Here is a 115,343-nt window from a genome sequence, read left to right on the forward strand (position 1 = left end):
GCGGTGGCGACGGCGCTGTCCATCGACGAGGGGTCGTGCCGGTTCACGAACGCGGTCTGGCGGTGGTTCAGGAGGGCACGGCCCTGTTCCAGGTCGCTGCTGACGAACTCCACGACGAGTGCGTCCGGCTTGCGTTCGCGGAAAACGGCGATCTCCCAGGTGCACCACTCCGCCGTCATCGAGCCCTTTGTGGTCACCACGAGAAGGCCATCGGCGCCCAGCAGGCTGCTCCGCAGCCCCTGGCGCCACTCATAGGATGCGGGTGGGCCGTGCTCGGCCAGGTTGTACGCGTAACAGTCCTGGAAACCGGCGCGCTCCAGACCGGCAACCAGCCGGTGCGCGATGTCACGGCCATCCGAGGCGTGGTAACTCACGAAGACACGGCCCATGCAGACATCGTGCGGGAAGTGCCGGGGGCGGGATAGGTGGTTGCGTATGAAGAGGGACTACTTGAACGAATCTGACGCGCCGCGAGCGAACAGGCTCTGGCCAGTGGTGAATGTGGCGGTGTTTGGACCGCATGGCCTGCTGCTGATCGAGCGCGCCGACGACGGCTACTGGGCCATGCCCGGGGGCATGGTCGATGTGGGAGAGGGCTTCACCGAAGCGGCTGTGCGGGAGGTGCGTGAGGAGACCGGACTCGAGGTGACCATTACAGGACTGGTCGGCTTGTATTCTGATCCCGGTCATGTCACGGCCTTTGACGACGGAACGGTGAGCCAGGAGTGTTCGATCGTCTTCCGCGGCCGCGAGGTCGGAGGAACGATCCGCACGAGTGACGAGTCACGCAGCGTGAGATACGTCCCGCTTCCGGAGACGGCCCCCCTCATCATGCACCCCTCTATGCGACTGCGCGTCGGTCACGCGGTCATGGAAAGCCACGTTCCGTATCTGGGCTGAGGCCCAGGGAAAGGACTTTGCCCTCATGGGTTTCCGGGCGGTACTGAGGAACTACGTCGGCACTGCGACGACCCCGCTGGAGGACGTGCGCCCCACCGTGTGGAACCGGCCTTCCCAACTGAGTGACAAGCCCCTCGACGGCGGTCGGGACCACGCCGTCCTGCTGGAGCAGTACAAGCTGTACGTGGAGATGGCCGACAGGGTCAGCGCCCGCAGGAGCCTGACCAACACCTTCTTCCTCACGCTCAACACGACCGTCTTTGCGGCCATCGGCGCCACCTGGAAAGACGGGCCGCACACGGGCTCCTGGCTGCTCGTCTTCCCTCTCGTCGCGCTGCTTGTGCAGTGCGGTGCCTGGTTCGTCCTGCTGCGGTCCTATCGGCAGTTGAACTCGGCGAAGTACACGGTGATAGGCGTGCTTGAGGAGAGGCTACCCGCCTCTCCGTATGGGAGGGCGGAGTGGACAGCGCTCGGTGAGGGGAAGGACAAGGCCAAGTACTGGCCGCTGACACATCTGGAGCAGTGGGTGCCTGTGACGTTCGCCTGCACGTATGCGGGCGGGTTCATCGCGCTATTGGCGTCGCGATGACCACGATGCTGCCCGCGTAAGGTTCGGCGGGGAGGAGGCCCTCGCGTCGTGCAGTAGTGATGCGGCGCAGCGGTAGGCGGCGCCTTGTGCCGCCGTCGCGTATCACCAGCAACTGCGTGTGCGCAGCGCCGAAGGATCCTCTCCCGATGGACTACCCCGTTATGTTTTCCGCGGTCCTGCAAGGGGACCGCTGGCCTCCGGACCTGGCATGGCTGGTCCCCCCCTGTCGAACCGATGACCTGGAGGGGGGTGGTGCCACCGGATCCGAGAGGCGCCGTTGGAGACCCGCACACCCTGCGCTCGCTGGAGCTGTCCGACGAGATCACCGCCGAGCTCAGCGTCCTCGTCGGCTTCGACCAGGACCTGGCGGCCGAGGCCACCCGCACCAGCAACCGGATCCGGGGCCTGCTCACCCAGTTCCACCCGTCCCCGGAACGAGTCCTGGGCCCGCGTCTAGATCACCAGGCGGTCACCTGGCTGCTGGAGCGCTACGGATCCCCCACCAGCTTGCGAAAGGCCGGACGCCGCAAGCTCGTTGAAGTGATCAGGCCCAACGCCCCACACATGGCGAAGCGGCTGATCGACGATGTCTTCGATGCCCTCGACGAGCAGACCGTCGTGGTCCCGGGCACCGGCACCCTGGACGTCGTGATCGAGTCGCTGGCCCGCTCGCTCGGCGCCATTCACGAACAAAGGCGGGCGGGAGAAGCCCAGATCACAGCCCTGCTGGAGGACCAGCCTCTTTCCAAGGTCCTGACGTAGCTGCCCGGCGTCGGCGTCAGGACCGCCGCCGCACTGTTGGTCACCGTCGGCGACGGCACCAGCTTCCGCACCACCGCCCACCTCGCCTCCTACGCCGCCTCGCCCCGACCACGAAGTCCTCGGGGAGCCCGATCCACGGCGAACACGCACCCCGAGGCGGCAACCGGCAGCTCAAACGCGCGATGTTCCTCTCCGCGTTCGCCGCCCTGCACGATCGCCTCCCGCACCTACTACGACAAATGCCGGGCCAGAGGAAAGACCGACACGCAATCCCTCCTCCGCCTCGCCCGCCAGCGGATCAACGTGCTGTTCGCGATGCTCCGCGACGGCACCTTCTATGAACCCAGACCCCCACGCCTCGCTTGACGAAGGACTGCGTTGGCACCTTGGAGAGATCGCGCTGTTGGGCGTCACACTCCGTTGTGTGCGCCGTTGGAGCCGGAGTTGTGCCACGGCTAAATAGAGTCTGCCTTCATGGCATTGTCCGCCATGAGCAGTGCTGCGGCGGTCTCAACACCGTGAATGGTCCGTCCGACGCTGGTGAGGGCCTCTGCCAGTGGCATGGAGCAGACGCTCATGTCGAAGTACTTCTCGATCTGCGTGTCCCCGGGAGGCTTTTCGGTTCCTTGGAGCACTGACGATGCCAAGAAGAGGTGGATGTTCCTGTTGGTTTCAGAAGGCAAGAGGAAGTAGTCGCCCAGATCGATCAGAGAAGACTCCGGGTCCAGCTCAAATCCGGTCTCCTCCCATAGTTCGCGGAGGGCGGCATCTTTGGGACTTTCCCCTCGCAGGACTGTCCCGGCCGGAAGTTCAAGGGTGTATTTTTTCAGGTTGTGGCGGTACTGACGGATGAGTACGACGTCGCCGCCTGCCGTAATGGGAACGATCATGACGCTGCTGGGCGTGTCGAGGTAATACCAGTCGATCTCCTCGCCATCCGGCATGCGCAGTTTCTCGCGCACGAACCGTTTGGGCCCTTCGGTGATCACCTCCGTCTCCATCAACTCGGCGTTCTGCATGGTGGGTCCTGCAGTCTTTTTGCGTGACCTGCGTTTCAAAGCGAACATCTTTCACCCCTTCCATGGTCTCGACTCGACCCACACTTTTTGAAAATGTCGAGAATAGCGAACGAACATTCCATTGGAATCAGCGCTTTCTAGTTCGAATGTGGGCGTGTTGTCGCCTGAGATATAGCGCACATAAGGCGTGATGAGAATGCGATCGTCGCCGCGGACGATGCTGACGGTAGGTGGCCCGTCATACACATGCACCTTCATTCGTCCGTCGCAGGCTTCAGACATGACGCGAAAGCGAGCAAGGGCTGCCCGGATCCGTGGAGCGATGGTTCCTGACGGGTTGCCCTCCTCCCGGTCCACACTGAGCGTTCCGCTGTGCTCTGGATCTAACAGGAGCACACGGATGTCGCAGCCTCTGCCCGCCGCGCTCGCCAGCAGTTCGGGGACCTCGTCGTCGTCGGCGTACCCGTGTTCTGCCATTCCGTAGAGCCAGACGTGTTGGCCGGCACCCTGCAGTACCTCGTTCCAAGTGTGACGCGGTACCGCGCCCCTGATCGGGTATGCCTTGATCAGGTCAGGCAGTCCTGGTGCCCGCACGGGAGACACCTTTGCCGCTTTCAAATCTTTCAAGATCTGATCTGCGGCAGGGCGGACCGCATTGGCCAGCTGGTCCAAGTACGTCACCGCGTCCGGCGACGGCGGAGCGCCGTGACACCGGGGATCCTGGTAGAGCACCCAGGTGACGCCGAGGAGATCGCTGGGCAATGCCAGGTTCTTGGCACAGTGGCCGCACAGTAGGCCGAACGTGCGCTCCCGGCCGAGCGCTCCGATGAACAGGCCCAACTCGAAGACGACATTGTCCCGGGGCGTCCAGGAACTGGTTCCCTCCCTGGTGCGGAGATCGTCGGTGGTCAGAACCAGCACAGCGCCGTCGATCTCTGACTGCGCGATCTCATCCAATCGCTCGATCACCGTCGTAGAAGCGGCGAAAGCACGGTCGAACCAGGCAGTTGGGGCAGCCGCTAGGGACAAGGCCTCGCGCAGGGCATGGGCAATATCCTTGGCTTCGCCTGATGAACCAATGAAGATCCGCGGCCTGAACGTCACCACTGCCAGCGCCCCCGCCCGGTGTCACGCACACCCTCAGCTCTCCATGAGAGTCTCGCACTCAGGAACCCATTTTATGCACCGAGGACAAAAGTCGAGCCCGCCCGCCGTCGTCGATGATCGCGGACAGTCTGGCATCGCTTCCCGGTTCGTGAGGCCCTGTCGAACTGGGCGATGGAACGCGGGAGTGCTGCTGCTCGAAGGAGGCTGGGTCCGCACCAGTCCACGCCAGACGCGGCCGGCGTGACCTGCAATAGCCACCGCTCTCGGAGTTGAGGTTGGGAGCTGACGTCATGGTGCGGACTGTGGTGGCCGCCACCGACAACGAGCCCGTGGATCCTCGCACGGTCGGTGCCGGTCGGTATGCCGCTGGGGGTTCAGAAGCCGTCGAGGAAGTCGAGGTAGCCCCATCTTGGCCTCGTCGGCCCGCTGGACGTACCGGGCGGCACAGAGCCGCCGAACGAGCACGGTTCACTTCATGTGTGTCCACACACCCCACATGCTCTTGGTCAGCATCAACGAATTGACCTAACGAAGCACTACTAGGGCCTGTCCGGCGGATCAGGCCGACTTCAAGCAACGGTGTCTGATCAGTGCGGGTGGGCGGGTCATGGGCGTCTCGGCTTCGCTCGAGCGGGGTGCGTGCCAGACCCCGCGACGGCGGCATGATCCGCCGGACAGGCCCCAACGGCCCCGCCGACCGGCCGACCTGACGAGAACTCACCGATGAGTTTCCGGTGATGTGGGGGTCTCCTCATCCAACGGAAAACAAGCTCGGCTACCACAGATACACCGGCCGAACCGAGGCAGGAGCCGAACGCATCGAGGAGACGTCATGTGCAGCCACCAGCCCCCGTGCCCCACCGCCGACAGCCCCTGTCACCACACCGCGGTGATCGTCTCGGCCCATCCCGAACAGGGCTGGAGCCTGCTGTGCAACGGCACCATCGTCTTCGACGACACCGGTGAACTCCTGCCGGACGGACGGGTCGTGAGCCCGCACCGCACCCCCGGCGCGCTGGCCACGGCCGCCTGAGTCAATACCGTTGCGCCTTCGCCAGCCTGGGTGTCAGCACCGGCTCGGTGGGCTTGCGGCTGACGGCGACCGGCTGCGCCTTCTCCCCCGGCTCGAGGTCCTCGGCGCCGACGTACCGGGTCTCCACCACCTTGCCGGACGAGTCGAGGAAGTCGACCTGGGCGGCGTACGAGGCCGTCTTGTCGGTCTTGTTGGTGATGGTGACGACGACGGCGAGCAGACCGCCGGTCTCGGAGCGCGGCTTGCCGGTCATGGTGACGTCGGACATCGCGTTGCCCTGTCCGTCGACCTTGGCGAGTTCTGTCCGCGCGGCTTTGTTGGCACGCTCCACCTCCGCGGAGACGGAGGCCTCGAAGGAGGAGGCGGCAGCCGAGGCGGACGCGGCCCGCTGGGAGGCCTCGGCCCGCACCGAGGCCTTGGCGGACGCGAGCGCGGAGGCCGCGTTGCCGGAGAAGGAGGCCGTGTCCGGGGCCGTGGGCGTGGCGGAGGACGTCGACGAGCCGCCGGAGTCGTCGTCGCAGGCCGCCAGGGTGAGCGCGCTCGCGGCGGCCAGGGCCACGGCGAGGGCGGCGATCCGGGACCGTCCGTGGGGTGACGGTGTGCTCATCGACTGACGTCCTCTCGACTCCGGCGTCGACACATGGCCGAAATGAACCTTATGCCGGAATCGAGAGTCGGGCATGTCGCCGCCCACGGGCCGTCCGGGTGTCCGGCGTCAGGCCTCCTCACGGGCGAGGGCGAGCAGCCGGTCCAGGACGCGGGGGCCGCCCGCACGGATTCCGTCGTGCTCGAACTCGTCCGTCACCCAGGTGCGCAGACCGCGGATCGCGCGGGCGGTCTCCAGGGAGTGGACCGTGTCGACGTACATGTCGTCGTGGTAGACGGCGGCGGCGACGGGGACCTCGTTGACGGCGAGGCGGGCCGGGTCGTAGAGAGGCTGCCAGTCGGTGCGGGCGGCGAGGAGTTCGGCCGTCTCGCGCAGCGGGCGCAGGGCCGGGTCGCAGTCGAACAGCCAGGGGTGGATGGACTCGCCGGTGAACAGCAACGGCTCGTCGCCGGCGAGGGTCTTGGCCGCGTCGAACTGTGGGAACTCGGCGCGCACCCGTTCGGCCGACCAGGCGGTGGGGCGCTCGTCCTGGCCGTAGGTCGCCTCGTGGACGAGGGCGTAGAGCGGGTGGGGCGCGTAGGAGAGGAGGCCCTGGACCTCTTCCTGGAACGCGTCGGAGAGCTCCGGACCCTGCGGGGAGCGGACGAAGGCGTGCTCCAGCAGGTAGTGCAGCCGGTGACTGCCCTCGCCGCCGCCGAGGAGGATGCCGAGGGACTGGAAGGCCTCGACGGTCAGGCGGTAGCCGTTCGGCAGGGTGACGTCGCGGGTGAGGAGATGGTCGGCGATACGACGGGCCCGTTCGACGTCCTGCGGATAGCGGGCGTAGTGCGCGGCGACCTTGCGCTCCACACGCGGGTAGGCGGCCCGGTAGACGTCGTCGGCGTGGGCGTCGAGGGAGGGCAGACCGCCGGTGATGACGGCGGCGGTGAGGCCCTCGGGGGCGAGGGACAGATAGGTCGTGGCGCAGAAACCGCCGAAGCTCTGGCCCAGGACGGTCCAGGGGGCGCCGCCGGTCACCTGGGCGCGGATCGCCTCGCAGTCGCGGACGATGGAGTCGGCTCGGAAGCGGGCCAGGTAGTCGGCCTGTTCGGCGGGACCGCCGCGCAGCGGCAGCGTCTGACGGTTGGCCGGTGTGGAGTGGCCGGTGCCGCGCTGGTCGAGCAGGAGGACGCGGAACTCCTTCAGGGCCCGGCCGAACCAGGCCCCCTTGCCGACGAAACGGTTCGCCCCGAAGCCCGGGCCGCCCTGGAGATAGACCAGCCACGGCAGGTTCTGGCCCGCCTTGTCGCTCGCGACGGCCTCGCGGGCGTAGAGCTCGATCGTCTCCCCGGCCGGGTCGTCGTGGTCGAGGGGGACGGTGAAGCGGCGATCGGTGAGGACGAGGCCGGGCTGGCGGTAGGTCGCGGTCAACAGGGCTCCCGGGACGGACGGACATGCTGTGGACGCGTCCCAGTTCAGCACATGTTCGTCCGCCGTCCGACCCCTTCGATCATGAAATCTTACTGACTCCCGGGTCAGCGGGCCGCCAGGCTGGAGCGCCGTACCACCAGTTCGGGCTGGAGCACCACCCGGCGGTGGTCGTGCCGCTTGCCGGTGGTCTCCGCCTCCGTCTCCTCCAGAAGCAGTTCGGCGGCCAGGGCGCCCATGGTGACCGCGGGCTGCCGGACCGAGGTGAGCGGGACGGCCGCGGCGGCGGCGAACTCGATGTCGTCGTAGCCGACGATGGCGAGGTCGTCGGGGACCGTGATCCCGGCCGCGTACATGGCCTGCAGGACGCCGAGGGCGAGCAGGTCGTTGGCGCAGAACACGGCGGTCGGGCGGTCGGCGAGGCCGAGGAGACGGGCGCCGGCGTCCCGGCCCGCGGCCACGTCGAGCCGTTCGGTGGGCAGCTCGCGCAGATTCTCGGGACCCAGGCCCGCCTCTGCCAGCGCGTTGAGGGCGCCGGTGCGGCGGTCGCGGACCTGGTTGAGGCCGGGCGGGCCGCTGACGTAGGCGATGGAGCGGTGCCCGGCGTCCACGAGGTGGCGGACGGCCAGGGCGCCGCCGGCCACGTCGTCGACGGAGACCGAGCACTCGGTGGTGCCCTCGGCGACCCGGTCGACGAGGACGAAGGGGATGCCGTGGCGGCGGAAGGAGTCGATGTTGCGGCCGGAGGCGTCGGTCGGGGTGAGCAGGACGCCCCGGACCCGCTGCTCCGCGAAGAGGGACAGGTACTCCGCCTCCTCGCTCGCGCTCTGGGCGCTGTTGCAGACCATGACGCCGAGACCGTCCTCGCGGGCGGCCCGCTCGGCGCCTCGCGCGACGTCCACGAAGAAGGGGTTGCCCATGTCGAGCACGAGCAGACCCATGATCCGGCTGCGGCCCGCGCGCAGTTGCCGCGCGGACTCGCTGCGGACATAGCCGAGCCGGTCTATCGCGGACAGGACGCGCGCCCGGGTCTCGGTGGCGACGGAGTCCGGACGATTGATGACGTTCGAGACCGTGCCGACGGAGACTCCGGCGGCGCGGGCGACGTCCTTGATACCCACCGACTGGGCCATCGGGCAGGGACCTCCAGGAAGACGGGGGGCGACAGGACGACCTTCACATTATCGTCGAGTCGCCCCCACACCGGTCACGATCAGGCAGGCAGTGCGAAGTCGACGACGTGGAGCGCCGAGGGGGTCGTACCGCTCGACTTCTCCTGGTACATGAACGACAGCACGTTGCTCTGCGCGATCCGCATCTCGTCGATCACGACCTCGCCGAAGGCGTTGAGGCCGCTGCCGTCGAACAGGACCGTCCAGTCGGTGTACCCGGACGCCTTGGAGGCACCGGCGATCCGGCCGAACGGGAAGATCGCGTAGGCATTGTCGTACTTGTCCAGGATCAGTTTGGTGCGCTGGCTGGAGCCGAGCACGACCGGTATCTCGGTCTTCTGCCAGCTGCCCGAGGAGTTCTTGCGGACGTGGAAGGCGCGGCCGTTGGCGGTGCGGTCGGAGACGTAGTTCGTGGTGCACTGGCCGAAGCGGCCGGGGACGTACGAGATGATCGCGTGCGGCAGACCCGAGGAGTCCGTGAACTGGCTCTCCTGGTTCATCAGGGAGTGGTCCGGGTTCAGCGCGTCGATGACCAGGCCGCTGTCGGTGACGGCGACCTTGTCGGAGCCGCCGGTGGTGCCGACGACGGTGCCGGCGTTGGTGCGCCAGGTGCGGCCGCGGTCGTCGGAGTAGACGTAGCCGGTGTCGTGGTTGGTGATGCCGCCGCTGCTGCACATCACGGCGGCGTTCTGCTCGCGCCAGGTGAAGAAGGAGTGCAGCCGGCCGTTCTTGTCGTAGTCGATGCCGTGCAGGTACATGTTGCGGGCCGTCGAGGAGCCGTGCTCGCTGGTGTAGGTGCCGGTGGAGGCGGACCACTCGCCGAGGTTGGTCCAGGTCGAACCGTCGTACTCCGCCAGGGCGTTGCGGCCGTTGCCGGATATCCCGGCCCGGTAGCTGAGCTGGAGCTTGCCGTCGGGTGTGGAGACGAACTGCGGGTAGGTGAACTGCGACGTGAGGGCCAGGCCGTCCAGGGTGGACTGGGGTGCGCCGAACCGGGCCGCGGTCCAGCTCAGTCCTGACGGGTTGTCCATGAGGCCGGCGACCGACTTGACGTAGGTGAAGCCGTCGCTGTGCGAGTCCATGTTGAGGTGGAGGCGGCCGTCCACCTTGGAGACGCCCATGGAGATGACGTTGTGGGAGTCGCTGGTCTTGAGCGTGTGTCCGACCTGGACGGTGGACCAGGTGCTCCCCCCGAGGACGCGGCGGCCGACGACGGCGTTCTTGTCGGCGGTGTACCAGACGGCGTACTGGTAGCCCTTGTAGGTCAGCAGGCCGTTCTTCTGGAACGAGTTGTTGTTGACGAGGCCGTCGTAGGAGACGAAGAAGACCGCCTGGTTGTCGAGCGTGGTGGTGCCGGTCCGGGTGACGGAGGGACCGGGGTCGGCGGCGCGGGCGGTGCCGCCGGTGAGCGCGGTGGTGGACATGGCGGACACGATGGCACCTGCCAGCAGTGTGCGTCTTCTCATGGGTGCGGCTCCTGATGTCCTGATGGGGAAGGTCAGGCGAGGTGGAACACCTCGGTGAGCGGTTTCATCGCCTCGTCCGGGCGGGCTCCGTCGAGGGACTCGAAGAACTCGCCCATCTCGGCCTGCCAGCGGGCGTTGACCTCGGTGGCTTCCATACCGGCCTTGGCGGCCTCGAAGTCCTCGGTCTCCAGGTAGCCGACGAGCAGGCCGTCGTCGCGCAGGAAGAGCGAGTAGTTGTGCCAGCCGGTGGCCGAGAGTGCTTCGAGCATCTCCGGCCACACGGCGGCGTGTCGTTCGCGGTACTCGGCGAGCTTGTCCTGACGGACCTTGAGGAGGAAACAGACGCGCTGCATGAAGTACCGCTCCGCAATCAGAAGTTGAACTGGTCGATGTTCTTGGCGGTGAACACGGTCGGCTTGCCGAGGTTGATCACGCCGTCCTTGCCGATGGTGTACGTGGTGCCGCCGGCCTTGAAGGTCTCGCCCTCCTTGCCGGTGATCTGGCCGGAGACCAGGGCCACGGCGGTCTGGGCGGCCAGCGCGCCGAGCTTCGCCGGGTCCCACAGCTCGAAGCCCTCGACGGTGCCGTTCTTGACGTACTTGCGCATGTCGTTGGGGGTGCCGAGGCCGGTCAGCTTGACCTTGCCCTTGTACTTGGAGCCGGAGAGGTACTGGGCGGCGGCCTTGATGCCGACGGTGGTCGGGGAGATGATCCCCTTCAGGTTCGGGTACTCCTGGAGCAGGCCCTGGGTCTGCTGGAAGGACTGCTGGGCGTCGTCGTTGCCGTAGGCGACCTTGACGAGCTTGATGTTCTTGTACTTCGGGTCCTTCAGCTCGTCCTTCATGAAGTCGATCCAGGTGTTCTGGTTCGTCGCCGTCTGCGCGGCGGACAGGATCGCGATCTCGCCCTTGTAGCCGATCTGCTCGGCGAGCAGCTGCACCTCGGTGCGGCCCAGGTCCTCGGCGGAGGCCTGCGACACGAAGGCGTTGCGGCACTCCGGCTTGGTGTCGGAGTCGTAGGTGACGACCTTGATGTCGTTCGACATGGCCTGCTTGAGGGCGGTGCACAGGGCGCCCGGGTCCTGCGCGGACACGGCCATCGCGTTCACCTGCTGCTGGGTGAGCGTGTTGACGTAGGAGACCTGCCCGGCGGTGTCGGTGGCGCTGGACGGACCGACCTCCTTGTACTTCGAGCCCAGCTCCGTCAGGGCCACCTCGCCGCCCTTGTCGGCGGAGGTGAAGTAGGGGTTGTTGACCTGCTTGGGCAGGAAGCCGACGGTCAGGCCCTTCTTGGTGGCCGCGTTCGGGTCCGCCTTGGCGGTCGAGGCGGCCGAGGCGCCCTCGTCCTGCACGTCCTTCTTGGTGGTGCCGCCGCACGCGGTGAGCGCGAGGGCGAGGGAGGTGCCGGCGGCGAGGGCCGCGCAGGAACGGCGGAGCGATGACTTACGCATGACGGATTCTTCCTTACGACGGTGAGCGGATACGAGGTTTCCTTGGGCGCCCGGACCTACGCGGCCGGTGTGGGCGCCTTGGACGCCGGTGTCGAGGCGGCTCGGCGGCCGGCCCTCGCAACCGAGATCTGCCGTGCGACCCGGGGGCCGAGCACGGAGAGGACGAGCAGAACGCCGGTGACGACGATCTGGGACTGGGCGGAGACGTCCTGGAGGCTCATCACGTTCTGCAGTGCGCCGAGCAGGAAGACTCCCGCGATCGCACCGCCGAGCGTGCCCTTGCCTCCGTCGAAGTCGATACCGCCGAGCAGCACCGCGGCGACCACGGAGAGTTCGAGGCCGGTCGCGTTGTCATAGCGGGCGCTGGCGTAGTGCAGTGCCCAGAAGATGCCGGTGAGGGAGGCCATCATGCCGGTCACCGTGAACAGGATCAGCTTCTGGCGCTTGACCCGGATGCCCGCGAAACGCGCCGCCTCCTCGCTCGCGCCGGTCGCGAACACCGACCGCCCGAACGGCGTGGCGTGCAGGACGACCACGGCGATCGCGAGCAGGACGAGGAAGGGCAGGAAGGCCTGAGGGATGAACGTGTCCCCGATACGACCCGCCGCGAAGTCCAGGTACTGCGTCGGGAAGTCGGTCACCGCGTCGGAGCCGAGCACGATCTGCGCGATGCCCCGGTAGGCGGCGAGGGTGCCGATGGTGACGGCGAGGGAGGGCAGGCCCAGCCGGGTGACGAGCAGGCCGTTGACCAGCCCGCACACCACTCCGAGGACCAGGCAGATCGGGATGATCACCTCGATCGTCAGGCCCTGGTTCCACAGGGCGCCCATCACGGCGCCGGACAGACCCGCTGTGGAGGCGACCGAGAGGTCGATCTCGCCGGAGACCACGAGCATGGTCATCGGCAGGGCGATCAGCGCGATCGGCAGGGTGTTGCCGATCAGGAAGGACAGGTTGAGGGCGTTGCCGAAGCCGTCGACCGTACTGAAGGACAGCAGCAGGACGACGATCAGGAGCGCGCCGACGACCGTGTCCCAGCGGACCGCACGCGTCAGGGAGTCAGGCATGGCGGGCGTTCCTCTTCTTCAGGGCGGAGGCCACGCGCAGCGCGACGATCCGGTCGACCGCGATGGCGAGGATGAGCAGGATGCCGTTGATGGCGAGCACCCAGACCGAGCTGACGCCGAGGGCGGGCAGCACACTGTTGATGGAGGTCAGCAGCAGGGCGCCGAGAGCCGCGCCGTAGACGCTGCCGGAGCCGCCGGTGAAGACGACACCGCCGACCACGACCGCGCTGACGACGGTCAGTTCGTAGCCGTTGCCGGTGCTCGAGTCGACGTTGCCGAACCGGGCCAGATACATCGCACCGGCGAGACCGGCGAGGCCGCCGCAGAAGGTGTACGCGGCCAGGATCCGCTTGCGCACCGGGATGCCGGCGAGCCGTGCGGCCTCGGGGTTGGAGCCGAGCGCGTACAGCTCGCGTCCGCTGCCGAAGTGCTTGAGGTAGTAGGCGGTGGCGACGAGCACCGCCAGCGCGATCAGGGCCAGCCAGGGCACCGCGGAGATGCCGCCGGAGCCGAAGTTCACGAAGCCGTCCGGGAGGTCGGCCGCCGTGATCTGGCGGGAGCCGACCCAGATGGAGTCGATGCCCCGGATGATGTAGAGCGTGCCGAGGGTGACCACGAGCGCGGGCACCTGGCCGAGGCTGACGAGGAGGCCGTTGAGCAGGCCGAAGCCGATGCCGAACAGGACCGCGAGCCCGATCGCCACGACGGGGTTCCCGCCGCCCTGGAGATAGGTACCGGCGGCGAAGGCGCTGATCCCGAGGATGGAGCCGACCGAGAGGTCGACGTTCCTCGTGATGACCACCAGCGACTGTCCGGTGGCGACCAGGACCAGGATCGTGGCGTTCAGCAGCAGGTCCTTGATGCCCTGCTCGGTGAGGAAGTCGCTGTTCCCGATCTGGGTGACGACGATCATCGCCAGGAAGACGAGCAGGATGGCGAGCTCGCGCATCTTGAAGACGCGGTCCACGAGTCGGGTGGCACCGGCCTTCGGCACCTCGGCGGGAGGGGCCTGCTGGGGGGTGGTGACCGTCATGCGGCGGCCCTCCCGGTGGCTGCGGCCATCACGGTTTCCTCGGTGGCGTCGGAGCGCGGGATCTCGGCGGTGAGGCGGCCCTCGTGCATCACGAGCACGCGGTCGGCCATGCCGAGGATCTCGGGCAGGTCGGAGGAGATCATCAGGATGGCCACCCCGTCGGCGGCCAGCTCGCTGAGCAGCCGGTGCACCTCGGCCTTGGTGCCGACGTCGATGCCGCGGGTCGGCTCGTCGACGATGAGCACCTTGGGGCCGGTGGCCAGCCACTTCGCGAGGACGACCTTCTGCTGGTTGCCGCCCGACAGGGTGTTGACGGTGTCGGCGATCCGGGCGTACTTCACCTGGAGCTTGACGGCCCAGTCGAGCGAACGGCTGCGTTCGGCACCGCGGTCCATGAGGCCCGCCTTGACGGTCGTACGGAGTCCGGTGAGGCCGATGTTGCGCTCGATGGACATGTCCATCACGAGGCCCTGGGCGCGCCGGTCCTCGGGGACCAGGGCGAGTCCTGCGGCCATCGCGGTGGACGGGGCGCCGTTGACCAGGGCCCTGCCGTCCACGGAGACCTCTCCTGCGTCCCAGCGGTCGATGCCGAACACGGCTCGCGCGACCTCGGTACGGCCCGCTCCGACGAGCCCCGCGAGGCCGACGATCTCGCCCTGCCTGACCTCGAAGGAGACGTCGGTGAAGACGCCCTCCCGGGTGAGCCGGCGCACCGTGAGCGCGACCTCGCCGGGGCGTACGTCCTGCTTGGGGTACAGCTCGTCGAGGTCGCGGCCGACCATGCGGCGGACCAGGTCGTCCTCGGTCATGCCCTCGATCGGCTCGCTGGCGATCCAGGCGCCGTCGCGCAGGGTGGTGACCCGCTGGCAGATCTGGAAGATCTCCTCCATGCGGTGCGAGATGAACAGGACGGCGGCGCCCTGCTCGCGCAGCGCCTTGACGACGCCGAAGAGTCGGGCCACCTCGCTGCCGGTGAGGGCGGCGGTCGGCTCGTCCATGATCAGGACCCGGGCCTCGAAGGACAGCGCCTTGGCGATCTCGACGATCTGCTGGTCGGCGATGGACAGGCCGCGCGCCGGGCGGTCGGGGTCGAGCTCGACCCCGAGACGCTGCATCAGCGCCAGGGTCGCGGCGTGCGTGGCCTTGTGGTCGATCCGGCCGAGGGCGCGCCGGGGCTGGCGGCCCATGAAGATGTTCTCGGCGATCGACAGGTCGGGGAAGAGCGTGGGCTCCTGGTAGATCACGGCGATACCGGCGTCGCGGGCGTCACCGGGACCGTGGAAGAGGACCGGTTCGCCGTCGAGCACGACCTGGCCGGTGTCCGGCCGGTGCACTCCCGCGAGGGTCTTGATGAGGGTCGACTTGCCCGCGCCGTTCTCGCCGGCGAGGGCGTGTACCTCCCCGGGAAACAGCTCCAGGGAGACGTCCCGCAGGGCGCGAACCGCGCCGAAGGACTTCGAAATGTCCCTGAGCGCGAGAACCGGGGCCGGACCCGTGGTGGACGGGTGGGTCATTGGGGGCTCCTCGACGACGCCGGCGGGACGACCCTCTCGGCGTCGTGAAAGGTTTCAACTTGGTTGCCGGGACGTTAGGCATGGAGCGCATGTCGCGTCAATGGGTTCGTGTCGAAAATGTTTCGATGGACTCAGGTCACGGCAGGGTCACGGGCAACAGCCTTGGCCGCAGGGGTTGACACCCCTTCGAGGTCGCCATACTTTCGCGTCTTGAATCGTTTCACAGTGAAGCTGTTCGCAAGCCCTTCGGACCCGACGTCACAGGAGCCCTCAAGTGACCGAGCTCGCCGCGGTGAAGGCCGCGCTCAAGACCCAGGCAGTCGAGACGCCGTCGTGGGCGTACGGGAACTCCGGAACCCGCTTCAAGGTCTTCGCCCAGCAGGGGGTACCGCGTACTCCGCAGGAGAAGCTGGAGGACGCGGCGCAGGTGCACGCGTTCACCGGGGTGGCCCCGACCGTCGCCCTGCACATCCCCTGGGACAAGGTCGAGGACTACGCCGCACTGGCGAAGTTCGCCGAGGAGCGGGGCGTGCAGCTGGGCGCCATCAACTCCAACACGTTCCAGGACGACGACTACAAGCTGGGCAGCATCTGCCATCCGGACGCCTCCGTGCGGCGGAAGGCTCTCGATCATCTGCTGGAGTGCGTCGACATCATGGACGCGACCGGGTCCCACGACCTGAAGCTCTGGTTCGCCGACGGCACGAACTATCCCGGTCAGGATGATCTGCGGGCTCGGCAGGACCGGCTGTCCGAGGGCCTCTCCGAGGTGTACGACCGTCTGGGCGAGGGGCAGCGGATGCTGCTCGAGTACAAGTTCTTCGAGCCGGCCTTCTACTCGACGGACGTGCCGGACTGGGGGACGGCGTACGCGCACTGTCTGAAGCTCGGCCCCAAGGCGCAGGTCGTCGTCGACACCGGCCACCACGCTCCCGGCACCAACATCGAGTTCATCGTCGCCACACTGCTGCGGGAAGGGAAGCTCGGCGGGTTCGACTTCAACTCACGGTTCTACGCCGACGACGACCTCATGGTGGGGGCGGCCGATCCGTTCCAGCTGTTCCGGATCATGTACGAGGTCATCCGTGGTGGCGGGTACACGCCCGACGTCGCCTTCATGCTCGACCAGTGCCACAACATCGAGGCGAAGATCCCGGCGATCATCCGGTCGGTGATGAACGTCCAGGAAGCGACCGCCAAGGCACTCCTGGTCGACCGGGACGCTCTTGCCGTGGCTCAGCGCGAGGGTGATGTTCTGGAGGCGAACGCGGTGCTGATGGACGCGTACAACACCGACGTGCGGCCGCTTCTTGCCGAGGTGCGCGAAGAGATGGGGTTGGACGCCAATCCGATTGCTGCGTACAAGCGGTCCGGGTGGGCCGAGAAGATCGTGGCCGAGCGGGTTGGTGGGGAACAGGCTGGTTGGGGGGCGTGAGCGTCTGCCGGGATCTGTGTCGTTGCGGGGTGCGGGCCGTATGTGGCTGGTCGCGCCCGCGCGGCGGAGCCGCACATTGATACAGCCCCGCGCCCCCAGGTAGGAACACTCCCCCCTCTTTCAAGAAGGACTGAACGTTCATGGCAATCCACCCAGAAGCCGCTGCCCTCCTCGCCCGGTCCCGTCGGCTTGGCTCTGATCCCCGTAACACCAACTACGCCGGCGGCAACGCGTCCGCCAAGGGCACCGACACCGACCCCGTCACCGGTGGTGATGTCGAGCTGATGTGGGTCAAGGGGTCCGGGGGTGACCTCGGGACGCTCACCGAAGGTGGGCTCGCCGTGCTGCGGCTCGACCGGATGCGGGCGCTCGTCGACGTGTACCCGGGTGTCGAGCGCGAGGACGAGATGGTCGCCGCGTTCGACTACTGCCTGCACGGCAAGGGCGGAGCGGCTCCGTCCATCGACACCGCCATGCACGGGCTGGTCGAGGCCGCCCATGTCGATCATCTGCACCCGGACTCCGGTATCGCGCTGGCCTGTGCCGCCGACGGGGAGAAGCTGACCGCCGAGTGTTTCGGCGACACCGTCGCCTGGGTGCCGTGGCGGCGCCCCGGGTTCCAGCTGGGGCTGGACATCGCCGCCATCAAGGCCGCCAACCCACAGGCGATCGGTGTCGTCCTCGGCGGGCACGGGATCACCGCCTGGGGTGACACCGCCGAGGAGTGCGAGCGGAACTCGCTGCACATCATCCGGACCGCCGAGACGTTCCTGGAGGAGCGCGGCAAGGCCGAGCCCTTCGGGCACGTCATCGAGGGCTACGGCGCCCTTCCCGAGGCCGACCGGCGGGAGCGGGCGGCCGCCCTCGCGCCGTACGTCCGCGCCGTCGCCTCCCAGGACAAGCCGCAGGTCGGGCACTTCAACGACTCCGAGGCCGTCCTGGAGTTCCTGGCCCGCGCCGAGCACCCCCGGCTCGCCGCGCTCGGGACCTCCTGCCCCGATCACTTCCTGCGGACCAAGGTGCGGCCGCTCGTCCTGGACCTGCCGCCGACGGCTCCGGTGGAGGAGGCCATCGCGCGGCTCGACGTCCTGCACGCCGAGTACCGCGAGGAGTACGCCGCCTACTACCAGCGGCACGCGCTGCCCGACTCCCCCGCCATGCGCGGAGCCGACCCGGCGATCGTGCTCGTCCCGGGTGTCGGCATGTTCTCCTTCGGCAAGGACAAGCAGACCGCCCGGGTCGCGGGTGAGTTCTACGTCAACGCGATCAACGTGATGCGGGGCGCCGAGGCCGTCTCGGCGTACGCGCCCATCGAGGAGTCCGAGAAGTTCCGCATCGAGTACTGGGCCCTCGAGGAGGCCAAGCTCCAGCGGATGCCGAAACCCAAGCCGCTCGCGACCCGCGTGGCGCTGGTGACCGGCGCCGGCAGCGGCATCGGGAAGGCCATCGCGCAGCGCCTGGTCGCCGAGGGGGCGTGTGTCGTCGTCGCGGACCTCAACGCAGAGAACGCCTCCGCCGTCGCCGAGGAGCTCGGCGGGCCCGACAAGGCCGTCGCCGTGACCGTCGACGTCACGTCCGAGGAACAGATCGCCGAGTCCTTCCGCGCCGCGGTTCTGGCCTTCGGCGGGGTGGACCTCGTCGTGAACAACGCGGGCATCTCCATCTCCAAGCCGCTCCTGGAGACCTCCGCCAAGGACTGGGACCTCCAGCACGACATCATGGCGCGCGGTTCCTTCCTGGTGTCGCGGGAGGCGGCCCGGGTGATGATCGCGCAGAAGCTCGGCGGCGACATCGTCTACATCGCCTCCAAGAACGCCGTCTTCGCCGGGCCCAACAACATCGCCTACTCCGCCACCAAGGCCGACCAGGCCCACCAGGTGCGGCTGCTGGCCGCCGAGCTGGGCGAGCACGGCGTCCGCGTCAACGGTGTCAACCCGGACGGCGTGGTGCGCGGGTCCGGGATCTTCGCCGGGGGCTGGGGTGCCAAGCGCGCGGCCGTGTACGGCGTGGAGGAGGAGAAGCTGGGCGAGTTCTACGCGCAGCGGACCATCCTCAAGCGCGAGGTGCTCCCCGAGCACGTGGCCAACGCCGTGTTCGCGCTGACCGGCGGGGAGCTGACGCACACCACCGGGCTGCACGTCCCGGTCGACGCCGGCGTCGCGGCCGCCTTCCTGCGATGAGCGCGTCCGTGAAGTCGTACGCCGCGGTCGACCTCGGCGCGTCCAGCGGACGTGTCATGGTCGGCCGCGTCGGCCCCGACAGCCTGGAGCTGTCCGAGGCACACCGGTTCGTGAACCGTCCGGTCCGGGTCCCGGAAGGCCTGCGCTGGGACATCCTCTCGCTGTACGGCGGTGTCCTGGACGGGCTCAGGGCCGCCGGGCAGGTCGACTCCGTCGGCATCGACAGCTGGGCCGTGGACTACGGGCTGCTGGACGCCGACGGGGCGCTGCTCGGCAATCCGGTGCACTACCGGGACTCCCGTACCGAAGGCATCGCGCAGAAGGTGTGGGCGACCGTGCCCGCGCCGGAGCTCTATGCGGCGACCGGGCTCCAGTACGCGCCGTTCAACACGCTGTACCAGCTCGTGGCGGACCGACTCGTGGGCGCGCAGCGACTGTTGCTCATTCCCGACCTGCTCACCTACTGGCTGACCGGCGAGCAGGGCACCGAGCTGACCAACGCCTCGACCACCCAGCTGATCGATCCCCGGACGCGGGCGTGGTCGTACGAGATCGCCGAGCGGCTCGGGATCGACCTGGAGCTGTTCGCGCCGCTGCGACAGCCGGGTGATCCGGCCGGACTGCTGCGGCCCGAGGTGCTGGAGGAGACCGGGCTCCGCGGGCCCGTGCCCGTGACGGCCGTCGGATCGCACGACACCGCCTCCGCGGTGGCCGCCGTGCCCGCGTCCGGCGAGCGGTTCGCCTACATCTGCACCGGCACCTGGTCTCTCGCGGGCCTTGAGCTCGACGCTCCGGTGCTGACCGAGGAGAGCCGGGCCGCCAACTTCACCAACGAGCTGGGGCTCGACGGCACGGTCCGGTATCTGCGGAACATCATGGGGCTGTGGCTGCTCCAGGAGTGCGTACGGGCCTGGGGCGACCCGGACCTGGGTGAACTGCTGCCGGCCGCGGCGAAGGTGCCGGCACTGCGGTCGGTGGTGGACGCCGGGGACGCGATGTTCCTCGCGCCGGGCCGGATGCCGGAGCGGATCGCCGAGGCGTGCCGTGCTTCGGGGCAGCCGGTACCCGTCTCCCCCGCCGAGATCACGCGGTGCATCCTCGACTCCCTCGCACTGGCCCACCGCAAGGCCGTCGACGAGGCGCAGCGGCTGGCCGGCCACCCTGTCGACGTCGTGCACGTCGTCGGGGGCGGTACCCGCAACGCCCTGCTGTGCCAGCTGACCGCCGACGCCTGCGGGCTGCCGGTGGTGGCGGGGCCGACCGAGGCGGCCGCGCTCGGCAACGTCCTGGTCCAGGCGCGGGCCCACGGCCTCGTGAGTGACCTCGCGGGCGGGCGCGAGCTGCTGACCCGGACCCAGCCGCTCACCCGGTACGAGCCGCAGGGCGACTCCGCGCGCTGGCGCGAGGCGCAGGCCCGGCTCGCCGGGCACTGACCGGGGTCTCCCCTCGACTTGCACGCCGGACTACGCTTCACTCATCCGATGATCGACCACAAGGAGCCGCGATGCGTGTCGCCCTGTTCCTGACCTGTGTCAATGACACGCTCTATCCGGACACCGGGCGCGCCGTGGTGAAACTGCTGACCAGGCTGGGCGTCGACGTCGACTTCCCGATGTCCCAGACCTGCTGCGGGCAGGCGCACTACAACACCGGCTACCGGCATGAGGCGGAACCGCTGGCTCGGCATTTCTCCGATGTCTTCCGGGACTATGAGGCGATCGTGACGCCGTCCGGATCATGCGGGGCGATGGTGCGGGAGCTGTATCCGCGGATGGGTGAGCGGGCCCGGGCCGAGGGGCGCGGGGAAAGCCTCGCGACCACGCTCGCGCCGGTGGTGCCGAAGACCTACGAGCTGACGGAGTTCCTGGTGGACGTGCTGGGGGTGACGGACGTCGGGGCGCACTACCCGCACACGGTGACGTACCACCCGACCTGTCACGGACTGCGGGGCCTCGGGCTCGGTGACCGGCCCCGGCGGCTGCTCCAGGCGGTCAAGGGGCTTGAGCTCAAGGAGCTTCCGGGCGCCGACGAGTGCTGCGGCTTCGGTGGCACGTTCGCGCTGAAGAACGCCGATGTCTCGGCGGCGATGGGCGCGGACAAGGTACGCAACGCCGAGTCGACGGGCGCGGAGGTGCTGTGCGCCGCCGACAACTCGTGCCTCATGCACATCGGGGGAACGATGGGCCGGCTGGAGTCGGGCATGCGGCCGGTGCACATCGCGGAGATCCTGGCGAGCACGGAGGAGGAACCGGCCGTATGAGCGGAACGTTCGTAGGGATGCCGGCCTTCCCCGAGGCCGCGCACGAGGCGGTCAACAACCGGACGCTGCGCGGCAATCTGCGCCACGCCACGCACACGATCCGCGCCAAGCGGGAGAAGGCCGTCAGCGAGGTCTCCGACTGGGCGGAGCTGCGCGAGGCGGGCAAGCAGATCAAGGACCACACGCTGCGTCATCTCGACCGCTATCTCGTGCAGTTGGAGGAGTCGGTCGTGGCGGCGGGCGGTACCGTCCACTGGGCCGCCGACGCCGACGAGGCCAACGAGATCGTGACCAAGCTCGTCCAGATGACCGGCGAGTCGGAGGTCGTCAAGGTCAAGTCGATGGCCACGCAGGAGATCGGGCTCAACGAGGCTCTGGAGGCCGAGGGCATCCGGGCCTACGAGACCGATCTCGCCGAGCTGATCGTGCAGTTGGGCAAGGACCGGCCCTCGCACATCCTCGTCCCGGCCATCCACCGCAACCGGGGCGAGATCCGGGACATCTTCGCGCGCGAGATGAGCGAGTGGGGCCGACCGGCCCCCGAGGGCCTCACCGACACGCCCGCCGAACTGGCGGAGGCCGCACGGCTGCACCTGCGGGAGAAGTTCCTGCGCGCCAAGGTCGGCATCTCCGGCGCCAACTTCATGGTCGCCGACACCGGCACCCTGGTGGTCGTGGAGTCCGAGGGCAACGGCCGGATGTGCCTGACCCTGCCCGAGACGCTGATCTCGGTCGTCGGCATCGAGAAGATCGTGCCGACCTGGCAGGACCTGGAAGTCTTCCTCCAGACGCTCCCCCGCTCCTCGACGGCCGAGCGCATGAACCCGTACACGTCCACGTGGACCGGCACCAGGGACGGCCGCGCCGGGGAAGGGGACGGCCCGCAGAACTTCCATCTGGTGCTGCTCGACAACGGGCGCTCCGACACCCTCGCCGACGAGGTCGGCCGCCAGGCCCTGCGCTGCATCCGCTGCTCGGCCTGCCTGAACGTCTGCCCGGTGTACGAGCGGGCCGGCGGCCACGCCTACGGCTCGGTCTACCCGGGCCCGATCGGTGCGATCCTCAGCCCCCAACTCCGGGGCACGGCAAGCGAGATCGACGCCTCGCTGCCGTATGCGTCGAGCCTCTGCGGGGCCTGCTACGAGGTCTGCCCGGTCGCCATCGACATCCCCGAGGTGCTGGTGCATCTGCGGGAGCGGATCGTGGAGGGCGGGCCGGTGGTCCGCGAGGGCAACAAGGTGGTCCTGAAGCCCGCCAAGGGACACGCGGCCGAGCGGGCGGCGATGCGGGCGGCCCGCTGGGCGTTCGCCCACCCGGGTGCACTGCGCACCGGCCAGCGGCTGGCCTCGCGCACCCGGCGCCTGCATCCGCGCAGTCTGCCGGGTCCCGGCAAGGCGTGGAGCGGTACCCGGGATCTGCCTGCCGTGCCCGCGGAACCCTTCCGCGACTGGTGGCAGCGCACCAACGGCGGCAAGGAGAGCGGCAAGTGAGCAGCAGGGAACGGATCCTGGGCCGGGTGCGGCGCGCGCTGGCCGATGTCCCGAGCGAGGACACCCCGATCGAGCGCGCGTACCTGCGCGAGCACGGCGACCGGAGCGTCGAGGAGACGGTGGAACTGCTGGCCGAGAACCTCGCGGACTACCGGGCGATCGTGCACCGCTGCACGGCGGCCGACCTGCCGGCGACGCTCGCCGGGATGCTGGCGGCACGGGGCGCGAAGACGGTCCTCGTACCGCCGGGGCTGGAGCGGTCATGGCTGGCGGAGGCCGACACCGAGCAGGTCCCGGACCGGGTCGAGAGCACCCCGCACGAACTGGACCGGATCGACAGCGTGGTCACGGCGTGCGCGGTGGCCGTCGCCGAGACCGGCACCATCGTGCTGGACGGGGGCCCGGACCAGGGTCGCCGCCGCATCACCCTCGTCCCGGACCATCACATCTGTGTCGTACGGGTCCCGGACCAAGTCGTCTCCTCGGTGCCGCAGGCCCTCGAACGCCTCGACCCGGCACGCCCGTTGACATGGATCTCGGGTCCCTCGGCGACCAGCGACATCGAACTGGACCGGGTCGAGGGGGTGCACGGTCCGCGCACCCTCGAGGTGGTACTGGTGGACACTCAGGCGAGTGCGGAGGTCAACTCGTAGCGCCCTGAGGGGAGTTCGAAGGACGCGGTGCCGTCCTCGAAGCCCAGGTACTTCACCCCCTTGACGCGTGACAGGGGGGTGCGGCTCTCGCGCACGGAGTCGGGGTCACACGTGGGGACGCGCAGGGTCGCGGTGCTGTTGGCGGGCACCGCGACCCGGTGCCCGAACTCGCTCTCCCGCACCGCCCATGCGCTGACGATCTCGCCGTAGGGCGACCGGTGCGAGCCGGAGACCCGGGTGATCCTGCCGGTCGGGTCGAGGTGCGGCCGCAGGAAGAAGTGCTTGAAGCCCGGGTGGGCCGGGTCCTTGGCGATGCCGGCCATGCTCTCGTACATCCACTCCATGATCGCGCCGTAGGAGTAGTGGTTGAACGAGTTCATCTCGACCGGCCCGAAGCCCTCCTCCCGCGCGTACGAGTTCCAGCGCTCCCAGACCGTCGTCGCGCCGTTCCTCACCGAGTACAGCCAGGACGGCATCGCGTCCTGGTGCAACACCTTGTACGCCAGCTCCACCTGGCCCTCCTCGGTGAGGACGGGGGCCAGGACGTTCACGCCGAGGAAGCCGACGGAGAGGGTGTTCTCGGCGTACCCGACACGGGTGCTGCCGGGGTGAGCGGCCTTGTAGGCGGCGTCGTTGCCGATGTTCTGGACGAGGAGCTCGACGAGGGCACGGCGCTGGACCTGGGTGTCGTACAAGCCGAGTTTGAGGACCCAGAGCAGCGCGGTCTGGCTGTCGTCCTCGGTCTGGGTGGGACTGCCTCCCGGGGTCCACGGCGGCGGCGAGCCGAGACTGGAACGCACGGTGAGGCGGCCGTCCTCGGTGCTCAGGTACGTGGTGATGAACGCCCGCTTGATGTGGGAGAAGAGCTCCTCGTAGGCGTGGGCCTCGTCGGCGCGGCCGGTGGCGCGCGCCATGTCCGCCATGAGCCGCGCGCTGTAGCCGTAGTAGACGTCGCTGATGAGCTGGGTGCTGGTCACCTGGAAGGCCAGCCAGTCGCCGAAGATCGCGCCCTGTCCGGCGTAGGTGTCCCCGGTGCGCGCGCGGATCCAGTCCATGTAGGCCGTCATCGCCTCCCAGCTGCGCTCGACGAGGGTGGTGTCACCGCTCATCTGCCACACCGTCCAGGGGACGACGACCCCGCAGTCCGCCCAACCGCTCGCCGGAACCGGCTCGTTGTAGCGGGCCCCGGGGGCGATCCAGGTGAACTGGGCGCCGTCCGCGCCATAGGTGCGCTGGGAGTCGATCAGGATGTCCTGGAAGTGGCTCAGGAAGGCGACCGCATCGGTGTTGTAGAGACCGGTGTGGGAGAAGAGCTGGGTGTCGCCGGTCCAGCCGCAGCGTTCGTCGCGTTGCGGGCAGTCGGTGGGCACCCACACGTAGTTGCCGCGCTGGCCCCAACGGACGTTGCTGATCAGCTGGTTGACGTCGGGGGCGTCCGTTTCGACGGTGCCGATGTCGCGGAGGGCGGAGGTGGCGACCCTGCCGGTCAGGTCGGTGAGGGTGACGGTGGCGGTCGTGGTGACGGAGACGTAGCGAAAGCCGTAGAAGGTCAGGGAGTCCTGGTGGGTCTCGCCCTTCGGGTCGCCCTTGAGAATGTATGTACTGGTGGCTTTGGCGGTACGAAGGTTGGCCCGGTAGACGGAGCCCTCCGGGCCGTCGGCGCCCGCGCCGGCGTCGTTGAGCATCTCCCCCGGTGTGAAAACCACTTCGGCGCCCGCGGGGCCGCGGAGGGTGTAGCGGGGGACACCGACCAGGTTCTGGCCGAGGTCGATCACGGCGGTCTCGCCGGGGTGCAGGGTGGTGTGGGTAGTGGCGGCCCTGGAGGGATCGGTGACCGTGCGGGCGGGGTCGGGGACGAAGTCGCCGCCGGTGTAGACGGTGATCGACCGCGGCCTGCGGTCCCATGCGGGCATCAGCCGGGCCGACTCGCCGGGGTAGGCGACCAGCCGGGACTCGGGGAACCGGGTGGTGAAGTCGTGCTCCTCGACACCGGACCAGGCGGAGGCGTCGAAGCCGTTCGCGGTCCAGCCGGGCAGTTCCCTGCGGGCGTCGTAGGTCTGGCCGTCGTAGATGTCGTCGGCGCGGTAGGGGCCGGTGTCCGTGGCCCTCCAGTCGTCGCCGGGCGCGGTCACGACGGTCTGGGTCGAGCCGTCCTCGTAACGGATCAGGAGCTTGGCCTTGAGGGCGAGGCGGTTGCCGTCCTCGAGGTAGTACACGCTGTTGTCGGAGACGCGGCCGTTGAACCAGCCGTTGCCCAGCACCGCCGCGAGGGTGACCTGCGGCTTCCCCACCACCGGGCCCGTCACGTCGTAGGTGAAGTAGCTGACGGTGGTGTCGTAGTTGGTCCAGCCAGGGGTGAGGAGTTCGTGGGTGGTGCCGCCGTCCTGGGGCACGGTGACCCGGCGGCCGTTGACGTAGGCGTCGTACACGCCGAGCGCGGAGACGTAGAGCCGGGCCTCGCGCACCCGGCCGGCTTTCAGGTCCGCCTGCCGTCTCAGGAGCGGCGAGCCCGCGCTGTTCGGCGCCTTGCCCGCCATGCTGATCCACTTCGCGCCGTCCCAGCCGGTCACGCCGTCGGTGCTGAGCAGGCCGGTCTCGAAGCGGGCGGTCGGGGCCTCGGGGAGCCTGCGGTCGTTCTCGTCCCAGACCTGGACCGTCCAGTGGTAGCGGGTCGAGGCGTGCAGCCCGGGGCCCGCGTACCGTACGGCCACCGAGTCCGCCGAGTCGACCCGGCCGCTGTCCCAGACGTCCGCGCGGCCGTCGGCCAGGCGGTCGGGGGTGGAGGCGACCAGGAGACGGTACGCCGTCTGACGCCGGCCACGGACCCGGGACGCGGTGCGCCAGCCGAATCTCGGGCGGGCCGCGTCCACGCCGAGCGGATCGGTGCGGTGCTCCACCGTGAGGCCCTCCACGGCGGTCCGGTCGGCGGCCGTGTTCGCCCTGTCGACTCCGTCGGTCATGCCGTTGTCCCTTCGGCTGTTCTGAGTTGTCTCTACTTCTGCTGCACAGCCGGGGTGACCTCAGGAGTAGACGATCGGACACCCCCGCCGCAGCGAGTGCTGAGCGGCGCGCAGATACAGCGCCACATAGAACGCCGCGTCCAGGTCCTCGCCCCACGGTCCGGGCCGGGTGGCCGCCACCCGCTCCGCCTCGCCGTCGAGGAACCACATGGTGAGGTCGAGGTTGTCGCAGGCTTCGGGTATCTCGTCGAGGGGCAGGCGCACGGCCTCGGCCAGCCGTCGCGCGAGGTCGAGGATCTGCGGGGCTCCGGCGATCACCGTGGTGTCCGAGTAGGAGGACTCGACGGGCAGTTCGACCTCCACGTCCAGCGACACCGGCACCAGCACCGACCAGTCGAGGAGGGCCTCCGGCTCGGAGGGCGCCAGATGCTCACGCGCCAGCCGCACGAGGCCGTCCATGGACGGCACCAGCTTCTCCTCGAACCGCAGCCCCGACCCACGGACGAACTCCGTGTCCTCGGGCACGGACTCGTACGGCGGCAGCCCCCGGCGGCGCAGTTCCTCGTTCAGCCCCGCGGCGACCGCCCCCCGGCCCTCCTCCTCGTCCGCGTCGAACCACTCCCGCGCACCCACGCTCACCAGATAGATCCCCATGCCCGGAAACGTACAGCGCCCCACTGACAACGCCGACCGCCGCCGGCCTTCGAGGTCACGGTGCGGTCAGCAGGAGCGTCGGCAGGGTGTCCTCCAGGATCCGCTCGCGGGGCAGAGTGAGGCCGAAGTGCCGTTGGACGACCTCCAGGCAGGCCCGGTGCACGGCACGGCGGTCCAACGCGTCGTCGGGCAGTCCGGCGGCGGTGAGCCGTTCCTGGACGGCGGCGGCCACCTCGGGGTCGCCCTCGGGACTGCCGTGCGCCCAGCTGCCGTCGAGGTGCAGGTTGAACGTGCACATCAGGTTCTCGTCGTGGCGGTAGGTGAAGCGCGGGGGCACCGGCTTGCCGTTCTCCTCCTCGTACTCCAGGTGGAAGACGTGCAGCCCGCCCCGGTCGACGGGTCGGCCGACGGAGCCGAACCTGCCCTGCCAGCCGCCGTACTTGATGACGTAGGACCATTCGTCGAGCTCACCGTGGCGCAGGGCGATGCCCTCGCGGACTCCTCCGTAGAGGCCTTCCAGCAGGTCCTGCACCTGGCGGCCGGTCAGCTCCCCGATGGGGCGGGGCCGGTACCGTCCCGGGGCGGTCTCGGCGATCCGTCTCGCCAGTGATTCCGACTCGAGGTCGGGGGCGATCACCACGCTGTAGCCGCCGTAGGCGATGGACTGGGGCTCGGCGAGCCAGGCTGTTCCGTCGGTCATGGCGATCAACCCTGCCGTATCCGCGCGGGGGTGTCACTGAATACACCCCGGAAGACGGGTTCTGCGCCCCATGTGCCCCGGCCCGCGGCTCCGTAGCTTCTTGAGCGAGGCACACGGCGTGCCGGACGAAGGGGGACGACGATGTTTCGCACAGGCTCACGACGCAGGCACGACACGGGACCCGCCGCCGAGGCGCTGCGGCTCGTGAAGGTCAGCAAGACGTACGGCACCGACGACAGTGCCGTGACCGCCCTGGACGGAGTGACGCTGAGCCTCGGCCGGGGCACCTTCACCGCGGTGATGGGGCCATCGGGGTCCGGCAAGTCCACGCTGCTGCAGTGCGCGGCCGGTCTCGACCGGCCGGACAGCGGGATCGTACGGGTGGACGGCACGGAGCTGACGGGCGGTGGCGAGGCGGCGCTGACGAGGTTCCGGCGCGGGCGCGTCGGGTTCGTGTTCCAGCAGTACAACCTGCTGGAGACGCTGACGGTCGCGCAGAACACGGTGCTGCCGCTGAAGCTCGCGGGCCGAAAGGTCGACCGGAGGAGGGCGGAGGAGGTCCTCACCTCGGTCGGGCTCGGCGACCGCCTCGGCCATCGCCCCGACCAGCTCTCCGGCGGTCAGAAGCAGCGGGTCGCCATCGCCCGCGCGCTGGTCACGGACCCTCGGGTGATCTTCGCGGACGAGCCTACGGGCGCTCTGGACACCCGTAGTGCGCGGGATGTGCTGCGGTTGCTCCAGGAGGCGGTGCAGGTGCACGGCCGGACCGTGGTGATGGTGACCCATGACCCGGTCGCCGCCTCGTACGCCGATTCCGTGGTGTTCCTGGCGGACGGCCGGCTTGTGGGCCGGATGGACGCACCGACACCGGACGCGGTGGCCGAGCGCCTCGCGCACCTGGGCGACGACGTGACGGCGGGGGTGTGAGCGATGTTCATGCTGGCGATGCGGTCGATAGGGCAACGGCCCGGACGGTTCCTCGCGACACTGCTGGCCGCCTTCCTGGGCGCGGGGATCATCATGACGTTCAACTCGCTGTACGACACGGCGGGCCGGCCGGGCGTGGACCCGGTGAGCTCGGAGACGCTGACCACGTCGGCGAGTGTCGTCGGCGGCTACGGCACCCTCCTGGTGTTCTTCGCCGTGGCCTCGACGCTGACGGTCAACGTCCGCCAGCGCGCGGGTGAGTTGGAGCTGCTGCGCTGCTCGGGGGCTACTCCGGGGCAGATCAGGCGGATGGTCGTGGGTGAGGCCGTGGCCGTCGCCCTGATCGGTGCCGTGCTGGCGATCGGTCCGGCGATGCTCGGCGGACAGGCCCTGTTGGACGCCTTCCAGGACAGCGGGCAGGTCGACGGCTCGGTCGACCACTCCTTCGGCCCCGTGGCGCTGCTGTCGGGTGTCGACATCACGCTGGTCGCCGCGGCGGGCGCCGCCTTCCTCGCCGTACGGCGGGCCACGCGCACACCCCGACGGCGCGGCCGGGCGCGGACGTTCCTCGCGTACGCGGCTCTCGGTATCGGTGCCGTGGCGGCTACCTCCACCTTCGCCTTCTCGGCGACGGACGAGGCACTCATGGCGACACCGGCGTACGGGGCGATCCTGCTGTCCGTGGGGTTCGCCCTGCTGGCGCCGCGGCTGCTGAAGGGTGTCCTGGACCGGTTGCCGCTGACCGGCTCGAGCGGCTGGCTGGCCGTGCGGAACCTGCGTCGGCGGGCGGACCACCTGTCCGGGATCCTGATGTCGCTGATCCTGTTCACGGCGGTGTCCGTCGCCACGCTCTACATGCAGGGTGTGGAGAGCGACGCCACGCGGGCCTCGGGCGCGGTCAGGACCGTCGACGCGAAGAACCTTCAGACACTGAACCTCACGGTCGTCGGCATCATCGTGGTGTTCGTCTGCGTGATGCTGATCAACTCGCTGTACGCGGCGACGACTTACCGCAGGCGGGAGTTCGGGCAGCAGCGCCTCGCCGGGGCGACCCCGGGGCAGGTGCTGGGCACGGTGGGCGTGGAAGGGCTGGTCCTCACGACCGTCGGGCTGTGCTTCGGCACGGTGGCGGCGCTGGCCGGGATCATTCCGTTCACGGTCGTGCGCTCCGACTCGGTGCTGCCTCACCAGGGCCTCGGCATCTGGCTGGCGGTGGCGTCGATCGCGGCGGCCGCGACGATCGGGACGGGTCTGGTCACGGCCCGCAGGGTGCTGCGCACTCCGGCGGTGGAGGCGGTGGGGTCGGCAGCGTGAGGGGCAGCGGTCAGGGGGCGTCACTTCGGTGACGCCCCCTTTCCTGCTGCGCTCCGGCCTCGTCCGGCGGCCTCGGGGCGCCTTGTCACCCCGTGACAAAGGCGGTGAACAAGCGCTTAGATAGTGGACGGACACGAGTTCGCGCCGCGCAGGAGGCCCCGTTGCTGTTCACATCCGTCGACGACGTCTCCGCACGCCTCGCCGAGACCGGCTACCTCGCCTCGCCCGCGGTCGCGACCACCGTCTTCCTCGCCGACCGCCTCGGCAAGCCGCTCCTGGTCGAGGGCCCCGCCGGGGTCGGCAAGACGGAGCTGGCCAAGGCGGTGGCCGAGGTCGCGCAGGCCCGGCTGGTCCGTTTGCAGTGCTACGAGGGTGTGGACGAGTCCCGGGCGTTGTACGAGTGGAACCACGCCAAGCAGCTCCTGCGGATCAGCGCGGGGCGCGACGAGACCTGGGACGAGGCGCGCACGGACATCTTCAGCGAGGAGTTCCTGCTCTCCCGGCCCCTGCTCACGGCGATCCGCGGCGACGAGCCCACGGTGCTGCTGATCGACGAGACCGACAAGGCGGACGTCGAGGTCGAGGGCCTGCTCCTCGAGGTGCTCAGCGACTTCCAGGTCACGGTCCCCGAGCTGGGCACGATCACCGCGTCCCGCCGCCCCTTCGTCGTCCTGACCTCCAACGCCAGCCGTGAACTGTCGGAGGCCCTGCGCCGCCGCTGCCTGTTCCTGCACATCGGGTTCCCCGAGGAGGAGCTGGAGCGGCGGATCGTACGGCTGAGGGTGCCTGGTCTGGACGAGGCGCTGGCGAAGTCCGTGGTCCGGGTCGTGGGGGCGCTCAGGGCCATGGACCTGCGCAAGGTGCCCTCGGTCGCGGAGACCATCGACTGGGCGCGGACGCTGCTCGCGCTCGGCGCGGACCATCTCGACGAGACGGTCGTACGGGACAGTCTGGGTGTGCTGCTCAAGCACCAGGACGACATCCTCAAGGCGGGGGCCAAGCTCGACCTGGACGCGGTGTGAGCACCGCCGAGCGGCTCACCTCCCTCGTCGGCGCCCTGCGCGCGCACGGTGTCCGGATCGGGACCGGCGAGACCGTGGACGCGGCCCAGGCCGTCGAGGCGCTGGGCCTCGCGGACCGGGAACGGCTGCGGGAGGGCCTGGCGGCGACCCTGCTGCACGGCACGGCCCAACGGCAGGTGTTCGACCCGGTCTTCGACCTGTACTTCCCACGGGGCGTCGGCGCGCCCGAAGAGACCTCCGGGGACCGGGACGACCTGCGCGAACGCCTCGCCAAGGCCCTCGCCGCGAACGACGAGACCCTGATGGCCCGGCTCGCGGTCGAGGCGGTCGACGGGTTCGGCGGGTACGGCAACTCCCCCGCGTCGGACGGCTGGTCGTCGTACCAGACCCTCGACCGGCTGCGCCCGCAGACGCTGCTCGCGCGCGTCCGCGACGACGTCCGGGGGCAGCAGGGCATGTCCGGGTTCACGGACCGACTACTGGAGGACGAGCTCCGGCGGCGCATCGAGGCGTTCCGCGTGCTGGTGGCGGCGGAGGCCCGGCGGCGGGTCGCCGAGCGGCGGGGCAGGGACGAGATCGCGCGGCGGGCGGTGGCCCCGACGACGGACCGGGTCGACTTCCTGTTCGCCGGGAAGGACCGGCTGGCCGAACTTCGGCGCACGGTACAGCCGTTGGCCCGCAAGCTCGCCACCCGGCTCGCGGCCCGTCGTCGCCGTGCCGCGCGGGGCAGTATCGATCTACGGCGGACTCTGCGCGGTTCCTTGTCCACGGGCGGGGTGCCGATGAAACCGGTACTGCGGCGGCGCAGGCCGGCCCGGCCCGAACTGGTGCTGCTGTGCGATGTGTCGGGCTCGGTGTCGGGGTTCTCGGACTTCACGATGCTGCTGGTGCAGGCGCTGCACGACCAGTTCAGCAAGGTGCGGGTGTTCGCCTTCGTCAACCGGCTCGACGAGATCACCCGGCTCCTCGAACACGGCGCGGCCGACCCGGAGGGGCTCGGCGCCCGCATCCGGGCCGAGGCCACACTGACGGGGTGGCACGGCAGCAGCGACTACGGCGTGGCGCTCGGCGAGTTCGCGTCGCTGTACGCGGATGCGCTGAGCCCGCGCACGACGGTGTTCGTACTCGGTGACGCCCGCACCAACATGAGCGACCCGAACCTGTCCGCCGTACAGGCGATCACCGAACGGGCGCGCCGCGTCTACTGGTTGAACCCGGAGGAGCGCGCGCAGTGGGGCACGGGCGACTCGGCCGCGTACGAGTACGCGGAGTCGGTGGAGATGCACGAGTGCCGCAATGTGCGGCAGCTCAGCGCACTGGTGGGACGGCTGCTGCCGATCTGACCCGAGACCGGCACCGACGAACTCACGCCCATGACCGCCGCCCACGCCGCCCCGCTCAGGATCGCCGCCCTCCACGAGGCGGCCGAGGCCATCCGGCATCTGGAGCTGGAACCGGTCCGGAACGGGTGCGCCTCACTTGCCCTTCGCGTAGTCCTTCGCCATGCCGCCCGCGAAGTCGTAGACCACGCACTGCTCGTCGCCGACCACCCAGGCATCGTGTCCGGGTGTCACCACGAAGATGTCGCCGGGACCCAATTCGCCCTCGCCGCCTTCGTCCATGGAGATGCGCATGCGGCCCTGGACCACATATCCGTTGTGGTGGACCTCGCAGCTCTTGGTGCCCGCGATGGGTGCCACGGACTCGGACCAGCGCCAGCCCGGTTCGAAGGTGCCCACGGCGAAGTCCAGTCCGCTCATGTGGACCGCTTCGAGGTGGCCACGCGGGAAATCGCGGCGCTCGTCCGGCTTGTCGAGCGTCTTCACCTCAAACATGACGGCTCTCCCTTCCGGCCGTGTTTCGGTACGGCCGGGGCCGGTCTCCGTCTCCCGCCCTTCCTGGACGGCACCGGCGGCGGCCGAGCCCCACCACTCCATCGTCCGCCTGTCCAGCCCGGCCTGCCATTCGAGTGACGAAGCCCGCTCTGGCCCCGTCCCCTCAGACCCCGCCCGCACAGAGCCGCGCGAAGCGCTCCGCGTCGACATTGCCACCGGAGACGATCACACCGATCCGGTCCGGGAGACCGCTCACCCGGCCGCCGAGCAGGGCGGCCAGCGGAGTGGCGCCACTCGGCTCGACGACGATCTTCAGCCGCTCGAAAGCGAACCGCATGGCTTCGCGGATCTCGTCGTCGGAGACCAGCACGATCTCGTCGACCAGCCGCCTGTTCACCGAGAAGGTCAGCTCGCCGGGCGTGTGCAGGGCCTGTCCGTCGGCGATGGTCTTCGGTACGGGAATGGCGATGCGCCGCCCCGCCTCCAGGGACCGCTTGGTGTCGTCGCCGGCCTCCGGTTCCACGCCGACCATGCGGATACCCGGGTGCAGCCCCTTGGCGGCGGTCGCGCTGCCCGCCATCAGTCCGCCGCCTCCGACCGGCGTGAGCAACGCACCCAACTCGCCCGTCTCCTGCAGGAGTTCGAGGGCGGCCGTGCCCTGTCCCGCCATCACGTGCGGGTGTTCGTACGGCGGAATGAGGGCCAGGCCCCGCTCGGCGGCCAGGGCCTCGGCGATGGCCTCGCGGTCGCCGGTGTAGCGGTCGTACGTGACGATCTCGGCGCCGTAGCCCTCGGTGGCCGCCCGCTTGGAGGGTGGGGCGTCCTCGGGCATGACGATCACCGCGGTGGTGCCGAGCTCGCGGGCGGCCAGGGCGACGGCCTGGGCGTGGTTCCCCGAGGAGTAGGCGGCGATGCCCCGGGTCAGTTGCTCCGGGGTCAGCCGGGAGGCCGCGTTGTAGGCGCCGCGGAACTTGAAGGCGCCGACCCGCTGGAAGTTCTCGCACTTGAGGAAGACCTCGGCGCCGACGAGCGCGTCGAGGGTCCGTGAGCGCAGCACCGGTGTGCGGTGCGCGACGCCCTTGAGCCGGGTGGCCGCGTCCTGGACGTCGTCCAGGGTGACCGGCGGGGTGGTGGTCGTCACGAGTGCCCTCCAGTGGTCGCCTGTTTCCGGGACTGGGAGAGGTAGCTGTAGGCGGAGGCGCGCGAGATCCCGAGCCGTCCTGCCACCTGCTCGATCGCCCGCCGGACCGCGAACACGCCCCGTTCGTCCAGGCTGCGGAACAGGTCCAGGCGCCCGGTGCGGTCGAGCAGCGCCCACGACTGATGCCGGTGCGCGTCGAGCATGACGTCGACGACGGAGTCGATGTCGTCGCCGAAGGTGGTGACGGGCCGCTCCTCCTCGGGGAGTGTGCCGGTCCCTGCCAGGGCTCCCAGCAAGGCGTGGACCTCGCTCGCCGCGGTGACGTCGACATTGACACACAGCGCACCGAAGACCGCGCCCGAGGAGTCCCGGAGCAGCATCGTCGACGACTTGACCAGTTTGCCGGCGTCGGTCCGGGTGACGTAGTTCAGCTCGTCGGCCGCCTCGTCGCCACGGGCGACCATCCGCAGGCCGATCTCGCTCATCGCCCCGCCGACTCTGCGCCCGGTCACCGAGCCGGCGATGGCCACCACCGAGTTCTCCGGCCTGCGGTAGTCGTGCAGCACCACCTCGCACACCGGCCCGAAGGTCGCCGCGATCCCGTCGACGACCGAGGTGAGCGCGGCGATGATCGCGTCCTGCTCGACCTCCATCACACCCTCCACTCAGCCAGTCTCCCTAGACTAGCAATCCAGCCACTGGACCACCAGTCCAATCGCTCGGCGCTTTCCGTCTTCTGTCCGCGGATCTTGACGGCTCGAATGTTACCGGTAACATCATTGCCCATGTCCTCGACGCTGGCGCCCGCGCGCACTCCGGTCTTCAGCCCGGCCGCCGTGGTCGCCTCCTGCGTCGGGTTCGTGCTCATCGGCGCGCTCCAGGCGCTGTACGGCCCGGCGATCCCCGCGTTCCGCGAGGAGTTCGGGTTGTCTCCCTCGGGAGCCGGACTCGGTCTCAGCGCCCATTTCGTCGGCGGGGTCGCCGGGGTCCTGCTGTTCGACCGGCTCTTCGGCGGGATCGGCAACCGGCGGATCCTGGGCGCCTCGTACCTGCTGATGGCGCTCGGCGCGGCGGGCTTCGCACTCGCGCCGAACTGGCCGAGCGCCCTGGCCGCGGCGCTGCTCGCCGGTCTCGGCTTCGGCGGCATCGACTACGGCCTGAACCAGCTGTTCGCGGTCGGCTTCGGCCACCGTTCCACCGCGATGCTGAACATTCTCAACGCACATTTCGGCGTGGGCGCGATCCTCGGTCCGGCGCTGATCGGCGTGGTGGGTGCCGGACACTATCCGGCGGTCTTCCTCGGCTTCGCGCTCGCCAACCTGCCGTTGCTGCTGTGCCTGAAGGGCGTACGGAACCGGGCGCCCCAGCCGTCCGGCACGGCTCCCGACTCCCCCGGCGTTCTCGGCCGCAGTCTGGCCTCGGTGCTCTGCGTGTTCGTCGCGCTCTACGTCCTGCACGTGGGCATCGAGGCGGGCGTCGGCGGCTGGGAACCCACCCATCTGCGGACCGTGGGATACGGCGCCGGCGTGGCCGCGACCGCCACCTCCGTCTACTGGCTGATGATGACGGTGGGCCGCTTCCTGGTCGCCCCGATCGCGCTGCGCTTCTCGGCACAGGCCATCATCACCGTGTCCTGCGCGGGGATGACGGTCTGTCTTTTGCTGGCGTCCGTACGGGAGTTGGCGCCGTACGCGTATGCCGGTGTCGGTCTGTTCATCGCGCCGATCTTCCCCACCGGCCTGCCCTGGCTGCACCGGGCCGCCCCCGGCGCCCGACGCGCCGGCGCGCTGGTCATCGCCGCCTCGATGATCGGCGGTGTGGCGGCGGGACCGGCGCTGGGCAAGGCCATCGAATGGTCCGGGATCCGGGCCGTTCCGCTGCTGCTGAGCGGTGTCTCCGCGCTGTGTCTCGCCGCCACGCTCTGGCTCATCCGCAGTACCCGAACCCGCTGAACTCCCCCTGACTCGAAGGGATGCCCCGCATGCCCGCTCTGACGACGTCCTCCGACGGTTTCCTCCTGCACGGCGAGCCGTTCCGGATCATCTCCGGAGCCATGCACTACTTCCGGATCCATCCCGACCAGTGGACCGACCGGCTGCGCAAGGCCCGTCTGATGGGCCTCAACACGATCGAGACGTATCTGCCGTGGAACCTCCACGAGCCCGAACCCGGCACCCTGGTCCTGGACGGCTTCCTCGATCTGCCCCGCTGGCTGCGCCTCGCCCAGGAGGAGGGTCTGCATGTCCTGCTGCGCCCGGGGCCGTTCATCTGCGCCGAGTGGGACGACGGTGGTCTGCCCGCCTCGCTGCTCGCGGACCCCGACATCCGGCTGCGCAGCAGCGACCCCCGCTTCACGGCGGCGTTCGACGGCTACCTCGACCGACTCCTGCCCGCACTGCGGCCGTTCATGGCCGGGCACGGCGGCCCGGTGATCGCCGTACAGGTGGAGAACGAGTACGGGGCGTACGGCGACGACACCGCGTATCTCAAGCACGTCCAGCAGGCGTTGCGGGACCGTGGCGTCGAGGAACTGCTGTACACATGCGACCAGGCCAACGCCGAGCACCTGGCGGCCGGCACCCTCCCGGGCACGCTCGCCACGGTCACCTTCGGCAGCCGGGTCGAGGAGAACCTGGCCGCGCTCCGCGCCCACCAGCCCCAAGGCCCGCTGATGTGCTCGGAGTTCTGGATCGGCTGGTTCGACCACTGGGGCGGCCCGCACCACGTACGGTCGGCCGCCGACGCCGCGGCCGACCTGGACCGGCTGCTGGCGGCGGGGGCCTCGGTCAACATCTACATGTTCCACGGCGGCACCAACTTCGGCTTCACCAACGGCGCCAACCACAAACACGCCTACGAGCCCACCGTCACGTCCTACGACTACGACGCCGCGCTCACCGAGAGCGGTGACCCCGGTCCCAAGTACCACGCTTTCCGCGCGGTGATCGCCCGCCACACGGCCACACCCGGCGAACCCGCGCCCTCACCGGCCCCCAAACTCCCGGTCACCGACGTCGAGTTGGATCACCGGGCGCCGCTGCTGCCGTACGTCCGCGGGCTGTCGTCGACGAACACCGAGGCCCCGGTGACGATGAACGAACTGGGTGCGCACACCGGTTACGTGCTCTACCGCACCACGCTTCCGGGCTCGGGCGACGGTCTGCTGCACTTCACGGGCGGGGTGGGCGACCGCGCCCAGGTCTTCGTGGACGGCGCCTCCGTCGGCGTCCTTGAGCGGGAACGGCACGACGAGACCCTGTCCGTGCGGGTGCCGCACGCCGGTGCCGTCCTCGAAGTCCTCGTGGAGAACATGGGCGGCGTCAACTACGGGCCGCGCATCGGGGCGCCCAAGGGGCTGCTCGGCCCGGTGTCCTTCCAGGGCGCCGAACTGCGCGGCTGGGAGTGCCGGGCCGTGCCCCTGGACCACCTGGCCGCCGTGCCGTTCGGCCCGTCCGAGGCGACCACGGACTCCGTACCCGCCTTCCACCGGGGCACCTTCGAGGTCGACACCCCGGCCGACACCTTCCTCGCCCTGCCCGGCTGGACCAAGGGCCAGGCCTGGGTCAACGGGTTCCATCTCGGCCGTTACTGGAACCGCGGTCCTCAGCACACCCTGTACGTCCCCGCGCCCGTCCTGCGCCCCGGCGCCAACGAACTGGTCCTGCTGGAGCTGCACGCCACCATCGGCACGCGCGCCCAGCTCACCGACACGCCCGACCTCGGACCGGAGATCGACTGATGTCCCACCCGCACCACCTGCGCCTGCCCTCCCCCGCCGGGCCTCCGCAGACCGGGCACCTGCCCTTCGCGGACGCCCCGGGGGTGCCCGACCCGATCGAGGTGACCAGCCGTTGGCTCACCCGTGGCGGCCGGCCGTGGTTCCCGGTCTCCGGTGAGTTCCACTACTCCCGCTACCCCGCCGGGGAGTGGGAGGAGGAGCTGCTGAAGATGAAGGCGGGCGGTGTCACCGCCGTCGCCAGTTACCTCATCTGGATCCACCATGAGGAGATCGAGGGCCGCGTCCGCTTCGACGGCGACCGTGACCTGCGCCGCTTCGCCGAGCTGTGCGCCCGCCACGACCTGGACTTCATCCCCCGCGTCGGCCCCTGGTCGCACGCGGAGGTCCGGAACGGCGGCCTGCCCGACTGGGTCCTGGCCCGGGACTGCGTGCCCCGCACCGATGATCCCGTGTACCTGGACGCCGTACGCCCCTGGTTCGCGGCGATCGCCGAGCAGTTGAGCGGCCTCGACCGGGCGCACGGCGGCCCGATCGTGGCGATCCAGATCGAGAACGAGCTCTACGACCAGCCCGGCCATCTGCTGACGCTGAAGCGGATGGCCCAGGAGGCCGGTCTGAGCGCACCCCTGTGGACCTCGACGGCCTGGGGCGGTGTCCGACTCCCGCCGGACGAACTGCTTCCGCTCTACGGCGGCTACACCGAGGCCTTCTGGACCGAGGCCGACGGCGGTTGGCCCGACACCTGCCGCAAGCACTTCTTCTTCACCCACCAGCGCGACGACGAGGGCATCGGATCCGACCTGCGCCCGGTCAGCGTGCGGGGCGGCGAGCCCGACGCCTTCGCGGACCGATTCCCCTGGGCCACCTGCGAGTTGGGCGGCGGCATGGCGGTGTCGTACCACCGTCGGCCGTATATCGATCCCGACGACATCGGCGCGCTCGGCCTCACCAAGATCGGCTGCGGCTCGGTGTGGCAGGGCTACTACATGTTCCACGGCGGCACGAACCCGGCGGGCGAGCTCAGCACCCTGCAGGAGTCGCACGCCAGCGGCTATCCGAACGACCTGCCCGTCCTCACGTACGACTTCCAGGCACCGCTCGGCGAGTACGGCCAGTATCGGCGGACGTACCACGAACTCCGGCTCCAGCACCTGCTGTTGGCCGACTTCGGACACCTGATCGCCCCCATGGAGTCGGCGCTGCCCGAGCGGCGGCCGGAGGGGCAGTTCGACCGGGACACCTTGCGCTGGGCGGTGCGTGGTGATGGCACCTCGGGGTTCCTGTTCGTCAACAACCACCAGCCGCACGAACAGCTCCCGGAGCACCCGGAGACCTCGTTCGCGGTCGAATTCCCGTCCAGTGGCGGCGAGTTGACCCTGCCCAGCGTTCCTGTCACGGTTCCGAGCGGCGCGTACTTCTGCTGGCCACTGCGTCTCGAGGTGGCCGGCCTGCGGCTGGAGTGGGCCACCGCCCAGCCGGTGTGCACGGTGGACGTCGACGGCCGTGCGGTCCTGGTGCTGGCCGCGACGGACGGTATCGCGCCCGAACTCGCCCTGGACACGGCCACGGTGTCGGCTCTGCGCACGCCCACCGGCGATGTCACCCCGGTCGGCGACCGGCTGCTGGTGACCGGGCTGCGTCCCGGCACCGACGCCCTGGTGGAGGTGGACACCGCCGACGGCGGGCGGGTCGGCCTGCTGGTGCTGGACGCGGCGACGGCCCGTACCGCCTACCGGGGCCCTGCATGGGGTGCCGAGCGGCTGGTGTTGTGCGGTGACGGTGTGGTCTTCGACCGGGACGAGGTACGGCTGCACGGTTCGGGGACGGCGACGTCGTTCGCCGCGCTGCCCGCACCCGAGCGGGCGCCCGTGGTGGAGGGGGTCACAGCGGAGGCGGTCACGGACGGGGTGTTCACCCGTTACGCCGTCCCGAAGGCGCCGGCCGGCGAGGTCTCCGCGGTGCAGGTCACCCTCGTCCGGGCCGCCGGGCCCGCCCCCGAGACCGTCACCGGGGTCCAGGGCCGGGCGAGTGCTCCCGCCGACAAGTACTTCGACACCGTGGCCGCCGAGTACCGCGTCGAGGTGCCGGACGCGCTGCCGCCCGGGACGCTGCTGCGGCTGCGCTGGAGCGGGGACGTGGGGCGGGCGTACGTGGGAGACACGCTCGTCGCCGACCAGTTCTGCGCGGGACGGGTCTGGGACATCGGCCTGGACCGGCTGCCCGCCGAGGCCCTGCGGGCCGAGGGTCTGCGGCTGCGGATACTGCCACTGCGTGCCGGGGCGCCGGTGCATCTGCCGGAGCAGGCGCGTGGCGAGCGGGAGACGGCCGCCGTCACCCACGCCGAGTGGATCACCCGGCGCACCTGGTCGGTCCGGGCGGGCTGACCTGCCCCGGAGCCCGATGCCGCCACCGGATCCTCGGGACCGGCCCGCCTATGCTGTGCTCCCGGGGCGGGCCGGGACCGCCGTACCACCGCCACCACACGTCGAGGAAACCGTCACCATGACCCCAAGCGCCGCCGAGGGAGCCGTCCCGAAGGGGCGCAGCCGACGCAACTTCGCCGGCTCGCGCCCGGTGATGGACGACGTGGCCCGGCTGGCCGGTGTCTCCAAGCAGACCGTCTCCCGTGTGCTCAACGAGCATCCGTCCGTCCGCCCCGAGACCCGCGAGGCGGTCCTGACGGCCATGCGGACCCTCGGCTACCGGCCCAGCCGCAGCGCCCGGTCGCTGGCCAGCGGGCGGACCCGGATGCTCGGGGTCATCACCTTCGACGCGGCGCGCTACGGACCGTCCGCGATCCTGACCGCGATCAACACCGCCGCCCAGGAGGCCGGTTATCTGCTCAGCTCCATCTCCCTGGACACGGCCGAGCACGACACGGTCGTCGAGGCCGTCGACCGGCTCTCGGCCGAGGGCGCGGACGGCGTGATCGCCATCGCCCCGCAGCTGTGGGTGGGCCACGCCCTGGCGGACACCCGGTTCGACACCCCGCTGGTGGTGCTGGAGAACGGTTTCGACCCGGAGACCGAGCGGCTCACCGGTGACTCCCGCAAGGGCGCCCGCAAGGCCACCGAGCATCTGCTGGGGCTCGGCCACCCGACCGTCTGGCACATCGCGGGGCCGAGCGGCTGGACCTCCGCAGACCACCGGTTGGCAAGCTGGCGCTCCACGCTGGAGGCGGCCGGAGCGCGGATCCCCGAGCCGTTGTTCGGCGACTGGAGCGCCGACTCCGGCTACCATCTGGGACGCCGACTGGCCCGGCGTACGGACGTCACCGCGGTGTTCGTGTCCAACGACCAGATGGCCCTAGGCGTCCTGCACGCCTTCCACGAGGCGGGGCGCTCGGTGCCGGGCGAGATCAGCGTGGTGGGCTACGACGACATCCCCGAGGCCGCGCATCTGCTGCCGCCGCTGACCACCGTGCGCACGGACTTCGCGGAGATCGGCACCCGGTCCCTGCGGCTCCTGCTGAGCCGGATCGACGACTCGGCAAGACCGCCGCACCCCGAGTCACTCGTCCCCGTCGACCTCGTGATCCGCGCGAGCAGCGGGGCGGTGCCGGGACACTGAGAGCCGTGTCCTGGCCTGACCCTTCAGTCGCGCGGGAACAGAGCCGGGGCACGACGTGTGAGCCACGCGCCGGCCAGGCCGATGGCGGCACCGGCGGCGACATCACTGGGGTAGTGGGCGCCCGACTGCACCCGTTCCACGGCCACCAGGGCGGTCGGCACCGCGCACAGCGCGCCCGCGGCCGGCCAGGTGGGGGCGGCGGTGAAGGCGACCGCGGCCGCCGTGTGCCCGGAGGGGAAGGAGGACGAGTCGGGGCGGTCGGCGACCTCGTCGTGCGGGATCCACTCCGCGGGCGGCCGGGGCCGGTCGGCCAGTTGCTTGCACAGGCCGTTCGACGCCAGTTGGGCGACCACCATGGCCACGAGTCCGGCGGCGGCCCTGCGGCCCCGCCACCCGCCCCGCCACGCCATCGCGGCGGCAGCAGCACACCACAGCTTGCTGCTCTCCGCGGACTCCTCCACCGCCGACAGCGCCTTGGCCACGCCCGGCGGGATCCGGGAAGCCGCCTGCTGTGTCAGAGCCCGATCGACCGTCACCCGCTGTGCGCCGGTCCCGAGTCGTCGAGCCGGCGCAGGTCCTGCTCGTCCCACGTCCTGGTGTCACGCGGCTCCGTGTAGGGCTCCTTGTCGGGCGGCAGGCCGCCGGCGATGGCCCGCTGCCGGACCGTCTCGGCGTCGAACTCCAGGCCCAGAAGAATCGCCAGGTTGCTGATCCACAGCCAGACCAGGAAGACGATGACACCGGCCATGGTGCCGTAGGTCTTGTTGTACGAGGCGAAGTTGGCGACGTAGAAAGCGAATCCCGCGGACGCGAGCAGCCAGATGACCAGGGCGAGGAAGCTGCCCGGTGTGATCCACCTGAACCCCTTCACCTTGGCGTTCGGCGTGCCCCAGTACAGGAGCGCGATCATGATCGTGACCAGGACCACCAGGACGGGCCACTTGGCGATCGACCACACCGTGAGGCCGGTGTCGCCGATCCCGATCGCCGTGCCCGCCTTGCGGGCCAGAGTGCCGGTGAAGACCACGATCAGGGCACTGACGACGGCGAGCACCATCAGGACGACCGTCAGGCCGACCCGCACCGGAAGGATCTTCCAGATCGGGCGGCCCTCCGGCATGTCGTAGACCCGGTTGGCCGCGCGCATGAACGCGGCCACGTACCCGGACGCCGACCACACCGCCAGGACGATGCCGACGATCGCCATGATCGATCCGACGCCCGCGTTGTTCTGCAGCTGCTCGACGGCTCCGGTGATGATGTCGCGGGCGGAACCCGGAGTGAACTGCTTGAGATTCCTGAGCACCGTGTCCGTGGCGGACTTGCCGGTCAGGCCGAGCAGCGACACCAGGACCAGCAGGGCCGGGAAGAGCGACAACAGGCCGTAGTACGTCAGCGCGGCGGCCCGGTCGGTGAGCTCGTCGTCCTTGAACTCCCGCAGGCTGCCGCGCAGCACCGCCCCCCAGGCCGGCTTCGGCAGCTGCGTGGGCGTGTCCGGCGCATGCCGCTCCACGGCGGGCCCGGGGCCCGCCTCCTCGGCCCGCGGGACCTCGCGTTCCGGAGCCTCGTCGCTGTCGTGGTGCTCTTTATGTCCAGGAAGATGCAGCTTCATGCCGGCCGGGTACCCCCGGACGCCGCCCCAATCAGGACGCCGATGCGGGAGTTCGCAGGCGTCCACGGCGATGGCGCCAACCACTTCCCTCAAACCTTACTTCATCCCTTGACGTAAGTGGTCCACACCTTTAGGTTCACGGGTCAGCCAGACACCTCGCGACACCCTCACCCCCCACGAAGGGCTCTGCGCATGCACACCCTCACGCGCCTTGGCAGATCCGGCGCCGCCATCCTCGTCACGGTGGCCGCCGCGTCCGTCCTGACCTCCCTCTCCACGCCCGCCGATGCCGCCACCGCGCTGCCCACCGGTTTTTCTACTGTCATGAACGCGGCAAGCGGACGGTGTCTGGACGCCAGGTCGGCCGGCACCGCCAACGGCACCGTCGTCCAGCAGTACGCGTGCAACAGCACCACGGCCCAGCAGTGGAGCTTCACCGCCACGAGCGACGGCTATGTCCGTATCGACAACCGCAACGACACCGGCCAGGTCGTGGACGTGGCCGACGTCTCCACCGCCGACAACGCTCCTGTGCACCTCTGGGCCTACGGCGGTGGCGCCAACCAGCAGTGGCTGCCCGTGCACGAGGGCGGCGGCGCCTATCACTTCGTCAACCGCAACAGCGGCAAGTGCCTCGACGATCCGGGTGCCTCGACCGCCGACAGCGCGCAGTTCGTGCAGTACACGTGCAACGGCAGCGCGGCCCAGCGCTTCCAGGTGGTCCCCGTGGCCCAGTCGGCCACCAACCCGGACCTGGGGCCCAACGTGGTCGTCTTCGACCCGTCGATGTCGTCCTCGACGATCCAGTCGCGGCTGAACTCGATCTTCCAGCAGCAGGAGACCAACCAGTTCGGCGCCCAGCGCTACGCCGTCCTGTTCAAGCCGGGCTCCTACACCGCGGATGCCGACGTCGGCTTCTACACCCAGGTCGCGGGGCTCGGACTGACCCCGGACGCCGTCACCATCAACGGCGCGGTGCACGCCGAGGCCGACTGGTTCCAGGGCAACGCGACGCAGAACTTCTGGCGTGGGGCCGAGAACCTGTCCGTCAACCCCACGAACGGCAGCGACCGTTGGGCCGTTTCGCAGGCGGCGGCATACCGCCGGATGCATCTGCGCGGCAACCTCGCCCTCGACGACAACGGCTGGTCCAGCGGTGGCCTGCTCGCCGACACGAAGATCGACGGTCAGGTCGACTCCGGCAGCCAGCAACAGTGGTTGACCCGCAACTCCCAGCTCGGCAGCTGGACCGGCGCCAACTGGAACATGGTCTTCGTCGGCAGCCAGGGCGTCCCCGGCACCAGCTTCCCCAACCCGCCCCACACCACGGTCGCGCAGTCCCCGGTGGGCCGGGAGAAGCCCTTCCTGTACGTCGACGGCGACGGCGCCTACAAGGTGTTCGTACCGTCCGTACGGTCCAACTCCACCGGCACCAGCTGGGCGAACGGCTCCCCCTCCGGCAGCTCCCTGTCCCTGGACACCTTCTACGTCGTCAAGCCGGGCGCGAGTGCCGCGGACATCAACGCGGCGCTGGCGGCGGGCAAGAACCTCCTGGTCACCCCCGGCGTGTACCACCTGAACCAGACGCTCCAGGTGAACCGCGCCGACACCGTCGTCCTCGGCCTCGGCCTCGCCACGTTCGTCCCGGACAACGGCGTCACCGCGATGAAGGTGGCCGACGTCGACGGCGTGAAGGTCGCGGGCGTCCTCTTCGACGCGGGCACCACCAACTCGCCCACCCTCATGGAGGTCGGGCCGACCGGCTCCTCCGCCTCCCACGCCGCGAACCCGACCTCCCTGCACGACGTGTACTTCCGCGTCGGCGGCGCGGGCGTCGGCAAGGCGACCACCAGCCTCGTGATCAACAGCGACAACGTCATCGGCGACCACATGTGGATCTGGCGCGCCGACCACGGCAGCGGTGTCGGCTGGACCACCAACACCGCGGACACGGGCCTGATCGTCAACGGCGACAACGTCACGGCCTACGGCCTGTTCGTCGAGCACTACCAGAAGTACCAGACCGTCTGGAACGGCAACGGCGGCCGCACGTACTTCTACCAGAACGAGATGCCGTACGACCCGCCCAACCAGGCGGCCTGGTCGAACGGTTCCACCCAGGGCTACGCCGCCTACAAGGTCGCCGACTCGGTCACCAGCCACCAGGCCTACGGCCTCGGCAGCTATTGCTACTTCAACGTCAACCCGGGCGTGGTCGCGGAACGGGCCATCGAGGCGCCCAACACCTCGGGCGTGCGCTTCCAGAGCATGGTGACGGTCTCCCTCGGCGGCACCGGCACGATCCGGCACGTCGTCAACGGCTCCGGTGGCCCGTCCAACTCCTCGACCAACGTGGCCAATCTGACCAACTACCCGTAGGGCTCCGTCCTTCGCCGCCCCTCCTCGACCGGGGGGCGGCCTCCTTCACCCCCCTCAAGGAGCGTGCTCACCCATGTCCGTATCCCTCCGCGGAGGTCGCTTCGCGGTCTTCCCCGTCCTCGCCGCCGTGCTCACCGCGCTGTTCACGGTGACGCCCGCACACGCCGCCTCCGGCACGATCACCGGCCTCGCCGGCAAGTGCGCCGACGTGGCGGGCGCGAGCACCGCCAACGGAACGGCCGTTCAGCTCTACGACTGCAACGGCACCGGCGCCCAGATCTGGTCCAACCCCGGTGACGGGACCCTGCGGGCGCTCGGCAAGTGTCTGGACATCGCCGACCGCAGCACCGCCGACGGGGCGGCCGTACAGCTGTGGGACTGTTCGGGCGGTGCCAACCAGCAGTGGGTGGTCTCCGGCGCACGCGACATCGTCAACCCGGCCGCGAACAAGTGCCTGGACGTCCGCGACAACAGCAGCGCCAACGGCGCCCGGCTGCAGATCTGGACCTGCGCCGGTACGGCCAACCAGAAGTGGAACGCGCCCGCGAGCGGAGGCGGCGGCACACCGTCCGGATTCGTCGTCACCGAGGCGCAGTTCAACCAGATGTTCCCGAACCGGAACTCCTTCTACACCTACAGCGGCCTGGTGGCGGCGCTGAGCGCCTACCCCGGATTCGCGACCACCGGCAGCGACACGGTGAAGAAGCAGGAGGCCGCGGCCTTCCTCGCCAACGTGAACCACGAGACCGGCGGCCTCGTCCACATCGTCGAGCAGAACACCGCCAACTACCCCACCTACTGCGACGGGAACCAGCCGTACGGCTGCCCGGCGGGCCAGGCCGCGTACTACGGGCGTGGCCCGATCCAGCTGTCCTGGAACTTCAACTACAAGGCCGCCGGCGACGCGTTGGGGCTCGACCTGCTCAACAACCCCTGGCTGGTGCAGAACGACTCCGCCGTGGCCTGGAAGACCGGCCTCTGGTACTGGAACACCCAGTCCGGCCCCGGCACCATGACCCCGCACAGCGCCATGGTCGACCAGGCCGGCTTCGGCCAGACGATCCGCAGCATCAACGGCTCCCTGGAGTGCGACGGGCGCAACCCGGCCCAGGTGCAGAGCCGCGTCGACGCCTACAACCGGTTCACGTCGATCCTCGGGGTCAGCCCCGGCGGCAACCTCTACTGCTGAACAGGGATACCCCGTGCGCAAGTTGAGACCCCTGGCCACATTTCTGGGCGCCCTGGCGCTCATCGTGGCGATCCCCGCGACCGCCCACGCGAACGTCCTGACTCTGCTGCCCCAGAACGCCGACGGTCTGGAGCAGACCTTCTCCCCCGCCTACGACTACGACGGCGACGGCTGCTACGCCACCGCCGCGATCGGCGCCGACGGCACGATCAATCCCGGGCTGAAGCTCGGCGGCGACGTCAACGGCAAGTGCCACGACTACGCCCAACTGGCCAACGCCAACACCTACTCACGGGCCAAGTGCGACAACGGCTGGTGTGCCGTGATGTACGCAAGCTCTTCGAGAAGGACCAGGCGACCCTGGGTCCGGCGGCCATCGGGCACACCCACGACTGGGAGCACGTCGTGGTGTGGGTCCTCGGCGGTGGAGTCCACGGACACGGCCCAGCCGACGTCTTCGTCCGCGTCGGCCTGAGCCATCAGGGCGGTGAACACCCGCTCCCACGTGCCGTCGACGGCCCACATCCGCAGCCGGTTGTAGACGCCCCGCCAGTTACCGCACTTCTCCGGCAGATGCACCCACTGGGTACCGGTCTGGAACTTGAAGGCGATCGCGTCGATCACCTCACGATGGTCCCGCCAGCGGCCACCCCGCTTCGGCGTCCGGTCCGGGAGCAACGGCTCGATCCGCGCCCACTGCGCGTCAGCCAACGGCACACCCGGACCTACGAGCGACCGATCCAAACGAAATGGCCTAGCGCACACCTCAGCCAGCTCGACAGGCCGCCTCCGACCGAGCGCAGTGGCACACCGTCGGCAACGGCAAGAAGAAACCCCGCATTTGTACTTCCGAGCGCACCGACGCCTGGAAGTCCGCTACAGACCGACCCCGGACCCATTTGACGCCCGGAATGCCCGGAAACTGGTCTGCGGAAACGCAGAGCAGCAGATGTGTCAGGCCGGACGCCGGGGACTCCTGGAGCTCCTTTCTTGATCGGCGGATCACCAAGCCGGCCTCGATGAGGTCGTTGTCGGGAGCCGACGGTTCGGGCAGTTGCCCCATCCCCGTGCGCATCAGTCGAAGGCGCGGGCCGCCCCGGAGACGAGCTCGGACCGTACAGCGTCGCCACCATGGTCAATCACTTCCCGGCTGCAGGCCCGCAGAAGGACGGCGAAGGCCCCCACCTCTCCTACGGCAAGGAGCACGTCGCGCAGGACGCCGGCCCCACAAGCCCACGTCCGGGAGGAACAAGCCCAGGTCAACCTCCATGGCGTTCTGCTGATCACCAAGGAGGAACCAGAACAGTCGTTGGCAGCGCAGGTGAGCGCCTCCCCCCATCACGGGCTGGCAGCCGGAGAAAGTCGACGACGACGCCCAGTCCACCGAGATCGGGCAGTTCCCCAGCGGCCGCGCCCTGTACGACCCGCACCCCGGCGAACTCGGCGCGCACGCCTCGGTGATCCGCTTGAAGGAGATCCCCGCCTCGCGAGCCCTCGCCAAGAGCACGGCGAAGTCCCACTCGTGCAGGGCCCGGACGAATGCGGAGTCGGCCAGCAGATGGGCGGCACTTGGGCGGGTGACGGCGGTAAGTCGTCCACAAGTCCCCCTGAAGAGGACTGCCCGGAACGGGTCTCCGGTCTCCGGAAGGATCGCTTCATCGAACCGGTTCGGAGGAACCTAACAGCGAGGAAAGCTCTCAGCAATATCTGCAGCGCGTCCAGAGTCTGCTGATCATCAGGGTTACAGCACTGTTTCGAGAAGTTTCGCCGCAGGCGTTGACAACCCTCTAGGTCGTTCCTATCTTCGCTTCACCGAACCGGTTCGACGACTGGTGATCGTTGACTCTTCACCGCAGTACCCACTCCCCGTACCTACACGGCCGGACGGTCCGTTTTCACGGAACATCGAATCGGTTCGAGCAAGGAGTCGCCGTGAACATCGGTGAGATCGCCCGGCGGGCCGGTGTCTCGCGCAGCACCGTGTCCTACGCACTGAGCGGCAAGCGCCCGGTGTCGGAGGACACGCGCCGGAAGATCCAGCAGGTCGTCGACGAACTGGGCTACCAGCCCAGCGCCAGCGCCCGCGCCCTGGCCAACGGGCGGACCAGCACCATCGGCCTGGTCTTTCCGCCGGCCGGGAACCACTACACGGGGATGCAGCTGGACTTCATCGGCAGCGTGGTGGAGGCCGCCGCGGCCTACGACTACGACGTGCTGCTGTCGCCCAGCGGCGTGGACAGCGACCGCTCGTTCCAGCGGCTGCTGGGCGAACGGCGGGTCGACGGCGCGATCCTGATGGAGATCAGGCTGGAGGACGACCGGATCGATCACCTGGCCGACCTGGACTTCCCCGCCATCGCCATCGGCCGCACCGCCCACCCGGAAAGCGGCTGGTGGGTCGGCCTGGACCACACCGCGCTCGCCGCGGCGTGCGTGCACCACCTGGCGGACCTCGGCCACAGCCGAATCGCCCTCGTCAACCGCCCCGAGCAGCTGCTGCGGGCCGGCTACGAGTCCGCCCACCGGGGGCTGGAGGGCTTCACCAAGGCCGCGGCCGAACGCGGGCTGACGGTGCGGACGTACTGCTGCGGGGACGACGCCGCCTCCGGCCAGGCATGCCTGGAGCGGATCCTGCATGCCGATCCGGCCACCACAGCCGTGGTCACGCTGAACGAGGCCGCGCTCGGTGGCCTCTACCGGGGGCTTGCCCAGGCGGGCCGCCACGTGCCGCGCGACTTCTCCGTCACCGGAGTCGTGGCCGGCCGGTGGGCGGAGACGGTGACCCCGCAGCTCACCGCAGCCGACGTACCAGCGGAAGAAATGGGCCGTCTCGCCGTCGAACTGCTGGTGGAGCGGCTCGGCAGTCCCGGCACTGTGGCCCGGCACCATCTCCTGACGCCGCCGATCTCCCTGCGGGCGAGTACAGGGCCCGCACGCGCCACACCTCCCACGCTCGACGGGCCCGCCAGCACCCTCTGACCCTCCACGCACACCGCCCCACACCACCCGACGACCGAACTGGTCAGCGGCGCCGTTCTCCGTGCCCGCCTCTCCTCCCTGCCCCGTGCCCTCGGCACCCGTATGCCGAAAAACAAAGGAACCCTGCAATGAACAGCTCCTCCAGACACCGCCGTCTCACCGCCGCGGCCCTGACCGTCCTGACCGTGGCCGCCGGTGCCACCGCCTGCGGCTCCGGCTCCGGCAGCAGCGGCACCCACAGCGCCGGCAGCGGCACGTACACCATCTGGGACCCCTACCCGCAGTTCGACAAGACCTCAGCCTGGGCCCAGGTGCTGGACACCTGCGGCAAGGGCGCCGGCGTGAAGATCAAGCGGACTGCCTTCGACACCAGTGACCTCACGAACAAGGCGCTGCTCGCGGCGCAGCAGGGCAACTCCCCGGACGTGCTGATCGTCGACAACCCCGTGGTGTCGACGCTGGCGGAAGCGGGCGTGCTCACCACAACCGACGACAACAAGATCGACACCTCGAAGGTCGACCCCAACCTCCTGGCGGCCGGCCAGTCGAGCGGCAAGACGTACGGCACCCCGATCGGCGCCAACACCCTGGCCCTCTACTACAACAAGAAGGTCCTGAAGGCCGCCGGCGTCGACATCGCCTCGATCAAGGACTGGAAGTCGCTGACCGCGGCACTCGCCAAGGTCAAGCAGGCGGGGAAGAAGGGCATCACGTTCTCGGCGATCGGCACCGAGGAGGGCAGCTTCCAGTTCCTGCCCTGGTTCTGGGGCGCGGGTGCGAAGCTGACCGAGCTCGACTCGCCTCAGGGCGTCACGGCGCTGTCGCTGTGGAAGAACTGGCTGACGAAGGGCTACGCGCCCAACTCGGTCATCAACAACACCCAGACCACCAGCTGGCAGGAGTTCGCGAGCGGCGACTACGCGTTCGCCGAGAACGGCACCTGGCAGCTCGCAGCCGCCGACAAGGGCGGCCTCGACTACGGCGTCCTGCCCATACCCGCCGCCGCGGGAGGCAACGCCTCCGCCCCCACCGGCGGCGAGTTCGTCACCGTCCCGGTCCAGGACGACACCGGCCGCTACACCACCTCGCAGAAGCTGGTCTCCTGCCTGACCGGCGACGAGAACCTGAACTTCACCGACAAAACGCTGTCCTACGTGGCGCCCACTAGCACCGTCCAGGCCATGGAGAAGGCGGCCAACCCGGAGCTGACGCCGTGGATCGCGGCGGTCAAGGCGGCCAAGGGACGCACCAGCGACGACCTGGGCACCAAGTACCCGAAGATCTCCGAGCAGATGTGGAAGGCCGTCCAGTCCGCCCTCAGCGGGTCCCAGTCACCCAAGGACGCGATGGTCGCGGCCCAGGCCGCCGCCGCCAAGTAGCAAGGACTCCCGGCCCCAGATGAACCGCACCACGCACCTGCCGGACCGGCAGCCGGTGCGCGATCGGAACGGGGCGGCCACCGCCGCCCCGCCCCCGGCCCGCGCAACCGACCGGCCGCGCCGCCCCGTCTCCCCGCAGTGGGCCGCCTGGGCCTTCCTGGCCCCGGTGACCCTCTACCTCGTCCTGTTCTACGCCTATCCGCTGTACCGCAACCTCGACCTGAGCCTGCGCCACTACACCGTGCGCTCGTTCGTGCGGGGCGATGCCCCGTTCACCGGCCTGGCGAACTACCGGACGGTCTTCGACGACCCGACCTTCGCCCCGGCCCTGCTGCACACGGTGGTGTTCACCGGCGTGTGCCTGGTCTTCCAGTACAGCATCGGCCTGGCGCTGGCCGTCTTCTTCCACCAGCACTTCCGGCTCTCCGCCACCCTGCGGGCGCTGTTCCTGGTGCCGTGGCTGCTGCCGCTGATCGTGTCCGCGTCGACCTGGTCGTGGATGCTCAACAGTGACTCCGGCATCGTCAACGCCGTCCTGCACGCCATCGGGATCGGCCCGGTGAACTGGCTGACCTCGCCGTCCTGGTCGCTGACCTCGGTGATCATCGCGAACATCTGGATCGGCGTCCCCTTCAACCTGGTCGTCCTCTACAGCGGCCTGCAGTCCATCCCCGGCAGCCTGTACGAGGCGGCGGCCATCGACGGCGCGGGCTCCTGGCGGCGCTTCTGGAGCATCACCTTCCCGCTGCTGCGCCCGGTCTCCGCCATCACCCTGCTGCTGGGCCTGGTCTACACACTCAAGGTCTTCGACATCATCTGGATCATGACCAAGGGCGGTCCGGCCGACTCGTCCACCACCTTCGCCACCTGGTCCTACCAGCTCGGCTTCGGCAACCTGCTGCCCGCCTTCGGCCCCGGCGCCGCCGTCGGCAACCTGCTGGTGGTCGCCGCCCTGGTCTTCGGCCTGGTCTACGTGCGGGTCCAGCGAAAGCAGGCGCTGTCATGAGAACACGGCTGAAGACCGTCCTTGGCCTGCTGCTGACCGGGATCATGCTCTTCCCGGTGTACTGGATGCTCAACGTGTCCCTCACCCGCGACCAGGACATGCGCAAGAGCCCACCGGACCTGTTCCCCTCCCACGTCACCCTGGAGGGCTACCGGGCCGTCGTCGACCAGCAGTTGCCCTACCTCGGCACCAGCCTCGTCATCGGTCTGGGCACCGTCGCCCTGACCGTGGCGCTGGCCGCCCCCGCCGGCTATGCGCTGGCCAAGCTGCGCCCGCGCGGCGGCGGAATCATGAGCTTCGTCCTGCTGGCCGCCCAGATGATCCCCGGGATCATCATGGCGATGGGCTTCTACGCCATCTACCTCCAACTCGGCCTGCTCCAGACCGTTCCCGGCCTGATCGTCGCCGACTCCACCCTGGCCGTCCCCTTCGCCGTCCTCATCTTCACCGCGTTCATGTCCGGCATCCCCGGCGAACTCCTCCAGGCCGCGAAGACGGACGGCGCGGGACCCCTGCGCACCTTCCGGTCCATCGTGCTGCCGATGAGCCGCAACGCCGTCGTCACGGTGTCCCTGTTCGCGTTCCTGTGGTCCTGGTCCGACTTCATCTTCGCCAGCACCCTGGTCAACGGCGGGACGCACGAGCCGATCACCCTGGGCATCTACCACTACATCGGCAACAACAACCAGCAGTGGAACGCCATCATGGCCACCGCCGTCGTGGCCTCCCTGCCCGCCGCGGTCATCCTCGTCCTCGCCCAGCGCTACGTCGCCGCCGGCGTGACCGCCGGCGCCGTCAAGGACTGACACCTGAGGCGCCCGTCGTACGGCAGCGCTCCGCACGAGCCGCCGCGCGAGCAAGACGGCGCCCGACCCGGCCGACCGCCGACCACTTCGTCCAAGAAATGAGTGCCGCCGTCATGAGCGCAGCCCCGCCCGGGCCGGCCTTCTCCGTCCACGATGTCCCCTTCAGCACATACGGGTCCTGGTTCGGCATCTCCCCCGTGCTCGCAGAGAAGACGCGCGCCGAGGACCTCCACCTCGTCTCCCACCAGAACGGCATGCACGCCGTCCTGAGCCTCGTGCCCCTCGACCCCGCGACGGGCGAGCGGGCCGAGACCCTGGTCGAGGCCACACCGGGCCTGCTCAGCTGGACCGGGAAAGGCGGGCGCGTCGGCCTCGCTTACGAGTCGCCCAACACCGTACGCGTGTACGGAGAAAGGCTGGGGCTGCGCGTCACCGCGGCGGCGCGGACCCTAACCCCCTTCAGCGGGACCTACTTCTACCGCGACCCGGTGGACGACGCCCACATCTTCACCTCCTACGAGACCGGCCGCCGCTACCGGATCACCGTGTTGTCCGGCACGGTCGCCGAGGTGTCCGGTGCTCAGACCCTGGGCGCCGATGACCGCGGTCTCATGGTCACCGCCTCCACCGACGGATCGTGGGAGGTCGCGGTCGAGGAACTCGACAGTGCGCGGCAGCCCTACCGCCCGTCGGCGGCGTTCGGCGAGGTCGTGCAGGCCGCGCGGCAGTCGTTCGCCGAGTTCGTCAACGCGGTCGCCCCGTGGCGTTCGTCCGACACCCCTGCGGCCGAACTCGCCGCCTACGTGGTCTGGTCGGCGACCGTACGCCCGGCCGGTCTGGTCACCCGGCCCGCGGTGCTGATGTCCAAGCACTGGATGGACAAGGTCTGGAGCTGGGACCACTGCTTCAACGCCCTCGCCCTGGCCCCGGGGCACCCGCAGCTGGCCTGGGACCAGTTCTCCCTGCCCTTCGACCACCAGGACGAGACAGGCGCTCTGCCCGACTCCGTCACCCACTCCGAGGTCCTGTACAACTTCGTCAAACCGCCCATCCACGGCTGGGCCCTCGGCCACCTGCGCCGCCGACTGCCGAAGCCCCCCAGCCGCGCCCAACTGGCCGACGTCTACGCACGGTTGGCGCGCTGGACGGACTTCTGGCTCACCGCCCGGTGCGCACCCGGCGCCGATCTGCCGCACTATCAGCACGGCAACGACAGCGGCTGGGACAACGCCACCACCTTCGACCCCGAACGCGTCGTCGTCACCGCGGACCTGGCCGCCTTCCTCACCCTCCAACTGCGCGAACTCGCCGATCTGGCGGACGAGTTGGAGCAACCGGACGACGCCCGCCGATGGACGCGCACGGCCGACGCGACGCAGGCCGCGATGCTCGACACGCTGTGGACCGGCGACCGGTTCGTCGCCCGCTCGGCCGACGGCTCGGACACCTGGAGCAGCGCCAGCCTCCTCGACCTGATGCCCATCGCGCTGGGCGAGTGTCTGCCCGAGGACATCAGCGCCGTACTGGCCCGCCGGATCGAGGCCCATCTGACCCCGTACGGCCTGGCCACGGAGCTGCCGGACTCGCCGCACTACCTCGCCGACGGCTACTGGCGCGGCCCGATCTGGGCCCCCGCCACGGTCCTCGTCGAGGACGGCCTGCGGCGCGGCGGCCACCACCGGCTGGCGGACGAGATCAGCGCCCGCTTCCGCGCCCTGTGCGAGAAGCACGGCTTCGCCGAGAACTTCGACGCCCTCACTGGCACCGGTCTGCGCGACCGCGCCTACACCTGGACCGCCAGCAGCTACCTCCTACTCGCCGAAGCACACGTCCACCGTCACTCATCCAGGAGCCGCACATGAACTCGCCTTGGACACCCAGGACTCCCCGGACACTTCCCGGTACCCGAAACCGCACGGGCCGCCGAGCGGCGTCCTGCCTCGCGGCCCTCACGGCCGCGGTGGCCACCACGCTGCTGCCCGCGACCCCGTCGCAGGCCGCCGACACCAGTGTCACCGTCGACTTCGCCACCGCCGGCGGCGCTCCCACGTACCACGCCTCCGGGATGATCTACGGGATGACGCCAAACGGCTCACTCCCGCAGGACCACTTCTTCAAGGACATCAAGTGGCACTTCATGCGGGCCGGCGGCGCACAGCTCAACAGCGGCGGCTACGCCACCAGCCTCGCCGACTACCAGACCCGCTGGAACTCGACCCTGGCCCAGTACAAGCGGACCGTCGCCCTCGGCGGCACCTTCGAGCTGCTCCCGCACGACCTGTGGGGTGCGGACGGAACCACCAGCCAGGGCTGGCCCGGCGACAACGGTGACTGGACGCAGTTCGACAACTTCGTCACCCAGCTCATCAACGACGTCAAGGCCAACAACATGACGGTCCAGTGGGACCTGTGGAACGAGCCCGACGGCGCAGGCTTCTGGGGTCGGTCACAGACCCAGTATCTGCAGATGTGGTCACGCTTCCACGCCCGGGTCCGCGCCGCGTTCCCCGGCCAGCTGATCGTCGGCCCCAGCATCGCCGGCCAGCCCAACTCCTCCAACACCTGGTGGACCACCTACCTGAACTACGTCAAGGCCAACAACGTCGCCCCGGACATCTACAGCTGGCACGACGAGCCCGGTGACCCGGTCACCGATGTCGGCCGTGCCAACTCGACGATCTCCGCGGCCGGCCTGACGAACACCCGGCCGTACGAGATCAACGAGTACGCGACGGCGTCCATGCAGTCCCCGGGCGGCGGTGCCTGGTTCATCGGCCGCCTGGAGCGGGCCGGCGCCGACGGCCTGCGCGGCAACTGGGCCTCCGGCACCCACCTGCACGACTACGAGGCGGCGCTGCTCACCAAGAACAGCGTCGGCCAGTACCTGCCGCTGGGCGAATGGTTCATGTACCGCTACTACGGCTCGCAGACCGGCAACATCGTGAACCTGGTCCCGGGCACCGGCACCGACGGCCTGGCCACCAAGGACAACACCGCCAAGAATGCCAAGGTGCTGCTCGGCAGCAGCGGCAACACCGGCAACGTCACCGTCAACCTGACCGGCCTGAACACCACGTCGGTGGTGGAAAGCGGCAAGGTCCGCGCGGTGGTCCAGCGCATCCCATACAACGGCGGAGCCGCCGTCGCCGGACCGACGACCGTCTCCGACACGACCCTGACGGTCAGCAACAACGCGGCCGCTGTGTCCCTCCCGTGGACGAACGCCAAGGACGGCTACACCGTCACCCTGCTGCCTCCGTCCAACACCACCATCTCCACCGTGGCCGTCAGCCAGAACAGCGGCCAGTGCCTGGACGACACCAACCTCAGCACCGCCAACGGCACGCAGTACCAGCAGTACTACTGCGAGGGCGGCTACCAGCAGATGCTCGACCTCAAGCCGGTGAGCGGCAAGACCAACACGTACACCGTCGTCAACGAGCTCAGCGGCAAGTGCCTGGACGTATCCCAGGCCTCCACGGCCGACGGCGCCGCCGTCACCCAGTACACCTGCAACGGCGCCACCAACCAGCAGTTCACACTCAACCCCGTTACCGCGCTCGGCAACAGTCAGGACTACCAGCTGGTCGCCGTCCACAGCGGCAAGTGCGTCGACGTCAGCAACGTCTCGACCACGGCCGGCGCCCAAATCCACCAGTGGACCTGCGATCCCGCGAGCGCACTGGCCACCAAGAAGAACCAGATCTGGCGCCTCCTCGGCAAGAGCTGACGACCGACGACTCGCGCGACTTCGCGCGAGCACCCACACGTCCGGCACGGGGGCCGGCGCAGCACCAGCAAGCCCTATCCCTGAAAGAACGTGAGCACATGCGAAGACTCGAGCAAAGGCGCTCGACCTCACGACGCCTTCTCCACGCCATCAGCAAGACGCTGCTCCCGCTGACCGTCATAGCCGGTGTCACCACCCTGACGGCAACGCCGGCCTCCGCGGCCACCCCCACCCTCACCGTCGACCTGGGCACCACCACCGGAGCCTTCCACGGCGGCGCCTCCGGGGCGCTGTACGGCCTGTACGGCCCGGACGTGCCGACCAACAACCTCATCGAGGGGATGGGGCTCCAGACCACCAACACCAAGGCCCAGGACGGGCAACAGCACCCGGGCTCGGACGCGCTGGAGGTCGCCAAGCCGTTCGTGGACAGCGGCGGCAAGGACGTCATGATCTACATGACGGACGTGTACCGCACGTTCAGCTATGAACGATCCAGCTACTCCGCCTACCAGGCGGCCATGCGGACAGAGATCGAGCAGGTGATGGCCAGTCCGTACAAGGACCGGGTCGTGCTCGTCCCCTACAACGAGCCCGACGGTATGTGGTTCCGTGGGATGCGCACCCAGTCCTCGCCGCTGGCCGCCTTCGAGGCCGAGTGGCTCCAGACGTACAACTTCATCAAGGGCATATGGCCCCAGGCGCGGATAGCGGGCCCCAACCTCTCCAGCTACACCGAGTTCGCTCTCAAGGGCTTCCTCACCTACTGCAAGGCCAACAACTGCCTGCCGGACGTCGTGACCTGGCACACCCTGGGCAGTCCGGCGGACGTGCGCACGACCGTCGACAACTACCGCGCGGCCGAGACCTCGGTGGGCATCCCCTCGCACCTGCCGATCAACCTCAACGAGTACGCCTTCCGGTACCACCTGACCGACCCCGGCCAGATGGTGCAGTGGATCGGGGCCATCGAGGACGAGAAGATCGACGGCAACCTGCCGTACTGGAACATCAACGGCAACCTCGGCGACTCCGCCGCCGCCCAGAACACCCCCAACGCCCAGTGGTGGCTGTACAACTGGTACAGCTCCATGAGCGGTGGCAACACCGTCAAGGTCACCGGTGCCGCGTCCAACGCCGCCTACACCCTCCAGGGCCTGGCGAGCCTGGACACGGCCAAGAAGCAGGCCCGCGTCATCCTCGCCGGGGGCGGCACCAACGGTGACTCCAACACGGTCATCAAGAACATCGACCCCGCGGTCTTCGGCAGTACCGTCCATGTCAGCGTCTTCCAGGACCGCTACAGCGGCTACATCGGCGCGGCGGCCACCCCCACCCGGCTCACCGACGCCGACGTCGCCGTGGGCTCGGACGGGTCGATCACCGTCCCCATCACCCTCGACGCGATGTCCGCGTACCAGGTGATCGTCTCCCCGGGCGGCACCGGCAGCACCACTGCCTCCGACAGCACCTGGAGAGGCACATACGAGGCCGAGAAGGCCACTCTCAGCGGCAGCGGCTACAACATCAACACCGAAGGCACCACCAGCAACCTCGACAAGTTCGCCACCTCGGGCACCAAAGACGTCGGCGGCCTGCGCACCGGCTCGACCACGGTGATCTCCTTCCCCGTCTCCGTCCCCACCACCGGCGACTACAACCTGTCGGTGTTCGGCAACAGCTACGCCAAGGACGCCGACGTCAAGGGCCCGACGAACGTGTACGCGCGGGTCGACGGCGGCGCCTCGACCAGGATCGACATCCCCGTGGGCTTCCAGTGGGTGGTGTGGGGGCACGATGACGCCACCGTGCACCTCACGGCGGGCAGCCACACCATCACCCTGGCCACCACCGGCGACAACGGCGGGGCGACCGTCGGTGACGCCATCATCGACAAGATCGACCTCCAGTACAAGGACGCATCCGTCCAGGGCACCACGCTCTACGAGGCCGAGCAGGCCGCCCTCTCCGACAGCGCCACCGCCACCTACACCTCCCAGGGCCAGTCCGGCGCAGGCGCGGTGAACCTCACCTCCGGCAAGTCCGCGACGTTCTGGGTCTACTCCGCCCGAGACGGATACGCCGACCTGACCTCCCGTTTCCGCAACACCGGCCAGGCCGACCTCACCGTCAACGGCCAGACCGTCAACGACCAGACCCTCTCCGGCGCGACGACCGGCGCCTGGTCCACCTCCACCAACCGGGTGTACCTCAACGGCGGCATCAACAAGGTCAAGGTGACCGGGAGCGGCGGCACCCTGGCCCTGGACGACCTGGCCGTCACCCCGTTCAGCGCCACCGACGCTGTCACCACCGGCAACGTCGTCACCTACCAGGCCGAGAACGGCACCCTCACCGGCACCGCGGCCGCCGACACCACCTACAGCCAGGCCAACGGCGGAGTCGTCACCGGCATCGGCAACGGGACCGCCAACTCCCTCACCCTCAACGTCAACGCGCCCTCGGCCGGCACCTACGCCATGACCATGCGCTACGCCAACGGCGAGGAACTGCCCTCCAACCACTACAACCCCGACCTGTACGCCGAGCACGCCGACGTCAGCGTCAACGGCGGCAGCCCCAGCCGGGTCAATTTCGCCAGCACCCTGCACTGGAACCAGTTCGAGGACTACACCGTCCCCGTCACCCTCACCAAGGGCGCCAACACCGTCAAGTTCACCGCCTCGCAGCTCTACAACTGGGACGGCACCACCATCGGCGTGGTCTCCTCCGGCGGCGGGTCCGACATCGGGCAGCCCCTGCGATCCAGCTCGGCGCCCCACCTCGACCAAGTCTCCTTCGCACCCACGACCCTTCACATCGGCGCCCCGGCCGGCTTCTCCTCCACGGCCGTCGCCCAGCACAGCGGGCTCTGCCTCGAAGACCCCGGCCAGTCCACCGCCAATGGCACCCAATACCAGCAGAACACCTGCGGCACCGGCCAGGAACAGCGCTTCGACTTCCATCCCGTCACCGGCACGACCGACACCTACACGCTCGTCAACCACTCCAGCGGCAAGTGCCTGGACGTCTCGGCCTTCTCGACGGCCGACGGGGCCGCCGTGCAGCAGTGGACCTGCACCGGCGACACCAACCAGCGGTACAAGCTGCGGGCGGTGACCGCACTCGGCAACAGCCACGACTACCAACTCGTCGCCGTGCACAGCGGTAAGTGCGTCGACGTCAGCACCATCTCCACTGCACCCGGCGCCCTCATCCACCAGTGGACCTGCGACGCGCCAAGCGCCCTGACCACCAAGAAGAACCAGATCTGGAGGCTCACCGGCAAGGACTGACCCGACCCATCACCACAACATCACATGACGGGCGTCGGCCCGCCGGCACAGTCCGGCGGGCCGACGCCGTTGACGTCGGTGCCGCGGTCGGCGGGCGTCGTGCCGTCCTGCCACGCGAGGTCTCTACGGTCTTCGAGTCTGCCAAGATTTGCGTTTCTTCGACCTGTCCCCAGGCGATGGCTTCAAGCGGGTAGTGACCGCGCTCACCGGCGCCGTGATCGCGCGAGCCGCAGAGTAGAGGAATGCGGCGAGCCGCCCAAGGAGGTGCTTCCGCTCCGGTCGGTGAGCCGGATCTTGCCGGGCGACGGTTCCCGCTTCGACTACGAGAGCCTCGATGCCGGCCGGGGGCTGCTGTGCATCGCCCACCTCGGCGCGGGCCCGTTCAGCGCCCCTGGCCTCGCCGGCTACCGGGTCGTCGGCACGTCCATGCGCTTGCGGTTCGAACTGCCGCCTGGGCGACCGGAGCCATCCCCATAAGCGAATGCGCGGACGAACAATCGGCCCCTCGTGTGGCAAAGGCAGAGCGGGCGGATCAGCGCCTGGCACCCGAGGCCCGGTCACTGACTGCGTCGAGACGAGCGGCAGTGCTGAGTGATCACCGCGCTTTGGTGTTGGGCGAGGTGAGGTCGGGGGGTAGCCCTTGGCCTCGCGCTTTCATGAGCGTGCTCGTCCATGCCTTGATCAAATAAGCGAAGAGTACTCCTGACCTGCAACGATTGGACTTGTCGAAGGTCCTGATGGCTGCGAGCAAAGAAGCACTCTCCTGGTGAGCAAGGGTATCGAGCTTTACCCGCGTGTCCGCGTCGAGGGCGGTGGCAGGGGGCGGTCTCGCAGGCCGGGTCGGTGTTGTTGGTCGAGACGGTCCGCAAGGTGGGCCTGCACACCGCGATATCGGCGGCACTGGCACCGTGGAGCAAGCCGCGGACCGTTCACGACCTGGCCAAGGTCCTCCTGGATGTCGCGCTCGGAGTCGCTCTGGGCGGGGATTGCCTCGCCGACGTCGCCATGCTGCGGGCCGAACCGGATGTATTCGGCCCGGTGGCATCCGAGCCCACAGTCTCCCGACTCATCGATGCCCTCGCCGCAGCAGGCCCGATGGCGCTCACTGCGATCCGGTCGGCGCGGGCCGAAGTACGGTCGCGCGTCTGAGAACTGGCCGGGGCGAACGCTCCGGCCGCCGACGGGCAGGTGATCGTGAACATCGACGGCGTGCTCGTCCTTGCACACTCCGACAAGCAGGACGCCACCGCGACCTGGAGGAAGACCTTCGGCCACCATCCGCTCGTCGCGCTCGTCGACCACAGCCCAGCCGGGTCCGGAGAGCCGGTGGCCGCGCTGCTGCGGCCCGGCAACGTCGGCGACCAAGATCCGGACCATATTGCGGACCAGCCTCCTTCCGACCGACTCCATGGCCGCCATTCTGGCTGTTCAACGGCTTATCCGGCCTGTACCACCAGCAGACGAAGAACCTGCTGGTGGCCATCCAGCTCAGCCCACCCCGGATCGGACGGACAGTGCGATGCGAGGCGAGTAGCGACGACACCCGGCCCTTGTCGACTGTCCACAAGGCGACAGCGCGAGACCCGGTGATCAGCACCACCGCCTGCCTCAACCACGCGTCTGGTCAGCCCTCCCCGCTCGTCATCAGACCCACGGAAGCCCTGCGCAAGCCACTGGACTTCGAAAGGAACTTCACAACCCGGCCTGACGGAGCGTCAGGAAAGTCAGCAAAGGTCAGCAAGAGCTCTGCCACAGCTGCCCACAGACAGCCACACCGTGGATCCTCCGCCCACCCCCGCCCGAGACGGCAACGCGGTCGACCGCCGTCCAGCAAGCGGTCGCCCGCCGGAGGCACAGCCAGGCCGCGCCCCACTCGACTGCGTCACCAACACGCAGGCGTTCCTGCAGGTCAGCGCACCCTACCCCGCGGCTTCAACGGCACGGGCGGCAACTCCGGAGCAGGCAACGGTGCGCCGTCGTATCCCTTGACCTCACCGAACCGTGTGCCTTCCATCCAGTCCTGACGCGCCTGTGCGATCTCTTCTTGGGACCGCCCGATCCAGTTCCAGAACATGACGAGCTCCTCCTCGAACGGCTCGCCGCCCAAGAGCATCAGGCCCGCGTCCGACTCGGCGCGCAGCGGGAGTTCGGTGCGGCCGCAGCCGAGGTAGAGCATCGAGCCGGGCAGCAGCGGCACCCCGTCCACGTGGGCCTCGCCGGACATGGACAGGACGGCGTACTCGAAGTCCGGTACCAGGGGCAGTCGTACGTCCGCGCCGCGGGCGAGGGCCAGGTCGGCGCCGACGATGGGGGTGTACGCCGTTCCGGGCGAGCGCGCGCCGTCGAGGTCGCCCAGGATGAGCGTGGCCGTCAGGCCGGGTGCCGTGATCTGCGGCAACTCGGCGTGGTGCTCGAAGCGCGGGTCGGTGTGGCGGTGCCCGTCCGGCAGGGCGACCCAGAGCTGGGCGCCGTGCAGGAAGCGGGCGTGGGACTTCGGGCTCTCCTCGGAGTGGCTGATCGCGCGGCCGGAGGTCATCAGGCCCAGCTCACGGGGGCGGATGGTCTGGAGGCTGCCGGTGGAGTCGCGGTGCAGCACCTCGCCGTCGTGCAGCCAGCTCACCGTCTGCAGGCCCATGTGCGGGTGCGGGGGCACCTGCATGCCCGGCTCGTCGGCGATGTCGTCGGGGCCGTAGTGATCGACGAAACACCAGGCGCCGACCATGCGGCGGCCCAGGTTGGGAAGAAGCCGTCGTACCTCACTGGACTCGCCGAGCTTGACGCGCCGAGGGCTGAGGAGTTCGCGCACGGGTTCCGCCACCACGAAGCCGCGGCCGCCGCACAGGGCGGGAACCGGCTCGCGATCAAGATTGCTCATGACGCCCAACCTAGACCCGTGAGGCGATTTCCGTCAGGTCGTCCCTCCGGGCTCCGCGACGGTCGTTTCGCGGGCCGCCCGTGTCCGGTCCGAAAATAGTAGCCATGGACATAGTAGCCATGTACTGTATCGGGCATGAGTACGGCATCCGAGGGCGCGACGCCCGGTTTCCTGGTCTGGCGACTGTCGATGAAGTGGCGGGTCGCGGTGGACCGCGCGGTGGCGCCGCTCGGCCTGACCCACGCCCAGTACTCGCTGGTGGCATCGCTGTACGGCATGCAGCGCGCCGGTGAACGCCCGAGCCAGCGACGCCTCGCCGACCGGACCGGCCTCGAACCGCTCTACGTCTCCAAGCTGGCGCGCTCCCTGGAGAGCGCCGGGCTCCTGGAACGCACCCGGGACCCCCGCGACCCGCGCGCGGTGCAACTGGCGCTGACCGAGGAGGGCCGTGCGCGGACGCTGCGGGCCATCAAGGTCGTCCAGGGACTCCTGGAGCAACTGCTGGCACCGCTCGGAGGCCTGGACAGCGCGCGCACGCGGGAGTTCCAGCGCGAGTTGGCGACCCTGCTCGACGCACCTCTCGACCCGACGAACGAGATTCTCGAGGAGCAGTCATGACCACCACCACTCCCGTCCTCAACCCCCGCGTCATAGCCCTGGCCCACTACGCCGCCCGCGGACTTCTCGAGCACGTCCTGGCCCGCCACGGCGCGACCTTCCAGCAGTCCGTCACCCTGCGGCTGGCCGCCGTCGCCGAGGGCCCGGTCGAGCGTGACCGCATCGCCGAGGACCTCGTCGGCGCACTGAAGATCGAGGCGACCGAGGCGCACTCCGTGGTCGACGAGCTGATCTCCGCGGGACTGCTGGCTGCCCGTGAGCCGTCCCAGGTGCGGATCACGGACACCGGACGGCAGTTGTTCGAGACGACGTCCGCCGAGACCGCCCCCATCACCGCCCGGGTCTACGCCGGCATCCCCGAGGAGGACCTCGCGGTCGCCGGCCGTGTACTGAGCCTCATCACCGAGCGGGCCGACGAGGAACTCGCCGTCCTGAACAAGTAGCGGGACACCCACGTACGTCTCAGGGCGCCGCCACGCCCTTCTTGCCCCGCCGATGGGCGACCTCGCCGAGGATCACGTCGGCGACGATGAATCCGGCCAGCGGTATGCCGAGCAGCGGCACGAAGTAGCCGAGGACGGCGACAACCACTACGCCGGGCACCAGGATCTGCGGCGGGACCTGCTGCCAGGCGCCGCGCGGGATCGGCCGGCCGAAGGCGGAGCCGCGGCCGCGCTGCCACCACATGCGGTAGCCCCACACGATCAGCAGGACCAGCGACAGCGCCAGGAGCATCAGGGCGATCTGGTTGACCAGCCCGAACAGGACGCCGGTGTGCAGATCGATGCCCCAGCGGGTCAGCTTGGCGAGCAGCGGGTAGTCGGCGAACCGCAGCACGTCGGTGACCTCGCCGGTGGTCGGGTCGACGGCGACCGCGTCCTGCTTCTCGGGCCAGCTGCGCTGCACCTGCCGTACGACATAGGTCGACGACTCGTCGGCGGGCGGGACGATCTCGACGGGGTCGCCGAGCCCTTCGGTACGGGCGGCGGCCAGCACCTTGTCGAGGCCGACACCGTGTTCGGCGCCCCCGGCCGAGGCGGACGCGCCGTGGCCCGAGTGGTCGCCGCCCGCGGCCGCGGAGACCGATGGCGTGGACTGGCCCAGCGAGGTGCGGAGTTCGTCGATGTTGGCGCCGGCGTAGGTCGACCAGGTCAGTCCGGTCGCCGACAGGAAGATGAAGCCGGCCGCGGCCCATACGCCGACGCTGCCGTGCAGTCCGAGGGTGCGGCGCCGCCCGCTGGTGCCGCGGACCTTGCGCAGGGCGCGGCGGCGGGAGAACCACAGCACGATGCCGCCGCCCGCGATCACCCACAGCCAACTGGCGGCGAACTCGCTGTAGAGGCGGCCGTTCTCGCCGAGGTGGAGGTCGCGGTGGAACTCGTCGATCCAGGTGCGCAGCGGCAGCGCGCCGGTGGAGCCGTACTGCTCGAGCGCGCCGCGGACCTTGCCGGTGTACGGGTCGACGAACACGGCGAGGGTGTGGTTCGGGTCCACTCCCTTCACCCCGGACAACAGCACCCTGGTCGTCGCGTCGTCCTCAGGGGAAGGACGTACGGCCGAGACGGTGCCCTCGGGGTGGGCCTTGCGCGCGGCGGCCACCTGCTCGGAGATGGGCACCTTGCTGTCGCCGACGGCGGCGACGGTCATCTGGTCCCGGTAGACGATCTTCTCGGCCTGGAAGGCACCGGCGTACAGGAAGCCGGTGACGGCGGCGATGAGGAGGAAGGGGGCGACGAACACGCCGGCGTAGAAGTGCAGGCGCAGCACGAGCGGGCGCAGCGGGGCCCATCTGCTGGGGGCCGGCGGCGCGGCGGCCGGTTGCGGGGCCTCGTCGGTGGTCGTCGAGGGGGCGAGGGACATCGGCGGCTTCTCCGAGGGCTGGGGACGGTAGCGGTCCAGTAGTCGGAGGAAGGAGGCATCGAGTTCCCGGCACTCGAAGTGACCTGCATCACATGGGCAGCGCGCAGCTCGCCTGGTCCCGTGGCATCCTGGCGCGATGGCAACTCCGAGTCATCGCGCGCCCCTTGCCGAGCTGGTCGAGGAACTCCTGGCCACCGACGGTCCGCTGCCGATCGTGGCGGCCGGCGAACCGGTCCTGCGGCGCGCCACCGAGCCGTACGACGGCCAGTTGGACACCGCGGTCCTGTCCCGTTTCGTCGAGGCCCTGCGCGTCACCATGCACGCGGCGCCCGGCGTGGGCCTGGCCGCCCCGCAGGTGGGGGTGCCCCTGCGCATCGCGGTCGTCGAGGATCCGGCGCCCGTACCGGAAGAGGTGCGAAAGGCGCGTGGGCGGGTGCCGCAGCCGTTCCGTGTACTGGTCAATCCGTCGTACGTGCCCTTCGGCACGGAACGGGCCGCGTTCTTCGAGGGCTGTCTGAGCGTGCCGGGCTGGCAGGCCGTGGTGGCACGGCCCGCTCAGGTGCGACTGACATGCGAGGACGAGAACGGCCGCCCGGTCGACGAGGTGTTCAGCGGCTGGCCCGCACGGATCGTCCAGCACGAGACGGACCATCTCGACGGCATGCTGTACCTCGACCGCGCCGAGCTGCGCTCGCTGTCCTCGAACCAGGCGATGGCCGAGCGGTGGACGCAGCCGACACCGGAGCAGGCGGCCGCGTCCCTCGGCTTCGAGCTGCCCTAGTTGTCCCGGTAGGCCTCGAGGAGCCGCAGCCACACCTCGCTGATCGTCGGGTACGACGGGACCGCGTGCCAGAGCCTGCTGATCGGGACCTGGCCCGCGACCGCGATCGTCGCGGAGTGGATCAGTTCGCCGACGCCGGGGCCGACGAAGGTGACGCCGAGGAGGATCTCGCGTTCCAGGTCGACGACCATGCGGGCCCGCCCCCGGTAGCCGTCGCCGTAGAGGCCGGCGCCCGACACCGAGGCGAGGTCGTAGTCGACCGCGCGGACCCGGTGGCCCGCCTGTTCGGCCTCCGCCAGGGAGAGGCCCACCGCGGCGGCCTCCGGGTCGGTGAAGACGACCTGGGGTACGGCGTCGTGGTCGGCGGTCGCGGCGTGGGCGCCCCAGGGATCCGCCTGGACCGGGGCTCCGGAGGCCCGGGCGGAGATCGCCGCGCCCGCGATGCGCGCCTGGTACTTGCCCTGGTGGGTGAGGAGCGCGCGGTGATTGACGTCGCCGACCGCGTAGAGCCAGTCGCTGCCGGTCACCCGGAGGCTGTCGTCGACCTCCAGCCAGGTGCCGGGCTCCCGGCCGATCGTGTCCAGGCCGATGTCGTCGGTGCGCGGGGCGCGTCCGGTGGCGAAGAGGATCTCGTCCGCCTCGATACGGTCGCCGGTGGCGGTGACGACCACGACCGTGCCGTTCTCGCGGGTGACCGTCTCGACCGACGTGCCGGTGCGGACGTTCACGCCCGCCTCGGTGAGCGCCTCGGCGACGAGTTCGCCCGCGAAGGGCTCCATACGGTTGAGCAGACCCTTCCCGCGCACGAGAAGGGTGACCTGCGAGCCGAGCGCCTGCCAGGCCGTGGCCATCTCGGTGGCGACCACTCCTCCGCCGACCACGACAAGCCGCCCGGGCGCCGCCTTCGCGCTCGTGGCCTCGCGGCTGGTCCACGGCTTGACCTCGTCGAGGCCCGGCAGGTCCGGCAGGACGGCCCGGGTGCCGGTGCAGACGGCCACGGCGTGCCGGGCGGTCAGCACCTTCCGTACGCCGTCGGGACCGGTGACCGTGACCGTGCGCTCTCCGGTGAGACGGCCGTGGCCGCGGTACAGGTCGGCGCCGATGCTCTCCAGCCAGCCGATCTGGCCGTCGTCCTTCCAGTTCGAGGTGAAGTAGTCCCGGCGTGCGAGGACCGCGGCCGCGTCGAGGGGGCCCTGCACCGCGGCGCTCAGGCCGGGCAGGCGGCGCGCGTCGGCCTGGGCGATCACCGGCCGCAGCAGGGCCTTGCTGGGCATACAGGCCCAGTAGGAGCACTCTCCGCCGACCAGCTCGCTCTCCACGACCGCGGTGGACAGACCGGCCGCGCGGGTGCGGTCGGCCACGTTCTCCCCCACGGGCCCGGCACCGAGCACCACTACATCGTAGGTACTGGAGGCGATGTTTTCCGTTTCCGTCATGGGCCCAGTCTGGTGGGTGGTGTGCGCTCGGGCCACCAGGGGTACGCGCGCCGCATACCGAGTGGTGACAGCTGTGGAATACCCGGCGCGCAGGCCGTGTTGTGCCGACGGCTTCGCTCCGAGACCAGGAAGAGGGATCACGTCATGAGCAGCACCGTGGAGCTCACCAAGGAGAACTTCGACCAGACGGTCACGGACAACGAGTTCGTCCTGATCGACTTCTGGGCGTCGTGGTGCGGCCCGTGCCGCCAGTTCGCGCCGGTCTACGAGAAGGCCGCCGAGGACAACCCCGACCTGGTGTTCGGCAAGGTGGACACCGAGGCGCAGCCGGAGCTGGCCGCGGCCTTCGGTATCCAGTCGATCCCGACACTGATGATCGTCCGCGACCAGGTCGCGGTGTTCGCCCAGCCGGGCGCGCTGCCCGAATCCGCCCTGACGGACGTCATCGGGCAGGCCCGCAAGCTGGACATGGCCGAGGTCCGCAAGGCCGTGGCCGAGCAGCAGGCCCAGGCCGAGCAGAACGGCGAATGACCCCTGACGAGTAACCCCTAGAAGGGGTAGGTCGCCACGTCCGCGCGTACCGTCGTCCAGCGCACGTCGGTGAAGGCCTCCACATTGGCCTCACCGCCGAAACGGGCGCCGGTGCCGGACGCGGCGATACCGCCGAAGGGCGCGACCGCCTCGTCGTTCACGGTCTGGTCGTTGATGTGCACGATGCCGGTGGGGATCCGCTCCGCCAGGTCGAGACCGCGAGCCGCGTCCCCGGTGACGATGCCGAGCGAGAGGCCGTAGGGCCCCGCGGCGGCCAGTGCGGCGGCCTCGTCGACCGTGCTGAAGGACCGTACGGGTGCGACGGGGCCGAACACCTCCTCCGCGTAGGCGGGTGTGCTGTCGTCGAGGCCGGCGAGGACCGTCGGGCGGTAGAAGAGCTTCTCGTGCGTGCCGCCGGCGGCCAGCTTGGCGCCCTGGGCGGTGCTGGCCTCGACCAGGCCGCGCACCTTGGCGAGCTGGTTGTCGTCGATGATCGGGCCCAGGTGGACCTGCTCCCGGTTGGGGTCGCCGACGGCGAGGGAGTCGGCCTTGGCGGCCAGGCGCTCGACGTACTCCTCGTACAGCGAGTCGTGGACGAGGTGGCGGCCGGTCGTCATGCAGATCTGGCCCTGGTGGAAGAAGGATCCCCAGGCCGCCGTGGAGATGACGGCCTCGATGTCGGCGTCCTCCAGGACGATCAGCGCGGAGTTGCCGCCGAGCTCCAGGTGGGCGCGCTTGAGGTGCCGTCCCGCCGCCTCCCCCACCGCGCGGCCCGCCGCGGTCGATCCGGTGAAGGAGATCACGGGCACGCGCGGGTCGGCGACCAGGGCCTGGCCGACGTCGGGGCCGCCGGGCAGAACATGGAACAGCCCCTCGGGCAGCCCGGCCTCGGCGAGGACGGCGGCGAGCGAGAGGCCGCCGCAGACCGCGGTGCGCGGGTCCGGCTTCAGGATCACCGCGTTGCCCAGCGCCAGGGCCGGGGCGACGGAGCGGATCGAGAGGATCAACGGGGCGTTGAAGGGCGCGATCACGCCCACGACGCCGACCGGGACCCGGCGCGTGTAGGACAGGCGGGGCGCCTCGCTGGGCAGGACCTGGCCCGCGGGGCGGGAGGCGAGGGCGGCGGCCTCGTAGCACTCCTGGGCGGCCACGTGCAGTTCGAAGTCGGCCTTGCCGGGGATGGACCCGGACTCGCGGACGAGCCACTCGCGCAGTTCGTCTGCGTGGGCGGAGAACAGGTCACCGGCCTTGCGCAGCACCCCGGCCCGCACGAAGTGCGGGAGCCGGGCCCATTCGGTCTGGGCGGCACGGGCGGCCACCGCGGAGCGCTCCACGTCCTCGGCGCCGGCGAGGGTGACGGTGGCGAGTGTGTCGCCGGTGGCGGGCTCGGTGACGGCGTACTCAGGTCCCGACAGGGGGTGGGGCTGCCAGCTCTTGGGGTCGAGCAATGACATGACGGCTCTCCGTTCGATCACCGGTGGGACTCACACGGGGAGCGGTAGTCCCGTGTAGTTCGCGGCCAGTTCGGCGGCCGCGTGGCGGGATGCGGTGATGCGGCGCAGCCGTGCGAGCTGCATCCGGCTCTCGAACGCATCCCCATTTGGTTGAGCGTGCAACATCCTAGTCATGTCGTACGAGAAGCGCGTGGCCTGCCACACACGAGAAAGACACACCTTCGAATACGCGTCGATCAGTCGTGTCGATCCTGTGCGGTGCAGTTCGGTCAGGGCCCGGGCGAGTACGGATACGTCGGACACGGCGAGGTTGAGGCCCTTGGCCCCGGTCGGCGGCACGATGTGCGCGGCGTCGCCGGCCAGCACGAGACGTGCGTGCCGCATCGGTTCGTGGACGTAACTGCGCATCGGCGTAACCGACTTGGCGGTGATCGGGCCGCGTTCCAGCCTCCAGTCGGCGTCGATCGCGAAGCGCGCGGCGAGCTCGTCCCAGATCCGCTCGTCGGACCAGTCGTCGGGATCGGTGCCGTTGGGGACCTGGAGGTAGAGCCGGGAGACGGCGGGTGAGCGCATGCTGTGCAGGGCGAAGCCGTGCTCGCCACGGGCGTAGATCAACTCCTCGCAGGACGGCGGGACATCGGCGAGGATCCCGAGCCAGGAGTACGGGTAGTCGTGCTCGTACGTCCGGCTCGTCGCCGCCGGGAAGGCCTCCCGGGAGATACCGTGGAAGCCGTCGCAGCCCGCGATCCAGTCGCAGGTCAGCGTCTGTTCGCGGCCCTCGTGCAGGAACCGCACGACAGGGGTGTCGCTCTCCGGCTTCTCGACCGCCAGAGCCTTGGCCCCGAACAACAACGGTGGCCCCTCGGCCAGTTGGAGCGCGACGAGATCCTTCACGATCTCGGTCTGGGCGTAGATCGTGACCGTACGGCCACCGGTGAGGTCGGGGAAGTCGATGTGGTGCCGTTCCCCCGCGAACCGCAGCTCGATGCCCCGGTGGACCAGCCCCTCGGTCTCCAGACGCTCGGCGGCGCCGCACGCGCGCAGCGCGTCGACCGTGCCCTGCTCCAGCATCCCGGCACGCTGACGGTGTTCGACGTACTCCCGCGTCCTGCTCTCCAGGACCACACAGTCGATCCCCGCGCGGTGCAGCATGCGGGCGAGAAGCAGTCCGGCGGGGCCGCCGCCGATGATCCCGACCGTGGTGCGCATGGGCAGGCCTCCCTGCGTCAGCTGGAGTCGCGGTGCACCACCGTGGCACCCAGCACCGTGTGCGTCTCGGTCGCGGCGCCCGGTTCGCGCACCGCGCGGTCGACCAGTTCGGCGAGGTCGCGGCCGGACGGCAGCTCGAGATGGACCGTGCTCAGCCGGGGCCGCAGCAGTCGGCCGAGGAGCAGATCGTCGGCGCCGATCACCGCGGTGTCCTCCGGGATGCTGATGCCCTCGTCCTGGAGGGCACGCATTAACAGCATCGCGTACTCGTCGTTGTACGCAAACACGGCGTCGAGTCCGAGGTCGCGCCAGCGGACGGCGAGCTTGGCCGCGGCCTGCTCCTCGTAGGCGAGGGGGAGCTCGGTCAGCGTGGCGTCGGTGCCGTGCAGGGCCCTGCGCACACCTGCCAGCCGGGGCAGCGAGAAGGCCTCCAGGCCGGACTCCTCGGGCACCACCACACCGATGCGGCGCCGGCCGCGGGCGTACAGGTGGGTGGCGGCACCGTGGCCGACGCCCGCGTGGTCCATGAGCAGGGCGTGGGCCCCCTCGACCGCCTCGGGGCCGAGGGTGACCACCGCCCGGGCACCGGAGCGCCGGAGCAGGGCCACGCCCTGCGGGCCGAGTCCCGCGCCGGGCACCAGGACCGCCACCGGGCGCAGCTCGGCCCAGGCGCGGGCGGCCTCGTCGCCCTGCAGGCCGACGCTGCCGTACTGCACGACGGTGTAGTCCAACCGGCCCAGGGCCCACTGGAGTTCACTGATGAACTGGCTGTAGAGCGGGCCGACCGGGATGGACGGGGCGGGCATCAGGACCATCCGGCTGTGGCCGGCGCGCAGGCTGCGGGCGGCCGCGTGCGGCACGTACCCGAGTTCCTTCGCGGCGTCGTGGACGCGGCGGCGCGTGGGCTCGCTGATCCGGACGGCGCTGGTGTTGTTGAGGACGTAGGAGACGGTCGCTCGGGAGACGCCGGCCAGGCGGGCCACATCGGCGCTCGTGGGAACCGAGCGCGTCGCCGGGGAAACGGGCGCGGGCGTTTTCGGTATCTGCACCATGACGGTCGTCATCTTTGCAGAAGCTGTGACGGTGTACCGGACCGGGGCGAGGCCCGAACTCACTGCCGCGGATCGGTGCAGGTGAGCCGGGCGACGAGGTCGTCCCAGCCCTTCTCCAGGCGCTCCAGCGGCATGGCGCACCTCCGGGTGAGGTGATGGATGGTGGCGGGATCGAGGTAGCCCATGAGGGCCTGGGCGAGCAGTTCGCAGTCCGCTTCCGGGCGTGCCTGGCGCAGCAGCAGGGTCACATGGCTGTGGTGCACCCGGCGGGGCGCGGGGGTGAAGCGGCGCTCCGGGCTCGGCTCGGCGGCCAGCATCAGGTCCATCTCGTCGCCGGACCGGCGCAGGAGGGCGTGGCCGAAGGCGCGCAGGCGATCGGCGGGCGGGGCGCCGGGGCCGAGCGGGGCGGGGCCGCTGAGGAAGGCCGCCTGGAAGTTGCGCTCGGAGTGGTCGAGCAGTGCCGTCAGCAGGCCGGTGCGGTCGCCGAATCGGCGGAAGACGGTGCCCTTGCCGACCGACGCGGCCGCGGCCACCGCCTCCATCGTGACCCCGGCCGCCCCGTGCTCCGCGACCAGGCGGGTGGCCGCCTCCAGGAGCCGGGCCCGGTTGCGCGCGGCGTCGGCACGCAGGCAGGGCTCGTCCTCGGGGAGCCCGAGCTGGAGCAGCTCGGGCTCCCCGCTGGAATCCGGGGGGGTCGGCAGCGGTGACAAGGGCGGCAGAACGGCGGACATGAACTAAGCGTAAAGCAACGGGAAGAAACTGGACCGAGGTCCGGTTAAGGGGGTACAACTTTAAGCGGACCTCGGTCCGCATCATTACGGCAATGTTTCACCCTCCCTTGGAGTTCGCATGCCTGTTCGCATTCTCGCGCTCGTCGGAAGCCTTCGCGCCGGTTCGACCAACCGCCAGCTCGCCGAGGCGGCCGTCAAGCACGCCCCCGAGGGCGCGGAGGTCGTGCTCTTCGAGGGCCTCGGCGAGATTCCCTTCTACAACGAGGACATCGACGTGGAGGGCAGCGTCCCCGCGGCCGCCGCCAAGCTGCGTGAGGCCGCGCAGGCCTCCGACGCGTTCCTGTTCTTCTCCCCCGAGTACAACGGCACCATCCCGGCCGTGCTGAAGAACGCCATCGACTGGCTGTCGCGTCCGTACGGCGCCGGCTCCTTCGCCGGCAAGCCGGTCGCCGTGGTCGGTACCGCGTACGGTCAGTTCGGCGGTGTGTGGGCGCAGGACGAGACCCGCAAGTCCGTGGGCATCGCCGGCGGCAAGGTGCTCGAGGACGTCAAGCTGTCCATCCCGGGTTCGCTCGTGCGGTTCGCCGAGACGCACCCGGCCGACGACGCCGAGGTCGCGGCGCAGCTGGCCGAGGTCGTCGCGCGGCTGCACAGCAACGCGGGTGAGGTCGCCGCGGCCTGACCTGCGGCGCAAAGCGGGGGTCGGGGTCTTGTACTCCGGCCCCCTTTCGTTTGCCTGCGGGCCCGTGGGGGCTGGTCGCGCCCACGCGGCGGAGCCGCATATCGACACAGCCCCGCGCCCCTTCGGAGCGCGCCTCCCTCGCCCCGCCTCACCCCACTGCCGTGGGCGCCAGTTCCCGTAGAGCTTCCAGCGCCGCCGCGATCGCCGGGCGTTCGTGCGCTCCGCCGCGCGTGCAGGTGAGGAGCTTGCGATGGGGGTTGCCGTCGCAGCGCACCCTTGAGATCGGCAGATGGGGCGTCAGATGGGCCAGGCGGGGGATCAGGGCGACGCCCAGGCGGTGGGCCACCAGGTGCGCCGTGACGTTCCAGTCCAGGGCGTGATGGACCACGCTCGGGGTGAAGCCGGCCGCGCCGCAGGCCGAGAGCACATGGGGGCGGCAGGGGCTGTCGGGGACCGGGGCGATCCAGTCCTCGTGCGCCACCTCCGCCAGGTCGGCGTGCTCGCGTCCGGCGAGGGGGTGGTCCGCGGGGACGACCAGGTCGAACGGGTCGTCCAGCAAGGGCTGTTGGTCGTATCGGACGTCACTCATGGGCGGGTTGTACGGGGTCGCCTCCACGACCGCCAGGTCGATCTCCCCCTCGAAGAGCAGGTCGAAGCTCTCCGTCACGCCCAACTCCTGGATGCCGACGGTCAGTCGGGGATGCCGCTCACGCAGCCGGACCGCCATGGGGGCGAGCAGCACGGACACGGCGACCGGGAAACCGCTCACCCTGAGCGGTCCGGCGGGCTCGCTGTGGTCGGCGCGCAGATCGAGTTCGGCCTGGTCCCAGCGCGCCTGGATGGCGTCGGCGTGCGCGAGCAGGCTCTCGGCGGCCGGGGTGAGACGGATCCCGCGGCCCTGGGGTTCGAGGAGGTCGACGCCCAGGTCGCGGGCGAGTTGGCGGATCTGCTGAGAGGCTGCTGACGGGGTGAAGTGCAGGGCGCGGGCGGCCGCGGTGACGGTGCCGTAGTGGGCGACCGCCCTGAGGACGTGGAGCCGGCGCAAGTCAATCATGAAGCCCACGCTTCAAGGTCGGATCCAGAAAGTCAACCTGGACGTGAACGAAGACTCCGCTGCACCCTGGGTTGTGTCGCGACGGCCGCAACCGCCACGAGGTACGAGGAGTCACCATGACCAGCACGATCCGCGCCGTCTGCCCGCACTGCGGCTGGCCGGACGGCGCCGAGCCCTTCCAGGTGGTGTCCCGGCACGACACGGCGACGGGCGGGACGGTGTGGACCCGCTGCGCGTGCGGCTCGCTGCAGGTCCGCGTGACCGACAGCCGCGGGACGCGCGTCGTCTCCCGCAGCCGGCCCTCCGCGGCGCGGGCGGGTTAGAGCCGGCCCGGTGTCGCCGGGTCCGGCGCGCACATCTGCACTGATCAGGCACTGTTTCCTGAAGTCGGCCCGATCCGCAGGACAGGCCCCCTAGTCCAGTTCCGCGAGCCGCTGCACGGCCGGTGCGACGAAGCGTTCGATCCACTCCGCTGGGGCGCCGATGCGCGGGGCGAGGATGACGGTGTCGATGCCGAGCTTGCCGTAGCCGGTGATGTCCCGGGTGAAGGCCTCCAGGTCGCCCTCGGTGGCCGGTTCTCCCATGTAGGCGACGGTCTTGCGGATCTCGTCGTAGTCCCGCCCCTCGGTGTCGCAGTGGCCGCGCAGCACGTCGAGCTTGTGCGTGACCTCCTCCGGCGTGGTGGCGAAGAGGTTGCAGGCGTCGCCGTAGCGGGCGACCAGGCGGAGGGTCTTCTTCTCGCCACTGCCGCCGATCATGATCTCGGGGTGCGGGCGGCTGACCGGGGCGGGTACGCACAGGGTCTCGGCGAGCCGGTAGTGGGTGCCCTCGAAGGGGCCGTTCGCGGCCGGGTCCCACATCTGCAGACAGATCCGCAGGGTCTCCTCCAGCCGTTCGAAGCGCTCCGCGAGGGGCGGGAACGGCACGCCGAGCCCTTCGTGCTCCCGGTCGTACCAGGCGGCTCCGACACCGAGGGTGGCCCGGCCGCCGGAGAGCACGTCGAGCGTGGTCGCGATCTTGGCGAGCAGGCCGGGGTGGCGGTACGTCACTCCGGTCACGAGCGCGCCGAGCCGGACCGTCTCGGTGTGGGCCGCGAGGAAGCTCAGGGTCGTGTAGGCCTCCAGCATGGGGTCCTCGGCGCCGCCGTTGAACTCCATCTGGAAGTAGTGGTCCATCACCGACAGCCAGCTCACGCCGGCCGCCTCCGCCGCTGCACCCGCGGAGGCGAGCTCGGCCCCGAGAGCGGGTGCGCCCGCGGGGTGGTTGAACCGGTTGATGTGCACGCCCACACGCATGTCCGTCTCCGTTCACAGCTCTCTCGCCGACCTGCCCGACGCTAGAACTTGAAGCGCTCTCGAAGTCAAGGGGGAGACGGGCACCTGCGTGCTCCGGTCACCGCGCCTCTCACGCCACCCGTTCCGCCTCCGTCTCCCCCGTCTCCCCCCTGCTTCTTCGCGGCCCGCAGGCTTGTGAGCGTGGTGACCGTCAGGACGAGGAGGATGAATCCGAGGGAGAAGGGGATGCCGATCTCGGGGACGTGGACGCCGGACTCGTGGAGAGCGTGCAGGACGAGTTTGACGCCGATGAAGCCGAGGATGATCGAGAGGCCGTAGCTGAGGTGGACCAGCTTCTTCAGCAGGCCGCCGATGAGGAAGTACAGCTGGCGCAGGCCCATCAGGGCGAACGCGTTCGCGGTGAAGACGATGTACGGGTCCTGGGTGAGCCCGTAGATGGCGGGGATGGAGTCCAGGGCGAACAGCACGTCGGTGGAGCCGATCGCGAGCATCACGACCAGCATCGGGGTCATGACCCGCTTGCCGTTCTCCTCGATCCACAGCTTGGTGCCGTGGTAGCGGTCGGCCACCCCGAAACGCCTCTCCACCATCTTCAGGAGCTTGTTCTCCTCGTACTCCTCGTCGTGTCCGTCCTTGCGGGCGTCCTGGACGAGCTTCCAGGCGGTCCAGATCAGGAACGCGCCGAAGAGGTAGAACACCCACGAGAACGCGGAGATGATCGCCGCTCCGGCCGCGATGAACCCGGCGCGCAGCACGAGCGCCATCACGACGCCGACCATCAGCACCCGCTGCTGGTACTGCGAGGGCACGGCGAACTTCCCCATGATCAGGACGAACACGAAGAGGTTGTCGACGCTCAGGGACTTCTCGGTGATGTATCCGGCGAAGAACTCGCCCGTGGGTTTCCCACCGGCGAAGAGGAGCAGCCCGAGTCCGAAGAGACAGGCCAGCACGACCCAGACGACGGTCCAGATGCCGGCTTCCTTGACCGACACGTCGTGGGGTTTGCGGCCGATGAAGAAGTCGGCGCCGACCAGGACGCACAGGGCGACGATGGTCAGCAGCCAGACGGTGAGAGAGACGTTCACTGGTTCTCCTGATGCGTGGGGGGCACCGCCAGCGTTGTCACCACCGAGGATCCCTTCCACCTGCAAAAGGTGAACAACGGGTCACGCGATGGCAAGGAACCGCAGGTCACACAAGAACATGACGGAATCCCGCCGCTCACCACCCGCCGTACGGCGGGCAGGTTCCGCCGTACGGCGGCGGTCAGGACGGACGTCGTTGCCCCGATCATGACGCCACGAGCCGCCGCGCCCCGCGTGAGGAGAAGCCATGACCCATGTGCCGCCCCCGTTCGACCCCGAGCTCAGTGCCGCCCTGGATCTGATCAAGGACGTGATCTCGCCCGGTCTCACCGTGGACGAGATCGACGTCGTGCGCCAGGGACCGGGTATCGAGATGCTGGCCGACCTGGACCTGACGCTGGACGGGTTCTTCGAGGTGGAGGACCGGTCGGTGCCGGGACCTGCGGGCGCCCCCGAGATCTCGCTGCTGATCTGCCGACCCACCACTCCGGTGACCGCGGGCACCGGGCGTCCGGTGATCTACCACGTCCACGGCGGCGGCATGATTCTCGGCAACAACCGGGTCGGGGTGGACGGTCCGCTGGCCTGGGCGAAGGAACTGGACGCGGTCGTGGTGTCGGTGGAGTACCGGCTGGCGCCCGAACATCCGCATCCGGCGCCGGTCGAGGACGTCTACGCCGGGCTCGTGTGGACCTCCGAGCACGCCGAAGAGCTGGGCGGGGACCCCGAGCGGATCGTCATCGCCGGTGCGAGCGCGGGTGGCGGGCTGTCGGCGGCGCTGGCGCTGCTCACCCGTGACCGCAAGGGGCCGCGGCCGCTGGGGCAGCTGCTGATGTGCCCGATGCTGGACGACCGCAATGACAGTCCCTCGACATATCAGATGGCGGGGCTGGGCGTCTGGGACCGGACGGCCAACGAGACGGGCTGGACGGCGTTGCTGGGCGAACTGCGCGGCGGTCCCGACGTTCCGGCGTACGCGGCGCCGGCCCGGGCCGAGGACCTGTCGGGACTGCCGCCGGCCTTCCTCGACGTGGGGTCGGCGGAGACGTTCCGGGACGAGGTCGTCGCGTACGCCTCGCGCATCTGGCAGGCGGGCGGGGTGGCGGAGCTGCATGTGTGGCCGGGAGGCTTCCACGGGTTCGACGGGTTCGCTCCGCAGGCGGCGTTGTCCCAGGCGGCGCGGGCGGCGCATGTGGTGTGGCTGCGGAGGCTGCTGGGCAGCTAGCGGTGGTACGGGCGGAGGCGCGGAAGGCAGCGCGCGCCGTTCGGACATGGGGCGGCTCCGGCCGCATCGTGGCTGCTCGCGCGCCCACGTGGCGGAGCCACAGGTCCCCGCTTGGCGGAGCCACATGTCCCCCGTCGCGGAGCCACCCATGTTCCCGCGTGGCGGAGCCAACCCATGTGACGGTCCCGCGCCCCCATGGGGGTGCTTCGCGGCCCCCATGGCGCACCATGGGCGTATGAAAGAGCTGGCCGGGCGCCTCACCGCGCTGGATCCGGATGCCGGTGCCGCCGTCCGGGTCATCGCCTACTTCGATCGGCTGTCCGAGGCCCGTGCGGGGCTGGAGGCGTTGGTGCGCGGGGCCGCCGTGCTGGCCGGCGTGCCCGCCCGGCTGATCGATGTCGAGCGGCGGGTGCAGGTTCGCGTCGAGGCCGACGGGACGCGCCGCGACTCCGGGGCGCCGCCGGATCCCTGCTGGCCCACCACCGCGCTCGCGCCCGGTGGGGCCGCCGCTCTGTGGCTGGAGCGGGCCGAGGCTGCGCCCAGTGTGGTCGACGCGGTGATTCTGGAGCGGGCCGCGGGAGCCGTACGGCTCGTGCTGGACCGTACGCGCGGACGCGCGCCCGTCGACGACCCGGCGCTGGTCGAGACCGTGCTGGATGCCACGGCCCCCGAGGCCGCCCGGTTGCACGCGGCGCGTGGGCTCGGGCTGGAGCCCGCGGCGTCCGCGCGTGCGCTGGCCCCGCTCGACGGGCGGCCCCGGATCGTGTCCGGGCGGGCGGACGCCGTGCTGCCCGCGGGACGGGTCGGGGTGGGACCCGCTGTGCCCGTGCTCGATCTGCCGCGGTCCTGGGCGGACGCCCGAACCGCGCTGCGGTTCACCGCAGAGGGCACGGCTCAGGATCCTGGACCGAAGATCGTGTACGCCGACGAACTGGGCGGCGTCGCGCTCCTGGCCGACCTCGTCGCGCCGGGTGCCGAGCCGCCGCCCGACGTCCAGGCGCTGGAGGCGGCGGGGGCGGCCACGCCCTGGCTGCTCGGCACGCTGCACGCCGTGGTCTCGACGGCGAGCCTGCGTGCGGCTGCCGCCGAGATCAACGTCCACCACTCCACGCTCCAGGACCGGCTGTCCCACGCGGAGCATCTGCTGGGTTGGCCATTGCGCACACCTCAGGGGCGACTGCGGCTGCAACTTGCCCTGACGATGCGCCACTTGGCACGGTCATAGCGTGAACTCAGGGTCAGCGGAACTCGTGCACGACCTGGATCGCGCCGACGATGTGCGCGTTGAACTCGTCGAGTTCCTCGGCAGGGACCCACAGTTCGAGTATCGTGCGGCCACCTGCCTGCTGGACGGGATAGCGGCTCAGGAAGTCCGACTCGACCTCGAAGCGGGTCACGAAGCCGACGCCGTCGTGCTTGACGTTCCAGTCCCTGGCGATCCTGATCGCGTAGTCCTCGTTGAGGACCGGATAGAAGATCGGCTGCTCGGGCAGCCTCGGCGGCCAGGCACGCCAGTCGAGTTCCCGGACCAGGTCCAGCTCCTTGGGGCCGGTCGGGCGCCAGAGGGTCGTGGTGGGGTCCCGGGTCGTCATCGGAGTCGCTCTCTGCGGGTGCGGGGCTGATAGTTGCGCGCGCACTATAGAAGCAGACGCTGAAAGTTTCAGCGATGCAATATCCTGGGCGTATCCCGTATCGGGACGGATCCGTATCGGGACGGAGGAAGCAGGCCCCATGACCGCCACAGACCCCGCGCTCACCGCCCTCGCCCAGGGCTGGTGCGCGCTCTCGCTGCTGCACGGGCGGATCGAGGCCCACATCGAGCGCGCTCTGCAGTCCGGACACGACCTCAGCGTGCGCGAGTACTCCCTGCTCGACGTCCTGGGTCGCCAGCACGACGGCGAGGGCGGGCATCTGCAGATGAAGCAGGTCGCCGGCGCCGTCGTCCTCAGCCAGAGCGCCACCACCCGCCTGGTCACCCGTCTCGAGGACCGCGGCCTGCTCTCCCGCTACCTCTGCCCCACCGACCGCCGAGGCATCTACACCGACGTCACCGAGGCCGGCCGCACCCTCCTCGAACAGGCCCGCCCCACCAACGAGAAGGCCCTCCGCGAAGCCCTCGACCAGGCAGCCACCAACCCCGAACTGGCCCCCCTCGTACGAGCCCTCGAAGCCCACGGCGTCCCGGCCTGACGCGGACGCCGTTCATCGAGGTGACCGCCTCGTCCACGGACATCGCGACGATGCCCGGCGAGACACCCGCCGCCGTGGCGGCATCCGTCGGGAGGCGGGCGTCTTTGCGCGGCAACACCCCGGCCTGGGCGACGCTGCCCAGTCCGCACCGCGGAGGGTGCTGAACGCGACTGACCGCTGCGGGACGCCGAGGCGGTCGTCCACGGCCCACTGCGCCTCATCTCCGGGATCGTCGCGGCCTTGGGCTCCAGCGGGGTGCCGGTGCCGCCCGACACCGGCTGCCGCGCGGACGAGGCACACGACATTTGGCCGGAGCAGCGGCGCCGAGGCCACCTGACTGGTGCGGGTTCAAGGCGCGAGGAATTGCCGCTGACCGCCACGGGCAAGGTCTTGAAGGACCAGCGGTGAGGGAAATCGCCGCGTTTCGCGCAGACGAACGGAGATTCAGCGTGACGACGAACCAGGCCACGGCCCCGGGCGAGGACATCTCACTCACTCGGCTGGAGCGTCTCGACGAGGAGATCATCGCGCTGCTGGCGCGCCGCCGCGAGATGGCTCAGGAGCTCCCCGCCCCGGCCCGGGCCCGCGCGGTCGACCCCGGTTTCGTGGAGGCCGTACGGGAGATCACGGACCGCTACCGACAAGAGCTCGGCGGGGCGGGTGAGCTCGTCGCCCGCGCGGTCATGGTCCTGTGCCATCCGGACCGCCAGAGCTGAGCCGTGCGCGGCTGAAGGGCCGTACAAAGGGGGGTGGGTGATCTCGCCGACAGTCCTGAGGTGGCAAAGAGCACAGGTCGTCAAGGTGCGGCGGCCGTTGACACCCTCTTGGATTTGGCCGTACAAAAGCCCCCATGAGCGTGCCGCAGCTTCCCCTGTCCGGGGTCACGGTGGTCAGCCTGGAGCAGGCCGTGGCCGCGCCCTACGCCACCCGGCAGCTCGCCGACCTCGGCGCCAGGGTGATCAAGGTGGAGCGGCCGGGCGAGGGTGACTTCGCCCGCCGCTACGACACGACCGTGCACGGCCACTCCAGCTACTTCGTGTGGCTCAACCGGTCCAAGGAGTCGCTCACGCTCGACCTCAAGGACCCGCGCGGAATCGAGATCCTGCACCAACTCCTCGACGGTGCCGACGTGTTCGTACAGAACCTGGCTCCGGGCGCGGCCGACCGGCTGGGCCTCGGCGTGGACGTCCTCGCCGGGCGCTGGCCGAGGCTGATCCCGTGCACGATCTCCGGATACGGCACCGACGGGCCGTGGGCGGACCGCAAGTCCTACGACCTGCTCGTCCAGTGCCAGACGGGCCTGGTGTCGCTGACCGGGACCGCCGAGGAGACCGCGCGGGTCGGGATCTCGGTCGCCGACATCGCGGCCGGGATGTACGCGTACAGCGGCGTCCTCACCGCCCTGTACACCCGGGCCACCACCGGCAGAGCCCACCCGGTGGAGGTGTCGCTGTTCGAGGCACTGGCCGAGTGGATGAGCCAGCCGGCCAACTACACGCGTTACGGCGGAAGCCAGCCGCCGCGTCTGGGCACCCAGCACGCCACCATCGCCCCGTACGGCGCCTTCACCGCCACCGACGGCAAGGACGTGCTCTTCTCCATCCAGAACGAACGCGAATGGCTCGCCCTCTGTGCGCATTTCCTACGACGGCCCGAGCTGGCCGAGGATCCGCGCTTCACCACCGGCTCCGCCCGGGTCGCCCACCGCGAGGAACTCAACGCCGTGGTCGCCGAGCGGATCGCACGCTCCGAGGCCGCGGAGGTCCTGAAGGACCTGGAGGACATCGGCATCGCCTGCGCCGGGGTGAACGACGTCGCCGCGTTCCTCGACCACCCGGTCCTGGCCGCCCGCGGCCGCTGGCACGAGGTCGCCGTTCCCGGCGGAGCCACGGTGGAGGCGTTGCTGCCCCCGGCCGACCTCGCCGGCCTGCCCGCCCGCATGGACCCGGTCCCGGCGGTGGGCGAGCACACCGAGGCGATCCTCACGGAACTCGGTCGCAGCGGCGACGACATCGCGGCGCTGCGTGCCGACGCGGTCGTCTGAGGCCCTGGACCGGAGGAGACACGTGCGATGAGCGTTCTGGACATCCTCTCCGACGACGAGCGTCTCGTCGTACGGACCGTGCGCGAGTTCGTCGACAAGGACGTCCGGCCCGTGGTCCGGGAGCTGGAGCACAGCGACACCTACCCCGAGCACCTCATCGAGAGGATGAAGGAACTCGGCGTCTACGGCCTGGCGATCCCCGAGGAGTACGGCGGCACCCCGGTCTCCACGCCCTGCTTCGTCCTGGTCACCGAGGAGCTCGCGCGCGGCTGGATGAGCCTGGCCGGGGCAATGGGCGGACACACCGTCGTCGCCAAGCTGCTCCTCCTCTTCGGGACCGAGGAGCAGAAGAGGCGCTGTCTGCCGCGGATGGCCACCGGAGAACTCCGCGCCACCATGGCGCTGACCGAGCCGAGTGGCGGCAGCGATCTCCAGTCGATCACCACCGTCGCCCGCCGCGAGGGCGACGAGTACGTCGTCGACGGGGCGAAGACCTGGATCACCAACTCCCGCCGCTCCGGGCTGATCGCCCTCCTCTGCAAGACCGACCCGACCGCCGCACCGCGCCACACGGGCATCTCCGTGCTGCTCGCCGAACACGGTCCCGGCCTCGTCGTCTCCCGTGACCTGCCCAAGCTCGGCTACAAGGGCGTGGAGAGCTGCGAGTTGAGCTTCGAGGGCTACCGCGCGCCCGTCGAAGCCCTGTTGGGCGGTTCGGAGGGGGCAAGGCTTCGCCCAGATGATGAAGGGGCTGGAGACCGGACGGCTCCAAGTCGCCGCCCGTGCCCTGGGTGTGGGGCGGGCCGCGCTGGAGGACTCGCTCCGCTACGCCCAGGAGCGCGAGAGCTTCGGCAAGCCGATCTGGCGCCACCAGGCGATCGGCACCTACCTCGCCGACATGGCGACCAAGCTGACGGCCGCCCGCCAACTCGTGCTGTACGCGGCCCGGGAGGCCGACGCCGGACGCCGGGTCGACATGGAGGCCGGCATGGCCAAGCTGTTCGCGTCCGAGACCGCGATGGAGCTCGCGCTCAACGCCGTCCGCATTCACGGCGGTTACGGATACTCGACCGAGTTCGACGTCGAACGGTACTTCCGGGACGCCCCGCTGATGATCGTCGGCGAGGGCACCAACGAGATCCAACGCAACGTGATCGCAGCCCAGTTGGTGGCGCGGGGTGGTCTGGATGGCTGAGCAGACCCAGCGCGACAGCATCTATCTGCGGCTGGCACGGGAGTTGCGGGCGGCGATCCTGCGCCAGGACTTCCCGGAAGGGGTACGGCTGCCGACCGAGGCCGAGCTGGCCGACCGGTTCAGGATCAGCCGCCAGACCGTACGGCGGGCGTTCCAGGACCTCGTCGCCGAAGGGCTGGTGCACCGGGTGCCGGGCCGGGGCACCTTCGCCACCCCCCGCGAGGAGCAGTACCTGCGTCAGTTCGGCTCGGTGGACGACCTGATGGGTCTGTCCCTCGACACCCGCATGCAGGTCGTCACCCCCCTGCGCCGACGGGTCGACGTCGACGCGGCCGGACGGCTGGGCCTGCACAGCGACCGGGTGCACAAGCTCGCTTTCCTACGGCTGCACGAGGACACCGCGTTCTGCCACACCTCGGTGTTCCTGCCGCCGGAGGTCGGCCGACTGCTGGAATCGGTCGCGGCACTGGCCGAGCCCGGCACCGCCGGAGCCACCACCGTCATCGGACTGCTCGACGAGCGGCTGCCCGAGCCGATCGCCGAGGCCGAGCAGAGCATCACGGTCGCGGCGGCCGACGCCGGGATCGCCGGACACCTCGGGTGCGAACCGGGCCGCGCGCTGCTGCGCATCGACCGGGTCTACCAGTCGGCGGCCGGACGGCTCGTGGAACTGGCCGTCAGCCACTTCCTGCCCGAGCACTACTCGTATCGCGTACGGCTGCGGCGCAGCGGACGCTGATGCTTCCCCACCCGCAAGAATCAGGAGAAGACCTTGAGCTTGAGGATCGTTGTCACTGTGAAGTACGTGCCCGACGCCACCGGCGACCGGCACTTCGCCGATGACCTGACCGTCGACCGGGACGACGTGGACGGTCTGCTCTCCGAGCTCGATGAGTACGCGGTCGAGCAGGCGCTGCAGATCGCCGAAGCAGCGGACGATGCGGACGTCACTGTGGTCACCGTCGGCCCGGAGGACGCCAAGGACGCGCTGCGCAAGGCGCTGTCGATGGGCGCCGACAAGGCCGTCCACGTCGAGGACGACGACCTGCACGGCACCGACGCCCTCGGTACCTCGCTGGTGCTGGCCAAGGCCGTCGAGAAGGCCGGTTACGACCTGGTGATCTCCGGTATGGCCTCCACCGACGGCACGATGGGCGTGGTCCCGGCGCTGCTGGCCGAGCGTCTGGGTGTGCCGCAGGTGACCCTGCTGTCCGAGGTGACGGTCGAGGGCGGGATCGTGAAGGGCCGCCGCGACGGCGACTCCGCCACCGAGCAGCTGGAGGCCTCCCTCCCGGCCGTGGTGTCGGTGACCGACCAGTCGGGCGAGGCGCGTTACCCCTCCTTCAAGGGCATCATGGCGGCGAAGAAGAAGCCGGTTGAGGCGTGGGACCTGTCGGACCTGGACCTGGAGGCCGGGCAGGTCGGCCTGGAGGGTTCCTACACCACGGTCGACTCCGCCGCGGAGCGCCCGGCCCGTACCGCGGGCACGATCGTCAAGGACGAGGGCGAGGGCGGCAAGCAGCTCGCCGAGTTCCTCGCGAGCCAGAAGTTCATCTGATCCGGTAGGAGTTGCTGTCCCATGGCTGAAGTTCTCGTCTATGTCGATCACGTGGACGGTGCCGTCCGCAAGCCCACCCTGGAGCTGCTGACCCTGGCCCGCCGTATCGGCGAGCCGGTCGCCGTCGCGCTGGGTGCCGGTGCCGCCGACACCGCCGCCGTGCTGGGCGCGCACGGCGCCGTCAAGGTCCTGACCCACGACGCCTCCGAGTACGCCGACTACCTGGTCGTGCCCAAGGTCGACGCCCTGCAGGCCGCCGTCGAGGCCGTGTCCCCGGCCGCCGTGCTGGTGCCGTCCTCCGCCGAGGGCAAGGAGATCGCCGCCCGGCTCGCGCTGCGCATCGGCTCCGGCATCATCACCGACGCCGTCGACCTGGAAGCCGGCGACACCGGCCCGGTGGCCACCCAGTCGGTGTTCGCCGCCTCCTTCACCACCAAGTCCCGCGTCTCCCAGGGCACCCCGGTCATCACCGTCAAGCCCAACTCCGCCGCCGTCGAGGCCGCCCCGGCCACCCCCGCCGTCTCGGAGCTGAGTGTGGCCTTCTCCGCGCAGGCCACCGGCACCAAGGTCACCGGCCGGACCCCGCGCGAGTCGACCGGGCGCCCGGAGCTGACCGAGGCCGCGATCGTGGTCTCCGGCGGCCGCGGCGTCAACGGCTCCGAGAACTTCGCCATCATCGAAGCGCTCGCCGACTCCCTCGGCGCGGCCGTCGGCGCCTCCCGCGCCGCGGTGGACGCGGGCTGGTACCCGCACACCAACCAGGTCGGCCAGACCGGCAAGAGTGTCTCGCCGCAGCTGTACATCGCCAACGGCATCTCCGGCGCGATCCAGCACCGGGCCGGCATGCAGACCTCCAAGACCATCGTGGCGGTCAACAAGGACGCCGAGGCCCCGATCTTCGACCTCGTCGACTACGGCGTCGTCGGCGACCTCTTCGACGTCGTCCCCGCCCTCACCCAGGAGATCAACACCCGCAAGGGCTGAGCCTGTTGGAGCGTGCCCGGGTCACCTGTGGGTCACCAGGGCAGCGGCCCCTCGGCGTCGAAGTAGCCGCCGGTCGGGCCGTCGGGACCGACCTGCGCCATGCGGACGATGATCTCGGCGCCCTCGGCCACGGTCTGCGTGCCCGTGTTGCCGTTCAGGTCGGTCTTGGTGAATCCGGGCTCCACGGAGTTGATCCGCATGGCCGGGAACGCCTTCGCGTACTGGACGGTGAGCATGTTGACCGCGGTCTTGGACGTCGGGTAGGCGATGCCCGGGTAGAAGTGCGCGGGGTGGTCCGGGTCGGAGAGATGAGTCAACGAGGCCAGGCCGCTGCTGACGTTGACCACGACGGGCGCGGCCGAGCGCTGGAGCAGCGGAAGGAAGGCGTGCAGGACGCGGACGACACCGAAGACGTTCGTCTCGAAGGTGGTGCGCATCTGGTCGGCGGTCACGGTCGCCGCGACCGGCACGCTGTTGTCCTCGGTGCGGGTCTCGATACCGGCGTTGTTGATCAGGACGTCGAGGCCGCCCGCGGCGTCCAGGGTCTTGGCCGCGGCCTCGACGGAGGCGTCGTCGGTGACGTCGAGCTGGACGAACCGCGCGCCGAGCTCGTCGGCGGCGCGGCGGCCGCGCTCGGCGTCACGGGCGCCGACGTAGACGGTGTGGCCTGCGGCGATGAGCCGGCGGGCGGTCTCGAAGCCGAGGCCCTTGTTCGCTCCGGTGATGAGTGTTGTCGTCATGCCGTCCAGCTTGCGGCGCCGAGGCCCGGTCAGCCAGAAGACCCTTCTTCCTGGGACTCGCGGTACCAGGCACATCCGCGGCCGACGGTGTTCACTGAGGAGCATGGCGGTGACAGAACTGGGACAGGCACTGCGGCGCTGGCGCGACCGGGTTCCCCCGGACGCGGCCGGGCTGCCCTCCGGCGGTCATCGGCGGGCCGCCGGGCTGCGGCGCGAGGAGCTGGCCCTGCTGGCCGGCATCTCGGTCGACTATGTGACCCGTCTCGAGCAGGGCCGGGCCGTCAACCCGTCCGTGCAGGTCGTCGAGGCGTTGGCCCGGGCACTGCGGCTCTCGGGGGACGAGCGGACGTACCTCTTCGGCCTCGCGGCACTGGTGCCGCCGGGGCCGGATGTCGTGCCCGGGTTCATCACGCCCAGCGTGCAGCGGCTGCTGGGCCGGCTGGTCGACACCGCCGTCGCGGTCTCCGACGCGGCCATGACGCTGTTGCTGGCCAACCCGATGTACGCGGCTCTGATGGGCGATCCGTCGGTCCTGCGTGGCTTCGAACGCAACGGTGTGTGGCGCAACTTCACGGGCATGCCCACCCGGGTGCGGCACACGCCGGAGGAACGGCGTGACTTCGAGGCGGGCATGGTCGCCGAACTGCGCGCGACCGCCGCCCGCTATCCAGCCGACCGCCAACTCCAGTCCCTCATAGCGGAGTTGCGCACCCGGAGCGAGCGGTTCGCCGAACTGTGGGACGCGGGGGTGGTGGGCCGTCTCGCCGGCTCGCACAAGACGATCGAGCATCCGCAGGTCGGCACGCTCACACTCGACTGCGACCTGCTCCGGGTGGAGGAGAACGACCTGCACATCCTCGTGTACTCGGCCGAGCCGGGCACCGAGGCCGCCGAGAAACTGCGGCTGATCTCGGTGCTCGGCACGCAGAGCCTGGTCGAGAGAAGCTAGCTGAGCTACTCCTTCGTCTCGTCCTCCGTGACGATCTTCACGTCCCAGGGTCCCAGAGGGACGGCCTCCGAGTACACCTCGTCCGTCAGAGCGTCCCGCAAGGACATCGGCACGGCGACCGACACCGCCTCCCACGACCAGTTGTGCAGGAAGCGGACCCGGCGGCCGTCGCGGGCGGTGGCCGAGGTGGCGGTGACGCTCGGATGGGCCGGGCGCCAGGAGGCCGGGGCCGCCCACTCGAACACGGCCCGGGCGAAGGCGGGGTCGGGAACCGTACCCACGTAGGTGATCCGGCCCGCGCCATGACGGTGTGTCGTGGCCGCCGGCCAGCGCCCGAAGTGGGGGTGCTCGTAGGTCGCCAGCTCCTCGGCTCCCTGCGGCTGGAGACCGTCGGCCCAGTGCAGGGCGCAGGCTTCGGGCGGGAGGGTGAGACTTTCCGTGCCGGTGACCGGCAGCGGGGCGCCCAGGTTGCTGAACTCGTCGTACGTCACCCCGGCCGCCTCCGCCAGCCTTCCGGGCTGCGCCTCGGTGCGGGCCCTCGCCTCGGTGTCGCCGTACCCGGTGCGGGGACCCACGATCAGGTGCCCGCCCGCCTCGGCGTAGGCCTTGAGGCGGTCGAGGGTCTCGTCGTCGGCGGCGTAGAAGGCGGGGGCGACGAGGACCTCGGGCAGGGCGGCCGCCGAGAGCTGCCCGGGGTGGAGGATGCGGGTCTGGAGCCCCGCGTCGAAGGCGCCCCGGTAGAAGGCGTCGAAGACCGTCTCGTACGACCGCCCGTTCGCGCCCCCGTCCGCCAGGGCGAGGGGCGGCTGCGCCTGGAGCGCCCACTTGCTGGGGCCGTCGTACAGGAAGGCGACGTCGGCGTCCGGGATGAGGGCTGCCGTGAGGTCGCCCGCCTTCTCCAACTCCGCTCCCAGTGCGGCGAGTTCCCGGTAGACGCGGCCGGGGCGGCCGTTGTGCGGGAGGATGCCGCCCCAGTAGGTCTCGGTGCCGAAGTGCAGGGTGTGCCAGTGCCAGTACTCGATCATCGAGGCACCGCGGGAGATCAACGCCCAGGCGGCCTGGCGCCATTGGCCGTCGTAGGCGGGGCGGTTGTTCCACGGGAAGCTGATGGCCTGGGCGTTGGTCTCGGTGACCAGGAACGGCTCCTGGCGGGAGGAGTACATGCGGTCGGCGCTGCGGTACAGCGCCCAGGTCCCGTTGGTCGTCCAGTCCTGCCCGTCGCCGCCCCGGTCGGGCAGTTCGAGGGCGTCCTGCATCGTGTAGTACGGGTTGCCCGCGGTGACGTCGAGCCGTTCGGTGAGCTTGTCGTCCTCGACGCCCTGGCGGTCGTAGGAGATGCAGGTGGTGACGAACTGGCCGGGGCGGGCGTACTCGCGGACGATGTCCGCCTGCCAGGCGATGAACTCGGTGACGAGCCGGGCCTGGAAGCGCCGCCACGCCAGGTCGTACTGGGGCTGGGCGTTGCCGTCGGGGGTCCACAGGTCGGCCCAGGTGGAGAGCCGGTGCGACCAGTAGACCAGGCCCCATTCTCGGTTCAGGGTCTCCACATCGCCGTACTGAGCGCGGAGTTCGTCGGTGAAGCGCTGGAACACGCCGTGGTTGTGCAGGAGATGGGGGCCGGGTTCGTTGTCGACCTGGTAGCCGATCACGGCGGGGTGGCCGGCGTACCGGGCGACGATCTTCCGGACGATCCGTTCGGCGTGGAAGCGGAACGCCGGGTGGGTGAAGTCGACCTCCTGCCGGGCACCCCAGCCGATGCGCTCACCCGTGCGTGACTCCCCCGCGATCTCCGGGTACTGGCGGGCCAGCCACGGCGGTACGGCGTAGGTCGGTGTCCCGAGGATCACCGAGATGCCCCGTTCGTGGGCGCCGTCCAGGACGGGCTGGAGCCAGTCGAGGTCGAAGCGGCCGTTCTCCGGTTCCCAGGTGGACCACACGGACTCGCCGACCCGGATCACCGTGAAGCGTGCCTCGGCCATCAGGTCGAGGTCGTCCTTCAAGCGTTCGTACGGCTGGTACTCATGGTAGTAGGCGGCGCCGAACAGAACGCGGGGCGGAAGCTCGAACATCTCTCTCCAATACGGTGGTTGACGGGTCAGCCTTTGACGGCGCCCGTGGACAGGCCTTCGAGGAGCTGCTTGCGCAGGACCACGAACAGAGCGACCGCGGGCACCACGGCGATGACGGCTCCGGCGAGCACGAGGTCGTACTGCCGTTGCTCGGACACGAACAGGGTCTGCAGGCCGAGCGGCAGGGTGTACAGGGAACTGTCGGAGACCAGCACCAGCGGCCACAGGAAGCTGTTGTAGCTCTGCAGGAACTGCCAGACGGGGCGTAGAGCCTGCCGTCCTTGCTGTAGGGGGCGAGGCGGGCGGGGAGAAGATCGTCCTTCAGGCCGGGGACGGCGGCGAGGTCGGGGGTCAGATCGTGCATCAGCCGCGGGGCGATGTCACCGCGCAGCATGCGCGGGAAGCTGCCGATCTCGAAGCCGATCGCGTCGGGGGTGCCGCGTCCGGCGACGGCCTGGGCGAGCAGCTTGGTGACCAGGTCGCCGGGTCCGGCTCGGGTGACGTCGAGGTGGTAGCGGAAGTCGGTGAGCCGGTCGGCCTCCGGTATGCCCTTGCGGAAGAAGTCCTCGTATCCGGGGTCGTGGGTCCACAGGGAGAGGGTCACGTCTCCGGAGGTCCGGACGGCGGTGCTGCCGTCTGCGCAGGCGGTGAGGGCGGCGGTGCCGAGGCCGAGGGCGCCACGCAGCAGGGTGCGGCGGGTCGGGGATGCGGGGAACACACGTGACTCCTCACGTGGTGCGGCTACGGGGAGCGCGGGTGCGGCCGTCCCGGGCGGCACTCGCGGGCGGGGCGGAGCGGGCCTGCGGCATGGTGTGCCGCAGGCCGTCGCGCCGACGGTTCAGCGCAGGGGTGGTGCGGGTTCGCGTACCGGTCCGCTGGAGGCCCGTACGGCCAACTCGACGGGTATGTCGGTGCGTTCGGCCGGTGCCGGGCCGCCTTCGATCATGGCGATGAGCACGTCGACGGCCCGGCCGGCGACCGCGGTGAAGTCCTGGCGGACGGTGGTCAGGGGCGGGGAGAGATAGGCGGCCGCGGGGATGTCGTCGAAGCCGACGACGCTGACGTCGTCGGGGACGGACAGGCCCGCCTCGGCGAACGCCCGTAGCGCCCCGATCGCCATGTCGTCGTTGGCGGCGAACACGGCGGTGACGTCGGAGAGCCCCGCCAGCTGGCGTCCGGCCGCGTACCCGGAGGCCGGGCTCCAGTCGCCCTCGACCGGCAGCGGGGGCTCGGGGGCACCGGCGGCGGCGAGGGCCTCCCGCCAGCCGCCCACGCGGTCACGCGCGGCCCACCAGTCGTACGGTCCCGGGATGTGCCAGACCGTACGGTGGCCCAGGGACAGCAGGTGTTCGGTGGCGGTCCGTGCGGCCACGAGCCCGTCGGCGCCGACGACGGCACTCCTGCCCTGGCCGACCTCGACGCCTTGGCCGAGGCTGACCACCGGCACGTCCGCGCTGAGCCGCAGCGGGGCGCCGTCGTCGATCGGCTCGGACAGGACGATCCCGTCCACGCCCTGTTCCAGCAGTGCCTCCACGGCGACCTGGATCGGCTGTCCTTCCAGGGTTCCGGCCAGGGCGAAGGAGTAGCCCGCCCGGTGCATGGCTCGTTCCAGGGCGAGGAGCAGGGTGGAGGGGCCGTAGAGCGCGCTGCCGAGCGAGACGACGCCGATCCGCCGGTAGCGGCCGAGGAGCAGGGCGCGCGCCGCGTTGTTCGGGCGGTACCCCAGCTCCTGTACGGCCCGGAGCACGCGGTCGCGTACCTCCGGGCTGACGTGCGGTTCGCCGTTGACGACCCGCGACACGGTCTTCTGCGAGACACCGGCGGCTCGCGCGACCTCGGTCATGCCGGGGCCCCGCCGCGGACGTCCGGGTCCGGTGGCCGCCATGTGCGCGCTCCTCGCCGTAGTGCCGTCGAGCCGTGGACTACGTAGTCATCGTGTCCGGTGCAATCCGCTCCAGACTTGATGACTACGTAGTCAAAACTCTGACAGCCACTCCGGGCCGCGTCAATCCCCTCCGCTCAGTAGCCGTACCGGCTCTTCAGGTGGCGCCAGAAGTCACGCAGCATCCACTGGTCGAAGTCGGTGATCCTCATCGCGCTGCCCGCCTTCATCAGGAAGCAGCACTGACCGGTCGGGGTCCAGTCGTAGAAGTCGTCGAGACCGAAGGTGTGGCCGACCTCGTGGAGATAGATGTGGATGTCCTCCTGGGCGAGGGCCCCGGTGAAGTACTCCTGGCCGACCCGCTGACCCCAGTCCCCGCCGGCGCCGCCCTGGAAGCCCTTGGTGAGCCAGAGCGACTGGTCGTAGTGGCGGGCCGCACCGCCGGGGCACTTCGAGTAGTTGGCGTCCTGGTGGAAGAAGCGGCCGCAGTCGGGGGCGCACTGCGGGGCGCCGTCGGAGTCCAGGTTTCCGGCATAGATGTCGACCGAGTTGTCCGTCCACTGGAGGGTCGAGCGGTTCTTCACCGCCCAGCCGACGATGTTGACGGGCACGGTGGTGTACGGCCAGGCGTTGGTGCCGGTGCCGTTGTCGAGCATGGCCGCCATCCACTTGCCGAACTGCTTCTTCAGCGCGGCGTGGACCTGGTCCCGCAGGGCGGCGCTGACGGGGGCGTCGGACTCCCAGCGGACGCAGTAGTTGACGCTTCCCTTGTTGGCGACGATCTGGTCCCAGCCGTAGTTGCGGAAGCCGTAGAGGTCGGGGTAGGTCGACTCGACGTGGTTCCACACCTCGCCCAGCGGTTGCACGAGGGCTGCGGGCGGGTTCCAGGTGTCCGCCGCCTGTGCCGGGGTCGCCGTGACGGCGGGGGCGATGAGTACCGCGAGCAGGGCGGTGAGGACGGTGACGAGACGCGCGATGCGGCTGCGCATGAAGTGAACTCCCTTCGTGGGGGCCGGGATTCACTGTTGGGTCGCCGCCGGTCCGGCCGGGGTTGCCCCCCTGCCGCGCTCGCCTCGGCACCCGGGACGGCCGGGCCGGCACAACGCCCCGCGCGCGACACGCGCTCCCGCGTCCGCACCGTGCCGGTGCCGATCGCCACCGCCGCGGTGGCCGCCGCCATGATCGTCACCGCGATTCCGCGGGACGGTGAGACCGGACTGCCGGAGACCACGCCCCCCGGCGGTCGCGGGCACCTCCCGGCCGCTCTCGCCCTCACCAGCGACGACGGCTCCCCGAGCACCCAAACACAACCGGAATGTGACCCACCCCACAACCGATACGCACCCGTTTCGATAACTCCGGAGCTACTCTGAAGCTCACAAGAACGAAACCGTTTCGTTCAGCATGTTGTCCGCTGGACGAGGATGGAGCACGCACGCCATGACCAGCGTCCTCATCGCCACCGGCCAGTCACTTCAGCGTGTCGGCCTTCGAATGCTCCTCGAGTCCCAGCCCGACCTGAGCGTGGTCGGCGAGGCTGCGCACGGGCCGGAGGCGGCCCGCCTGAGCGCCCTGCTCCGGCCTGACGTCGTGCTGCTGGAGGGCCGTGCCACCGACACGGACACCGTCGAGACCGTCCGCCGTATCGCCCACGCTCCGGACGGGCACGCCCCGCACGTCCTGCTCCTCACCACGGCCGACGACACCTACCCCTACGGCGCCCTGCGCGCCGGAGCCGCCGGACACCTCCCCGAGGACGCCACCGCCGACGAACTGGTCGCGGCCGTGCGGGTCGTGGCCGCCGGTGACGTGGTCGTCTCCCCCGGACTGACCCGTGCCCTCATCGACGCCGTCCGCGACCAGCGCGCCGTCGGGAGCAACGCACCGGGCAACCGCTTGGGCACCCTCACCGGACGCGAGCGGGACGTCCTCACCGCCGTCGCCTCCGGCGACTCCAACGCCGAGATCGCCGACCGGCTCTCCATCGCCCCGACCACCGTGAAGTCCCACGTCAGCAACATCCTCACCAAGATCGGCGCTCGCGGCCGGGTCCAGGCGGTGGTCTTCGCCTACGAGTCGGGACTGGTCCGGCCCACCCAGCACGTCCTGCACGCGTGAGAGTGGCGACTGCGGCTCCAGCCGGACCCGGTCTTGCTGGAGCCTCCCCGGCACGCCACCGCCGAGGTCGCCTTCACCGATCAGGTCAGGCGGCCGTGTAGCCGAGTTGGCGCCTCATGTAGGGCGTCATGAGGGTCTTCGCCTTGGCGACGGCGCTGGTGCGGCTGCCGAGCACCGCCGTCTCGCCACCCGGCACGGGCAGCATGGTCACCCCGTCGGCAGGGCCGAAGGGCACGATCAGCGGGGTGCGGTGGATGGGCCGGTAGAAGCGCGGCTCCTTGCGGTGCTTGCCCGAACTGTTCAGGTGGGCGCGGATGTTCCAGGCGGCGAGGTCGGCCTGGGCGAGCGCCGCCGGGGTGATCTTGAGCTCGGTGGCGTCGTTGACGTCACCGACCGCGAAGACGTCCAGGTGTCCCACGGCCCGCAGCGAGCGGTCGACCTTCACATGCCCTGAGGGGGTCAACAGGTCGCCGTGTCCGCCCAGGCGCAGCCAGAGCGTGTTGGGGGTGGTGCCGGTCGCCCAGAAGGAGAGGTCTGCGGTGATGACCTCGCCGCGGGCGTCGCGGTAGGTGGCGAAGTCGTTGCCCGGGGCCATGAAGGAGTCGAGTCGTACCTCCACGTCATGCGCCTCCAGCCACTCGCGCGCCTTGCGTCCGGCCCGTTCGCTGCCCGTGCTGCCGAGCAGCTCGGGACCGGAGTGCGCGAGCGTGACCCGGGCGTCCGGCCGGGCCAGCCGGATCTCGGCGCTGAGTTCGACGCCGGAGGGCCCGCCGCCGACGACGAGGACGTGCTCGGCGAAGGAGATCTTCTGCTGGTGCTCGGCGAAGGACTTCATCGCCTCCTCGGTGGTGGTCCCGGCGAAGCGGGCCGGCTCCGGGTAGTCGGCGCCGGTGGCGATCACCACCACGTCGTAGGGCAGCCGCGTGCCGTTGGCCAGCACCACGTGCCGCTCGGCGGTGTCGATGCGCACCACCTTGCCCACGACCACCTGGCCGTGGCGCAGCAGCCGGTCGTACGGGATGAAGGGGGTGGCGCTCCACTCCCTGCGCACACCCGCCCGGAGGGAGGAGATACGGTGGAAGAAGACTTCCTTGCGGTCCACGAGCGTGACCCGTGCCGTCGCGTCCAGCCGTTTCGCCAGCCGGACGCCCGCATAGCCGCCGCCGATCACCACTACGTCGCCGTCACTCACGCCGAGTCTCCTGAAACCGTGGGGGGAGGGAGTGCCATGACGGACGAGCCGCTCCCCCGAGCACTCGGATGCCGGTGAGCGTAACGCTTGAAACCTAAAGTTTCGGTTTGGTTGTGTGAGCTTTACGTGAAGCTGTCGGACCGGAGGACCTGCGATCTGCCCTCCGGTGACGGCGAGTTGGACCGGGACGTCAGCCGAGCTCGTAGTCCAACCGGATCCGGTGCGTGCCGTCGGCGTCGACCGCGAGGCCACCGGTGCCGGAGATCCCCGCCAGGTCCCCGGTGCCGCTGGAGGGGACGATCGTGAAGAACTCCGCGGTGCGGTCGCTGCCGGAGGTCGTCGCCGAGTGCACGAAGTTGAAGGCGCCCGACCTGCCGTGCAGCGAACCCTCGAAGGACTCCATGGCCACGTAGGTGCCGACGCCGGACTGCTGGTCGTACGCGGCGGTGAACAAGGTCGCCGAGCGGCCGGCGATCTCGCCCTCGAAGTGCTTCTCGATCGTCGCGACACCGACCGGAAGCCCGGTGGCCACCGGCGGTTCGGGCTTCAGCTCGGTCGGGACGAACGCCTTCACGCTAAATGTTCCGTTGGCTCTCATGGGCCCGACGGTACCGACCGGGTCCGACAATCCCCGGCTGTCCGCTCGCGCCTACTCCGGCGGGGTCGGCGTGTCGTGGGTGCGGTACATCGCCTGGACGTCCAGTTCCAGCTGGACCGTGGGGCCGACGACCGCGATGCCCCGGGCCAGCATGGACCGCCAGTTCAAGGTGTAGTCCTCGCGGTGGAGTTCCGCCGTCGCCAGGGCCGCACAGCGCAGTTCCTCGCCGTAACCGCCGTTCACCGTGCCGAGGTACGTCGTGTCCAGGGCGACCGAGCGGCTCACGCCGTGCATGGTCAGGCTGCCCTGGAGGGTCCACTTGCTCCCGCCGCGATAGGCGAAGCGGGTGCTGACGAAGTCGATGTGGGGGAAGCGTTCGACGTCGAGGAAGTCGGCGGACCGCAGATGGTTGTCGCGCGTGGTGTTGCCGGTGGTGATGCTCGAGGCGTCGATACGGACCTGGACACGGGTCTGCGACATGTCCTGCGCGACCTGGATGCCGCCCTCGAAACGCTCGAAGCGGCCGTGGACGTGGGCCATGCCGACGTGCTTGGCGATGAAGCGGATCGCGGTGTGCGGCGGATCGAACAGCCAGACGCCGGGCGTGGGCAGTTGCAGCGCCTGGGCGGGCTGGAGCCAGACCCGCTCGGTGGGCGTCATCCCGTACGGCCCCACGTCGACCGTCTCGCGGTGCGGCTGGAGCCCCTCGGCCGCGGCCATCAGGCTGTAGCGGCCGGGCGGCAGAACGGCGAGGAAGTAACCGTAGGGGTCGGTCGTCCCGCGGACCGCGACCCGGTGGGTGTCCAGGGCGGTGACCGTGACGTCCGCGCCCGCCATGGGCGAGCCCATCGGGTCGACGACCTCACGTGCCACGGCGCCCGCGCCTTCCGGGAGGGGGACGGAGAGGCCCGCCGCCTCGGCAAGGGCAGCCTTGGACCGCCGACGCCGGAGCAGTGCGAGGGCCATGATGTTCACCTTTCTTCGGGGACTTGCTGTCGTGCTGCGGGACTCATGGTCGACGTCCCTCATAGGCCGCCTGGAGTACCTCCCGCACACCCTCCGACGTCACAGGACGCGGGTTGGCGTACGGCTGCCCCGCCACCTGTGCGGCCGCCTCCGCCACGTCGGCCTCCTTGAGACCGAGTTCGGCGAGGGAGCGCGGCGCGCCCAGGCGCCCGGCCAGATCCCACAGGGCTCGTGCCGGGTCGTCGGCATCGAGTGCCCGTCCCAGTACGGTCAACGCACCGGGAACGGCGGGGGCGTTGTACGCGAGCGCGTACGGCAGGACGACCGTGTGTGTTTCGGCGTGCGGCAGGCCGAAGGTGCCGCCCAGGACGTGGCACAGCTTGTGGTGCAGCCCCATGGTGGTCGCGCCCAGACACGCCCCGCACAGCCACGCGCCGTACAGGGCCCGGCCGCGCGCGTCCAGGTCGTCGGGCCGCGCGGCGAGCAGCGGCAGCGCCTCGGCCATCGCCCGTACGCCGTCCTGGGCCATCAGCGCGATCAGCGGCGAGGTGTCCGGGGCGTAGAGCGCCTCGACCGCGTGGGCGAGGGCGTTGATGCCGCTGGTCACGGTGAGCGGCACCGGCAGGGGCAGGGTCAGCTCGGGGTCGTAGACGACACTGCGGGGCTGGACCTTCGGGGCGCGGCCGGTGCGCTTGACCCCGGCCTCGGTCAGGCCCCACACGGGGGTCATCTCGGAGCCCGAGTAGGTCGACGGCACGGCGATCAGCGGCAGTCCGGTGCGCAGGGCGATCGCCTTGCCGAGGCCGACGGACGAGCCGCCGCCGACCGTGACCACCCCGTCGGCCCCGGCCGCGCGGGCCACCGCCACGGCCCGGTCGGCGTCCTCGACGGGTACATGCATGCGGGCCTCGGCGTGCAGCCCCGCGCACGCGTCGCCGAGCGCGTCCGCGACCGCCCGCGCCACGGCCTCGCCCCTGCTGCCGCACACCACCAACAGGCGGCGCAGGCCCAGGTGTTCGGCCTCGCCGGGAGTCGCGGTCACGGCGGCGCCGGGCCGGAACACGACCCGCACGGGACGGCTCTCGTAGGTGAAGTCGGCCGAGAACGTCATGCGTTCGGCTCCAGTACGAGGTCGAAGCGGGCGTGCCGGAAGGGGTTCGGGATGCCGAACTCGGCGGCCAGGGACGGGTCGTCGGTCGTCGCGAAGTCCTGCACGAGGCTCTGTTTCACGGCGAAGACGGCGTCGGAGTCCAGGTACTCGCTGCCCGCGACGAAGATGTGGGTGGTGACGGGGGTATGGCCTTCGGCTCCCACGATGAAATGGATGTGGGCGGGCCGGTACGGGTGCCGTCCGGTCGCGTCGAGCAGGTCACCGACCGGGCCGTCGGTGGGGATCGGGTACGGCGCCGGGACGCAGGTGCGGAACCAGAAGCGGCCCTCGGCATCGGCGGTGAACAGCCCGCGTCCGTTGCCCGCGGGCTGTACGTCGGGCTGCTGGACATCGTAGAAGCCCTGGTCGTCGGCCTGCCAGACGTCGAGGACGGCGCCGGGCAGCGGGGTGCCGTCCGCCGACAGCACCCGGCCGCTGACCACGCAGGGCTCGGCACCGCCCACCAGGTCGATGTCGTCCCCGAGTTCCCGCACGGGCGACTCGGTCATGTGGAAGGGGCCGAGCACGGTGGACTCGGTGGCGCCCTGTACGCGGTCGCCGTTGAGTGTCTCCACGAGCATGGAGACGCCGAGGACGTCCGAGAGCAGGATGAACTCCTGCCGGGTGTCGGTGCACTTCTGCCCGGTCGCCGTCAGGAAGGCGATCGCCTTCTCCCACTCCTCCTGGGTGAGCCGGCTCTCGCGCACGAAGTCGTGCAGGTGGCCGATCAGACCGGCGAGCAGTTCGCGCAGGCGGGGATCGGCGGTCGCGTGGAGGCCGGCCACGGCGTCCTCGGTGACGCTGGTTCCGATCGCGTCGGTGGTCATCCCGGCTCCTCCTCGTCGACGTGTCGCTTCTTCCATGATGGCGCGCCCGGTGTGTTCGGGCCCGGCCTCAGGCGTGGCCGAGGATCTGCCGCAGCGCGTCCGTCAGGAGCTTTTCGGCGTCCGGCGCGGCGGTCGCGTGCCGGAAGGCGATGAACCCGTCGGGCCGTACGAGCAGCGCGCCCGCGTCGGAGATCTCGCTCAGGTGCGCCCAGTCGCCGTACGGGTCCTCGTACTCCTGCCCGGGGCCGACGACCACGGTGGCGATCTCGATGCCCTGTGCCGCGGCGGCCCGGACCCAGCCCTCGCCGCCGATGCCGGTCAGCAGGGTGAAGCGCCCCTTTCCAACGGTGTCGAGGGTGGAGAGGGTGCGGGTGCCGGAGGTGATCCAGGCGTGCGGGACGCGGGCGCCGGGGCGGGAGGTGGGCTGGTGGTGGAGTTCGGGATCGCGCGCGAAGGTCTCCGCGGGGGTGCCATCGGGGACGACGGCGTCCGAGGCGTAGCGCTGGTTGAGGTCGACGCCGTGCGCGTTGAACTCGTACACCTTGAAGGCGATGGCCTCGCGGAGCCGGGCCCGCTGCTTCTCGGCGGCCTCGGTGGTGTCCTTGCGGGCGGCGATGTTGGCCCACAGCTGTTCGGGGGTCTGCGGGGAGAGTCCGTCGAGGGCCTCGAAGATCGGGGCGGTCTCGCCGATCGACTGGTTGGCGCGGGTGACGACCTGCTTGCCGACGGGGGCACGTTCGGCGGTGTAGGTGTCGAGGAGCTTCGGGGCGGCGGTGCCGTCGAGGACCAGCTTGAGCTTCCAGGCGAGGTTGTAGGAGTCCTGGATGGAGGTGTTGGAGCCGAGACCGTTGGACGGCGGGTGGCGGTGGGTGGCGTCACCGGCGCAGAAGACGCGGCCGTGGGAGTAGGTCTCGGCGTACATCTCGTTGACCGTCCAGGCCGAGGACGACTTGATCGTCACGGGGATCTCGTCGTCGCCGACCAGCTGGCGCACGACCGACTCGGCGTACTCGGTGGTCAGGTCGGGGGCGCCCGCCGTGACGTCGTACCCCCACACGATCATCCACTGGTTCCACGGCCGCACACAGCGCACCAGGCCCGCGCCGATGCCGCCGACGGTGGCGCCGGGGGCGAGGACCCAGTAGAGGGTGGAGGGACGGTGGCCGGTGTACTTCGCCAGGTCCGCCTCGAAGACGATGTTGATGCTGCCGGCCACGCCCATCTGGCCGCCCATCGGCAGCCCGGCGTCCTCGGCGACCTTGGAGCGGCCGCCGTCCGCACCGATCAGGTACTTGGCGCGGATCTCGTACGAGTCTCCGCGCAGCCGGTCCCGCACGGTGACCGTCACGCCGTCGGCGTCCTGGGTGTGGGAGAGGTACTCGGTCCGGAAACGCAGGCCGGTGCCGCGGGCGACGGCCGCGTCGACGAGGACCGGCTCCATCAGGTGCTGCGGCATGTCGCACATGCGGGTGGGACTGGCGAGTTCATGGGCGGCCTGGACGAGCGGGTCGTTGCCCCACGAGCGCACCCGGCCCAGCTCCTCGCCGGCGAGGCTCGTACAGAAGGTGGTGTTGCCCATCAGATGCTGCGGGGTCGCCTGCGCGATGACCGCCTGTTCCACGCCGAGGTCGCGCAGCACCTCCATCGTGCGCTGGTTGGTGATGTGTGCGCGAGGAGTGTCGGCGAGGCTCGCGTAGCGGGTGACGACGATGTTGGATACGCCGTAGGTGCTCAGGGCGAGCGCGGCCGAAGCACCGGCCGGGCCGCTGCCCACGATCAGGACGTCGGTCTCGACAACGGGGGACACGGGGGGCTCCTGGCGTGGGCTCACGGACGACGGACAGTCTTGATCATGGTGCGGTACGGCGGTGTGCGGGTGTCTCAATTCGATACATAGTCATCGGCTGCCGGGCGGGGGCGGTCGGTGGGGGACCCGTTCCGCCGGACACCGCATCCGCACGGGGCAATCGTTTCTCGTTCAACCGAACCCGCTACGGTGGGTCCGTCGTGACCACCACAGAGCCCTCCCCCGCCGTCCACGCCCTCCCACCACTGCGAGTGGCGCGCGAGCGCTTCCTGTCCGGGCGCCCGCTGCCCGACGGTGTGCCGGAGGAGGTCCTGGCGGCGTGGCGACGGGCCCGGTTCTTCGGCGTACCGCACGACCTGAAGGAGCCCGCCGCCCGTCCGCCCCGGCCGGTCGAGTCGCCGCTCCTCGGCGCCGCCCGTGCGGTGCTCGAACGGATCGCCCCCGCCCTGGGCACCGGCGGCTCGGTCCTGCTCCTCACCGACGCGCGCCTGCGCGTGCTGTGGACGTCCGGGAGCGCGCCCGAGCTCACCCCGCACCCGGGACTGTCGGAGCAGGAGGTCGGCCACAACAGCGCGGCCCTCGCCCTGCGCAGTCGGCGCCGGGCCGAGGTGCACGGGCCCGAGCACTTCCTCGACGTGTGGCAGGACGTGTCGGCGGTCAGCGTCCCGGTGCTCGCACCGAAGAGCGGACAGGCACTCGGCACCCTCACCGTCGCCTCCCACCTGTGCGGCGGATGCCCGCCGCACCCACAGGCGGCCCTCGCCGAGGCCGCTGCCGCCGCCGTGGAGGCCGAACTTCTCGCCCGCGCGGGACGGTCCGAACAGGTCCTTCTGGACGCCTACGTGCGAGCCTCGCGGGGAGAGGACCGCGCGGTCGTCGCACTGGACGGCCGCAACCGCCTGATCAGCGCGGCGGCGGAGCGGCTGATGACCGAGGAGGTCCTTCGGGTTCTTGAGCGTACGGCGACGACGGCACGGCACACCGACGAGCCGGCCACCGCCGAGCTGCCCGAGGGGGCCGGGTGCGGCGCTCGGATCGACCTGGTGCGGCAGGCGGGCGTGGTCATGGGGATCGTGGCCGTCCTGGAGCCGCACGACGAAGGCACGCCGAGGCCGAGGCCACACCCGCTCCCCCGCCTGACCGGCTCCTCCCTTCCATGGCGGTACGCCGTGGAGCGCGCCGCCGAACTGGTCCGCTCCCCCGAGCCCGTCCTGCTGACCGGTGAACGGGGGACGGGGAAGACCGCGCTGGCCCGGGAGTTGCTGGGGCAGGCCGACGTCGAGACCGTCGACGCGGCCGAAGGCGGCGCGCTCGAAGGGGACTTGACGAAATGGGCCGCGGCTAGCCCCCTCGTCCTCCGGCACGCCGAGCGGCTGACGCAGCCCGCCGTGGCCACGCTCAACTCCCTGCTCGACGCGCACCCGGACGTCCGGCTGCTGGTCACCCACACCCCCGGCACGCCGCCCGGCCCCTGCCTTCAACGGCTCCTCGACAAACTGGCCGCCCGCACGGTCGTCCTCCCACCGCTGCGCGAACGCACCGAGGACATCCGTGAGTTGCTGGCGGCCCTCACACCGCGCCCCGCGCCGGGAAGTCCTCCGCTGACCTGGACCCTTGACGCCCTGCGCGCGCTCGAACAGCACCCGTGGCCCGGGAACGTCACCGAACTCGCCCATGTCGTCCAGGCATTGGCAGAACACCGACGGACCTCCGGGCCGGTACGCCGGGCCGAACTGCCGGACACCGTGCGGGAAGGCCCCGCCGTCCGTCCGCTGAGCCCTATGGAACACGCCGAACGTGCCACGATCCTGGAGACACTGCACCGCCACGGCGGCAACAAGTCCCGTGCCGCGGCGGTACTCGGCATCGGGCGGGCCACGCTGTACCGCAAGCTGCGGGAGTACGAGGGCTGAGCAGCCGGCTCGGCAGCCGGGCAACCGGCCGACGGACACGGTCCCGCGGCGGCGGCCGTCTCGAGCGCCGACGCCGTCCTGCCCGGGGGCCGTCGCCCGCGACGGAACCTTCAGGACGCTTCCCGCGGCGGCGGCCCACTGGTGCCGCGCACGACGAGCTTCGGGTCCAGCACGGCCTCGCGCGGCTCCAGTTGCGGATTCTCCAGTCGCTCCACGGCGAACCGCACCGCGTGCTCGGCCATCAGCACCGCGTCCTGGCGCACGGTGGTGAGGCCGATCGGCATGAGATGGGAGAGGTGGCTGTCGTCGTAGCCGACGACGGACATGTCCCGCGGAACCTCGACACCGGCCCGGGCCAGCGGCATCAACAGGCCCATCGCGCACCGGTCGTTGCCCGCGAGCACCGCCGTCGGCAGCGGCAGCCCGCGCTCCCGCTCCGCCAGGAGCAGCCTGCCGGTCTCGATACCGGACTGCTCGGTGTGCTCACCGGGGATCACCCGGATCTCCGACTCGAGGCCGTGCCGGCGCATCGCGGCCCGGTAGGAGCGCCGCCGTTCGGCGGACCCGGGCCCCCGGCCACCGTCGATGTGCACGATCCTGCGGTGGCCGAGTTCGACCAGGTGGTCCATGGCCTGCCGGACGCCCTTGCTCTCGGCGCTGTGCACGAAGTCCACGCGGGCCCGCGGGACGCGACGGCTGACGGACACGGTCACGGCCCGCTGACCGAGCGCGTCGAGATAGCCGGCGTCCGCGTCGGGGCCGAGCAGGATCAGTGCCTCGCAGCGATGCCCGAGGAGCGCCTCGACCGCCTTGGCCTCGCTGCGCCCCTGGACCGCCGCCGAGAGCAGGACGTCGTATCCGAGCCGCTCGGCCTCGGGGTAGATGCCCTCGATCAGGTCGGACTGGAAGGTCTGGTGCACGGTGAACATCACGCCGAGCGTGCGGCTGCGGCCCCGGGCCAGCAACCGGGCCGCGCTGTCCGGGCGGTAGCCGATCTCGTCGGCGACCCTCAGCACGCGCTCACGGGTCTCCTGGCTCGCGCCGGGCTGATTGCGGAACACGATCGAGACCAGCGCCCGGGACACACCTGCCTTGTCGGCCACATCGGCCATCGTCGGCCGCTGTCTGCCCGGTGCTGCATCCACGCGTGAACCCACCTTTCGACGGAGCCCACCCTAGGGCAGCCTCGAAATCTTCCGGCAACAAGCTATTGACATGACATTTGGACAGGGGTCATCGTACTCGCACTAGAGCGCGCTAGTAGAGCGCGACAGCGAAGGGAATTCAGCGATGCCGTTCGATGTGCTGACCATGGGCCGCGTGGGGGTGGACGTCTATCCGCTCCAGACCGGCGTCGGGCTGGCGGAGGTCACGTCGTTCGGCAAGTACCTGGGCGGCAGTCCGACCAACGTGGCGGTGGCGGCGGCCCGGTACGGGCACTCGGCCGCGGTGATCACCAAAACGGGCCGGGACCCCTTCGGGGACTTCGTGCGACAGGCGCTCGACGGTTACGGGGTCGACGGCCGTTTCGTCGGTACATCCGACATCGCGCCGACCCCGGTGACGTTCTGCGAGATCTTCCCGCCGGACGACTTCCCGCTGTACTTCTACCGGCTGCCGAAGGCTCCCGATCTGGACATCGGGGCGGAGGAACTGGATCTGGGCGCGGTGCGGGAGGCCTCGGTCTTCTGGATCACCGGGACCGGTCTCAGTGAGGAACCCAGCCGGTCGGCCACGCTGGCGGCGCTGGCGCACCGGGCGAAGGCGGGGGCGACGGTCTTCGACCTGGACTGGCGGCCGATGTTTTGGAAGGGCACAGCCTGGGCCGATCCGTCCCTGGCACGCGGGTACTACGCCGAGGCGCTGCGGCACACGACGGTGGCGGTGGGCAACCTCGACGAGTGCGAGGTGGCCACCGGTGAGCGTGAGCCGTACGCCGCAGCGAAGGCGCTGCTGGCCGCCGGGGTGGAGCTGGCGGTGGTGAAGCAGGGGCCCAAGGGCGTGCTGGCGATGGACCGGGACGGGGCGACGGCCGAGATCCCGCCGGTCGCGGTGGATGTCGTCAACGGACTGGGCGCCGGTGACGCCTTCGGCGGGGCGCTGTGCCACGGGCTGCTGTCCGGCTGGGACACCCGCCGGGCGGTGTCCTTCGCCAATGCCGCCGGCGCGGTCGTCGCGGGCCGGCTGTCCTGCTCCGACGCCATGCCGACCGAGTCGGAAGTCCACGCCAAGCTGGATGAGGTGCCCCGTGCCGTCTGAGAAGCTGAGCCGGATCGTGTCCGCCCGCGTGGGCGACCCCGGCGCCGTCGCGGCCGCCGCCGCCCGCCGGGTGAAGGCGACCTCGATCCTCGGTGAGCACGGCAAGGCGATGATCATCGCCGCCGACCACCCCGCACGCGGCGCCCACGGCGTCGGCGGCGACCCCCACGCGATGGCCGACCGCTCCGAGCTGCTCGACCGGCTCTGCATCGCCCTCGAACGCCCCGGTGTGACCGGTGTGCTGGCCACCGCCGACATCCTGGAGGACCTGCTGTTGCTCGGGGTCCTGGACGGCAGGAGCGTCTTCGGGTCCATGAACCGGGCCGGTCTCGCGGGTTCGGTGTTCGAGATCGACGACCGGTTCACCGGCTACGACGCCGCCACGATCGCCGCGATGGGCTTCGACGGCGGCAAGATGCTCACCCGGATCGCCCTCGACGACCCCGCCACGCCCTCGGCGCTGGAGAACACCGCGCGTGCCATGGACGAGCTCAACGACCGCCAACTGATCGCGATGGTCGAGCCGTTCATGGCAGCGTGGCAGGACGGCCGCATCCGCAACGACCTGTCGACGGACGCGGTCATCAAGTCGATCACCATTGCCTCGGCGCTGGGCCGGCGGACCGCCTACAGCTGGCTGAAGCTCCCGGTGGTCGCCGAGATGGAGCGGGTGCTCGCCTCCTCCACCCTGCCTGCGCTGCTGCTGGGCGGGGAGGTCAAGGACGCCGAGGGGGCCTTCGCCTCCTGGGGCAGGGCGTTGAAGCAGCCGACCGCGCAGGGCCTGGTCGTGGGCCGTTCGCTGCTCTACCCCGCGGGCGGCGATGTCGCCGGTGCCGTGGACAAGGCGGTGAGCCTGCTGTGACCTCCCCGGGCACGTACCACCTGCCGAAGCGGACTTCGGCCGACGGCCCCTACGACCTGGCCATCACGCCGGAGTCGGCGGGCTGGGCATACTCCGGCCTCAGGATCCTGACCCTGGGGCCGGGCGAGGAACACGTCCTGTCCGCCGGGGAGAACGAGTTCCTGGTCCTGCCCCTGAACGGCGGCTGCACCGTCGCCGTCGACGGGCGGCGCTTCGAACTCGGCGGCCGGACGGACGTGTTCTCGGCGGTCACCGACTTCGCGTATCCACCCCGCGAGTCGCAGGCCGTGATCAGCGGTGCGGACGGTGGAACGTACGCACTGCCCTCCGCCCGTACCGAGCAGGGAGGCCACTCGGCTCGGTACGGGCGCAAGGAGGACGTCCCCGTCGAACTGCGCGGGGCGGGTGCCTGTTCGCGGCAGGTCGACACCTACTGCCTGCCCGGCACCATCGACACCGAACAGCTACTGGTGTGCGAGGTCCTCACTCCCGGCGGGAACTGGTGTTTGCCCCCGCGCGAGCGAAGCCGAGCGTGGGAGAGGGGCTACGGCACCGACGAGCGGCCGATCGAGGTACTGGCCGAGATCCGCTCGGGCGACACCGTCCTGATCCCCCACGGCCGGCACGGTCCGACCATCGCCGCGCCCGGCCACGACCTCCACCACCTCGACGTCATGGCGGGGCCCGGACCGGACCGCGCCTGGCTGATCTGCGACGACCCCGGCCACGGCTGGGTCCGTGACACCCGGGCGTCCCAGGACGTCGACGACCGGCTGCCCTTCGGAGAACACCGATGAACACCGTACGACTGACCACCGCCCAGGCCCTGGTGCGCTTCCTGGCCCATCAGTACAGCGAGCGCGACGGGCAGGAGCAGCGGCTGGTCCCCGGCGTGTGGGGCATCTTCGGCCACGGCAACGTCGCCGGCATCGGGCAGGCGCTGCTCCAGGCCGCCACCACCGGCGAGGCCGACCTCCCCTACTACCTCGCCCGCAACGAACAGGGCATGGTGCACGCCTCCGTCGCCTACGCCAAGATGCGTGACCGGCTGGCGGCCTTCGCCTGCACAGCGTCCACCGGGCCCGGCTCGACGAACATGATCACGGGTGCGGCGCTGGCCACCACCAACCGGCTGCCGGTACTGCTGCTGCCGTCAGACATGTTCGCCACCCGCGCCGCCGACCCGGTGCTGCAGCAGTTGGAGGACACCCGCGGCGGGGACGTCACCGTCAACGACACCTTCCGCACCGTATCGAAGTACTTCGACCGCATCTCCCGCCCCGAACAGCTCATCCCCGCCGGGCTGGCCGCGATGCGGGTCCTGACCGACCCCGTGGAGACGGGGGCGGTCACCCTCGCGCTGCCGCAGGACGTGCAGGCCGAGGCGTACGACTGGCCGCTCGAGTTCTTCCGGCGCCGGGTGTGGCACGTGGGCCGCCCGGTGCCGGAGGCAGCCGCCGTGGAACGGGCCGCGCTGCTGCTGCGCCAGGCGAGGAAGCCGCTCGTCGTCGCGGGCGGCGGAGCCGTCTACTCCGGCGCCGAGACCGCGCTGCGCGCTTTCGCCGAGGCCACCGGCATCCCGGTCGCCGACACCCACGCCGGCAAGGGCGCGGTGCCCTGGGACCACCCCTGCGCCGTCGGCGGTATCGGTTCGACGGGGTCGTACGCGGCGAACGAACTGGCCCGGGAGGCGGACGTGGTGCTCGGTGTCGGCACCCGGTACTCCGACTTCACGACCGCGAGCCACACGGTCTTCGCCAACCCGGACGTCACCTTCGTCAACCTCAACGTGGCCCGCCTGGACGCCGTCAAGCACGCGGCGGAACCCCTGGTGGCCGATGCCCGGCTGGGTGTCGAGGCGCTGGCGGGCGCGCTGGCGGACTGGGAGGTGTCCGCCGATCACCGCGCGCTCACCCGTCGACTCATCGCCCGGACACGGGAGATCGAGGAGGAGTGCTTCCACGTCGGCCATGGCCCGCTGCCCGCCCAGACCGAGATCCTCGGCGCCCTCAACGACGTCCTCGACGACCGGGCCGTGGTCATCAACGCGGCCGGTTCCCTGCCCGGTGACCTGCAGCAGCTCTGGCGGGCCAGGGACCCCAAGGCCTATCACGTCGAGTACGCCTACTCCTGCATGGGCTACGAGGTCGCCGCCGGCGTCGGCGCCAAGATGGCCGACCCCACTCGCGAGGTCGTGGTTCTGGTCGGCGACGGCTCGTATCTGATGATGGCCCAGGAGATCGTGACCATGATCTCCGAGGGCCTCAAGGTCATCGTCGTCCTCGTCCAGAACCACGGCTTCGCCTCCATCGGCGCCCTGTCGGAGTCGCTCGGATCACAGCGCTTCGGCACCAAGTACCGCTACCGCGACGGCGGTTCGGGCCTCCTCGACGGCGAGGTGCTCCCCGTCGACCTGGCCGCGAACGCCTCCTCCCTGGGCGCGGACGTCCTGCACGCCGCCTCCGTCGACGAGTTCCGCTCGGCCATGGAGAAGGCGAAGGCGGCTACCCGCACCACGGTCGTGCACGTGGAAACCGACCTGTACGGGCCCAACCCGCCCGGCCACGGCTGGTGGGACGTCCCCGTCAGCGAGGTCGCCGCCCTCGACACCACCCGGGCCGCCTACGCCACCTACGTCGCCCGCAAGCAGACCCAGCGCCACTACCTGTAAGGAAACCGCTCCCCGTGAACACCATTCCCCACTGGATCAACGGCTCCCCGGTCCCCGGCACGAACACCGCCCCGGTCTTCAATCCCGCCACCGGCGCCGAGCGAGCCCGGGTCGCCCTCGGCGGCGCCACCGACGTGGACACCGCCGTCCAGGCGGCCGGCCGCGCCTTCGAGACCTGGTCGGAGTCCTCGCTGTCGCAGCGCACCCAGGTGATGTTCGCCTTCCGCCGGCTCCTCGTCGAGCACGAGGAGGAGCTGGCCCGGATCATCTCCGCCGAGCACGGCAAGACCGTCGACGACGCCCGCGGGGAGATCACCCGCGGCCGGGAGGTCGTGGAGTTCGCCTGCGGCCTGGGGGAGGTCCTCAAGGGCTCCTTCTCCGACCAGGTCTCGCGTGGCGTGGACGTGCACGACTTCCGCCAGCCGTTGGGCGTGGTCGCCGGTATCACGCCGTTCAACTTCCCCGCCATGGTGCCGCTGTGGATGCACCCGATCGCGATCGCGACCGGCAACACGTTCCTGCTGAAGCCGTCCGAGCGCGACCCCTCCGCCGCCAACTTCGTCGCCGGGCTCTACCAGAGGGCCGGTCTGCCGGACGGCGTGTTCAACGTCGTCCACGGCGGCAAGGACGCCGTGGACGCGATCCTGACCCACCCGGGCATCGAGGCCGTCTCCTTCGTCGGCTCGACGCCGATCGCCAGGTACGTGCACGAACAGGCCACCGCGGCGGGCAAACGCGTCCAGGCCCTCGGCGGCGCGAAGAACCACGCGGTCGTCCTGCCGGACGCCGACCTGGAGTTCGCCGCCAACCACATCACCGCCGGTGCCTACGGCTCCGCCGGCGAACGCTGCATGGCCGTCTCCGTGGCCGTCGCCGTCGGCGACGCGGCCGACGGACTCGTCGCAGTCCTCGAACGCAAGGCCCGCGAGATCAACGTCGGCCCCGGCGACCGGCCCGGCACCGACATGGGTCCCCTGGTCACCAAGGCCGCCCAGGAGCGAGTGGAGAGCGCGGTCGGCACCGCCCAGGCACAGGGCGCCACCGTCGTGGTCGACGGCCGGGGCCTCAAGGTCGACGGACACGAGGACGGCTTCTTCACCGGCCCCTCCCTCCTCGACCACGTCACCACCGCGATGGACGCCTACCAGGAAGAACTCTTCGGCCCCGTCCTCGCGATCGTGCGCGTGGACAGCCTCGACCAGGCCATCGACGTCATCAATGCCAACCCGTACGGCAACGGCACCGCCCTGTTCACCGCCTCCGGCGAAGCCGCGCGGCGATTCCAGCGCCGCGTCAAGGTCGGCATGATCGGCATCAACGTGCCGGTCCCTGTCCCGATGTCCTTCTACTCCTTCGGCGGCTGGAAGGACTCCCTCATCGGTGACCACCCGATCCACGGCCCCGAGGGCATCCGTTTCTACACCCGCCCCAAGGTCGTCACCACCCGCTGGCCGCAGCAGGCCCAGCAGATAGCCGCCGGCTTCGACTTCCCCACCTCCAACTGACCCCTGTCCCCTGCCCCGAAGGACACTTCATGGCAACGGCGCCCTCCCCGCTCCGCACCACCGTCGGCAACCTGTGCCTGGGCTCCGCCCCCGACTCCTGGGGCGTCTGGTTCCCCGAGGACGAGCATCAGGTGCCGCACACCCGCTTCCTCGACGAACTCGCGCAGGCCGGTTACCGGTGGCTGGAGCTCGGCCCGTACGGCTATCTGCCCACCGACCCGCAGCGCCTCAAGGAGGAGCTGGACGCCCGTGGCCTCCAGGTCTCCGGCGGTACGGCCTTCGGCGCGCTGCACCGGCCCGAGGCATGGGACGAGATGCTCGCCCACGTCCGCCAGGTCGCCACGCTCACCCAGGCCGCGGGCGCCCACCACCTGGTCCTCATCCCACCCATGTACCGGGACGAGAGGACCGGCGCGTTCACCGAGTCCCCGGAGCTGACCGCCGAGCAGTGGGCGGGCTTCGGCAAGGCCGCCGACCGGCTGGGCAGGCTGCTGCTCGACGAGTACGACGTCCGGCTGGTGATCCACCCGCACGCGGACAGCCACATCCAGACCCAGCCGGAGATCGAGCGGCTGCTGAACGAGTCGGACGGCCGGTACACCAACCTCTGCCTGGACACCGGGCATGTGGCCTACGGCGGCGGGGACAACCTCGCTCTCATCCGCCGGTTCGGCGAGCGGGTGGGCTACGTCCACATCAAGCAGATGGACCCGGAGATACTCGCGCAGGTCGCCGCCGAGGACCTCTCCTTCGGCGAGGCGGTCAAGCGGGGGGTGTGCGTGTCGCCGCCCGCGGGAGTGCCGAACCCGGCCGACGTGGTGGCCGAACTCGCCAAGCTGGACGCCGAGTTGTTCGTGATCGTCGAGCAGGACCTGTACCCGTGCGCTCCCGAGGTGCCGCTGCCCATCGCGGTGACCACGCGGGAACACCTGGCCGGCTGCGGCCTCACCGGAACCCGACGCCCGAACGACGACCGCTAGGAGGTGGCCATGGACGTCAGGGACGACGCGACTCGGGCCCCCGCCCGCACGGACGACGCTCCTCCCGCCGTTTCCCGGCGGCTGCGGGTCGTCACGATCATCGCCACCTTCGGCGGACTGCTCTTCGGCTACGACACCGGCGTCATCAACGGCGCCCTGCCGTACATGACGGACGACCTCGGCCTGACCGCGGTCACCGAGGGCATGGTCACCAGCTCGCTGCTGCTGGGTGCCGCACTGGGTGCGGTGATCGGCGGACGGCTGTCGGACGCGCGCGGACGGCGCCGTACGATTCTCGCGCTCGCGGTGCTGTTCTTCGTCGGGGCGCTGGGCTGCACGCTCGCGCCGACCACCGCGGTGATGGTGATCGCGCGGTTCGTGCTCGGTCTCGCGGTCGGCGGTGCTTCGGTGACCGTGCCGGTGTACCTCGCCGAGGTCTCCCCCGCCGAGCGGCGTGGCGCGCTGGTCACCCGTAACGAACTCATGATCGTCAGCGGGCAGTTGCTCGCCTTCACCTCCAACGCGATCATCGCCCGGGCGGGCGGCGAGTCAGGCGGGGTGTGGCGATGGATGCTGGTGATCGCCACGGTCCCGGCCGTGGTGCTGTGGTTCGGCATGCTGGTGATGCCGGAGAGCCCTCGGTGGCTGGCTTCCCAAGCCCGGTTCAGCGAGGCCCTGGAGGTCCTGAAGCAGGTGCGCTCGCGGCAGCGCGCCGAAGCCGAACTCGCCGAGGTGTCCGCGCTCGCGGTCAAGGAGGAGGAGCAACGGCTCGGCGGCTGGCAGGACATGAAGTCCACGCCGTGGATCCGCAAGCTGATGTTCGTCGGCTTCGGCATCGCGATCGTGCAGCAGATCACCGGCGTCAACACGATCATGTACTACGGCACCCAGATCCTCACCGACGCCGGTTTCGCCGCCGACAGCGCGCTGACCGCGAACATCGCCAACGGTGTGATCTCGGTGCTGGCGACCTTCGTCGGGATCTGGCTGCTGGGCCGGGTGCCCCGCCGCCCGATGCTGATGACCGGTCAGGCGGGTACCACGACGGCCCTGTTGCTCATCGGTGTCTTCTCGCTGGTGCTGCCCCCGGGCGACGGTCGCGCCTACGCCGTGCTCGCGATGACCGTCACCTTCCTCGCCTTTCAGCAGGGCGCGATCTCGCCGGTGACCTGGCTGATGCTGTCGGAGATCTTCCCGATGCGGATGCGCGGCTTCGGCATGGGAGTGGCCGCGGTGGTGCTGTGGCTGACCAACTTCGTGATCGGTCTTGTCTTCCCGTCGCTGGTGTCCGGCATCGGGATCTCCAACACCTTCTTCCTCTTCGTGGTGGCGGGCGTCTTCTCGATCGTCTTCGTCAAGCGCTGTGTCCCCGAGACCAAGGGCCGCACCCTCGAAACCCTCGAAGCCGAACTCCGGGCCCGCTTCTCCCGGTGACGACCCGTTAGGAAACGACCATGACTGTACGTGTAGGAGTGATCGGCGCCGGCTGGATCGGCCACGAGCACATCCGGCGTCTCACCCACACCGTGACCGGGGCCCGGGTCACCGCCGTCACCGACATCGACGCGGCCCGCGCCGAGGAGGCGGCGGCACCGGTCGGTGCCCGGGTGTGCGCGAGCGGTGCCGAGCTCGTCGCGGCGCACGACGTCGACGCCGTCCTCGTGACGTCCTGGGGCCCCACCCACGCCGAGCACGTGCTGACCGCGATAGCCGCCGGGAAGCCGGTGTTCTGCGAGAAGCCGCTGGCCACCACCGCCGAGGACTGCCTGAGGATCGTCGAGGCGGAGACGGCCCACGGCCGCCGCCTGGTCCAGGTCGGCTTCATGCGCCGTTACGACGCCGGCTATCGCGAGATGAAGCAGGTCATCGACGCCGGCCGGATCGGTGAGCCGCTGATCGTGCACTGCGCCCACCGCAACCCGACCGTCCCGGAGTCGTACACCTCCTCCATGGCGGCCCTGGACACGGCCGTGCACGAGGTGGACGTGCTGCGCTGGCTCCTCGACGACGAGATCGTCTCCACCCAGGTGCTCACCCCGCGCGCCACGAGCAAGCGGTTCGCCCACCTCAGGGACCCGCAGATCATGCTCTTCGAGACGGCGAAGGGCGTCCGCATCGATCTGGAGGTCTTCGTCAACTGCCAGTACGGCTACGACATCCAGTGCGAGGCGGTCGGCGAGGAGGGTCTCGTACGGCTGCCCGACCCGGCCACGGTGGGTGTGCGGACCGCCGGTCGGCACAGCACCGACGTGTTCACGGACTGGGTGGGCCGCTTCCGGGACGCCTTCGACACCGAGTTCCGTGAGTGGATCGCGGGCATCGCCGCCGGTGACGAGCCCACCGGCCCGTCCTCCTGGGACGGTTACGCCGCCACCGTCATCACCGCCGCGACCGTCGAGGCCCTGGAGTCGGGCCGCGTCGTCGCCACGGACCTCAAGCCCCGTCCCGCCTTCTACGGAGGTGCCGCGTGAAGATCGCCCTCGACCCTTACATGTTCCGTTCCCTGTCGATCGATGACATGGTGCGCACCGTGGCCGAACTCGGCTACGCGTACATCGAGTTGTCGCCACGTGACGACTTCATGCCGTTCTTCCTGCACCCGCGGGCGGACGACGGGCGCATCGCGGAGCTGAAGAACGCCCTGCGCACGCACGGCGTGAAGCTGTCCTCCGTGCTGCCGCTGTACAAGTGGTCGTCGCCCGACGAGACCGAGCGGCAGGCCGCCGTCCGCTACTGGAAGCGGATGATCGAGATCACCGCGGACCTCGAATGCCCGCTGATGAACAGCGAGTTCAACGGTCGCCCCGAGAACGCCGCCGAGAGCGAGGCCGCGTTCTGGAACTCGCTGGAGGAGCTGCTCCCGCTGTTCGAGCGCGAAGGCATCGCTCTGAACCTGGAGGCCCACCCCGACGACTTCTGCGAGGAGAACACGCCCGCGGTCGACCTCGTCCGGGCCATCAACAAGCCCTGGGTGAACTACCTGTACTGCGCGCCGCACAGCTTCCACCTCGCGGGCGCTGCGGAGGCCGGAGCGGACATCGCGAAGATGATGCGCTACGCGGGTGACAAGCTCCAGCACGTGCACATCGCGGACTCGTTCAACCACAAGGGGTCGAGCGGCCTGCGCTACATCCTCAACCCGCCCGGCACCACGGCCCGTATCCACCAGCACCTGGACATCGACCAGGGTGAGGTCGACTGGGACACCTTCTTCGGCACCCTGCGCGAGCTGGACTTCGACGGCGTGGCGACGGCCTGTGTCTTCGCCTGGGAGGAGCGGGCGCGCCAGTCCTCGGCGTTCATGCTGGACCGGATCAGCAAGGAGCTGGGCGGGTAGCCGAGGTCGGATCGGCGGGGCGAGTCACCGGGCCGGAGCGGACCTGCATAACGTAGGAGGAGATCACCACCTGCCCGGGAGCACGCATGACAGGTAGCCGCCGCACGAGACCTGGCGACACCTTCGACGCCATCGAGCCTCCGGGCAACGCCCAGCTGGTCGCCGGGGTGGTGACCGTGACGGGCCTGGTCGAGGTCCTCGGCACGCTGTCCGGGTCCGAGGTGTGGCTCCTGGGGCTCCTGGTGTTCCTGCCGGGCGCCGCCTCGGCACTGGGCACAGTCCGGCAGACGACGTTCGTCGCGGTGTGGACGGCGATCGTCGTCACCGCCAGTGTGCTGCTGCGAAACCGCGACGGGGGTGACTGGTTCGACAGGCTCCTGCTGATCCTGTTCACCCTGGCCCTGGCGGCCACCTCCGTCTATGCCTGCCACCGGCGGATCCGACGCGAGCACGCGATGCTGCGGCTGCGCTCGACCGCCGCGGCCATGCAACGGCACATCCTGCACCCTCTCCCCCTGCTCACCGATGACGTCCTGGTCAACGGCGTGTACGAGCCGCTCCAGGAGGAACGGCTCGTCGGCGGGGACATCTACGACGTCGTCGACTCGCCCTTCGGGACCCGGGTGCTGATCGGGGACGTGCAGGGCAAGGGACTCGCCGCCGTGGGTTCCGCGTTCGCCGTCATCGGCGCCTTCCGGGAGGCGGCCCACCGCGAGCCCACCCTCACCGGGCTCGTGGACGCCCTGGACGCCGCCGTCGTGCGGCACAACTCCTATGCCCTGCACACCGGTGACGACGAACGCTTCGTCACCGCCCTCGTCGTCGGCGTCGACGCGGAGACCGAGGTGCAGGCCGTCAACTGCGGACACGTCCTGCCGCATGTGCTGTACGAGGGGACGATCAGCACTCCCGAACTGGATCCCGGAGTCCCGCTCGGCCTGGCCGAGCTCGCCCACGAGCCCACGACCGTGGGCTGGTTCGAGTTCCCCGAGGGCGCGACGCTGCTGCTGAGCACCGACGGCCTGACGGAGACCCGCTCCGCGGACGGCACGTTCTACCCGGTCGACGAGCGCCTGACGCAGTACGTCGGCCTCTCCCCCACCGAGCTGCCGCAGGCCCTGCACGACGACGCCCGCGCGTTCGCCGGCAACGGTGGCCCGCACGACGACGTCGCCGTCCTGACGGTCCGCCGCTCCCCGCGCCTCTGAGAGCGGCGCAAGTCCGCCAGGCGCCACCCCACTTGGCTGAAAGGTGGGTCAGGAGTGAAGACATGGTGCTAGGAATTGGCCACAACCGCTCATCCTGCGCACCCCTCCCCGAATCGCCCGGCGCGTGGATCTGAACAAGTACCCCTGTGCGCCGCGTTCTTAAGGGTGCAGGACGCGAGGCGAACCAGAACCGTGAGGCCATCTTGTCGAACACACCGTCCGCCCCCCGCAGGGGATGGGGGACCCGCAACTGGCGCGTTGCCAGAAAACTCCAGGCCATCCTCCTCATCCCGGTGATCGTGGCCCTTGTCCTCGGCGGCATCCGGGTCAAGCGTTCCGTGGACACCTGGCAGGACGCCGACGACGCGGTTCGCGTGGCCGAACTGGTCCGGGCGGCGAACAAGTACGCCAGCGACGCCATCGACGAACGCGATGTGTCGGTCATCCCCCTGGTCAAGGGTGACCGGACGTCGAGCGTGGTCGCCAAGGCCCGGGCCGTCACCGACGCGGACGCGAAGGCGTTCGACGAGGCGGTGAAGCGGATGCCGCAGACCGCCGGGCTGCAGCGCCGCGTTCAGCTGGTCCGCACCGGCGAGAAGCAGCTCGCGTCGGTGCGCGCGAACGCCTTCACCTCCCGCCTGACCGGCGTGCAGACCGAGGAGAGCTACCACGCCGTCCAGCACCCGCTGATGGAACTCTCCAACGAGCTCGGCTTCGGCAGCAGCAACCAGGCCAGCTTCGGCCGCACCCTCTACGCCGGCTCCCTCACCCAGGCCGCCGAATCCCTGATCCGGGCGATCGGCACCCACCTCCTCGTCGAGGACCGCGACAAGCTCGCCGAGGGTGAACTCCAGGTCCAGCTCGGCTCGTTCAGCTCCTACGTCTATCTCGAACAGGTCGCGCTCCAGGAGTACGCCGGCGCCGGCACCGCCGACGACATGACGCGGCTGCGCAAGGCCCTGTCCGACGCGGAGAAGCGGGGCAAGGAGCAGGCCGCGCAGGCCCAGGAGCAGGCCGAGGCGGCGGGGAAGACCTTCGTGGCCCCGCCGAGCCTGGAGAAGATGGC

The 115,343-nt window shown here is 70.2% G+C and carries 98 protein-coding genes and 5 pseudogenes (2 of these 103 only partly in view); 59 read left to right on the plus strand and 44 right to left on the minus strand.

Features of this window, described 5'->3' with window-relative positions; all coding sequences use genetic code 11:
• Positions 1-389: the beginning of an nSTAND1 domain-containing NTPase gene (locus OG841_RS05385; protein ID WP_371563792.1), read on the minus strand. The gene continues 3,562 nt to the left of window position 1, outside the view; only the first 389 of its 3,951 coding nucleotides appear in the window; it begins with the start codon at positions 387-389; its stop codon lies beyond the left edge, outside the window.
• 46 nt (positions 390-435) lie between these two features.
• Here OG841_RS05385 and OG841_RS05390 point away from each other — a divergent pair, with 46 nt between their 5' ends.
• From OG841_RS05390 to OG841_RS05400, 3 genes and pseudogenes are all read left to right on the plus strand, one after another.
• The gene (locus OG841_RS05390) at positions 436-900 is read left to right on the plus strand and encodes an NUDIX hydrolase (protein ID WP_328642529.1); all 465 of its coding nucleotides are present in this window, start codon (positions 436-438) and stop codon (positions 898-900) included.
• A gap of 25 nt (positions 901-925) precedes the next feature.
• Positions 926-1,489 carry a RipA family octameric membrane protein gene (locus OG841_RS05395; protein WP_328642528.1) on the plus strand — a complete coding sequence of 188 codons (564 nt, stop codon included), beginning with the start codon at positions 926-928 and terminating at the stop codon, positions 1,487-1,489.
• 285 nt (positions 1,490-1,774) lie between these two features.
• Positions 1,775-2,617, plus strand: a pseudogene (locus OG841_RS05400) (transposase); the annotation flags it as partial.
• Positions 2,618-2,706: 89 nt separating this feature from the next.
• On the opposite strand, the gene OG841_RS05405 reads toward OG841_RS05400, so the two are convergent.
• Together OG841_RS05405 and OG841_RS05410 are read right to left on the minus strand one after the other, a co-directional pair.
• On the minus strand, positions 2,707-3,270 hold the full coding sequence (locus tag OG841_RS05405; RefSeq protein ID WP_328642527.1) for an NUDIX hydrolase: 564 nt from the start codon (positions 3,268-3,270) through the stop codon (positions 2,707-2,709).
• Positions 3,271-3,321: 51 nt separating this feature from the next.
• Positions 3,322-4,377 (minus strand): TIR domain-containing protein, encoded by a 1,056-nt coding sequence (locus tag OG841_RS05410; RefSeq protein WP_328642526.1) that lies wholly within the window; start codon positions 4,375-4,377, stop codon positions 3,322-3,324.
• An 832-nt stretch (positions 4,378-5,209) separates the two neighbouring features.
• Here OG841_RS05410 and OG841_RS05415 point away from each other — a divergent pair.
• The gene (locus OG841_RS05415; RefSeq protein ID WP_057612914.1) at positions 5,210-5,410 is read left to right on the plus strand and encodes a DUF5999 family protein; all 201 of its coding nucleotides are present in this window, start codon (positions 5,210-5,212) and stop codon (positions 5,408-5,410) included.
• A 1-nt stretch (position 5,411) separates the two neighbouring features.
• Here OG841_RS05415 and OG841_RS05420 read toward each other — a convergent pair whose 3' ends face one another.
• The 9 genes from OG841_RS05420 to OG841_RS05460 all read right to left on the minus strand — a co-directional run bounded on the left by OG841_RS05420 (position 5,412) and on the right by OG841_RS05460 (position 15,126).
• A complete protein-coding gene (locus tag OG841_RS05420) occupies positions 5,412-6,017 on the minus strand; it encodes an FxLYD domain-containing protein (RefSeq protein WP_328642525.1) in 606 nt (201 codons plus the stop codon).
• Positions 6,018-6,125: 108 nt separating this feature from the next.
• Positions 6,126-7,427, minus strand: coding sequence for an alpha/beta fold hydrolase (locus tag OG841_RS05425; protein WP_328642524.1), 1,302 nt, complete (start codon positions 7,425-7,427; stop codon positions 6,126-6,128).
• 104 nt (positions 7,428-7,531) lie between these two features.
• Positions 7,532-8,557 (minus strand): LacI family DNA-binding transcriptional regulator, encoded by a 1,026-nt coding sequence (locus OG841_RS05430; protein ID WP_266556040.1) that lies wholly within the window; start codon positions 8,555-8,557, stop codon positions 7,532-7,534.
• Positions 8,558-8,637: 80 nt separating this feature from the next.
• A complete protein-coding gene (locus tag OG841_RS05435; RefSeq protein ID WP_328642522.1) occupies positions 8,638-10,062 on the minus strand; it encodes a BNR repeat-containing protein in 1,425 nt (474 codons plus the stop codon).
• A 32-nt stretch (positions 10,063-10,094) separates the two neighbouring features.
• Complete coding sequence (locus OG841_RS05440) at positions 10,095-10,415, minus strand: L-rhamnose mutarotase (RefSeq protein ID WP_266556044.1); 321 nt, start codon at positions 10,413-10,415, stop codon at positions 10,095-10,097.
• Positions 10,416-10,432: 17 nt separating this feature from the next.
• Positions 10,433-11,512 (minus strand): rhamnose ABC transporter substrate-binding protein, encoded by a 1,080-nt coding sequence (gene rhaS, locus OG841_RS05445; protein WP_365120220.1) that lies wholly within the window; start codon positions 11,510-11,512, stop codon positions 10,433-10,435.
• 56 nt (positions 11,513-11,568) lie between these two features.
• The gene (locus OG841_RS05450; protein WP_365120222.1) at positions 11,569-12,579 is read right to left on the minus strand and encodes an ABC transporter permease; all 1,011 of its coding nucleotides are present in this window, start codon (positions 12,577-12,579) and stop codon (positions 11,569-11,571) included.
• A complete protein-coding gene (locus tag OG841_RS05455; RefSeq protein WP_365120224.1) occupies positions 12,572-13,612 on the minus strand; it encodes an ABC transporter permease in 1,041 nt (346 codons plus the stop codon). Before OG841_RS05455 ends, OG841_RS05450 begins: the two co-directional genes overlap by 8 nt.
• Positions 13,609-15,126 carry a sugar ABC transporter ATP-binding protein gene (locus tag OG841_RS05460; RefSeq protein ID WP_365120225.1) on the minus strand — a complete coding sequence of 506 codons (1,518 nt, stop codon included), beginning with the start codon at positions 15,124-15,126 and terminating at the stop codon, positions 13,609-13,611. The genes OG841_RS05455 and OG841_RS05460 overlap by 4 nt, the downstream gene beginning before the upstream one ends.
• A gap of 274 nt (positions 15,127-15,400) precedes the next feature.
• Here OG841_RS05460 and rhaI point away from each other — a divergent pair, with 274 nt between their 5' ends.
• The 6 genes from rhaI to OG841_RS05490 all read left to right on the plus strand — a co-directional run bounded on the left by rhaI (position 15,401) and on the right by OG841_RS05490 (position 23,144).
• Positions 15,401-16,561, plus strand: coding sequence for an L-rhamnose isomerase (rhaI, locus tag OG841_RS05465; RefSeq protein WP_365120227.1), 1,161 nt, complete (start codon positions 15,401-15,403; stop codon positions 16,559-16,561).
• Positions 16,562-16,701: 140 nt separating this feature from the next.
• Positions 16,702-18,741: a bifunctional aldolase/short-chain dehydrogenase gene (locus OG841_RS05470; protein ID WP_371563800.1), complete on the plus strand. Its 2,040-nt coding sequence runs from the start codon at positions 16,702-16,704 to the stop codon at positions 18,739-18,741.
• Positions 18,738-20,174: a rhamnulokinase gene (locus OG841_RS05475; RefSeq protein ID WP_371563803.1), complete on the plus strand. Its 1,437-nt coding sequence runs from the start codon at positions 18,738-18,740 to the stop codon at positions 20,172-20,174. The genes OG841_RS05470 and OG841_RS05475 overlap by 4 nt, the downstream gene beginning before the upstream one ends.
• 71 nt (positions 20,175-20,245) lie before the next feature.
• Complete coding sequence (locus OG841_RS05480) at positions 20,246-21,001, plus strand: (Fe-S)-binding protein (RefSeq protein WP_328642515.1); 756 nt, start codon at positions 20,246-20,248, stop codon at positions 20,999-21,001.
• Complete coding sequence (locus tag OG841_RS05485; RefSeq protein WP_371563805.1) at positions 20,998-22,491, plus strand: LutB/LldF family L-lactate oxidation iron-sulfur protein; 1,494 nt, start codon at positions 20,998-21,000, stop codon at positions 22,489-22,491. The genes OG841_RS05480 and OG841_RS05485 overlap by 4 nt, the downstream gene beginning before the upstream one ends.
• A complete protein-coding gene (locus OG841_RS05490; protein ID WP_328642513.1) occupies positions 22,488-23,144 on the plus strand; it encodes a LutC/YkgG family protein in 657 nt (218 codons plus the stop codon). The genes OG841_RS05485 and OG841_RS05490 overlap by 4 nt, the downstream gene beginning before the upstream one ends.
• Here OG841_RS05490 and OG841_RS05495 read toward each other — a convergent pair.
• The 3 genes from OG841_RS05495 to OG841_RS05505 are packed head-to-tail and all read right to left on the minus strand — an operon-like array spanning position 23,117 to position 27,458.
• Positions 23,117-26,104, minus strand: coding sequence for a family 78 glycoside hydrolase catalytic domain (locus OG841_RS05495; protein ID WP_371563808.1), 2,988 nt, complete (start codon positions 26,102-26,104; stop codon positions 23,117-23,119). The genes OG841_RS05490 and OG841_RS05495 overlap by 28 nt on opposite strands.
• A gap of 60 nt (positions 26,105-26,164) precedes the next feature.
• Positions 26,165-26,758 (minus strand): hypothetical protein, encoded by a 594-nt coding sequence (locus tag OG841_RS05500; protein WP_328642511.1) that lies wholly within the window; start codon positions 26,756-26,758, stop codon positions 26,165-26,167.
• A 55-nt stretch (positions 26,759-26,813) separates the two neighbouring features.
• Positions 26,814-27,458: a hypothetical protein gene (locus OG841_RS05505; RefSeq protein WP_328642510.1), complete on the minus strand. Its 645-nt coding sequence runs from the start codon at positions 27,456-27,458 to the stop codon at positions 26,814-26,816.
• Positions 27,459-27,599: 141 nt separating this feature from the next.
• Between OG841_RS05505 and OG841_RS05510 the strand changes: the two genes are divergently transcribed.
• From OG841_RS05510 to OG841_RS05525, 4 genes are all read left to right on the plus strand, one after another.
• Positions 27,600-28,385, plus strand: coding sequence for an ABC transporter ATP-binding protein (locus tag OG841_RS05510; RefSeq protein ID WP_328642509.1), 786 nt, complete (start codon positions 27,600-27,602; stop codon positions 28,383-28,385).
• Positions 28,386-28,388: 3 nt separating this feature from the next.
• Positions 28,389-29,699, plus strand: coding sequence for an FtsX-like permease family protein (locus OG841_RS05515; RefSeq protein ID WP_328642508.1), 1,311 nt, complete (start codon positions 28,389-28,391; stop codon positions 29,697-29,699).
• Between the two features lie 164 nt (positions 29,700-29,863).
• Positions 29,864-30,721 carry an AAA family ATPase gene (locus OG841_RS05520; RefSeq protein WP_266394630.1) on the plus strand — a complete coding sequence of 286 codons (858 nt, stop codon included), beginning with the start codon at positions 29,864-29,866 and terminating at the stop codon, positions 30,719-30,721.
• Positions 30,718-32,064 (plus strand): vWA domain-containing protein, encoded by a 1,347-nt coding sequence (locus OG841_RS05525; RefSeq protein ID WP_365120240.1) that lies wholly within the window; start codon positions 30,718-30,720, stop codon positions 32,062-32,064. The genes OG841_RS05520 and OG841_RS05525 overlap by 4 nt, the downstream gene beginning before the upstream one ends.
• Before the next feature lie 132 nt (positions 32,065-32,196).
• Here OG841_RS05525 and OG841_RS05530 read toward each other — a convergent pair whose 3' ends face one another.
• From OG841_RS05530 to OG841_RS05540, 3 genes are all read right to left on the minus strand, one after another.
• The gene (locus OG841_RS05530; protein WP_328642507.1) at positions 32,197-32,556 is read right to left on the minus strand and encodes a cupin domain-containing protein; all 360 of its coding nucleotides are present in this window, start codon (positions 32,554-32,556) and stop codon (positions 32,197-32,199) included.
• A gap of 163 nt (positions 32,557-32,719) precedes the next feature.
• Positions 32,720-33,697 (minus strand): threo-3-hydroxy-L-aspartate ammonia-lyase, encoded by a 978-nt coding sequence (locus tag OG841_RS05535; protein ID WP_328642506.1) that lies wholly within the window; start codon positions 33,695-33,697, stop codon positions 32,720-32,722.
• On the minus strand, positions 33,694-34,350 hold the full coding sequence (locus OG841_RS05540; protein ID WP_365120243.1) for a helix-turn-helix transcriptional regulator: 657 nt from the start codon (positions 34,348-34,350) through the stop codon (positions 33,694-33,696). The genes OG841_RS05535 and OG841_RS05540 overlap by 4 nt, the downstream gene beginning before the upstream one ends.
• A 132-nt stretch (positions 34,351-34,482) precedes the next feature.
• On the opposite strand from OG841_RS05540, the gene OG841_RS05545 reads away from it, so the two are divergent.
• From OG841_RS05545 to OG841_RS05560, 4 genes are all read left to right on the plus strand, one after another.
• The gene (locus OG841_RS05545) at positions 34,483-35,649 is read left to right on the plus strand and encodes an MFS transporter (RefSeq protein WP_328642504.1); all 1,167 of its coding nucleotides are present in this window, start codon (positions 34,483-34,485) and stop codon (positions 35,647-35,649) included.
• A 29-nt stretch (positions 35,650-35,678) separates the two neighbouring features.
• Positions 35,679-37,436, plus strand: a complete 1,758-nt coding sequence (locus tag OG841_RS05550; RefSeq protein ID WP_365120246.1) for a beta-galactosidase — start codon at positions 35,679-35,681, stop codon at positions 37,434-37,436.
• A complete protein-coding gene (locus OG841_RS05555; RefSeq protein WP_371563813.1) occupies positions 37,436-39,820 on the plus strand; it encodes a beta-galactosidase in 2,385 nt (794 codons plus the stop codon). The genes OG841_RS05550 and OG841_RS05555 overlap by 1 nt, the downstream gene beginning before the upstream one ends.
• A gap of 118 nt (positions 39,821-39,938) precedes the next feature.
• A complete protein-coding gene (locus OG841_RS05560; RefSeq protein WP_328642501.1) occupies positions 39,939-41,006 on the plus strand; it encodes a LacI family DNA-binding transcriptional regulator in 1,068 nt (355 codons plus the stop codon).
• Between the two features lie 23 nt (positions 41,007-41,029).
• Here OG841_RS05560 and OG841_RS05565 read toward each other — a convergent pair whose 3' ends face one another.
• Together OG841_RS05565 and OG841_RS05570 are read right to left on the minus strand one after the other, a co-directional pair.
• A complete protein-coding gene (locus tag OG841_RS05565) occupies positions 41,030-41,488 on the minus strand; it encodes a phosphatase PAP2 family protein (RefSeq protein WP_371563816.1) in 459 nt (152 codons plus the stop codon).
• 50 nt (positions 41,489-41,538) lie between these two features.
• Positions 41,539-42,618 (minus strand): YihY/virulence factor BrkB family protein, encoded by a 1,080-nt coding sequence (locus tag OG841_RS05570; protein ID WP_328642499.1) that lies wholly within the window; start codon positions 42,616-42,618, stop codon positions 41,539-41,541.
• A 192-nt stretch (positions 42,619-42,810) separates the two neighbouring features.
• On the opposite strand from OG841_RS05570, the gene OG841_RS05575 reads away from it, so the two are divergent.
• The 3 genes and pseudogenes from OG841_RS05575 to OG841_RS05585 form a co-directional block, all read left to right on the plus strand.
• The gene (locus OG841_RS05575) at positions 42,811-44,997 is read left to right on the plus strand and encodes an RICIN domain-containing protein (RefSeq protein ID WP_371563818.1); all 2,187 of its coding nucleotides are present in this window, start codon (positions 42,811-42,813) and stop codon (positions 44,995-44,997) included.
• 73 nt (positions 44,998-45,070) lie between these two features.
• The gene (locus tag OG841_RS05580) at positions 45,071-46,186 is read left to right on the plus strand and encodes a glycoside hydrolase family 19 protein (RefSeq protein WP_371563820.1); all 1,116 of its coding nucleotides are present in this window, start codon (positions 45,071-45,073) and stop codon (positions 46,184-46,186) included.
• A gap of 13 nt (positions 46,187-46,199) precedes the next feature.
• A pseudogene (locus OG841_RS05585) lies at positions 46,200-46,604 on the plus strand (NPP1 family protein); the annotation flags it as partial.
• Between the two features lie 83 nt (positions 46,605-46,687).
• Here OG841_RS05585 and OG841_RS05590 read toward each other — a convergent pair.
• A pseudogene (locus OG841_RS05590) lies at positions 46,688-46,951 on the minus strand (transposase); the annotation flags it as partial.
• Positions 46,952-48,118: 1,167 nt separating this feature from the next.
• Between OG841_RS05590 and OG841_RS05595 the strand changes: the two are divergent.
• The 9 genes and pseudogenes from OG841_RS05595 to OG841_RS05635 all read left to right on the plus strand — a co-directional run.
• Positions 48,119-49,165 carry a LacI family DNA-binding transcriptional regulator gene (locus tag OG841_RS05595; protein WP_328642496.1) on the plus strand — a complete coding sequence of 349 codons (1,047 nt, stop codon included), beginning with the start codon at positions 48,119-48,121 and terminating at the stop codon, positions 49,163-49,165.
• A 128-nt stretch (positions 49,166-49,293) separates the two neighbouring features.
• Complete coding sequence (locus OG841_RS05600; protein ID WP_371563823.1) at positions 49,294-50,544, plus strand: sugar ABC transporter substrate-binding protein; 1,251 nt, start codon at positions 49,294-49,296, stop codon at positions 50,542-50,544.
• A gap of 19 nt (positions 50,545-50,563) precedes the next feature.
• Complete coding sequence (locus OG841_RS05605; RefSeq protein ID WP_328642494.1) at positions 50,564-51,550, plus strand: carbohydrate ABC transporter permease; 987 nt, start codon at positions 50,564-50,566, stop codon at positions 51,548-51,550.
• A complete protein-coding gene (locus tag OG841_RS05610) occupies positions 51,547-52,356 on the plus strand; it encodes a carbohydrate ABC transporter permease (protein WP_371563825.1) in 810 nt (269 codons plus the stop codon). The genes OG841_RS05605 and OG841_RS05610 overlap by 4 nt, the downstream gene beginning before the upstream one ends.
• 113 nt (positions 52,357-52,469) lie before the next feature.
• Positions 52,470-54,218, plus strand: coding sequence for an amylo-alpha-1,6-glucosidase (locus tag OG841_RS05615; RefSeq protein WP_371563827.1), 1,749 nt, complete (start codon positions 52,470-52,472; stop codon positions 54,216-54,218).
• Positions 54,215-56,086, plus strand: coding sequence for an RICIN domain-containing protein (locus tag OG841_RS05620; protein ID WP_371563829.1), 1,872 nt, complete (start codon positions 54,215-54,217; stop codon positions 56,084-56,086). Before OG841_RS05615 ends, OG841_RS05620 begins: the two co-directional genes overlap by 4 nt.
• Positions 56,087-56,184: 98 nt before the next feature.
• Complete coding sequence (locus OG841_RS05625) at positions 56,185-59,382, plus strand: RICIN domain-containing protein (protein WP_328642491.1); 3,198 nt, start codon at positions 56,185-56,187, stop codon at positions 59,380-59,382.
• A gap of 282 nt (positions 59,383-59,664) precedes the next feature.
• A complete protein-coding gene (locus tag OG841_RS05630; RefSeq protein ID WP_371563831.1) occupies positions 59,665-59,859 on the plus strand; it encodes a hypothetical protein in 195 nt (64 codons plus the stop codon).
• Positions 59,860-60,148: 289 nt separating this feature from the next.
• Positions 60,149-60,762, plus strand: a pseudogene (locus OG841_RS05635) (transposase); the annotation flags it as partial.
• A 529-nt stretch (positions 60,763-61,291) separates the two neighbouring features.
• On the opposite strand, the gene OG841_RS05640 reads toward OG841_RS05635, so the two are convergent.
• Positions 61,292-62,257, minus strand: coding sequence for a pirin family protein (locus OG841_RS05640; RefSeq protein WP_328642489.1), 966 nt, complete (start codon positions 62,255-62,257; stop codon positions 61,292-61,294).
• Positions 62,258-62,392: 135 nt separating this feature from the next.
• Here OG841_RS05640 and OG841_RS05645 point away from each other — a divergent pair, with 135 nt between their 5' ends.
• Positions 62,393-62,875, plus strand: a complete 483-nt coding sequence (locus tag OG841_RS05645) for a MarR family winged helix-turn-helix transcriptional regulator (protein WP_371563833.1) — start codon at positions 62,393-62,395, stop codon at positions 62,873-62,875.
• Entirely contained in the window at positions 62,872-63,318 is a 447-nt protein-coding gene (locus tag OG841_RS05650; RefSeq protein WP_328642487.1) for a MarR family transcriptional regulator, read from the plus strand. Before OG841_RS05645 ends, OG841_RS05650 begins: the two co-directional genes overlap by 4 nt.
• A gap of 19 nt (positions 63,319-63,337) precedes the next feature.
• On the opposite strand, the gene OG841_RS05655 is transcribed toward OG841_RS05650, so the two are convergent.
• Positions 63,338-64,735, minus strand: coding sequence for a PepSY-associated TM helix domain-containing protein (locus OG841_RS05655; RefSeq protein ID WP_371563835.1), 1,398 nt, complete (start codon positions 64,733-64,735; stop codon positions 63,338-63,340).
• A 136-nt stretch (positions 64,736-64,871) separates the two neighbouring features.
• On the opposite strand from OG841_RS05655, the gene OG841_RS05660 reads away from it, so the two are divergent.
• Complete coding sequence (locus tag OG841_RS05660; protein WP_328642485.1) at positions 64,872-65,516, plus strand: peptide deformylase; 645 nt, start codon at positions 64,872-64,874, stop codon at positions 65,514-65,516.
• Here OG841_RS05660 and OG841_RS05665 read toward each other — a convergent pair.
• Complete coding sequence (locus OG841_RS05665; protein WP_328642484.1) at positions 65,513-66,952, minus strand: dihydrolipoyl dehydrogenase family protein; 1,440 nt, start codon at positions 66,950-66,952, stop codon at positions 65,513-65,515. The two genes, OG841_RS05660 and OG841_RS05665, sit on opposite strands and share 4 nt — an antisense overlap.
• Before the next feature lie 144 nt (positions 66,953-67,096).
• On the opposite strand from OG841_RS05665, the gene trxA reads away from it, so the two are divergent.
• Positions 67,097-67,483 carry a thioredoxin gene (trxA, locus tag OG841_RS05670; protein ID WP_266556282.1) on the plus strand — a complete coding sequence of 129 codons (387 nt, stop codon included), beginning with the start codon at positions 67,097-67,099 and terminating at the stop codon, positions 67,481-67,483.
• A gap of 17 nt (positions 67,484-67,500) precedes the next feature.
• On the opposite strand, the gene OG841_RS05675 is transcribed toward trxA, so the two are convergent.
• From OG841_RS05675 to OG841_RS05690, 4 genes are read right to left on the minus strand one after another with little or no spacing between them, the layout of a single operon-like run.
• Positions 67,501-68,937 (minus strand): benzaldehyde dehydrogenase, encoded by a 1,437-nt coding sequence (locus tag OG841_RS05675; RefSeq protein WP_328642483.1) that lies wholly within the window; start codon positions 68,935-68,937, stop codon positions 67,501-67,503.
• Positions 68,938-68,967: 30 nt separating this feature from the next.
• Positions 68,968-70,146 (minus strand): 4-hydroxybenzoate 3-monooxygenase, encoded by a 1,179-nt coding sequence (locus OG841_RS05680; protein WP_365123458.1) that lies wholly within the window; start codon positions 70,144-70,146, stop codon positions 68,968-68,970.
• Positions 70,147-70,163: 17 nt separating this feature from the next.
• Positions 70,164-71,198, minus strand: a complete 1,035-nt coding sequence (locus tag OG841_RS05685) for a LacI family DNA-binding transcriptional regulator (RefSeq protein ID WP_365123461.1) — start codon at positions 71,196-71,198, stop codon at positions 70,164-70,166.
• Between the two features lie 59 nt (positions 71,199-71,257).
• Complete coding sequence (locus OG841_RS05690) at positions 71,258-71,929, minus strand: TetR/AcrR family transcriptional regulator (RefSeq protein ID WP_365123464.1); 672 nt, start codon at positions 71,927-71,929, stop codon at positions 71,258-71,260.
• A 118-nt stretch (positions 71,930-72,047) separates the two neighbouring features.
• Between OG841_RS05690 and OG841_RS05695 the strand changes: the two genes are divergently transcribed.
• Entirely contained in the window at positions 72,048-72,611 is a 564-nt protein-coding gene (locus tag OG841_RS05695; protein WP_365123467.1) for an NAD(P)H-dependent oxidoreductase, read from the plus strand.
• A 148-nt stretch (positions 72,612-72,759) separates the two neighbouring features.
• Here OG841_RS05695 and OG841_RS05700 read toward each other — a convergent pair whose 3' ends face one another.
• Positions 72,760-73,665, minus strand: coding sequence for a LysR family transcriptional regulator (locus tag OG841_RS05700; protein WP_328642478.1), 906 nt, complete (start codon positions 73,663-73,665; stop codon positions 72,760-72,762).
• 116 nt (positions 73,666-73,781) lie between these two features.
• Here OG841_RS05700 and OG841_RS05705 point away from each other — a divergent pair, with 116 nt between their 5' ends.
• Positions 73,782-73,988: a hypothetical protein gene (locus OG841_RS05705; protein ID WP_328642477.1), complete on the plus strand. Its 207-nt coding sequence runs from the start codon at positions 73,782-73,784 to the stop codon at positions 73,986-73,988.
• A 90-nt stretch (positions 73,989-74,078) separates the two neighbouring features.
• On the opposite strand, the gene OG841_RS05710 is transcribed toward OG841_RS05705, so the two are convergent.
• Positions 74,079-74,960, minus strand: coding sequence for an LLM class F420-dependent oxidoreductase (locus tag OG841_RS05710; protein WP_365123471.1), 882 nt, complete (start codon positions 74,958-74,960; stop codon positions 74,079-74,081).
• 65 nt (positions 74,961-75,025) lie between these two features.
• A complete protein-coding gene (locus OG841_RS05715; RefSeq protein WP_371563841.1) occupies positions 75,026-76,048 on the minus strand; it encodes a TerC/Alx family metal homeostasis membrane protein in 1,023 nt (340 codons plus the stop codon).
• Between the two features lie 247 nt (positions 76,049-76,295).
• On the opposite strand from OG841_RS05715, the gene OG841_RS05720 reads away from it, so the two are divergent.
• Positions 76,296-77,273 carry an alpha/beta hydrolase gene (locus OG841_RS05720; protein WP_328642474.1) on the plus strand — a complete coding sequence of 326 codons (978 nt, stop codon included), beginning with the start codon at positions 76,296-76,298 and terminating at the stop codon, positions 77,271-77,273.
• Positions 77,274-77,508: 235 nt separating this feature from the next.
• Entirely contained in the window at positions 77,509-78,498 is a 990-nt protein-coding gene (locus tag OG841_RS05725) for a helix-turn-helix domain-containing protein (RefSeq protein ID WP_328642473.1), read from the plus strand.
• A 13-nt stretch (positions 78,499-78,511) separates the two neighbouring features.
• On the opposite strand, the gene OG841_RS05730 is transcribed toward OG841_RS05725, so the two are convergent.
• Positions 78,512-78,865, minus strand: a complete 354-nt coding sequence (locus tag OG841_RS05730; RefSeq protein ID WP_328642472.1) for a hypothetical protein — start codon at positions 78,863-78,865, stop codon at positions 78,512-78,514.
• A 139-nt stretch (positions 78,866-79,004) separates the two neighbouring features.
• Here OG841_RS05730 and OG841_RS05735 point away from each other — a divergent pair, with 139 nt between their 5' ends.
• The 7 genes and pseudogenes from OG841_RS05735 to OG841_RS05765 all read left to right on the plus strand — a co-directional run bounded on the left by OG841_RS05735 (position 79,005) and on the right by OG841_RS05765 (position 85,244).
• Positions 79,005-79,463 (plus strand): MarR family winged helix-turn-helix transcriptional regulator, encoded by a 459-nt coding sequence (locus OG841_RS05735; RefSeq protein WP_365123478.1) that lies wholly within the window; start codon positions 79,005-79,007, stop codon positions 79,461-79,463.
• A gap of 449 nt (positions 79,464-79,912) precedes the next feature.
• A complete protein-coding gene (locus tag OG841_RS05740) occupies positions 79,913-80,179 on the plus strand; it encodes a hypothetical protein (RefSeq protein ID WP_328642470.1) in 267 nt (88 codons plus the stop codon).
• A gap of 134 nt (positions 80,180-80,313) precedes the next feature.
• Positions 80,314-81,507 (plus strand): CaiB/BaiF CoA transferase family protein, encoded by a 1,194-nt coding sequence (locus OG841_RS05745; protein ID WP_371563844.1) that lies wholly within the window; start codon positions 80,314-80,316, stop codon positions 81,505-81,507.
• A gap of 27 nt (positions 81,508-81,534) precedes the next feature.
• Positions 81,535-82,702 (plus strand): annotated as a pseudogene (locus tag OG841_RS05750) (acyl-CoA dehydrogenase family protein).
• On the plus strand, positions 82,695-83,441 hold the full coding sequence (locus OG841_RS05755) for a GntR family transcriptional regulator (RefSeq protein WP_371563847.1): 747 nt from the start codon (positions 82,695-82,697) through the stop codon (positions 83,439-83,441). The pseudogene OG841_RS05750 and the gene OG841_RS05755 overlap by 8 nt, the downstream one beginning before the upstream one ends.
• 33 nt (positions 83,442-83,474) lie before the next feature.
• Positions 83,475-84,260: an electron transfer flavoprotein subunit beta/FixA family protein gene (locus OG841_RS05760; protein WP_328642466.1), complete on the plus strand. Its 786-nt coding sequence runs from the start codon at positions 83,475-83,477 to the stop codon at positions 84,258-84,260.
• A 21-nt stretch (positions 84,261-84,281) separates the two neighbouring features.
• Positions 84,282-85,244: an electron transfer flavoprotein subunit alpha/FixB family protein gene (locus OG841_RS05765; RefSeq protein WP_371563849.1), complete on the plus strand. Its 963-nt coding sequence runs from the start codon at positions 84,282-84,284 to the stop codon at positions 85,242-85,244.
• A gap of 32 nt (positions 85,245-85,276) precedes the next feature.
• Here OG841_RS05765 and OG841_RS05770 read toward each other — a convergent pair whose 3' ends face one another.
• Positions 85,277-85,984: an SDR family oxidoreductase gene (locus OG841_RS05770; protein ID WP_328642465.1), complete on the minus strand. Its 708-nt coding sequence runs from the start codon at positions 85,982-85,984 to the stop codon at positions 85,277-85,279.
• 103 nt (positions 85,985-86,087) lie between these two features.
• On the opposite strand from OG841_RS05770, the gene OG841_RS05775 reads away from it, so the two are divergent.
• A complete protein-coding gene (locus OG841_RS05775) occupies positions 86,088-86,933 on the plus strand; it encodes a helix-turn-helix transcriptional regulator (protein WP_328642464.1) in 846 nt (281 codons plus the stop codon).
• Positions 86,934-86,938: 5 nt separating this feature from the next.
• On the opposite strand, the gene OG841_RS05780 is transcribed toward OG841_RS05775, so the two are convergent.
• The 4 genes from OG841_RS05780 to OG841_RS05795 form a co-directional block, all read right to left on the minus strand.
• On the minus strand, positions 86,939-89,002 hold the full coding sequence (locus tag OG841_RS05780; RefSeq protein ID WP_328642463.1) for a beta-galactosidase: 2,064 nt from the start codon (positions 89,000-89,002) through the stop codon (positions 86,939-86,941).
• Between the two features lie 26 nt (positions 89,003-89,028).
• On the minus strand, positions 89,029-89,217 hold the full coding sequence (locus OG841_RS05785) for a hypothetical protein (RefSeq protein ID WP_328642462.1): 189 nt from the start codon (positions 89,215-89,217) through the stop codon (positions 89,029-89,031).
• A 623-nt stretch (positions 89,218-89,840) separates the two neighbouring features.
• On the minus strand, positions 89,841-90,887 hold the full coding sequence (locus OG841_RS05790; protein ID WP_328642461.1) for a LacI family DNA-binding transcriptional regulator: 1,047 nt from the start codon (positions 90,885-90,887) through the stop codon (positions 89,841-89,843).
• A gap of 134 nt (positions 90,888-91,021) precedes the next feature.
• Positions 91,022-91,873: a hypothetical protein gene (locus OG841_RS05795; RefSeq protein WP_328642460.1), complete on the minus strand. Its 852-nt coding sequence runs from the start codon at positions 91,871-91,873 to the stop codon at positions 91,022-91,024.
• 451 nt (positions 91,874-92,324) lie between these two features.
• Between OG841_RS05795 and OG841_RS05800 the strand changes: the two genes are divergently transcribed.
• Positions 92,325-93,002 carry a response regulator transcription factor gene (locus OG841_RS05800; protein WP_328642459.1) on the plus strand — a complete coding sequence of 226 codons (678 nt, stop codon included), beginning with the start codon at positions 92,325-92,327 and terminating at the stop codon, positions 93,000-93,002.
• Between the two features lie 85 nt (positions 93,003-93,087).
• Here the strand turns inward: OG841_RS05800 and OG841_RS05805 are convergent, their stop codons facing one another.
• The 6 genes from OG841_RS05805 to OG841_RS05830 all read right to left on the minus strand — a co-directional run bounded on the left by OG841_RS05805 (position 93,088) and on the right by OG841_RS05830 (position 99,542).
• A complete protein-coding gene (locus OG841_RS05805; protein WP_328642458.1) occupies positions 93,088-94,194 on the minus strand; it encodes an NAD(P)/FAD-dependent oxidoreductase in 1,107 nt (368 codons plus the stop codon).
• A 190-nt stretch (positions 94,195-94,384) separates the two neighbouring features.
• The gene (locus OG841_RS05810) at positions 94,385-94,792 is read right to left on the minus strand and encodes a DUF3224 domain-containing protein (RefSeq protein WP_371563855.1); all 408 of its coding nucleotides are present in this window, start codon (positions 94,790-94,792) and stop codon (positions 94,385-94,387) included.
• Positions 94,793-94,843: 51 nt separating this feature from the next.
• Complete coding sequence (locus tag OG841_RS05815; RefSeq protein WP_266556340.1) at positions 94,844-95,758, minus strand: YceI family protein; 915 nt, start codon at positions 95,756-95,758, stop codon at positions 94,844-94,846.
• A 43-nt stretch (positions 95,759-95,801) separates the two neighbouring features.
• Positions 95,802-96,869, minus strand: coding sequence for a maleylacetate reductase (locus tag OG841_RS05820; RefSeq protein ID WP_371563858.1), 1,068 nt, complete (start codon positions 96,867-96,869; stop codon positions 95,802-95,804).
• On the minus strand, positions 96,866-97,735 hold the full coding sequence (locus tag OG841_RS05825; protein ID WP_328642455.1) for an intradiol ring-cleavage dioxygenase: 870 nt from the start codon (positions 97,733-97,735) through the stop codon (positions 96,866-96,868). Before OG841_RS05825 ends, OG841_RS05820 begins: the two co-directional genes overlap by 4 nt.
• A 67-nt stretch (positions 97,736-97,802) precedes the next feature.
• Positions 97,803-99,542 carry an FAD-dependent oxidoreductase gene (locus OG841_RS05830; RefSeq protein ID WP_371563860.1) on the minus strand — a complete coding sequence of 580 codons (1,740 nt, stop codon included), beginning with the start codon at positions 99,540-99,542 and terminating at the stop codon, positions 97,803-97,805.
• Between the two features lie 200 nt (positions 99,543-99,742).
• On the opposite strand from OG841_RS05830, the gene OG841_RS05835 reads away from it, so the two are divergent.
• The gene (locus OG841_RS05835; RefSeq protein WP_328642453.1) at positions 99,743-101,455 is read left to right on the plus strand and encodes a helix-turn-helix domain-containing protein; all 1,713 of its coding nucleotides are present in this window, start codon (positions 99,743-99,745) and stop codon (positions 101,453-101,455) included.
• Between the two features lie 110 nt (positions 101,456-101,565).
• Here OG841_RS05835 and OG841_RS05840 read toward each other — a convergent pair whose 3' ends face one another.
• On the minus strand, positions 101,566-102,567 hold the full coding sequence (locus tag OG841_RS05840) for a LacI family DNA-binding transcriptional regulator (RefSeq protein ID WP_328643730.1): 1,002 nt from the start codon (positions 102,565-102,567) through the stop codon (positions 101,566-101,568).
• 178 nt (positions 102,568-102,745) lie between these two features.
• On the opposite strand from OG841_RS05840, the gene iolC reads away from it, so the two are divergent.
• The 11 genes from iolC to OG841_RS05895 all read left to right on the plus strand — a co-directional run.
• A complete protein-coding gene (iolC, locus tag OG841_RS05845) occupies positions 102,746-103,714 on the plus strand; it encodes a 5-dehydro-2-deoxygluconokinase (RefSeq protein ID WP_371563863.1) in 969 nt (322 codons plus the stop codon).
• Entirely contained in the window at positions 103,692-104,576 is an 885-nt protein-coding gene (locus OG841_RS05850) for a Cgl0159 family (beta/alpha)8-fold protein (protein WP_371563865.1), read from the plus strand. Before iolC ends, OG841_RS05850 begins: the two co-directional genes overlap by 23 nt.
• A complete protein-coding gene (locus tag OG841_RS05855) occupies positions 104,573-105,373 on the plus strand; it encodes a 5-deoxy-glucuronate isomerase (RefSeq protein WP_371563867.1) in 801 nt (266 codons plus the stop codon). Before OG841_RS05850 ends, OG841_RS05855 begins: the two co-directional genes overlap by 4 nt.
• Positions 105,370-107,247 (plus strand): 3D-(3,5/4)-trihydroxycyclohexane-1,2-dione acylhydrolase (decyclizing), encoded by a 1,878-nt coding sequence (iolD, locus tag OG841_RS05860; RefSeq protein ID WP_328642449.1) that lies wholly within the window; start codon positions 105,370-105,372, stop codon positions 107,245-107,247. The genes OG841_RS05855 and iolD overlap by 4 nt, the downstream gene beginning before the upstream one ends.
• 14 nt (positions 107,248-107,261) lie before the next feature.
• Positions 107,262-108,752 (plus strand): CoA-acylating methylmalonate-semialdehyde dehydrogenase, encoded by a 1,491-nt coding sequence (locus tag OG841_RS05865; protein WP_371563870.1) that lies wholly within the window; start codon positions 107,262-107,264, stop codon positions 108,750-108,752.
• 29 nt (positions 108,753-108,781) lie between these two features.
• Positions 108,782-109,732: a TIM barrel protein gene (locus OG841_RS05870; protein ID WP_328642447.1), complete on the plus strand. Its 951-nt coding sequence runs from the start codon at positions 108,782-108,784 to the stop codon at positions 109,730-109,732.
• A gap of 9 nt (positions 109,733-109,741) precedes the next feature.
• Positions 109,742-111,166 carry a sugar porter family MFS transporter gene (locus OG841_RS05875; protein WP_371563872.1) on the plus strand — a complete coding sequence of 475 codons (1,425 nt, stop codon included), beginning with the start codon at positions 109,742-109,744 and terminating at the stop codon, positions 111,164-111,166.
• Positions 111,167-111,186: 20 nt separating this feature from the next.
• Positions 111,187-112,203, plus strand: a complete 1,017-nt coding sequence (locus OG841_RS05880) for a Gfo/Idh/MocA family oxidoreductase (protein ID WP_365118656.1) — start codon at positions 111,187-111,189, stop codon at positions 112,201-112,203.
• A complete protein-coding gene (locus tag OG841_RS05885) occupies positions 112,200-113,069 on the plus strand; it encodes a sugar phosphate isomerase/epimerase family protein (protein WP_328642444.1) in 870 nt (289 codons plus the stop codon). The genes OG841_RS05880 and OG841_RS05885 overlap by 4 nt, the downstream gene beginning before the upstream one ends.
• Positions 113,070-113,155: 86 nt before the next feature.
• Complete coding sequence (locus OG841_RS05890) at positions 113,156-114,277, plus strand: PP2C family protein-serine/threonine phosphatase (protein WP_328642443.1); 1,122 nt, start codon at positions 113,156-113,158, stop codon at positions 114,275-114,277.
• A gap of 203 nt (positions 114,278-114,480) precedes the next feature.
• Positions 114,481-115,343, plus strand: the beginning of a protein-coding gene (locus OG841_RS05895; RefSeq protein ID WP_371563875.1) for a nitrate- and nitrite sensing domain-containing protein. Its footprint extends 1,246 nt past the window's final position; only the first 863 of its 2,109 coding nucleotides appear in the window; it begins with the start codon at positions 114,481-114,483; its stop codon lies beyond the right edge, outside the window.

The organism is Streptomyces canus (genome assembly GCF_041435015.1).
GTDB lineage: Bacteria > Actinomycetota > Actinomycetes > Streptomycetales > Streptomycetaceae > Streptomyces > Streptomyces canus_G.

Coding starts and splice junctions, on each gene's coding strand:
- OG841_RS05390 (WP_328642529.1), top strand. CDS start 436: ATGAAGAGGGACTACTTGAACGAATCTGACGCGCCGCGAGCGAACAGG.
- OG841_RS05395 (WP_328642528.1), top strand. CDS start 926: ATGGGTTTCCGGGCGGTACTGAGGAACTACGTCGGCACTGCGACGACC.
- OG841_RS05405 (WP_328642527.1), bottom strand. CDS start 3,270: ATGCAGAACGCCGAGTTGATGGAGACGGAGGTGATCACCGAAGGGCCC.
- OG841_RS05415 (WP_057612914.1), top strand. CDS start 5,210: ATGTGCAGCCACCAGCCCCCGTGCCCCACCGCCGACAGCCCCTGTCAC.
- OG841_RS05420 (WP_328642525.1), bottom strand. CDS start 6,017: ATGAGCACACCGTCACCCCACGGACGGTCCCGGATCGCCGCCCTCGCC.
- OG841_RS05430 (WP_266556040.1), bottom strand. CDS start 8,557: ATGGCCCAGTCGGTGGGTATCAAGGACGTCGCCCGCGCCGCCGGAGTC.
- OG841_RS05435 (WP_328642522.1), bottom strand. CDS start 10,062: ATGAGAAGACGCACACTGCTGGCAGGTGCCATCGTGTCCGCCATGTCC.
- OG841_RS05440 (WP_266556044.1), bottom strand. CDS start 10,415: ATGCAGCGCGTCTGTTTCCTCCTCAAGGTCCGTCAGGACAAGCTCGCC.
- rhaS (WP_365120220.1), bottom strand. CDS start 11,512: ATGCGTAAGTCATCGCTCCGCCGTTCCTGCGCGGCCCTCGCCGCCGGC.
- OG841_RS05450 (WP_365120222.1), bottom strand. CDS start 12,579: ATGCCTGACTCCCTGACGCGTGCGGTCCGCTGGGACACGGTCGTCGGC.
- OG841_RS05455 (WP_365120224.1), bottom strand. CDS start 13,612: ATGACGGTCACCACCCCCCAGCAGGCCCCTCCCGCCGAGGTGCCGAAG.
- OG841_RS05460 (WP_365120225.1), bottom strand. CDS start 15,126: ATGACCCACCCGTCCACCACGGGTCCGGCCCCGGTTCTCGCGCTCAGG.
- OG841_RS05470 (WP_371563800.1), top strand. CDS start 16,702: ATGGCAATCCACCCAGAAGCCGCTGCCCTCCTCGCCCGGTCCCGTCGG.
- OG841_RS05475 (WP_371563803.1), top strand. CDS start 18,738: ATGAGCGCGTCCGTGAAGTCGTACGCCGCGGTCGACCTCGGCGCGTCC.
- OG841_RS05480 (WP_328642515.1), top strand. CDS start 20,246: ATGCGTGTCGCCCTGTTCCTGACCTGTGTCAATGACACGCTCTATCCG.
- OG841_RS05485 (WP_371563805.1), top strand. CDS start 20,998: ATGAGCGGAACGTTCGTAGGGATGCCGGCCTTCCCCGAGGCCGCGCAC.
- OG841_RS05495 (WP_371563808.1), bottom strand. CDS start 26,104: ATGACCGACGGAGTCGACAGGGCGAACACGGCCGCCGACCGGACCGCC.
- OG841_RS05500 (WP_328642511.1), bottom strand. CDS start 26,758: ATGGGGATCTATCTGGTGAGCGTGGGTGCGCGGGAGTGGTTCGACGCG.
- OG841_RS05505 (WP_328642510.1), bottom strand. CDS start 27,458: ATGACCGACGGAACAGCCTGGCTCGCCGAGCCCCAGTCCATCGCCTAC.
- OG841_RS05510 (WP_328642509.1), top strand. CDS start 27,600: ATGTTTCGCACAGGCTCACGACGCAGGCACGACACGGGACCCGCCGCC.
- OG841_RS05515 (WP_328642508.1), top strand. CDS start 28,389: ATGTTCATGCTGGCGATGCGGTCGATAGGGCAACGGCCCGGACGGTTC.
- OG841_RS05530 (WP_328642507.1), bottom strand. CDS start 32,556: ATGTTTGAGGTGAAGACGCTCGACAAGCCGGACGAGCGCCGCGATTTC.
- OG841_RS05540 (WP_365120243.1), bottom strand. CDS start 34,350: ATGGAGGTCGAGCAGGACGCGATCATCGCCGCGCTCACCTCGGTCGTC.
- OG841_RS05545 (WP_328642504.1), top strand. CDS start 34,483: ATGTCCTCGACGCTGGCGCCCGCGCGCACTCCGGTCTTCAGCCCGGCC.
- OG841_RS05550 (WP_365120246.1), top strand. CDS start 35,679: ATGCCCGCTCTGACGACGTCCTCCGACGGTTTCCTCCTGCACGGCGAG.
- OG841_RS05555 (WP_371563813.1), top strand. CDS start 37,436: ATGTCCCACCCGCACCACCTGCGCCTGCCCTCCCCCGCCGGGCCTCCG.
- OG841_RS05560 (WP_328642501.1), top strand. CDS start 39,939: ATGACCCCAAGCGCCGCCGAGGGAGCCGTCCCGAAGGGGCGCAGCCGA.
- OG841_RS05570 (WP_328642499.1), bottom strand. CDS start 42,618: ATGAAGCTGCATCTTCCTGGACATAAAGAGCACCACGACAGCGACGAG.
- OG841_RS05575 (WP_371563818.1), top strand. CDS start 42,811: ATGCACACCCTCACGCGCCTTGGCAGATCCGGCGCCGCCATCCTCGTC.
- OG841_RS05580 (WP_371563820.1), top strand. CDS start 45,071: ATGTCCGTATCCCTCCGCGGAGGTCGCTTCGCGGTCTTCCCCGTCCTC.
- OG841_RS05600 (WP_371563823.1), top strand. CDS start 49,294: ATGAACAGCTCCTCCAGACACCGCCGTCTCACCGCCGCGGCCCTGACC.
- OG841_RS05605 (WP_328642494.1), top strand. CDS start 50,564: ATGAACCGCACCACGCACCTGCCGGACCGGCAGCCGGTGCGCGATCGG.
- OG841_RS05610 (WP_371563825.1), top strand. CDS start 51,547: ATGAGAACACGGCTGAAGACCGTCCTTGGCCTGCTGCTGACCGGGATC.
- OG841_RS05615 (WP_371563827.1), top strand. CDS start 52,470: ATGAGCGCAGCCCCGCCCGGGCCGGCCTTCTCCGTCCACGATGTCCCC.
- OG841_RS05620 (WP_371563829.1), top strand. CDS start 54,215: ATGAACTCGCCTTGGACACCCAGGACTCCCCGGACACTTCCCGGTACC.
- OG841_RS05625 (WP_328642491.1), top strand. CDS start 56,185: ATGCGAAGACTCGAGCAAAGGCGCTCGACCTCACGACGCCTTCTCCAC.
- OG841_RS05640 (WP_328642489.1), bottom strand. CDS start 62,257: ATGAGCAATCTTGATCGCGAGCCGGTTCCCGCCCTGTGCGGCGGCCGC.
- OG841_RS05645 (WP_371563833.1), top strand. CDS start 62,393: ATGAGTACGGCATCCGAGGGCGCGACGCCCGGTTTCCTGGTCTGGCGA.
- OG841_RS05650 (WP_328642487.1), top strand. CDS start 62,872: ATGACCACCACCACTCCCGTCCTCAACCCCCGCGTCATAGCCCTGGCC.
- OG841_RS05655 (WP_371563835.1), bottom strand. CDS start 64,735: ATGTCCCTCGCCCCCTCGACGACCACCGACGAGGCCCCGCAACCGGCC.
- OG841_RS05660 (WP_328642485.1), top strand. CDS start 64,872: ATGGCAACTCCGAGTCATCGCGCGCCCCTTGCCGAGCTGGTCGAGGAA.
- OG841_RS05665 (WP_328642484.1), bottom strand. CDS start 66,952: ATGACGGAAACGGAAAACATCGCCTCCAGTACCTACGATGTAGTGGTG.
- trxA (WP_266556282.1), top strand. CDS start 67,097: ATGAGCAGCACCGTGGAGCTCACCAAGGAGAACTTCGACCAGACGGTC.
- OG841_RS05675 (WP_328642483.1), bottom strand. CDS start 68,937: ATGTCATTGCTCGACCCCAAGAGCTGGCAGCCCCACCCCCTGTCGGGA.
- OG841_RS05680 (WP_365123458.1), bottom strand. CDS start 70,146: ATGCGCACCACGGTCGGGATCATCGGCGGCGGCCCCGCCGGACTGCTT.
- OG841_RS05685 (WP_365123461.1), bottom strand. CDS start 71,198: ATGGTGCAGATACCGAAAACGCCCGCGCCCGTTTCCCCGGCGACGCGC.
- OG841_RS05690 (WP_365123464.1), bottom strand. CDS start 71,929: ATGTCCGCCGTTCTGCCGCCCTTGTCACCGCTGCCGACCCCCCCGGAT.
- OG841_RS05695 (WP_365123467.1), top strand. CDS start 72,048: ATGCCTGTTCGCATTCTCGCGCTCGTCGGAAGCCTTCGCGCCGGTTCG.
- OG841_RS05700 (WP_328642478.1), bottom strand. CDS start 73,665: ATGATTGACTTGCGCCGGCTCCACGTCCTCAGGGCGGTCGCCCACTAC.
- OG841_RS05705 (WP_328642477.1), top strand. CDS start 73,782: ATGACCAGCACGATCCGCGCCGTCTGCCCGCACTGCGGCTGGCCGGAC.
- OG841_RS05710 (WP_365123471.1), bottom strand. CDS start 74,960: ATGCGTGTGGGCGTGCACATCAACCGGTTCAACCACCCCGCGGGCGCA.
- OG841_RS05720 (WP_328642474.1), top strand. CDS start 76,296: ATGACCCATGTGCCGCCCCCGTTCGACCCCGAGCTCAGTGCCGCCCTG.
- OG841_RS05725 (WP_328642473.1), top strand. CDS start 77,509: ATGAAAGAGCTGGCCGGGCGCCTCACCGCGCTGGATCCGGATGCCGGT.
- OG841_RS05730 (WP_328642472.1), bottom strand. CDS start 78,865: ATGACGACCCGGGACCCCACCACGACCCTCTGGCGCCCGACCGGCCCC.
- OG841_RS05735 (WP_365123478.1), top strand. CDS start 79,005: ATGACCGCCACAGACCCCGCGCTCACCGCCCTCGCCCAGGGCTGGTGC.
- OG841_RS05745 (WP_371563844.1), top strand. CDS start 80,314: ATGAGCGTGCCGCAGCTTCCCCTGTCCGGGGTCACGGTGGTCAGCCTG.
- OG841_RS05755 (WP_371563847.1), top strand. CDS start 82,695: ATGGCTGAGCAGACCCAGCGCGACAGCATCTATCTGCGGCTGGCACGG.
- OG841_RS05765 (WP_371563849.1), top strand. CDS start 84,282: ATGGCTGAAGTTCTCGTCTATGTCGATCACGTGGACGGTGCCGTCCGC.
- OG841_RS05770 (WP_328642465.1), bottom strand. CDS start 85,984: ATGACGACAACACTCATCACCGGAGCGAACAAGGGCCTCGGCTTCGAG.
- OG841_RS05775 (WP_328642464.1), top strand. CDS start 86,088: ATGGCGGTGACAGAACTGGGACAGGCACTGCGGCGCTGGCGCGACCGG.
- OG841_RS05780 (WP_328642463.1), bottom strand. CDS start 89,002: ATGTTCGAGCTTCCGCCCCGCGTTCTGTTCGGCGCCGCCTACTACCAT.
- OG841_RS05790 (WP_328642461.1), bottom strand. CDS start 90,887: ATGGCGGCCACCGGACCCGGACGTCCGCGGCGGGGCCCCGGCATGACC.
- OG841_RS05795 (WP_328642460.1), bottom strand. CDS start 91,873: ATGCGCAGCCGCATCGCGCGTCTCGTCACCGTCCTCACCGCCCTGCTC.
- OG841_RS05800 (WP_328642459.1), top strand. CDS start 92,325: ATGACCAGCGTCCTCATCGCCACCGGCCAGTCACTTCAGCGTGTCGGC.
- OG841_RS05810 (WP_371563855.1), bottom strand. CDS start 94,792: ATGAGAGCCAACGGAACATTTAGCGTGAAGGCGTTCGTCCCGACCGAG.
- OG841_RS05815 (WP_266556340.1), bottom strand. CDS start 95,758: ATGGCCCTCGCACTGCTCCGGCGTCGGCGGTCCAAGGCTGCCCTTGCC.
- OG841_RS05820 (WP_371563858.1), bottom strand. CDS start 96,869: ATGACGTTCTCGGCCGACTTCACCTACGAGAGCCGTCCCGTGCGGGTC.
- OG841_RS05825 (WP_328642455.1), bottom strand. CDS start 97,735: ATGACCACCGACGCGATCGGAACCAGCGTCACCGAGGACGCCGTGGCC.
- OG841_RS05840 (WP_328643730.1), bottom strand. CDS start 102,567: ATGGCCGATGTGGCCGACAAGGCAGGTGTGTCCCGGGCGCTGGTCTCG.
- iolC (WP_371563863.1), top strand. CDS start 102,746: ATGCCGTTCGATGTGCTGACCATGGGCCGCGTGGGGGTGGACGTCTAT.
- OG841_RS05850 (WP_371563865.1), top strand. CDS start 103,692: ATGAGGTGCCCCGTGCCGTCTGAGAAGCTGAGCCGGATCGTGTCCGCC.
- iolD (WP_328642449.1), top strand. CDS start 105,370: ATGAACACCGTACGACTGACCACCGCCCAGGCCCTGGTGCGCTTCCTG.
- OG841_RS05870 (WP_328642447.1), top strand. CDS start 108,782: ATGGCAACGGCGCCCTCCCCGCTCCGCACCACCGTCGGCAACCTGTGC.
- OG841_RS05875 (WP_371563872.1), top strand. CDS start 109,742: ATGGACGTCAGGGACGACGCGACTCGGGCCCCCGCCCGCACGGACGAC.
- OG841_RS05880 (WP_365118656.1), top strand. CDS start 111,187: ATGACTGTACGTGTAGGAGTGATCGGCGCCGGCTGGATCGGCCACGAG.
- OG841_RS05890 (WP_328642443.1), top strand. CDS start 113,156: ATGACAGGTAGCCGCCGCACGAGACCTGGCGACACCTTCGACGCCATC.